This is a genomic window from Streptococcus sp. HMSC067A03, from assembly GCF_001814295.1.
Lineage (GTDB): Bacteria > Bacillota > Bacilli > Lactobacillales > Streptococcaceae > Streptococcus > Streptococcus constellatus.
Genome location: NZ_KV815642.1, coordinates 115343 through 205079, shown reverse-complemented (window position 1 = coordinate 205079; position 89737 = coordinate 115343). Strand labels below are relative to the sequence as shown.

At 36.5% G+C, this 89737-nt stretch carries 71 protein-coding genes, 4 pseudogenes and 1 other annotated feature (1 of these 76 only partly in view); of the genes and pseudogenes, 60 read left to right on the top strand and 15 right to left on the bottom strand.

All coding sequences use genetic code 11. The annotated features are described in order from the left end of the window. On the top strand, positions 1-189 hold a 189-nt coding region (locus HMPREF2963_RS01590; RefSeq protein WP_148129471.1), incomplete at its 5' end, for an LPXTG cell wall anchor domain-containing protein. Between the two features lie 57 nt (positions 190-246). Here the strand turns inward: HMPREF2963_RS01590 and HMPREF2963_RS09480 are convergent. The 3 genes and pseudogenes from HMPREF2963_RS09480 to queA all read right to left on the bottom strand — a co-directional run. After that, a pseudogene (locus tag HMPREF2963_RS09480) lies at positions 247-488 on the bottom strand (transposase); the annotation flags it as partial. Positions 489-725: 237 nt separating this feature from the next. Further along, positions 726-1199 carry an arginine repressor gene (locus HMPREF2963_RS01585; protein WP_003069883.1) on the bottom strand — a complete coding sequence of 158 codons (474 nt, stop codon included), beginning with the start codon at positions 1197-1199 and terminating at the stop codon, positions 726-728. Between the two features lie 10 nt (positions 1200-1209). After that, complete coding sequence (queA, locus tag HMPREF2963_RS01580) at positions 1210-2238, bottom strand: tRNA preQ1(34) S-adenosylmethionine ribosyltransferase-isomerase QueA (protein ID WP_070668206.1); 1029 nt, start codon at positions 2236-2238, stop codon at positions 1210-1212. A gap of 306 nt (positions 2239-2544) precedes the next feature. On the opposite strand from queA, the gene HMPREF2963_RS01575 reads away from it, so the two are divergent. The 16 genes and pseudogenes from HMPREF2963_RS01575 (at position 2545) to HMPREF2963_RS01495 (ending at position 21847) form a co-directional block, all read left to right on the top strand. Then, the gene (locus HMPREF2963_RS01575) at positions 2545-3252 is read left to right on the top strand and encodes a glucosamine-6-phosphate deaminase (protein ID WP_070668203.1); all 708 of its coding nucleotides are present in this window, start codon (positions 2545-2547) and stop codon (positions 3250-3252) included. Positions 3253-3367: 115 nt separating this feature from the next. Further along, positions 3368-4726 carry a DUF1958 domain-containing protein gene (locus HMPREF2963_RS01570; RefSeq protein ID WP_070668200.1) on the top strand — a complete coding sequence of 453 codons (1359 nt, stop codon included), beginning with the start codon at positions 3368-3370 and terminating at the stop codon, positions 4724-4726. A gap of 78 nt (positions 4727-4804) precedes the next feature. Then, on the top strand, positions 4805-5974 hold the full coding sequence (locus tag HMPREF2963_RS01565) for an MFS transporter (RefSeq protein WP_049494016.1): 1170 nt from the start codon (positions 4805-4807) through the stop codon (positions 5972-5974). Positions 5975-6268: 294 nt separating this feature from the next. Beyond that, a pseudogene (locus HMPREF2963_RS01560) lies at positions 6269-7255 on the top strand (6-phospho-beta-glucosidase); the annotation flags it as partial. Further along, positions 7249-7551 (top strand): annotated as a pseudogene (celB, locus tag HMPREF2963_RS01555) (PTS cellobiose transporter subunit IIC); the annotation flags it as partial. The pseudogenes HMPREF2963_RS01560 and celB, both read left to right, overlap by 7 nt. Positions 7552-7639: 88 nt before the next feature. Then, positions 7640-8602, top strand: a complete 963-nt coding sequence (locus HMPREF2963_RS01550) for a competence protein CoiA (protein WP_070668194.1) — start codon at positions 7640-7642, stop codon at positions 8600-8602. Positions 8603-8621: 19 nt separating this feature from the next. After that, positions 8622-10424 carry an oligoendopeptidase F gene (pepF, locus tag HMPREF2963_RS01545; RefSeq protein ID WP_048800444.1) on the top strand — a complete coding sequence of 601 codons (1803 nt, stop codon included), beginning with the start codon at positions 8622-8624 and terminating at the stop codon, positions 10422-10424. Further along, positions 10425-11108, top strand: coding sequence for an O-methyltransferase (locus HMPREF2963_RS01540; protein WP_006270129.1), 684 nt, complete (start codon positions 10425-10427; stop codon positions 11106-11108). Positions 11109-11214: 106 nt separating this feature from the next. After that, a complete protein-coding gene (gene prsA, locus HMPREF2963_RS01535; protein WP_020997695.1) occupies positions 11215-12153 on the top strand; it encodes a peptidylprolyl isomerase PrsA in 939 nt (312 codons plus the stop codon). Positions 12154-12290: 137 nt separating this feature from the next. Further along, positions 12291-12860: an LURP-one-related/scramblase family protein gene (locus HMPREF2963_RS01525; RefSeq protein WP_083312517.1), complete on the top strand. Its 570-nt coding sequence runs from the start codon at positions 12291-12293 to the stop codon at positions 12858-12860. Between the two features lie 57 nt (positions 12861-12917). Continuing rightward, positions 12918-15536, top strand: coding sequence for an alanine--tRNA ligase (alaS, locus tag HMPREF2963_RS01520; protein WP_037597407.1), 2619 nt, complete (start codon positions 12918-12920; stop codon positions 15534-15536). A 418-nt stretch (positions 15537-15954) separates the two neighbouring features. Further along, positions 15955-17289, top strand: coding sequence for an SPFH domain-containing protein (locus HMPREF2963_RS01515; RefSeq protein WP_070668186.1), 1335 nt, complete (start codon positions 15955-15957; stop codon positions 17287-17289). Positions 17290-17338: 49 nt separating this feature from the next. Then, positions 17339-18424 (top strand): TFIIB-type zinc ribbon-containing protein, encoded by a 1086-nt coding sequence (locus HMPREF2963_RS01510; protein ID WP_049517320.1) that lies wholly within the window; start codon positions 17339-17341, stop codon positions 18422-18424. Positions 18425-18441: 17 nt separating this feature from the next. Then, positions 18442-19620, top strand: a complete 1179-nt coding sequence (locus tag HMPREF2963_RS01505) for a TPM domain-containing protein (protein WP_070668183.1) — start codon at positions 18442-18444, stop codon at positions 19618-19620. Positions 19621-19844: 224 nt separating this feature from the next. Further along, entirely contained in the window at positions 19845-20699 is an 855-nt protein-coding gene (locus HMPREF2963_RS01500) for an ABC transporter ATP-binding protein (RefSeq protein ID WP_070668180.1), read from the top strand. 5 nt (positions 20700-20704) lie between these two features. Further along, positions 20705-21847 carry an ABC transporter permease subunit gene (locus HMPREF2963_RS01495; RefSeq protein WP_070668177.1) on the top strand — a complete coding sequence of 381 codons (1143 nt, stop codon included), beginning with the start codon at positions 20705-20707 and terminating at the stop codon, positions 21845-21847. 209 nt (positions 21848-22056) lie between these two features. On the opposite strand, the gene HMPREF2963_RS01485 is transcribed toward HMPREF2963_RS01495, so the two are convergent. The 5 genes from HMPREF2963_RS01485 to HMPREF2963_RS01465 form a co-directional block, all read right to left on the bottom strand. Then, the gene (locus tag HMPREF2963_RS01485) at positions 22057-22572 is read right to left on the bottom strand and encodes an ABC transporter ATP-binding protein (protein WP_261786454.1); all 516 of its coding nucleotides are present in this window, start codon (positions 22570-22572) and stop codon (positions 22057-22059) included. A gap of 63 nt (positions 22573-22635) precedes the next feature. Next, on the bottom strand, positions 22636-23874 hold the full coding sequence (locus tag HMPREF2963_RS01480; protein ID WP_070668171.1) for an aminoacyltransferase: 1239 nt from the start codon (positions 23872-23874) through the stop codon (positions 22636-22638). 12 nt (positions 23875-23886) lie between these two features. Continuing rightward, a complete protein-coding gene (locus HMPREF2963_RS01475; RefSeq protein ID WP_070668168.1) occupies positions 23887-25101 on the bottom strand; it encodes an aminoacyltransferase in 1215 nt (404 codons plus the stop codon). Beyond that, a complete protein-coding gene (gene yidA, locus HMPREF2963_RS01470) occupies positions 25101-25910 on the bottom strand; it encodes a sugar-phosphatase (RefSeq protein ID WP_006267278.1) in 810 nt (269 codons plus the stop codon). The genes HMPREF2963_RS01475 and yidA overlap by 1 nt, the downstream gene beginning before the upstream one ends. Next, entirely contained in the window at positions 25900-27219 is a 1320-nt protein-coding gene (locus HMPREF2963_RS01465) for an HD domain-containing protein (protein WP_070668165.1), read from the bottom strand. Before HMPREF2963_RS01465 ends, yidA begins: the two co-directional genes overlap by 11 nt. Positions 27220-27342: 123 nt before the next feature. Between HMPREF2963_RS01465 and HMPREF2963_RS01460 the strand changes: the two genes are divergently transcribed. From HMPREF2963_RS01460 to HMPREF2963_RS01450, 3 genes are all read left to right on the top strand, one after another. Further along, on the top strand, positions 27343-27729 hold the full coding sequence (locus HMPREF2963_RS01460; protein WP_003025360.1) for a YwiB family protein: 387 nt from the start codon (positions 27343-27345) through the stop codon (positions 27727-27729). Between the two features lie 368 nt (positions 27730-28097). Beyond that, the gene (locus HMPREF2963_RS01455; protein WP_070668162.1) at positions 28098-30791 is read left to right on the top strand and encodes a cation-translocating P-type ATPase; all 2694 of its coding nucleotides are present in this window, start codon (positions 28098-28100) and stop codon (positions 30789-30791) included. A gap of 57 nt (positions 30792-30848) precedes the next feature. Beyond that, positions 30849-31640 (top strand): DUF2785 domain-containing protein, encoded by a 792-nt coding sequence (locus tag HMPREF2963_RS01450; protein ID WP_070668218.1) that lies wholly within the window; start codon positions 30849-30851, stop codon positions 31638-31640. 340 nt (positions 31641-31980) lie between these two features. Here the strand turns inward: HMPREF2963_RS01450 and HMPREF2963_RS01445 are convergent, their stop codons facing one another. Next, on the bottom strand, positions 31981-32832 hold the full coding sequence (locus HMPREF2963_RS01445) for a helix-turn-helix domain-containing protein (RefSeq protein ID WP_070668159.1): 852 nt from the start codon (positions 32830-32832) through the stop codon (positions 31981-31983). Positions 32833-32910: 78 nt separating this feature from the next. Between HMPREF2963_RS01445 and shp3 the strand changes: the two genes are divergently transcribed. The 12 genes from shp3 (at position 32911) to HMPREF2963_RS01390 (ending at position 45779) form a co-directional block, all read left to right on the top strand. Next, positions 32911-32982: a peptide pheromone SHP3 gene (gene shp3 / locus HMPREF2963_RS09190; RefSeq protein WP_142917870.1), complete on the top strand. Its 72-nt coding sequence runs from the start codon at positions 32911-32913 to the stop codon at positions 32980-32982. Between the two features lie 67 nt (positions 32983-33049). Continuing rightward, positions 33050-34366, top strand: coding sequence for a nucleotide sugar dehydrogenase (locus HMPREF2963_RS01440; RefSeq protein WP_232007997.1), 1317 nt, complete (start codon positions 33050-33052; stop codon positions 34364-34366). 1 nt (position 34367) lies between these two features. After that, positions 34368-34976, top strand: coding sequence for a PIG-L deacetylase family protein (locus tag HMPREF2963_RS01435; RefSeq protein ID WP_261786453.1), 609 nt, complete (start codon positions 34368-34370; stop codon positions 34974-34976). Positions 34977-34985: 9 nt separating this feature from the next. Beyond that, entirely contained in the window at positions 34986-35768 is a 783-nt protein-coding gene (locus tag HMPREF2963_RS01430; RefSeq protein ID WP_037597391.1) for a sugar phosphate isomerase/epimerase family protein, read from the top strand. Positions 35769-35790: 22 nt separating this feature from the next. Beyond that, a complete protein-coding gene (locus tag HMPREF2963_RS01425) occupies positions 35791-37683 on the top strand; it encodes a hypothetical protein (protein WP_070668153.1) in 1893 nt (630 codons plus the stop codon). A 28-nt stretch (positions 37684-37711) separates the two neighbouring features. After that, the gene (locus HMPREF2963_RS01420; protein ID WP_070668150.1) at positions 37712-38818 is read left to right on the top strand and encodes an acyltransferase; all 1107 of its coding nucleotides are present in this window, start codon (positions 37712-37714) and stop codon (positions 38816-38818) included. Positions 38819-38825: 7 nt separating this feature from the next. After that, on the top strand, positions 38826-40136 hold the full coding sequence (locus HMPREF2963_RS01415; protein WP_070668147.1) for an AMP-binding protein: 1311 nt from the start codon (positions 38826-38828) through the stop codon (positions 40134-40136). 1 nt (position 40137) lies between these two features. Beyond that, the gene (locus HMPREF2963_RS01410) at positions 40138-41361 is read left to right on the top strand and encodes an ATP phosphoribosyltransferase regulatory subunit (RefSeq protein ID WP_037597383.1); all 1224 of its coding nucleotides are present in this window, start codon (positions 40138-40140) and stop codon (positions 41359-41361) included. A gap of 4 nt (positions 41362-41365) precedes the next feature. Then, entirely contained in the window at positions 41366-42301 is a 936-nt protein-coding gene (locus tag HMPREF2963_RS01405) for a hypothetical protein (protein ID WP_232216473.1), read from the top strand. Positions 42302-42326: 25 nt separating this feature from the next. Then, positions 42327-43526 carry an ATP-grasp domain-containing protein gene (locus tag HMPREF2963_RS01400; RefSeq protein WP_037597381.1) on the top strand — a complete coding sequence of 400 codons (1200 nt, stop codon included), beginning with the start codon at positions 42327-42329 and terminating at the stop codon, positions 43524-43526. A 35-nt stretch (positions 43527-43561) separates the two neighbouring features. Next, positions 43562-44191 (top strand): acetyltransferase, encoded by a 630-nt coding sequence (locus tag HMPREF2963_RS01395; protein ID WP_083312516.1) that lies wholly within the window; start codon positions 43562-43564, stop codon positions 44189-44191. Between the two features lie 379 nt (positions 44192-44570). Beyond that, positions 44571-45779, top strand: coding sequence for an MFS transporter (locus HMPREF2963_RS01390; protein WP_070668144.1), 1209 nt, complete (start codon positions 44571-44573; stop codon positions 45777-45779). Positions 45780-45888: 109 nt separating this feature from the next. Here the strand turns inward: HMPREF2963_RS01390 and HMPREF2963_RS01385 are convergent, their stop codons facing one another. Continuing rightward, complete coding sequence (locus HMPREF2963_RS01385) at positions 45889-46083, bottom strand: helix-turn-helix domain-containing protein (protein ID WP_037597378.1); 195 nt, start codon at positions 46081-46083, stop codon at positions 45889-45891. After that, a pseudogene (locus HMPREF2963_RS09475) lies at positions 46073-46820 on the bottom strand (DUF2326 domain-containing protein); the annotation flags it as partial. The pseudogene HMPREF2963_RS09475 and the gene HMPREF2963_RS01385, both read right to left, overlap by 11 nt. A gap of 241 nt (positions 46821-47061) precedes the next feature. Between HMPREF2963_RS09475 and HMPREF2963_RS09470 the strand changes: the two are divergent. From HMPREF2963_RS09470 to ftsX, 4 genes are all read left to right on the top strand, one after another. Beyond that, a complete protein-coding gene (locus HMPREF2963_RS09470) occupies positions 47062-47166 on the top strand; it encodes a hypothetical protein (RefSeq protein WP_148132046.1) in 105 nt (34 codons plus the stop codon). Between the two features lie 208 nt (positions 47167-47374). Next, positions 47375-48470 (top strand): peptide chain release factor 2 gene (gene prfB / locus HMPREF2963_RS01375; protein ID WP_134970971.1). Its coding sequence is split into 2 segments (ribosomal slippage): positions 47375-47446 and positions 47448-48470, totalling 1095 coding nucleotides; the frame shifts between segments, so codons are not numbered across the junction. A gap of 72 nt (positions 48471-48542) precedes the next feature. After that, positions 48543-49235 (top strand): cell division ATP-binding protein FtsE, encoded by a 693-nt coding sequence (gene ftsE / locus HMPREF2963_RS01370; RefSeq protein WP_003069826.1) that lies wholly within the window; start codon positions 48543-48545, stop codon positions 49233-49235. Then, positions 49228-50154, top strand: a complete 927-nt coding sequence (ftsX, locus tag HMPREF2963_RS01365; protein WP_070668142.1) for a permease-like cell division protein FtsX — start codon at positions 49228-49230, stop codon at positions 50152-50154. The genes ftsE and ftsX overlap by 8 nt, the downstream gene beginning before the upstream one ends. Positions 50155-50191: 37 nt before the next feature. Here ftsX and HMPREF2963_RS01360 read toward each other — a convergent pair whose 3' ends face one another. Continuing rightward, positions 50192-50827: an MBL fold metallo-hydrolase gene (locus HMPREF2963_RS01360; RefSeq protein ID WP_003069821.1), complete on the bottom strand. Its 636-nt coding sequence runs from the start codon at positions 50825-50827 to the stop codon at positions 50192-50194. Positions 50828-50963: 136 nt separating this feature from the next. Between HMPREF2963_RS01360 and HMPREF2963_RS01355 the strand changes: the two genes are divergently transcribed. From HMPREF2963_RS01355 to ezrA, 7 genes are all read left to right on the top strand, one after another. Continuing rightward, positions 50964-53423: a bifunctional DnaQ family exonuclease/ATP-dependent helicase gene (locus tag HMPREF2963_RS01355; protein WP_070668139.1), complete on the top strand. Its 2460-nt coding sequence runs from the start codon at positions 50964-50966 to the stop codon at positions 53421-53423. A 120-nt stretch (positions 53424-53543) separates the two neighbouring features. Further along, entirely contained in the window at positions 53544-54524 is a 981-nt protein-coding gene (locus tag HMPREF2963_RS01350; protein WP_037597365.1) for a YeiH family protein, read from the top strand. A 36-nt stretch (positions 54525-54560) separates the two neighbouring features. After that, positions 54561-55793 (top strand): FtsW/RodA/SpoVE family cell cycle protein, encoded by a 1233-nt coding sequence (locus HMPREF2963_RS01345; protein WP_070668137.1) that lies wholly within the window; start codon positions 54561-54563, stop codon positions 55791-55793. 12 nt (positions 55794-55805) lie between these two features. Then, positions 55806-56354, top strand: coding sequence for a DJ-1 family glyoxalase III (locus HMPREF2963_RS01340; protein ID WP_070668135.1), 549 nt, complete (start codon positions 55806-55808; stop codon positions 56352-56354). Between the two features lie 127 nt (positions 56355-56481). After that, positions 56482-57045: an HAD family hydrolase gene (locus HMPREF2963_RS01335; protein ID WP_003069805.1), complete on the top strand. Its 564-nt coding sequence runs from the start codon at positions 56482-56484 to the stop codon at positions 57043-57045. Between the two features lie 12 nt (positions 57046-57057). Next, positions 57058-59004, top strand: coding sequence for a DNA topoisomerase (ATP-hydrolyzing) subunit B (gene gyrB / locus HMPREF2963_RS01330; protein WP_070668133.1), 1947 nt, complete (start codon positions 57058-57060; stop codon positions 59002-59004). A gap of 87 nt (positions 59005-59091) precedes the next feature. Next, positions 59092-60816, top strand: a complete 1725-nt coding sequence (gene ezrA / locus HMPREF2963_RS01325; RefSeq protein WP_003069801.1) for a septation ring formation regulator EzrA — start codon at positions 59092-59094, stop codon at positions 60814-60816. Positions 60817-61064: 248 nt separating this feature from the next. On the opposite strand, the gene HMPREF2963_RS01320 is transcribed toward ezrA, so the two are convergent. Next, positions 61065-62078 carry a lactonase family protein gene (locus HMPREF2963_RS01320; RefSeq protein ID WP_070668131.1) on the bottom strand — a complete coding sequence of 338 codons (1014 nt, stop codon included), beginning with the start codon at positions 62076-62078 and terminating at the stop codon, positions 61065-61067. A gap of 412 nt (positions 62079-62490) precedes the next feature. Here HMPREF2963_RS01320 and HMPREF2963_RS01315 point away from each other — a divergent pair, with 412 nt between their 5' ends. The 6 genes from HMPREF2963_RS01315 to budA all read left to right on the top strand — a co-directional run bounded on the left by HMPREF2963_RS01315 (position 62491) and on the right by budA (position 69933). Beyond that, positions 62491-63147 carry a response regulator transcription factor gene (locus HMPREF2963_RS01315; protein WP_003069790.1) on the top strand — a complete coding sequence of 219 codons (657 nt, stop codon included), beginning with the start codon at positions 62491-62493 and terminating at the stop codon, positions 63145-63147. Then, positions 63144-64520: a HAMP domain-containing sensor histidine kinase gene (locus HMPREF2963_RS01310; RefSeq protein ID WP_003069789.1), complete on the top strand. Its 1377-nt coding sequence runs from the start codon at positions 63144-63146 to the stop codon at positions 64518-64520. Before HMPREF2963_RS01315 ends, HMPREF2963_RS01310 begins: the two co-directional genes overlap by 4 nt. A 396-nt stretch (positions 64521-64916) precedes the next feature. Continuing rightward, positions 64917-66095, top strand: a complete 1179-nt coding sequence (locus HMPREF2963_RS01305) for an AI-2E family transporter (protein ID WP_003069788.1) — start codon at positions 64917-64919, stop codon at positions 66093-66095. Continuing rightward, complete coding sequence (locus HMPREF2963_RS01300) at positions 66082-67311, top strand: tetratricopeptide repeat protein (protein WP_083312515.1); 1230 nt, start codon at positions 66082-66084, stop codon at positions 67309-67311. Before HMPREF2963_RS01305 ends, HMPREF2963_RS01300 begins: the two co-directional genes overlap by 14 nt. Before the next feature lie 82 nt (positions 67312-67393). Then, entirely contained in the window at positions 67394-69058 is a 1665-nt protein-coding gene (alsS, locus tag HMPREF2963_RS01295) for an acetolactate synthase AlsS (RefSeq protein ID WP_049476634.1), read from the top strand. A 155-nt stretch (positions 69059-69213) separates the two neighbouring features. Further along, positions 69214-69933 carry an acetolactate decarboxylase gene (gene budA / locus HMPREF2963_RS01290; protein ID WP_049476635.1) on the top strand — a complete coding sequence of 240 codons (720 nt, stop codon included), beginning with the start codon at positions 69214-69216 and terminating at the stop codon, positions 69931-69933. Positions 69934-70433: 500 nt separating this feature from the next. Here budA and fbp62 read toward each other — a convergent pair whose 3' ends face one another. Then, the gene (fbp62, locus tag HMPREF2963_RS01285) at positions 70434-72083 is read right to left on the bottom strand and encodes an Rqc2 family fibronectin-binding protein Fbp62 (protein WP_049476636.1); all 1650 of its coding nucleotides are present in this window, start codon (positions 72081-72083) and stop codon (positions 70434-70436) included. 117 nt (positions 72084-72200) lie between these two features. Further along, positions 72201-72437 (top strand) — a binding site (T-box leader). Between the two features lie 120 nt (positions 72438-72557). Between fbp62 and trpX the strand changes: the two genes are divergently transcribed. The 3 genes from trpX to HMPREF2963_RS01270 are packed head-to-tail and all read left to right on the top strand — an operon-like array spanning position 72558 to position 75225. Continuing rightward, the gene (trpX, locus tag HMPREF2963_RS01280; protein ID WP_070668127.1) at positions 72558-73562 is read left to right on the top strand and encodes a tryptophan ABC transporter substrate-binding protein; all 1005 of its coding nucleotides are present in this window, start codon (positions 72558-72560) and stop codon (positions 73560-73562) included. A gap of 44 nt (positions 73563-73606) precedes the next feature. Continuing rightward, positions 73607-74473, top strand: coding sequence for an ABC transporter permease (locus HMPREF2963_RS01275; RefSeq protein WP_070668125.1), 867 nt, complete (start codon positions 73607-73609; stop codon positions 74471-74473). Next, complete coding sequence (locus HMPREF2963_RS01270; protein ID WP_070668123.1) at positions 74470-75225, top strand: ABC transporter ATP-binding protein; 756 nt, start codon at positions 74470-74472, stop codon at positions 75223-75225. The genes HMPREF2963_RS01275 and HMPREF2963_RS01270 overlap by 4 nt, the downstream gene beginning before the upstream one ends. Before the next feature lie 15 nt (positions 75226-75240). On the opposite strand, the gene HMPREF2963_RS01265 is transcribed toward HMPREF2963_RS01270, so the two are convergent. Further along, entirely contained in the window at positions 75241-75582 is a 342-nt protein-coding gene (locus HMPREF2963_RS01265) for a hypothetical protein (protein WP_070668121.1), read from the bottom strand. An 86-nt stretch (positions 75583-75668) separates the two neighbouring features. Between HMPREF2963_RS01265 and HMPREF2963_RS01260 the strand changes: the two genes are divergently transcribed. The 8 genes from HMPREF2963_RS01260 to glgD form a co-directional block, all read left to right on the top strand. Further along, complete coding sequence (locus tag HMPREF2963_RS01260) at positions 75669-75881, top strand: YdbC family protein (RefSeq protein ID WP_070668119.1); 213 nt, start codon at positions 75669-75671, stop codon at positions 75879-75881. A gap of 195 nt (positions 75882-76076) precedes the next feature. Beyond that, the gene (locus HMPREF2963_RS01255; protein WP_070668117.1) at positions 76077-76970 is read left to right on the top strand and encodes an ABC transporter ATP-binding protein; all 894 of its coding nucleotides are present in this window, start codon (positions 76077-76079) and stop codon (positions 76968-76970) included. After that, on the top strand, positions 76967-78181 hold the full coding sequence (locus HMPREF2963_RS01250) for an ABC transporter permease (RefSeq protein ID WP_070668115.1): 1215 nt from the start codon (positions 76967-76969) through the stop codon (positions 78179-78181). Before HMPREF2963_RS01255 ends, HMPREF2963_RS01250 begins: the two co-directional genes overlap by 4 nt. A 120-nt stretch (positions 78182-78301) precedes the next feature. Continuing rightward, positions 78302-81574 carry an ATP-dependent nuclease subunit B gene (gene rexB, locus HMPREF2963_RS01245; protein ID WP_070668113.1) on the top strand — a complete coding sequence of 1091 codons (3273 nt, stop codon included), beginning with the start codon at positions 78302-78304 and terminating at the stop codon, positions 81572-81574. Beyond that, positions 81571-85251 carry a helicase-exonuclease AddAB subunit AddA gene (addA, locus tag HMPREF2963_RS01240; RefSeq protein WP_070668111.1) on the top strand — a complete coding sequence of 1227 codons (3681 nt, stop codon included), beginning with the start codon at positions 81571-81573 and terminating at the stop codon, positions 85249-85251. The genes rexB and addA overlap by 4 nt, the downstream gene beginning before the upstream one ends. Positions 85252-85720: 469 nt before the next feature. Next, complete coding sequence (glgB, locus tag HMPREF2963_RS01235) at positions 85721-87631, top strand: 1,4-alpha-glucan branching protein GlgB (RefSeq protein WP_022526692.1); 1911 nt, start codon at positions 85721-85723, stop codon at positions 87629-87631. A 3-nt stretch (positions 87632-87634) separates the two neighbouring features. Further along, positions 87635-88777 (top strand): glucose-1-phosphate adenylyltransferase, encoded by a 1143-nt coding sequence (locus HMPREF2963_RS01230; RefSeq protein WP_003025294.1) that lies wholly within the window; start codon positions 87635-87637, stop codon positions 88775-88777. Further along, positions 88767-89737, top strand: partial view of a glucose-1-phosphate adenylyltransferase subunit GlgD gene (gene glgD, locus HMPREF2963_RS01225; protein WP_003069762.1) — the 5' portion only. It continues 169 nt past the right edge of the window; 971 of the gene's 1140 nt are visible here — the first part of the coding sequence; its start codon is at positions 88767-88769; its stop codon lies beyond the right edge, outside the window. The genes HMPREF2963_RS01230 and glgD overlap by 11 nt, the downstream gene beginning before the upstream one ends.

The window sequence follows — 89737 nt, the reverse complement described above, 5'->3', positions numbered from 1 at the left end:
GATAGCAACGAACCAAAAGGTAAGGACCAAACGGAAAACCAATCTAATACCAATTCAGGTACAAAAGCTTTACCAAATACTGGTGAAACTAATAGCCCATTCTTTACAGCTGCTGCAATGGCTGTCATTGTAAGTACAGGTGTATTATATGGTTTAGCACGTAACAAGAAAAGTGAAGAGACAGAGTAGTAAGTCTGGTAACGTACTCATATAGGCTCTTTATTAACTGTAGTGAGTTGACTGCATCTAACATCGAGAGAGGACAAAAAGTTGTCTTCTCTCTTTTGATGTTTAAGGCAATGAAAATGTGTGTTTTAAAGTTTGAAAAGTTTTAAAATCCGGAAGCTAGGTATTTGAGGTCCTTGATAAGCTTACTGATTGACTCCAAATTGGCATTGAAAATAAGAAAGCTTCAAGGTGCTCAGGATCTTGTTCTTGCCTTTCAAGAATGTCCTGAAGATAATCTGAAAGATAGGACGGACATTCGAGTAGGAGAAGTCGTTTTTGAATGAAAACTCTTTTAGTTTTGAGCCGTATATTTTTGTAGTAAAAAACATACCCGACAAAGGTAAGTGTAACAGTGGTACTGACATCTTAGATGATAATAGTAAATCAGTCCGTTCTCTTTGTAAGTTAATTTCATCGAAAAAGCACCCCAAAAGTTAGTCAGGAAATCTAACTTTTGGGGTGCAGTCGATAAAGGTAAGTGCTAGTTTTTTTATTGTTCAATCTTTACTGAAAAAGAATGGAGGTGCAAATTGTTTTAATTTGTTAAAACAGTCTTGCGCTTTTTGATTGTCCTCACAGATAATCAAGCAGACATCATCACCACAGACGGTTGCAACAATCTCAGAAAACTCCAAAGCGTCTAAGATAGAGCCGAATGATTGTGCCAAACCAGGGAGCGTTTTCATAACAACTTGATTTTGAACGGGTCGCAGCATAATCAAAGCATCTTCCATGTAGAGGCGCAAGCGCTTTTCCCAGCGTGAAGGCGCCATGCTGTTGATAATGTAATAAGAAACATCCGCTTCGTGCACTTTTACTAAATTTAAAGCTTTGATGTCGCGAGAAAGAGTAGATTGTGTGACAGTAACACCGTTTGCAGAAAGCAAATCTTGTAATTCTTGTTGTGTATGAATCTTTTTCTCTAGGACAAGCGAACGAATTAATCGATGACGGCTTTCAATTTTATTCATATTTCACCTATTATTTTATAAACATAGCATCTCCAAAGCTGAAAAAGCGGTATTTTTCATCAATGGCATGTTGATAAGCGGAGAGCACCAATTCTCGACCTGCAAAGGCTGAAACGAGCATAACGAGAGTTGACTTGGGCAGATGGAAATTGGTAGAGAAAGCGTCCACGACTTTCCAATCGTAACCTGGTTTGATAAAAATGTTGGTCCAGCCGGAGTCAGCTTTAATTTCTCCATTAAACTTTGAGCCAATTGTCTCTAGTGTACGGATAGAAGTCGTTCCGACAGCTATGACACGTTTTCCACTAGCCTTGACTTGTCGAAGCGTTTCAGCGGCCTCTTCTGATAAAGTGTAAAATTCTGAGTGCATTTCATGTTCATCTACATTGTCTACAGAGACAGGTCGGAAGGTGCCTAGTCCGACGTGAAGCGTTAGATAAACTAAGTTCACGCCTTTTGCTTCAATCTTAGCAAGTAATTCTTTTGTAAAATGAAGCCCCGCAGTTGGAGCAGCGGCTGAGCCATTTTCTTTTGCATAGACAGTCTGGTAGCGTTCACGGTCTTTTAGCTTTTCATGGATATAAGGCGGCAAAGGCATTTCGCCGAGACTATCAAGCACTTCTAAGAAAATCCCTTGATAGTGAAAACGTACAATTCGTCCGCCATGTTCTAATTCTTCTACGACGGTTGCTGTCAAGCGTCCATCGCCAAAAGAAATAGCCGCTCCAACTTTTAAGCGTTTGGCTGGCTTTGCCAGCACTTCCCAATCATCACCTTCAGTGTTTTTCAAGAGTAGCAATTCAACATGCCCACCTGTTTCAGGTTTTTCACCGTGAAGGCGTGCTGGTAAAACGCGCGTATCATTCATGACCAAAGCATCACCAGGATGTAATTGATCAATAATTGCATCGAAGTGCGTATCTTCCATTTGACCAGTTTTGTGATTTACGACTAAGAGACGTGAGGCATCCCGTTTTTCTAAAGGGGTTTGTGCAATTAATTCTTCTGGCAAATGAAAGTCAAAATCAGCAGTATTCATATATTCTCCTTAGGCTGTAATTAAAATCCATAACGAATAACAACAAGCAACAAGTGGCAGGCACATGAGTAAAATGCCTAAAATCAATAGGGTATAATACCAGATTCGCTTGGTTTTGAAAAGGAGCGCAGCGATAACAAATGCAACTCCCAGTAAAAATAAACAGAGTAAATAGACTAACATTCTTCTATTATAGCACGATTTTTCGTGCAAACAAGCTCGGATTTTTTAAAAAGAAACAAATTCTCTTGACAAAAATTGGTCTATACCATATAATGTAATTAAATAAGGAAAAGGAGTTTAGCGATGAGAATTATTCAAGTGGAAAATCAAGCAGCCGGTGGCAGAGTAGCCTTTGAATTGTTAAAAGAAAAATTAGCTGAAGGAGCAAAAACGATAGGTTTGGCAACAGGAAGCAGTCCTTTGAGTTTTTATGAGCAAATTGTTGAAAGTGACCTTGATTTGTCAGACTTAACCAGTGTGAATCTAGACGAGTACATAGGATTAAGTGGGGAAAATCCTCAGTCTTATCGTTATTTTATGCAAGAACATTTATTTAATCAAAAGCCTTTTAAAGAAAGCTTTTTACCAAATGGTGTTGCTGAAGACGCGGAAGCAGAAGTGAAACGTTACAACCAAATTTTGACAGAACATCCTGTTGATTTGCAAATTTTGGGAATTGGTACAAATGGTCATATTGGGTTTAATGAACCAGGGACGAGCTTTGATAGCACGGTTCATGTAGTGGATTTGGAGCAATCAACTATTGAAGCGAATGCTCGTTTCTTTGATAAAATAGAAGATGTACCGACGCAAGCTTACTCAATGGGGATTCGGAATATTCTCGATGCAAAATCTATTATTTTATTTGCTTATGGTGCTTCAAAAGCTAAAGCGATTGCAGGAACAGTAGAAGGACCGATTACAGAAGAATTGCCTGGAAGTGCTCTTCAAAAACATGAAGATGTGGTTGTTATCGCAGATAAAGAAGCCTTAAGCATTTTAAAAAAATAAGAATCTATTTCCTATCTAATTTTTAGGTAGGTTTTTTATTATTTAAAAAAAATTCCTTATCTTACAGGGAAAATATGCTATACTAGAAGGTAAGTGAGAACTCAGGAGGATTCTAGTGAAAAAGTTGTTAACTATTGTTTGTTTTTTTGTGTTGTGTGTGGGAACAATCACTATTCATGCGGACGAGTTAGTTGATATGGCGCAAAAAATGTATCCAGACGAAAAGGTCAATCCAATCAATCGTCCGAAATCATCCTTGATAGTAGATGCTAATACGGGAAATATTCTTTGGCAAGATAATATCGATGAAGTTCGTGACCCAGCTAGCATGAGCAAATTGATGACTTTGTATTTAGTTTTTGAAGCGATTCAGCAAGGAAAGTTGAGTGAAAATACAGTTATCAAAGCGACACCACGTGATCAGGCTATTGCAAATATTTACGAGATTTCCAATAATAAAATAGCATCCGGTGTAGATTATACTGTTTCTGAATTGATTACCATGACAGCAGTTCCTTCATCAAATGCAACGACAGTTATGTTGGCGAATTATCTATCAAACAATGATCCAGATACATTTTTGGACATGATGAATGCCAAAGCAAAAGAGTTGGGCATGACCAATACAAAATGGTTTAATGCCAGTGGAGCTGCAGCGGTTTCTTTTAAAGGATTATACACGCCACAACGTTATGATAATAATGCTGCCAATCAGACAACAGCACGTGATTTAGCTATTTTAAGCTACAATTTTGTCAAAAATTATCCAAATATTTTAAATTACACAAATAAATCAGTTGTAACGGTGAAAAAGGGAACGCCGTATGAAGAAACTTTTGAAACTTATAATTACTCACTTCCTGGTGCAAGATATGCTATAAAGGGGGTTGATGGCTTAAAGACAGGATCAAGTCCACGAGGAGCTTTTAACTACATTGCAACGATTAAGCGTGGAAAACAACGCTTGATTAGTGTTATCATGGGAGTTGGGAATTGGTCTGACCAAGATGGAGAATATTACCGCCATCCATTTGGCAATGCCTTGATTGAGAAAGCTTATGCTGATTATGAGTACAAAAAAATTTTCAAGGCTGGAGAACAAACAATCAATGGAAAAAGATATAACCTGTCAAAAGATTTCTATGCAACTGTGAAAAAAGGGGCGTCAGCAAAACCAGTTGTGGAAAATGGAGTGTTAAAAAATGATAATGGTCTGAAGCAACTTTCTTCGCTCATTGCAGATGGAGAAAGTGTCACAGACGTAAAGAAAAGAGCAACATCAACAGTACAAAGTACTATAGCAAAGTCTAACGGAAAAAGTTTGAAGCAACTCTTTTTAGATTATTATATTTTTATTGCAGTTCCCATAGTGATTTTTTTGTTGATTATTGTTTTTGAAATCATGAGACGAAAGCAAAAAAGAATTCGACGAGATCATAGTGATACCCGGCTTTCTCGTCGTCGGAAGCGTTAAATATATAGTATGGGACAGAAAACTCGATTGGTGATTCCAGTCGAGTTTTATCACTCTGTTTAGGGGGAAGGAAAAATTATGTTTAGGAAATTTCAAAATAGCTATTTTGCCTATTTTTTAATGTATAACTTTTATTTTTTAGCATATGCACTTTTTTCGACTTTAATTTCAGTATATATGCTTGATAAGGGTTATTCAGCTAGTCAGGTGTCACTTGTTGTCTCTGCCTCATTCTTTTCTTCTATGATTGTTCAGCCACTCATGGGGATTTTAAACGATAAGATTGGCATTAAAAAAGTGACCATTTATAGTTTTCTTCTGATTAATATAGCTGCAATATTTTTTATGCAAGCCAATAATCTTTTATTGTTGACAGTCTGGTATAGTGCTGTTTTAATGTTGGTCAATGGAGTCAATCCTGTTATGGATGTGTTGGCTGCTAGAAGCCCTTATACTTATGGGAAAATCCGTATCTGGGGTACTTTTGGTTATGCAATGGGCTCACAATTAGCAGGATTGATTTATAAATTCATCTCACCGCAAGCAATTTTCATCGTGTTTATCGGTATGATGTGTGTGAGTATTCTTGGGGTATTTGGGATTGACCCAAAACATAATCAAGGTTCAAAAAAAGCCACACAAATGAAAAATGACTCTTCTATTGGGAAAATTTTCAAAAACAAAACATATTTGTTTTATCTTCTTATCGTGGCACTCTATTCTGGAGTTGGAAATACAGGGCATACATATATCCCTTCTATGCTAGAACATAGCGGTTTAAGTGTTAATATGGCGACAACTGTAGTAGCTATTTCTGTAATTTGTGAGTCGCCATTGATTTTCTTTTCTTATCTTTTTATGGATAAGGTTCCAATTAAAAAATTGCTCTATATTCCTTTGGGGATTTTGCTTTTACAGTATGTGATTTATGGATTGGATTTGGGGCTTACTTCCAAAATTCTCTTAACTTTAATGTCAAAGCATGCTACAGGTATGTTGTTGATTATGGTGACTTTGAAGATTGTTGCTAACATAGTAGATGAGAATTATTTGGTCACAGCTATTGCTTTGGTGCAGACAGCGCGCAATTTGGGAACCATTCTTATTCAAAATATTGCAGGAGATATTATTGATAAATCTGGCTATGAAATGATGAGTTTTTTCTTAGCTGGTGTAATGGTTCTAGTGCTTGTTTTAGCTTTCTTTTTGAAAGTACCAAACAAGTCAAATCAGAAATTGTTTGGTTAAGAGAAGTATAAAGGGACTGGATTTTTTCCAGCCCCTTTATTAAGTACTTTGTCACTTTTGATGTTTGAATAAAAAGAGGCATGTACAGATAATGGAATCAATAGCTCGATAGATAGCTAAAAATGATAGTCTAATAGTAAAAGGTGATATTAAATCAAGGGAAGTTCCGTTTATTAAAGTCTACCTATGAATACGAATCTATCATTTTTCCGCATTATTGTGGCAAAAATATAGATTTTAAAAGCGCTTTCTTAGATGTATAATGAAAATATCAAAATCAGGAGGACTTTAGATATGTCAACTTTTAAAGATGGATTTCTCTGGGGTGGAGCTGTTGCGGCACATCAACTGGAAGGTGGCTGGCAGGAAGGTGGAAAAGGTATCAGTGTGGCGGATGTTATGACCGCAGCTCGTCACGGAGTGCCTCGGGAAATTACCCCAGGGGTCCTAGAAGGCAAGTACTATCCTAACCATGAGGCCATTGATTTTTATCACCGTTACAAGGGGGATATTGCTCTTTTTGCGGAGATGGGCTTCAAGTGTTTCCGGACTTCTATTGCCTGGACGCGGATTTTCCCTAAAGGAGATGAAACAGAACCTAATGAAGCTGGCCTGCAATTTTATGACGACCTTTTTGACGAATGCCTCAAGTATGGTATTGAGCCGGTTATCACTTTGTCTCACTTTGAAATGCCTTATCATTTGGTAACCGAGTACGGTGGTTGGAAAAACCGTCAGGTGATTGACTTCTTTGTCCGTTTTGCAGAAGTTGTTTTTGAGCGTTATAAGGATAAAGTCAAATACTGGATGACTTTCAATGAAATCAACAATCAAGCTAATTATCAGGAAGATTTTGCCCCCTTCACCAACTCCGGGATTGTCTATAAAGAAGGCGATGATCGCGAAGCAATCATGTATCAGGCTGCTCACTATGAGTTAGTAGCTTCAGCACGAGCAGTTAAGGTTGGTCACGAAATCAATCCCGACTTCCAAATCGGTTGTATGATTGCCATGTGCCCTATTTATCCGGCTACTTGTAATCCAAAGGATATTCTTATGGCTATGAAAGCTATGCAGAAGCGTTATTACTTTACAGACGTGCATGTCTTTGGTCGATATCCTGAGCATATTCTCAAATACTGGGAAAGAAAGGGAATCAAGGTGGACTTTAGCAAGCAGGATCAGGAAGACTTGCTGGCGGGCACTGTTGACTATATTGGCTTTAGCTACTACATGTCCTTTGCTATTGACTCCCATCGGGAGAATAACCCTTACTTCGACTTGTATATAATCCAATATTGACCGTTCCGTTTATTTTGGCTCCCATCGTCTCTGCTTCGATTGGTTACTGGTCTGTTCAACTTGGACTAGTTGGTAAAGCGATTGCCCAAACACCATGGCCAACACCTATTGGTATTGGTATTGGAGCATACGTTGGTTCAGGTGGTAATATTGGTGCCTTTGTGGTTGCACTTATCTGTGCTCTGGCTGCCTTTGTAATTTGGTATCCATTTATTAAGATGTATGATACTAAGTTGTACAAAGAAGAAATGAACGGTGCTGAAGCGATTCAATAAATTTGTTTCCCCTTATAAAAGATTTGAGAAACTTTTTCGGAAGTTTCTCTTTTTTGCGAATAATTTCAGTAAAAGGGGAAAATAATTTATGCTAATAGCTTGTCAGGAAAATGGGAACCTACTAAATGCTGTGGAAGATACGGTAAATACGCTGGATAAATTTCTCTGTCCAGCTTGTTTGGAGGCGGTCCGTTTTAAAAAAGGAAGAGTCATGCGACCACATTTTGCTCATATTTCTTTAAAAGACTGTCATTTTTATACGGAAAATGAAAGCGCAGAACACCTGAATTTGAAAGCTGCCTTGTTTACTTGGGCCAGAAAGTCTAATCATGCAGTTCAAGTGGAAGCGTATTTACCTAAATTGCAACAAATTGCAGATCTGTTAGTAGAGAAACAGATTGCGCTTGAAGTTCAATGCAGTTCGCTGAGTCAAAAGCGCTTAAAAGAGCGTACGGACAGTTATCATCAGCACGGTTATCATGTTCTTTGGCTATTAGGAAAGAAACTTTGGCTGAAAGATTCTTTAACTAATTTACAAAAAGATTTTCTTTATTTCAGTCAAAATATGGGCTTTTATCTGTGGGAATTGGATGATAAAAAGCAGGAGATTCGGCTCAAGTATCTGATTCACGAAGATTTGCATGGTCGAGCTCAATATAAGGTCCAGTCTTTTCCTTTTGGTCAGGGCAGCCTTTTGACTGTTCTACGAACGCCCTTTCAACGGCAGGAGATGACCAGTTTTTTAGCAAAAGAGGATAAAAATATTTGCCGTTATGTTCGTCAACAGCTCTATTATCAACAACCTAAATGGATGAAATTACAGGCAGAATTGTATCAAGCGGGTGATAATTTATTGACTAAAACGGCTAGTGACTTTTATCCGCAGGTTCAGCCTGTTCGTGCCAGCTCTTTTTGTCAGATTTTTCAAGACCTCACACCTTATTACCAACAATTTTCAGCTTATTATGAAAAGGAAAAGAATAAAAATTTCCAAATTCTCTATCCCCCAGCTTTTTATACAAGGATTTTATCAGTATTTATGATAGAATAGGAAAGACGGAGGAAATTTTATGGCAAAACAAAGAAATGAAATTGAAGAAAAATACACTTGGGATTTAACGACGATTTTCCCAACGGATGAAGCGTTTGAAATGGAATTAGCGCAAGTTTCAAAGGAATTAAAAGAAGCTAGTCATTTAGCAGGTCATCTTTTGGATTCAGCCGATAGCCTTTTAAAAACGACAGACATCCAAATGGATTTAATGCGTCGTATTGAAAAGCTCTATTCCTATGCTCACATGAAAAATGACCAAGATACGCGTGTGGCAAAATATCAAGAGTATCAAGCCAAGGGCATGGCTATTTATAGCGAGTTCGGGCAGGTGTTTGCTTTCTATGAGCCAGAATTTATGGCAATTACAGATGAACAGTATCAGGTTTTCTTAGTTGAAAAACCTGAATTGCAAATCTATCAGCACTTCTTTGACAAGTTATTGCAAAAGAAACCTCACATCCTTTCTCAACGCGAGGAAGAATTGTTGGCAGGTGCTGGTGAAATTTTTAGTGCTGCTGGTGATACTTTTGGAATTTTGGACAATGCCGATATCGTCTTTCCAATTGTACATGATGAAGAAGGCAATGAAGTACAATTGACGCATGGAAATTACATTAGCTTAGTGGAGTCAAAAAATCGTACAGTCCGTAAGGAAGCTTATGAAGCACTTTATAGCGTTTATGAACAATATCAACATACTTATGCTAAGACACTCCAAACAAATGTTAAGGTGCATAATTACAATGCAAAAGTACGTAAGTTTTCTTCGGCACGCGAAGCAGCCTTGTCTGCTAACTTTATTCCAGAAAGTGTTTATGAGAGCTTGGTGTCTGCAGTCAACAAACATTTACCGCTCTTACATCGCTATGTTCAGTTGCGAGCTAAGATTTTAGGCATTTCAGATCTCAAGATGTATGACGTTTATACACCGCTATCAGAGATAGATTATAAATTTACCTATGAAGCAGCTTTGATGAAAGCGGAAGAAGTTTTAGCAATTCTTGGAGATGATTATCTTAACCGAGTGAAAAAAGCCTTTTCAGAGCGTTGGATTGATGTTTGTGAGAATCAAGGTAAACGGTCAGGAGCTTATTCTGGCGGCTCTTACGATACTAATGCTTTTATGTTGCTGAATTGGCAAGATACCTTAGATAATCTCTTCACCTTGGTTCATGAAACGGGTCATAGTATGCATTCTAGCTATACTCGTGAAACACAGCCTTATGTTTATGGTGATTATTCTATTTTCTTAGCTGAGATTGCTTCTACTACCAATGAAAATATACTGACGGAGAAATTATTGGAAGAAGTAGATGACGATCAAACTCGTTTTGCGATTCTGAATCATTTCTTGGATGGCTTCCGCGGAACTGTTTTCCGCCAAACTCAATTTGCTGAGTTTGAGCATGCTATCCATAAGGCTGATCAAGAAGGTCAAGTCTTAACTAGTGAATTTTTGAATAATTTATACGCAGATTTGAACGAAAAATATTATGGCTTGACGAAAGAAGATAATCCACAAATTCAATACGAATGGGCACGGATTCCTCATTTTTACTATGACTATTATGTATTTCAATATGCGACTGGTTTCTCAGCAGCATCTGCCTTAGCCGATAAAATTGTCAATGGAACACAAGAAGATAAAGAGAAATATCTCCATTATCTCAAAGCAGGAAATTCTGATTATCCGCTGAATGTCATTAAAAAAGCTGGTGTTGATATGGAAAAAGAAGACTATCTCAATGCTGCCTTTGCAGTCTTTGAACGTCGTCTTGACGAATTTGAAGCACTTGTAGAAAAGTTGGGCTTAGCATAAATGGTTAAATCCTATAGTAAAAATGCCAATCACAATATGCGTCGCCCCGTTGTCAAGGAAGAAATAGTTGATTTTATGCGGACACGGCAAAAACGAGTTTCGGGCTCCTTAGAAGAGCTCGAAAATTTTGCTCATGAAGAAAATATTCCCATTATTCCTCACGAAACAGTTGCATATTTTCGTTTTTTGTTAGAAACGTTACAGCCTGAAAAAATTTTGGAAATTGGGACAGCCATTGGTTTTTCAGCACTTTTAATGGCAGAACATGCACCACATGCGCAAATTACAACGATTGATCGCAATCCAGAAATGATTGCTCTTGCTAAAGCAAATTTTGCCAAGTTTGATAAGCGCAGGCAAATTACATTGCTTGAAGGAGACGCAATGGCTATTCTTCCCAGCTTGAAAGATTTCTATGACTTTGTCTTTATGGATTCTGCCAAGTCCAAATACGTTGTTTTTCTGCCGGAAGTTCTGAAACACCTTGATTCGGGAGGAATTATCATCATAGACGATGTTTTCCAAGGTGGAGATGTTGCTAAGGATATAATAGAAGTACGTCGAAGTCAGAGAACCATTTATCGTGGCTTGCAAAACTTATTTGATGCAACGCTTGATAATCCAGATTTAACAGCTACCTTATTACCGCTTGGTGATGGTTTGCTGATGATTCGAAAAAAATGAGATATTTGTGATTTTCTTATTATTAACAAGTTTTTAGAAAAATTTAAGATATTAAATTAATTTTATGGTACAATAAGAAAGTGAATTAAATAAAGGAGTTTTCATAATGAAGAAAAAAATTCTAGCAGGAGCTATTACGCTTTTGTCAGTTGTAACATTAGCAGCATGCTCACAAGCTGGTGGTAAAGACATTATCACGATGAAGGGAAATACAATTACTGTCAGTGATTTTTATAATAAAGTAAAAAATAATGCAGCTGCTCAACAAGTACTTCTCAATATGACCATTCAAGAAGTTTTTGAAAAGAGTTATGGTAAGCATGTTACAGAAAAAGAAGTCACTGAAACGTTCAATAAGAGTAAGAGCACTTACGGAACTGCTTTTCAACAAGTATTGGCAAGAGCAGGATTGACGGAAGATACTTATCGTGAACAAATCAGAACCAACAAATTGGTCGAATATGCTGTCAAAAAAGCAGCTGAAAAAGAATTGACAGATGCAAATTATAAAAAAGCATACGAATCTTATACACCAGAAGTGACTGCTCAAATTATCAAAGTAGATAACCAAGACAAAGCAAAAGAAGTATTGGCCAAAGCAAAAGCCGAAGGTGCTGATTTCGGACAAATTGCCAAAGAAAATTCTACAGATAAGAAGACAAAAGATAAGGGTGGCGAAGTGAAGTTTGACTCAGCTTCAACAGATGTTCCAGATGCTGTTAAAAAGGCTGCTTTTGCTCTTGAAGCAAATGGTATTTCTGATGTTATCACCGTTAAATCATCAACCTATTCTTCAAGTTATTACATTGTGAAACTAAATAGTAAGTCTGAAAAATCAGCAAACTGGAAAGACTATAAGAAACAACTGAAAAATGTTATCTTGACACAAAAGCAAAACAATCGAACCTTTATTCAAAGAATTGTTGCCAAAGAATTGCAAGCAGCTAACATTAAAGTGAAAGATCAAGCTTTCCAGAATCTGTTCTCACAATATGTCAAGTCAGATAGCAAATCAACATCTAGCTCGTCATCTTCATCAAAATAAGTTGACGAAAAGCTCATAAGCGAGTATAATAAATCTATTGAGAATTGATTTTTGACCTCTTAGCCCAGAGAATTGGCGGTGCTGCAAGCCATGTGAGAGCTAAAACCATGCTACTCAGAGAAAAAATTGCATACATAATGAGAATGACAAGTTCATTGAATGAAGGTGGTACCGCGGTTTTTCGCCCTTCGTCTAGTGAACTTGTTTTTTGTCGAGGAATTATCATGAAAACCTACCTTGTAAAGCAGAAATTTCGCTTTGGTGGTGAAAAGTTTGATATCAAAGATGATCGAGGAAACGTTGATTATCAAGTGGAAGGAAGCTTTTTAAAAATTCCAAAAACCTTCACCATTTATGACTATAAAGGTGAATTAGTGAGTCAGATTAGTAAAAAAACACTTACTTTTTTGCCCCAATTTGAAGTTCAATTGTGCAATGGTTCGAATTTTTATATTCGTAAAAAATTTACCTTTTTACGAGATAAATATGAATTTGACAACTTAGGTTTGCGCGTGGAAGGAAATATCTGGGATTTGGAATTTCGTTTGCTAGATGATCAGGGACAAGTAATTGCAGAGATTTCAAAAGAGTTATTTCATCTGACTTCCACTTATCAGGTTACGATTTATGAGGATTCCTATGCTGATTTGATCATTTCATTATGTATCGCCATTGACTATGTGGAGGCTCTCGAAAATAGCTCTTAGAGTTCGAGATAGGCAATAGGAAAATCATCTAAAGAAAAGTTTTAAGGAGAAGAAAAAATGAAACAATTATCGAGCGCTCAAGTACGCCAAATGTGGTTAGATTTTTGGGCTTCAAAAGGGCATGCTATAGAACCGTCTGTTAGTTTAGTGCCAGTCAATGACCCAACCTTGCTGTGGATTAACTCTGGGGTTGCAACGTTAAAGAAGTATTTTGATGGCACTATTATTCCAGAAAATCCACGGATTACCAATGCGCAGAAAGCGATTCGGACGAATGACATTGAAAATGTCGGAAAAACAGCGCGTCATCATACCATGTTTGAAATGTTAGGAAATTTTTCTATTGGTGATTATTTCCGTGATGAAGCAATTGAGTGGGCCTTTGAACTCTTAACCAGCCCTGAATGGTTTGATTTTCCGAAAGATAAGCTCTATATGACTTATTATCCGGACGATCATGATTCTTATAATCGTTGGATTTCAGTTGGCGTAGATCCAAGCCATTTGATTCCAATTGAGGATAATTTTTGGGAAATTGGTGCAGGACCTTCTGGGCCCGATACAGAAATTTTCTTTGACCGTGGAGAAGCTTTTGATCCTGAACATCAAGGACTTCGTTTACTTGCAGAAGATATTGAAAATGATCGTTACATTGAAATTTGGAATATTGTTCTGTCTCAATTCAATGCAGATCCATCTATCCCACGGAGTGAATATAAGGAGCTACCTCACAAAAATATTGATACAGGTGCAGGTTTAGAGCGTTTGGTGGCGGTTATCCAAGGGGCAAAAACAAATTTTGAAACAGACCTCTTTATGCCAATTATCCGCGAAGTAGAAAAATTATCCGGTAAGAATTATAATCCAGACGGAGATAATATGAGCTTCAAGGTCATTGCAGACCATATCCGTTCTTTGTCATTTGCTATTGGGGATGGTGCTCTTCCGGGAAATGAAGGACGTGGCTATGTTTTACGCCGCTTGCTCCGCCGAGCTTCTATGCATGGTCAAAAATTAGGAATCAATGAGCCTTTCCTTTACAAACTCGTTCCAACAGTTGGGAAAATTATGGAAAGTTATTATCCAGAAGTGCTTGAAAAGCAAGATTTCATCGAAAAAATTGTCAAAAGTGAAGAAGAATCATTTGCTCGTACACTTCATTCAGGTCAACACTTTGCACAAAGTATTGTAAAGGAACTAAAAACAAAAGGACAGTCTGTTATTTCAGGAACTGATGTCTTTAAACTTTATGATACCTATGGTTTCCCAGTAGAATTGACTCAAGAAATCGCTGAAGAAGCAGGTATGACAGTAGATCGTGAAGGTTTTGAAGCTGCTATGAAAGAGCAGCAAGAACGAGCGCGGGCTAGCGTTGTTAAAGGTGGCTCTATGGGCATGCAAAATGAAACACTGCAAAATATCACGGTTGAAAGTCATTTTAACTACGAAAAAGAAACCTTATCTGCGAAGTTGGTTGCAATTGTGGCAGCTGACGAAGAAGTTGAAGAAGTTTCAACTGGGAAGGCTTACCTTGTTTTTTCAGAGACACCATTTTATGCTGAAATGGGGGGACAAGTGGCAGACCATGGACACATTTTTGACTCTGAAGGTCAACTCGTTGCCCAAGTTGTAGATGTTCAAAAAGCCCCAAATGGACAACCGCTCCATACGGTAGAAGTGCTAACACCACTCACGTTAGGCCATGAGTATAAACTTGAAATTGACCACGATCGTCGTCACCGTGTGATGAAGAATCACACTGCAACACACCTACTTCATGCGGCTCTTCATCATGTCTTAGGTAAACATGCAACGCAAGCAGGCTCTCTCAATGAAGTAGAATTTCTTCGATTTGACTTCACTCATTTCCAAGCAGTTACAGCAGAAGAGCTACGTCGCATTGAGCAAGAAGTTAATGAAAAAATCTGGGAAGCAACTGACATCAAAACGATTGAAACAGACATTGATACGGCTAAAGAAATGGGTGCGATGGCTCTCTTTGGAGAAAAATACGGAAAAGAAGTTCGTGTGGTGACAATTGGAGATTACTCTATTGAGTTGTGCGGTGGTACTCACATGAAAAATACTTCTGAAATTGGTCTTTTCAAGATTATTAAAGAAGAGGGAATTGGCTCAGGAACTCGTCGCATTCTTGCGGTAACCAGCAAAGAAGCTTTTGAAGCCTACCGTGACGAAGAAGATGCGCTAAAAGCCATTGCTACAACGCTCAAAGTTCCTCAACTAAAAGAAGTCTCTCATAAAGTTGAAACTCTTCAAGAGCAATTACGTCAATTGCAAAAAGAAAACGCTGAGTTGAAAGAAAAGGCAGCTGCAGCGGCTTCGGGTGAAGTGTTCAAGAATGTTCAAGAAGTTAATGGACATAGTTTTATCGCCAGTCAAGTTTCTGTATCCGATGCTGGAGCTCTTCGTACGTTTGCCGATACTTGGAAACAAAAAGACTATTCAGATGTTCTTGTCCTTGTGGCAGCTATTGGTGAGAAAGTCAATGTCCTTGTAGCTAGCAAGACAAGGGAGATTCATGCTGGTAACTTAATTAAAGAATTAGCACCAATTGTAGATGGTCGTGGTGGTGGTAAACCAGATATGGCTATGGCTGGCGGAAGCAACCAAGCAGCTATTCAAGAGTTACTAAAAGCCGTGCCAGAAAAATTGTAATGTCATATTACTTTAAGCGAGATAGATCTGTGCTTGTCTCTACAAGGATTTCAAAAAATGAAATCTAAGAGAGTTGCATAAAAATCATACAAAAAACGAACAGTTTCGATATTCTGTTAGTCAGAACATCGGAATTATTCGTTTTTTTATTTGTACGATTAAGTTCTGGCGTTTTATAAATCCAAAAATAGCTTTCATATTTTTGATAGTTACAATTTTATAAAAATATGGTAAAATAGTTTTGGAGATAAAGCGCTTTCATATAGCTAATTATGTTGCGATAAAAAGACAAATATTGCCAGTTAGCGTATGATTTTTTGTAAAAATTTACAAATTTATGACAAAGGAGATGATGTCGTTCAGTAGTACAGTTTAAGGTAGCGGAAACATGATTTTTAAAGAGAGAAAGGAGATTCTTATGGGACTCATTAAAGCAGGAATTGGTGCTGTAGGCGGCGTATTGGCTGACCAATGGAAAGAATTCTTTTACTGTGATGCCATGGACAAGTCCGTCATGGTGGTCAAAGGACAAAAGCAAGTATCTGGACGTTCATCCAATACGAAGGGCAGTGACAACATTATTTCAAATGGTTCTGGAATTGCTGTTGCAGACGGTCAGTGTATGATGATTGTTGAGCAGGGAAAAATTGTCGAAGTTTGTGCTGAGCCCGGTCAATTCACTTACGACACCTCTAGCGAGCCGAGCATTTTTACAGGTAATTTAGGTGATTCCATTAAGGAGACCTTCAAACAAATCGGAAAACGGTTCACTTATGGTGGTGATACAGGCAAAGATCAGCGTGTTTATTATTTCAATACAAAAGAGCTGATTGATAATAAGTTTGGCACTCCAAATCCGATTCCGTTTCGTGTGGTGGATTCAAAAATCGGCTTAGATGTGGATGTTTCTGTCCGTTGTTCTGGTGTTTATTCTTATAAGATTGCAGACCCACTTCTTTTCTATACCAATGTCTGTGGCAATGTTGAAAAAGAATATTTGCGTGAAGAATTAGAATCACAGCTAAAAACCGAATTTATCAGTGCCCTCCAACCAGCTTTCGCTGCATTATCTGATCTAGAATTGCGGCCAAATCAAATTGTTAGCCATAATACAGAACTCGAAAATGCCATGAATGAAGCACTTTCTAGCAAATGGGGAGAACTGCGTGGCTTGAAAGTCATTAGTGTAGCTCTTGGTTCAGTAACTCTTCCAGACGAAGATGCTGAAATGATTAAGCAGGCTCAACGTGTGGCTATTATGAAGGATCCAACCATGGCAGCGGCTACCTTAGTCGGTGCACAGGCAGATGCTATGAAAGCAGCGGCTGAAAATCCAGGTGGTGCGATGACTGGCTTTATGGGAGTAGGAATGGCAGCGGGCGCAGGCGGCATGAATGCTCAAAATCTTTTTGCGATGGGACAAGAGCAAGCAGCTAGTCAGCAAACGCAAACAGCGAGTGCAACCTCTCAAACCCAAACTACTGCAGATAAATGGACTTGTCCAAATGGACATGAAGCTTCAGGTAAATTCTGTCCAGAATGCGGTTCACCAAAACCTGTGAGTGACAGCTGGACTTGTACTTGTGGAACTGTTAATAATGGTAAATTCTGTTCAAACTGTGGAAAACCTAAGCCAGAAACCCGCCGTCAATATCGTTGTAGCAATTGTGGCTGGCAACCAGAAGATGCTTATAATCCACCTAAATTCTGCCCTGAATGCGGCAATGTATTTGATGAAAATGACCTTGTTTAAAACTTTTCTAACTATCTCATAGCTCGATGACAGTAGAAAGGAGGTCATCATGGCTGATTTACAAGAATATAAATGTCCAAATTGTGGTGGTGCTCTTGAATTTAATAGTTCAATCCAGAAAATGAAGTGCCCTTATTGTGATTCCGAATTGGATATGTCAAGTTTGAAGGAATTGGATGAACAATTAAAAACCCAGACTGATGAAAATATGACCTGGAGTACGCAGGCTGGTGGTGAATGGGATACGGGCGAGATTGATCAGCTATCAGTTTATGTCTGTAAATCTTGTGGTGGTGAAATTGTTGCTGACGAGTCAACAGCAGCCACTTCGTGTCCATTCTGCGATAATCCTGTTGTTATGATGGGACGCTTTGCTGGTGATTTAAAGCCAGATTATGTGATTCCATTCAAATTAGATAAAAAGGCAGCAAAGGCGAATCTGAACAAGCATCTCATGGGGAAACGTCTCTTGCCAAAAGTTTTTAAAGACCAAAATCATATTGATGAAGTAAAGGGGGTTTATGTTCCGTTCTGGCTTTTTGACACAGAAGCAGATGCGGATGTTCATTATAAAGCAAGCAGGATTAGAACATGGAGTGATAGTGAGTATGACTATACCGAAACAAGCTATTTTTCAGTTATTCGTTCCGGTCAGTTAGCGTTTGAACATATCCCAGTAGACGGTTCAAGTAAATTGGATGATCAATTAATGGAATCCATTGAACCCTTTGATTTTTCAGAAGCTGTTGATTTTCAGACAGCTTACCTAGCAGGATACCTAGCAGATAAATATGATGTCGGAGCCGAGGAGAGCATTACTCATGCTAACAGCCGTGTCAAGCAAAGCACGGAGGAAGCCTTTGAAGATACAGTTACGGGGTTTTCTACCGTTACTCCAGAATCTTCGAATATTCGCTTGATAAATGGTTCAACTAAGTATGTTCTCTATCCAGTTTGGCTCTTAAATACGACTTGGAAGGGCAAAAAGTTTGTCTTTGCGATGAATGGTCAGACTGGTAAATTCGTCGGAGATTTGCCCTTAGACAAGCAAGCTTATAGACGTTGGCTAATTGGACTGGGCGTGGCAGCAAGTTTAGTTAGTTATGCGGCTGTATGGATGATTCACTTACTGTAAGAAGGGAGGATGAGATTATGTTGAAGAAATTCATAACATTACTGACAACTCTTCTTCTCTCCTTTCTCATGATTGGGACTGTCTGTGCAGAAGAAACCAGCTATATTCGTGATGAAGTCTCAGCCTTTTCAAGCAAGGAAATAACAGAGATTAACAAAGCGGCTAAAGCTATTGAAGAACAATATCATTTTAAAGTTTACTTTTTAGCAGCAAAATCAGTAGGTGAAGATGGTATTTTGTCTTATGCTGAAAAGGTTTATCAAGAATCTGCAGGCACAGCTGAAGGTATTCTCCTTGCTGTTGATAAAGAAAAAAATGAATGGATCCTATATTATGCCGGAAACGCTAAAGAAAAGCTAGGAGCAAAGAGTGACGACATACTTTGGAAAGCTTTTGAGAGTGGGAAAAATATTTATAGCGGTGTTCGGTATTATCTCAATAAAGTAACCAAATTGCTCAATGCATCGGCCAATCCATTACTGGTAGATGAAGCGGACTTGCTGAAGCCGGATCAAGAAAAAACCTTGTTAGCAAAGCTCAAAGATGTTAGCAAACGCCAAAAATGCGATGTCGTTGTCGTGACCGTTAAGAGTCTGGAAGGAAAAAGTGCTCAAGACTTCGCAGATGACTACTTCGACTACAATGGCTACGGTCAAGGAAAAAATCATGATGGGGTGCTTTTCTTAATCAGTATGGCAGAACGGAAGTGGCATATTTCAACGACAGGCTACGGCATCACTGCTTTTACCGATGCTGGCTTAGACTACCTATCAAAGCAGTTCTTGCCTGATTTAAAAGATGGTGACTACAATGCTGCTTTTACAACCTACGCTGAGCAGTGTGATGAATTCCTCACTCAAGCACGAAAAGGGCAGCCTTATGATGTAAAAAATCTCCCTAAGAAGCCTTTAAGTTGGTACTGGATTCCTGGAGCATTGGCTATTGGCTTTGGTCTCGCCTTTCTCATCGTAACAGGAATGAAAGGTCAGCTCAAATCTGTCTATCATCAAACCGGAGCCACTGATTACATCAAGAAAAATAGTCTCCAGATTACCAATGCTCAAGAATTCTTCCTCTACTCAAATGTAGATAAGAAAGCAAAACCGGAGCCTAGCAGCTCCAGTGATTCTGGGGGTAGTAGCACACATACATCTTCATCAGACAGAAGTCACGGGGGCAGTGGCGGAAGTTTTTAGATGGATAATAGTGGAAGTTAAAAAAGGTCAGGATATTTATGCTGGCCTTTTTATTACACTTCATTTTACAACGGGGCGAATTTTAAAATTTTTAAACGATGTTGTCCACAATAATTTTATTTCTAGGAAAATTCAACGAAAAATTGAAAACGCTATCATTTTGCGGTATAATTATTTTAGGTAATTTATTGAATCTTATAATAAAACATATGAGAGGTACTGCAATGTTATCAATAAAAAATATTAGTAAGACATACGGTGAAAAGAATGTTTTGAAAGATATATCATGCTCACTCTCAGAAGGGGTCTATGGACTATTAGGAGCAAATGGATCTGGTAAGAGTACTCTGTTAAATATTATTTGTAAAGTTATTTCATCTGATTCAGGAGAAGTACTATGGGATAATAAACCCATAGTTGCAGAGGAGTTTTATGCTTTATTAGGCTATTTACCACAAAATTTCACATACTATCCCGAGTTTACAGGTTATGAATTTATGAAATATTTGTCTTATTTAAAAGGAGTACCGCATCGCGAAATGAACGAGCAAATTAGGAGCCTCTTGAGAATAGTTGGTTTATCAGAAGTAAAGGATAAAAAAATTTCAACTTATTCAGGTGGTATGAAACAGAGACTAGGGATTGCTCAAGCGCTCATTAATGATCCTAAGATTCTTGTTTTGGATGAACCGACAGTCGGTTTAGATCCACAAGAGCGCGTGAAATTTAGGAATCTTATCAGTTCTCTTTCTACGAATAAGATAGTCATATTATCTACGCATATCGTTTCAGATATTGAAAGTATAGCTAAGTATATATTGCTATTAAAAGATGGAGAATTTAGAGAAGTGGGAAGTCCTCAGGAACTTATTTCTTTGGTAAAAAATAAAGTATGGGAAATACCCCATGCAGAAACAGAGGATTTAAATATTTATAATGACTATACTATCGTAAATCAAAGAGTAAGTTCTAACGGCACAGTGCTAAGAATTATCAGTGACCAAAAGCCGACTATCAATGCTATAAAAATGGAGCCAAGTCTGGAAGATTTATACTTATATTATTTTAGGAAAGGATAAGTAAAATGTTATTGTTTGAAATAAAGAAATTGTTGAAAAAGACAAGTAGTTATGCTGGGTTAGTGGTAGCTGTACTTATCCTAGCTGGTCTGCTCTATGGCATTTTTCTAAACGGTCAACTTAGTGGGTATTCCACCGATAAAATACGAGGAAGAGATTCCATTGCTTTAAATACAGAAATTGCAAATAAATATGCAGGTTCTTTATCCGATGATAAAATTGAATCGATTATTACGCAATCTGTAGAGAATAATGCTAAAAATACGAAATCAGGCTTTTTTGATATATTTTCATGGTATGTCTCAAAAGAATTTATACTTAATAATTCTTCTTATGACCGTGAATTGGAGAATTACAAAAAAAATGGAAGTTTCGACATTAAAAATGTGAAGTTAAAAAAAGTTGACGACTTAGGCCTAACGGTACCTTTGGATTCTATTAAATTAGGAAATTTTGCATCATGGAATCAGCTTTTTCAACTGTTGAGTGCGACTTTTATGTTAATTGGAATATTACTTATCTATATTTTATCTCCTGTATTTTCAGGAGATAAAATGAATGGGATTCTTCCGCTATTATTGACAACTAAATTTGGTAGGACTAAATTAACTTACTCCAAGGTAGGAGCAACGTTTTTAATTTTTTTGTCAAGCTTCATTTTAATTCATGGGCTTATATTTGCATTTTTTGCTTACTATTTTGGCCTAAGTGGTTGGGATACGAGTATTCAAATGAATTTTTATTGGAATTTGTATAGCTTACCTCTCTCATTGAATTTTATTCAATTGTATCTAGTTGTTCTAGTATATCATTTTATTGCTTTACTACTCGTAAGTTCGACAACGTCCTTTATCTCTTATTTCACTAAAAGTACATTTACAACTCTATCATTATCACTGGGCGTATTCTTTTTACCACAGTTATTGTTGCAGATATTCAAAGGTGGAATTGTAAATAAGCTATTAACTTTTTGTCCTATATCAAATATTAATACTGAGTCAATGTTACTTAAATTATCGGATTCAGAAACATTTCTTTTTTCAAATTTTTATTTAAATTTTTTCCTGATATTATCTTTGATGATATTTCTAACTATACTGTTTAATGCTATCATTATCAAAAAACAAAAAATACGGATTAATCTGTGAGGTGACGAAGATAATGAAACTATTTTTCAGGTTTATTATTTCTAAGTGGAAGAATATATTTCCTCATATTCTGCTCAATATTTTGAGAGAGTTTTTGCTGAAAAAGAGTGTAAAAGAAAGTCTGGCTATGATAGTTTTTGATCACTCTAGAACTAGCTATAAAACTAGACAGCAGAGAGATGTAGTCTTGATTGACTGTTGATTTTGTCTCAGATAGCCGATTTAGTTTTTTTGGAGCCAATTCCACTGCATAGAGCTGGAATGGCATAGAAAATGATGAAAATGGCTCCTAGCCAGAAGTTTGTCAATAAAGGATAAACGATAGAGATGCAGGTGAAACCAAGAGAACCAATGATAATCAAAGTGGATCCTACATAATTTTCTTCTATCTGTTTCACATCATTTTCCAAGTCAGAAAGAATATCTTCATTTGCCAGTTGATTTTCATACAAAAAAGTAGCAAACATCTTTCCTTTTATATTTGCATTGAAATCTGCAATGACTTTTGCATAGAAATAGCGTTTGCCTGCCAAACCTAAGACAATCAGCATATTTCCAAGAATTCCCAACATCAAGATTTGCCAGAGAATTCTTAAATTTTTCGTTTGAAAATTATCAATAATCATCCGAACGAGCGTTGGGTTTAAAACTGAATCAATCCATGTCAGCACGATAAACAGAAAGTAAATCGCTAGTAGTTTTTTTGAAATAAATCGTTTCAGCATATTTGATAAGTCCTATCTAAAATACGAATATTTAAAAACTCTCAAAAAGCCGTTTGAGAGTTTTTAAGCGCGCCGTAGCAGTTTTTTAACCAAACTGAGAATTTTAAATTTTAATGGCTGTGGATAATAGTGGAAAGTGCCCATTTTACGAACAATGTAACCATTGAAGTTTTGTTTGAAACGGAGAACGCCGTCAGACCCGTCGAAAATTCCTGTAATGCCAAGAAAATTGTAAAAAGGAATGTTTCGCTTGAGAGCTTCTTTCATGACATATTCTTGGAGAAGTGCTGGGGCGTAGAATTTGTTAAATTCAGGATAGGAACCACTAAAGAGGTAAGTCGCTTCCTGTGGTGTATAGATAAAGAGGCTGCCTGCAAGAACTTGGTCTTCTGTTCCATATTTATCTATCAATTCTTGCGCTTCGGCTTTGCGTGTTTCAAAACTTTCAAATTGGCTAGAGAATTCACGCAGTTGATTGTGCTTCTTCTCTGACTGAGGATTTTTTTCTAAATCCGCTTCTAATTTTTTGATCTTTTGTTCTAGCTTTTTTTGATCATTTTGCAGATGTTGCAAATAATCTTGAAAATTAAGCGTTGCAATCATAAAGTCCGCTTGATTGCCAAAAGCATCGTAGAAATCTTGGTAGTAATCTAAAGGTTTATCACTATATTCACGCCGCTCGGAAGTAGCAGAAGTGATTTCCTTGAAAATATTTAATTCATCTCGCTTCAATTTTTTTAATTGAATGCCGAAAGTATTGGCTTTTTTTACAGTCGATTTACCATTTTTGCTGAAGGATTTGATGAGGTCTTTTTCGGTAAGACCTGCCAGATCTTTGACATAGTGCCAGTCAGGTTCCCCACCGGGATAGCCAGTCTGTAAACCATCAAATTCATAACCTAAGTCTGTCAAATCTTTTATCAATTCTGTTTTTTCGGGCGAAGTAGGTTGACCATTGCTGTCAAATGTTTGATAAGTTTCATAAGGTTTGACAATTAGCTCTAAAGCACCATTTTCTTTGGCGTAGGTCTTGAGTTCACGGTAGAAATGCTGTAGGTCTTGAGGATTTGTTGAAACAGGGCCACAATTTATTTCCATGTGAAGTCCACCTGTCATGGGCATACTGTAGAGCACAGCTGAAACAGTCACTTCGTCATGCTCATTTGTGTATCCTACATATTGACAAGTAAAGCCACGTTTTGATAAGAGCTTCTCCATTTCTACCGTCTGCATAAAAGAACGTTGAGCGCAAGAAGCGCTGTGTTTTACATATTCTTCCTGACGAAGTTGTTTGAGTGTCATGCGATTCCTTTCTTAGTGTTTGCTGCGGTATTTCTTTCTCAAAGTATAAGCAAGGTTCGAGAGATGATAGAGAGGATTAGTTGGGAGATTAAATTCACCAGCGTATTCCTCAATAGTTGGATTGAACTTGGATTTGAAATGATAAAGCCCGCCGTCTAGATCGTTTTCAACTCCCCCCATATTTTGCCAATCGGCGCCACGTTCAAAGGCGTGTTTTGCGGTTTCATACCAAGTGAGGAGAGCTGGCTGGTAGCGGCGGTATTCTTCGTCCATTCCAGCATAGATATTTTCAGAGGTAGTTCCATATTCGAGAACCAAAGTTCCAGATAGAGGCACTGTTGTGACTCCTTGAGTCATTTTTTCTGCTAAGAAATCCATTTCTTCTTGCAGCCGTTTTTGTTCCTGCTTGTTGTTTTCAATTTTACCGGGCTTGGTTTTTTCAGTAAATTTGCTAGCTTCTTTTTCAGCCTTGGATTTTTGTACTTGGAGATTTTCTAGACGCTCGTTTAAATTAATACTTGCAAGTGTGATATAGGACTGCTCAGGGTAGGTATCCAGCAGTTTTTGATAATAATCTTGACCACGCAGATGGATACTTTTTCGATTTTCTGTTTTTTTCATCAAAGCAGAGAAATCGTCCAAAAGCTCTGAACCACCAAATTGGACTTGAATACCTTTGTTGCGAGCAGTGCGAATAGCTTGTCGTGTGCTTTTCGATAAAAGTTCTTCGCTGAAATTATCCTTGTAAATATTTGCTTGAAAGCGTGGCTGAATGGTTTCATCCAATAATTCAGTACGTCCAAGCCAGATAGCACCTGCTTTTTGCAAGTTGTTAATCAAATCAAGAGTTTTTGGATTGTCCTGTCGTTCTTCCCCACTTTGATTTTGAACTAAGAAAAGACTAGGGTCAAACTTGATAAACAGAGCTTTTTTAGTTTTAGCAAATTTTTTCAAAGAAGTCAGAACAAAGTGTAGCAATTCCTGATCTTGATAGTCCATAATAGGGCCACGCGGAATATACAGCATGGTCATACTGAGTGGCAGTGGCTTGATGAGAATGCTGGCCGAGGCTACTAATTGATTATTTTTGTAAAAACCAATTCGTTCATTGTCCCAGTTATCTTTAACCTTTGCCCAAGAAGCACTTTGAAGTAAGTTGGTTTGAGAGCTTTGCTTAACAAAATCATCGTGTTCTTGAGCAGAGATTCCGATTTTATAAGTGTACATTAGTTTAAAACCCACTCTCTAATAGCATATGCAACGCCTGATTCGTCATTTGATTTGGTAATGTATTTGGCGATTTTTTTCAGTTCATCAGTTCCATTTTCCATTACAACAGGATTTCCCACGACTTCTAGCATAGAACGATCATTTTCTTCGTCACCAATCGCCATAGTTTCTTCTTTTGTCAATCCTAATTTTTCTGCCAGATGCACGACTGCAGCTCCTTTGTTGACTGTTTTTTTGACAATTTCTAAGTAAAAAGGTGCAGATTTTACGAGTGTGTATTTATCGTACAATTCTTTAGGAAGTTTCGTGATTGCTTGATCCAAAATTTCTGGTTCGTCAATATACATGATTTTAACGATTTCTTTATCTATCATTTCCTCTGGAGTGCGGTAGTAGACTGGCATATTAACTAACCCAGCTTCGTAAACAGTATATTTTCCAATGTTACGGTTAGCAGTATAAATGCCGTCCTTGGTGATAGCGTGCATATGAACTCCTAGCTTGCGGCTGAGGCATTCGATGTCCAGATAATCCTCATAAGACAGGGGTTCTTTGATATATTCCTCCCCTGTTACTGTATCTTGCACCAGCCCGCCATTGAAGGTAATGACATAGTCGCCTGGCTCATTTAGGTGTAATTCTTCGAGTAAATTTCTCACTCCTGGAATAGGGCGTCCGGTTGCAATGACGATCTTTACTCCAGCAGCTTTCGCATCTTGTACAGCACTGAAAACCTCAGGTGTGACTTCTCTTTTATTGTTCAATAAGGTTCCGTCAATGTCAACGGCAACTAATTTAATACTCATGTTTGTGTGATTCTCCATAGATAAATTGGTCATTTTTGATATACGACAAGAAAGTTTTGCTATTTTCGCTAAAAAGTCCAGCATCTTTCAGCATCTCTTTTGGGAAATAGAAACGATTGTCTCCATGTCTTGTGCCTGCTAACGATTCAACAATGGGCGACAAAGTGGATAATTCAGCAAGATTGCCATCTTTTTGCACAATTTCAATCTGCGTTCGCGGATTTTCTACATGTGGTCGATAGAAATCATACGGCAAGTCAAAATTACGATGAATGGCAGTGTAGTAGTCAGGGTTAAAGCCGACTTCTGCAACTAAATTCCGCATGATATTCAGATATTTTTCATTTTTTTCAGAGAAAATAATGGATTTAAAGACCTTACGGTTGATGAAACGCTGTGCTAAATCAGATAAAATCGTATCAGGACTCGTCATCCAAACTTGGAAATAGGTGTTCATCACACCATCATCCAAAGCAAGATAATCTTTCAAAGTTACTCTTTTTTCAAAGAAAGGAATAAGGTTGGGAGAAGAGAGCACAAAATAGTCTTTCTGCTTTTCATAGAGAAATTTTGCTCGCTTGAGCAAATTCTGTAAGAGTACTTCCATCGCACGGCTAGCTGGATGGAAATAGACCTGCATATACATTTGATAACGACTGACGACATAATCTTCCACAGCATGCATACCGCTGCGTTTGAAAGCAATGCCATTTTCTACTGGACAAATAACGCGCAAAATCCGTGTTAAGTCAAATTGTCCATAAGAAGCACCTGTATAGTAGGAATCTCGCAAGAGATAATCCATACGATCCACATCGATTTGACTGGAAATCAACTGAACAACTTGTTTATTAGGATAAGTATGGTTGATAACACTGGCTACTTTTTCTGGAAAATCAGGTGAAACTTGAATCAGCACTTGGTTAATCTCTGTTTCAGGGCTCGTGATAATCTGGCGTGTAATTTCTTCATGGTCGGTATCAAATAAACGCTCGAAAGTATGTGAATAAGCGCCGTGACCTACATCGTGCAAGAGGGCTGTTGCCATGACTAAGAGACTTTCATGACGATTCCAAACTTCTGGATATTTTTCGTTAAAAATCTTTGTGATGCGTCTGGAAATTTCGTAGGCTCCAAGACAATGTGAAAAACGGCTGTGTTCGCCTCCATGAAAAGTATAGCCAGAAGTTCCCAGCTGTTTAATGCGGCGCAGTCGTTGAAATTCTTTAGTGTTTATTAAATCATAGATGACTTGGTGATCTACATGAATGTAATTGTGCACGGGATCACGAAATACTTTTTCAATCATGGCTCTATTATACCATAAAACAGAAGAAGACCACACTGAAAAAATTAAAGGAAAGAAAGGAAGAAATCTTTGAGATTTTCTGATAAAATAGAAAAGAAAAGCAGTAGATGAGGAGCTTATAGTGTGAAGATTAGAATCAAAAATCAGATACAGTTTGATGAACAAGTAGAACAAATTGATCAAACTTATGACGGAGAATGGCAGAAAAAGGGAGCTTATCATTACTTGCGTTTTGAAAATGAAGAGAATGAAAATGTTGTTTTGAAGTTTCAGGATGAAGAACTAGTCATGACACGTTTCTCTACTCCTAAATCTTTGATGCGTTTTATCAAAGGAGGAGAAGCCTTGATTGGAATTCCCACACCGGTCGGCATACAGCAATTTATCACAAAAACAAGTCATTACCAGGTTGATTTGAAAAAGCAGACACTTGAACTGCATTATCAATTGAGAACACCTGATGGCGGTCGAACTTTTGCGGATTATCAAATGGAAATTTCGTGGAGATAGAAAGATATGAAAAGAAACCTTCCTAGTTTAGTGATGACGGCTATTTTCATTCTCAGTAGATTTATTTGATTTTTTTCTGACAAGGCTTAATATGTTCTTTGACCTAACAGGAACAATTGTCATAGCGATTATTTTATTTATTGTGTCTTGTTATCTATTCGGTAAAATAGATAGAAATTGAACTTTTTTTGCTTGAAAAAATTGAAGAATTTGATATAATAAAAACACTCAAGGGAGTAGCTAGCGGGATATCCGTTACAAGGTCGTCAATACGAAAGCAATTTCCGGCCTTGTATGAAACAGCGAGACTTGTTGCAATAAACAGGTCTCTTTTTGTTTGTCAAAAAGGGATCAAAGGAGGAAATATTTTGTCAAAAGAACAAAAACGCCAAGCGTTTTATACGCAAGGTTCGGAGGAAGTTTTAAAAAATTTAGAAACTTCTGAGCAAGGTTTATCAAGCAATGAAGCCGCTAAGCGTTTAGATGAATACGGACGCAATGAACTGGATGAGGGAGAGAAAAAATCCCTTCTGATGAAATTCGTTGAGCAATTCAAGGATTTGATGATTCTCATTTTGCTGATTGCTGCTATTCTTTCAGTTGTGACTTCAGGTGGTGAAGATATTGCAGATGCGATTATTATCCTAGCTGTGGTCATTATTAATGCCATTTTTGGAGTTTACCAAGAAGGCAAGGCAGAAGAAGCAATTGAAGCACTCAAATCTATGTCTAGCCCAGCTGCGCGCGCGCTGCGTGACGGGCATGTGACAGAAGTGGATTCTAAGGAATTAGTTCCAGGAGACATCGTTATACTGGAAGCTGGTGATGTGGTACCTGCTGATATGCGTCTTTTGGAAGCGAACACGTTGAAAATCGAAGAAGCAGCTCTGACTGGTGAATCTGTTCCTGTTGAAAAACATCTGACTGTTGATGTAGCTGCTGATGCAGGACTGGGTGACCGCATCAATATGGCTTTCCAAAATTCAAACGTTACATATGGACGTGGAATGGGTGTCGTTGTCAATACAGGTATGTTTACAGAAGTCGGTCATATTGCTGGTATGCTTCAAAACGCTGATGAAACAGATACTCCACTCAAGCAAAATCTAAATGGTCTGTCAAAAGTGCTCACCTATGCGATTTTAATTATTGCAGCTATCACTTTTGTGGTTGGTGTATTCGTTCAAGGAAAAGATCCACTGGGCGAATTGATGACATCAGTCGCACTTGCTGTAGCAGCGATTCCAGAAGGACTTCCTGCTATTGTGACCATTGTCTTGGCACTTGGCACACAAGTTTTGGCGAAGAGAAATTCCATTGTTAGAAAGCTTCCTGCAGTTGAGACGCTTGGCTCGACTGAAATTATTGCTTCTGATAAGACGGGGACCTTGACCATGAACAAGATGACGGTTGAAAAAGTCTTTTATGACGGCAGTTTGCATGAAGCAAAACAAGATATTGACTTTGGACTCGACTTACCGTTGCTACGTTCCGTTGTACTTGCTAATGATACTAAAATTGACCAAGACGGGAAACTCATTGGTGACCCAACAGAAACAGCTTTTGTTCAGTATGCACTTGATAAAGGGTATGATGTTAAAGCTTTCTTAGAGAAATATCCTCGTGTCGCAGAATTGCCATTTGATTCTGATCGTAAGCTTATGTCAACCATTCATCCTTTGCCAGATGGTAAATTCTTGGTTGCTGTAAAAGGTGCGCCAGATCAACTCTTAAAGCGCTGTGTGGCTCGTGACAAGGCAGGCGATATTGCGCCGATTGATGAAGCAATGACTCAGTTAATTAAGGAAAATAATTCAGGTATGGCTCATCAGGCCTTGCGTGTTTTAGCTGGTGCCTACAAAATTATTGATGAAATTCCAGAAAACTTAACGTCTGAAAATCTTGAAAATGATTTAATATTCACAGGTATGATTGGAATGATTGACCCTGAACGACCAGAAGCTGCTGAAGCTGTTCGAGTGGCTAAAGAAGCGGGTATCCGTCCGATTATGATTACGGGTGATCACCAAGACACAGCGGAAGCTATTGCTAAACGCCTTGGAATTATCAATGATGATAGTAAAGACCATGTCATGACTGGTGCTGAGCTTAATGAATTGTCAGATGAAGAGTTTGAAAAAGTTGTTGGTCATTATTCTGTCTATGCGCGCGTATCACCTGAGCATAAAGTACGGATTGTCAAAGCATGGCAACATCAGGGGAAAGTTGTTGCTATGACCGGTGATGGTGTCAATGATGCACCAGCCCTGAAGACAGCCGATATCGGTATTGGAATGGGGATTACAGGTACAGAAGTTTCGAAAGGTGCTTCTGATATGATTTTGGCTGATGATAACTTTGCAACGATTATCGTGGCTGTTGAAGAAGGCCGTAAAGTCTTCTCTAACATTCAAAAGACGATTCAATATTTGCTTTCGGCCAATACGGCAGAAGTTTTGACTATTTTCCTAGCAACTCTTTTTGGCTGGGATGTGCTGCAGCCGGTTCATCTTCTCTGGATTAACCTTGTGACAGATACTTTCCCAGCTATTGCACTAGGGGTTGAGCCAGCTGAGCCAGGTGTGATGACGCATAAACCGCGTGGTCGCAAGTCTAGCTTCTTCTCAGGTGGTGTCATGAGCTCGATTATTTATCAAGGATTCTTGCAAGGTGCTTTGGTACTTGGTGTTTATGCCTATGCCTTGATGAATCCTGTTCATGTTGGGGATATGAGAGCCATTCATGCAGACGCATTAACTATGTCTTTTGCAACGCTTGGATTAATTCAACTCTTCCATGCTTTTAATGTGAAATCTGTTTATCAATCACTTCTGACAGTCGGACCATTCAAGTCTAAAACCTTTAATTGGTCTATCTTGGTCTCCTTTATCTTGTTGGCTTCTACTATTTTGATTGAGCCACTAGAAGGAATTTTTCATGTGACAAAATTGGATCTTTCACAATGGACAGCAGTCCTTATTGGCAGTTTTTCAATGATTATCATTGTAGAAATTGTCAAATTTATCCAACGCAAACTTGGCTTTGATCAGAATGCTATTTAAGAAAGAAAAAGTCATCCAAAGATGACTTTTTCTAATAATCTAATTGAAAAGGAAGATATGGAAAAAATACTAAAAGAAAAATTAGCACAGGATATGCCGATTTATCAACAAGAAGAAATCCTTTGGATGTTAGATCATATTGGTCATCCAAATTATAAAATACGAGATGACTTAATCTTTGTTTCTCTAGCCAGAGCCATACAAGAACAGTTATTTACAAAGGACCAGTTTGATTTTGTAGTGGTTGAAGCTCTTAAACGACAGGGACTTTTGTATAAAAAGGAAGAAGTTGGTCAGGCTACTCTGATTCGATCTTTTACGGCTTTATTATTCGCTAATTTGCTAAATGCAGATGCTAAGAAAAATTCACTTTATTTTAAAAGACTTTCTAGTCATCAAAGAATGGCTCTATTTGAACAAGGTCTGTCTTATTTATTGTATGAAAATGATAGTACTGGTTATTCTGAAGAATATGGTTGGGTGCATGCCTTTGCTCATGGTGCAGATCTTTTAGTTGAGATTATCTGTCATCCAGATTTTCCTATAACACGAGTAAATGAGGTTCTTCAAGTATTAGAAAAGATTTTTAAAAGAGTGGATTGGCGCTTTATTAGTGATGAAGATTGGCGTTTGGCACGAGTAATCTATCAAGCTGTTTTAAATGAGAGGCTCTCACAAACCAGAGTTGCGGTTTGGTTAACTTCGCTTAGCTTTCCGTTAGAAAACTCAATAGACTTCATACAGTTTTCCAATGTTCGTTTGTGCTTATTAGAAATTTATCTTCAATTAAATAAAGAAAAAGTTCTTGCAGACGAGCTGAGAGAAACCATTCACTTATTTTCGTACTAGATTTCAAAAGAGATAAGTATAGCTACAATTTCTTCGTTAAAGTGCTTCTTCTTGTATTTTAAAAAAAGAGATAGGAACGATTGTCGTCAAAAATCATAGGAATTTTTAAGTTTTTTAGTATAAAATAGAGATAAAGAGGAGGGATAAAAGATAGTCAAATTAGTGATATTTGAAATTGGAATAAGGAAAATGATACGATAGAATACAGAAAAAGCCTTGGGAACTGCATCTTCCAAGGCTTTTTAAGTGTTTTTTGTTTCAGGTAGATGTGTGCTGAGAGGGCTAAGTTTTTATGAGAACACCCTTGATTTGTATATCGTTAAATTATAAAGAATCTCGTTTATTCTTTGTTAGTCAGCTTATTAAAGTGATTAGTATAGTGCAATTTTAATTTATCTTCTCCCAAAATATCAAGCACTTGTATGGCTTGTTTCATTTTTTTAATTCCGCTACTTGATTGACGCTTAAATTCAAAGTAACCAGTAGCATAGAGAAAGACGGTTTGTTCGTAGAAGTTCAATTCGTTATCTAATAATGATTTTATCTCACTAATTAAATAGGAACAATTCGAAAATTCTTCCTTATCTATGCTAAGAATGAAACAATTTATAGCTAGCTGAGTGACAATCCGTTTATTGGTTTTATTCAATGATGAGTAGAGGTAATTGTTTAACATTTCCTTTGTTAATAGGAAGTAGGACTTGTAGTTAATTGTTCGTACGCAGTTACCTAATAAAATGATTTCATAGTAGCCCCATTTTTCAACTTTGAAGAGATAATCTGTCAATTGAAGTAATTCTTCATCTGATGGAAAAATAGTTGAATCCATTGTGTATAAAATGGATTTTACCATTGTTTTTTCAAAAGAATTTAAAGTGTAATTTGAGGAGTCGGAAAGTAGACATACTATATTATTGATATCTTGTGATGAATATTGCTTACGAATGTACTGTACCAAGTTGGCAAATAACTCAGTTTTGGTGTAGTCCTGATCATGTAAGATAAGAAACTCATCGAAAGAGATATGCAGTTTGTCTAAAATATTGATAAGTCGAGCACAAGATATTTCCGATTCACCACGTTCAAAACGAGAAATTTGTGATTTAGAGAGATGCTCATCCGCTACAGAAGATAAACTGACTTGTTTACCTTTACGGACCTTTCTAAGTGTCATACCAAGTTTTGATTTCATAATTTCCCGTTTTCCCAAAAAAAAATGATTTTATTTTATTTATTGTACAATAAATAAAAATAGAAAGGAAGTCAAAGTATGAAGAAAATTTCAAAACTTTTGCCGATTTTGATTTTGGCAATGGATATTATCATTATTGTTGGTAGATAAAATGCTTAGGTGTATACCTAAGTTTTGGATACTCTAAAGACTTATACCATTAATTATGAATAAAATAATGAAGAAAGTTGAACATATTATGAAAAATAATTTGCTAAGTAGAATTCAAGATAAGAAGGCAAATATTACAATTTGGGGAGCAGGATATATAGGTCTATCCACAGCTTACCACTTTGCATTAGTAGGTTTCCGTGTCAAAATTTTTGATACTAATCATAGATTGATACAGAATCTACTTGAAGGAAATTTACCATTTAAAATTGACTTAGATGAAGAAATATTTAGTGAATTAATATTTAAGAAGTCCATTTTACCAGAAGTTGTAGAACACGCTGATACATATTCTAATGAGATACAAATTATCTGTATTAATACTGAAAGAAATGGAGTACCTATTAGTAAACCATTAACTACTGTATTAGATAATATAACAACAGTATCTGAACAACTAGTTATTATTGAAAGTACAATTTCTCCAAATTGGATTGATACAATTGTAAGACCAAAGTTGAATGATTTGCAGTATCTAGCACTGGCTCCTAGACGAGACTGGTTTTTAGAGACTGGATTAAATTTAAAAACACTTCCTCGAGTTATTGGTACATTGGGATCAAATTATCGTATGGAGGTTTTGAAATTATATGAAATGCTTTCTGATGTTGTGATTGAGGTAACGGATGCCTATCACGCTTGTTTAGTGAAGGCGGTTGAAAATTCTATACGTTATATTAATGTTGTATTTGCTAATGAAATGATGAGAGCATTTCCAAAATATAATATTGCAGAAATTTTCAATGCTGCTTCAACTAAGTGGAATATTCCTTATTATCATCCGTCAATTGGAATTGGAGGGTACTGTCTTCCGTTAGCTCCTAAATATATTTTAGATGCAGTCGATGATAGCAAGGAGTTGTCTATGCTAAGGGAGTCAGTTAACTCTGATTTAAAACAGTCTGACTTTATTACTGATTTAGTCAAAAGCTATAACTGTCAAAAAGTAGGAGTATTAGGTTTAAGTTATGCTCCGGAGACTAAAATTTGGAAGAACTCCCCAGCTATTAGTTTAATCCATTCTTTGTTAAGAAATGGAATGGAGGTAAAAATAAATGATCCATATTACTCTAGTGAAGAAATTCAAGAAATAACGACTGTTCAATCTTTCAGTTTAAATAGTGAGTCATTACAAGAATTTGACATATTGATAATTGCTACCTCACATAAAAGTTATGATGGAGAATTAGAAAGATTCCTTTTTGATTTAGATAAAGAAATAATTATTTTTGATAATTTTGGAGTGAATAAGAATCTATCTAGATTACCAAATATTCATTATTTTGAAATTGGGAACTTCCAATATAATGAAAGTAGGAGATAAGGTGAAAAAAGCATTAATAATTACAGCCCATCCAGATGATGCGGAAATTTCTATGGGTGGACATATAATTAATATGGTTAATAGTGGTTTTTATGTCAAACTGCTAGTCTTATCGGTTCCAGAAGATAAAACGAGGATTTTAGAAGCAGAAAAGTCTGCAGAATTTCTAGGAATAGAATTAAAAATAATTAGTGAAAAATCTCAAGTTTCTCAGTTTAGTTCAAGCAAATTAGTTTCAATTATTGACAACGAAATTGAGGAATTTAATCCATCTTATGTGTTTACACATTGGGAAAATGATGCTCATAAAGATCATCGAATCATATTTAAATCTGTACAGTCCTCTAGTAGGCGTCATTCGTTTACTTTTCTATCGTTTTCTCCTCCCAATATATATGTTAGCAATGCTTTGCAGTTTGTTCCAAATATTTTTGTAGAAATAAATATTGAGAAAAAGTTGAGGGCTATCGAATTCCATAAAAGTCAAGTGAATAAAAAGTCATACCCAATCGACGGCCCTAAAGTTCAATCTGTCTTATTTGGTAAACATATAGGAGTAGATTATGCAGAGGGATTTATACTGATTAGACATATAAATAGGAAGTGTTAATGCGGAAGTATGAAACAAATAATATTATCCACTGGGAGTACTAGTTCTCTAGGGTTAGATAATCTAGCAACCTTTGAAAAATTTACTAACAATGAAGTATATGATTATGAAATTTTTTTCCAATCTAGATTGGAATTGACCGCTTCTGAAATAAAAAAAGTAAAAGAATATTGCAGCCAAAAGGGAGTAAATGTAAATTCTATACATCCTTTTATGGAGGGATATGAGGTTCCAAATCTATTCTCTGTAAATATAAAAAAATATACAGAAGCCAAAGACATATTCTACCGATTTTTAGAGATATGCGTATTATTAAATTCAAAATATTTGATTATGCACGGCCCTTTACAAAATTGTGATTGGGACAACAGTATTGATAGAATAAAGTTTTTAATAGCTGAAGCTGAAAAGTATAATATTGATATAGCGATTGAAAATAAAGACTATACACTTTTCTATTGTCCTGAGCAGATTATTCTCTTAAAAGAACAACTGGAAAGTGATAATTGGGGATTTGTTCTAGATTTTAAGTCTGCTTGGAAAGCAAATATATCTTTAACAGATATGGTAGATGCAATGGGGAAGAGGTTATTATTTTCTCATGTTTCGTTTAGGGATTTAGAAAATAATAAATATGGAATTTCATTTCAGAAACCTGATAAAAGTGTATATAAAATTTTTTCATATATAAAGGAAAAATACAAGACTCCTAGATATGTCATTGAAGTTGATTTAGTAGAGAGTGAAATTGATATTATTCGAACAATTTCTCATGTAGAGGGACTATTATGAATTTAAGGAAGAAAGTTAAAATATGAAAAAATGCTGGCTTACAACAAACTTTGAAGACTATGTAAAAGCATCAAGTGCGAATGAATTGACGTTACTTGTAAAAAATCAAGAAATTGATTTGTTGGAAATTTCAAGTTTTTATGATGTAGAATTTGAATTTTATACAAAGGATAGATTATCAATAACATACAAAGGAAAAACTATAGATAGCGAGTCAGTCGTTATTTATATTGGAAGTAACCTCATGTGTCAGAAGTCTGTAGAATTATACGCTAGCAATAGAAATTATAATTTTACTTCATATAAAAATATTAGTGATTTTTTGGATACTGAGTTTGAAAAGAAATATGATTATGTGACTATTGTCTGTAACATTGATAATATTGATGACAGTAGTTTTTATAAATGTACAAACAAAGTCAATATTAATAATATTTATACTTCAGTCGGCTTTCTTTTGTATGACGACATATATGATTTAACTTATCAGATATTTAAAACAGTATCTTTAGAAAATACCTTTAAAGATAATTCTTTATTGATTGCACACGATGAAAAGATGAAAAACAAAAACTATTTTAATTTTTTTGATTCGTCGAAAGGCAACTTCCCTTATACTGATGAGATGGATATTTTTTCATTCCATGGACACAGTCGAGAAGATAAACTCTTTATTTATAATGGATATATATGTTGTACAAATAATGACAATAATGTGATGGAGGCGCGAAGTGGGTGTGATATTCCTCATTGGGCTAGAAATCCAGAATACTATGAGGGAAAAAAGGATATAGTAGATAATAAAGAGATAAAATGTAAAATAGCCTTTTTAAATTCTTGTAGTGGTATTCACTTTAAAAAAAGTCTATATCGAAAGGAATATTGGATTTCTGAAGGTTTTCGTGTTAGCTATCCAGCTGTAGTAATTGGGAGCAATATTATTAAAGATGGTAGTAGTATTGAAAATATATTCTTTATAGAATTAATAAAAGCTGGATATAGTGTGGGAGAATCAGTTAATATTTTAAATAAAATGTCAAAAGACTTAAAATATGATACTGGTTCATTTTGCATTTTAGGTGCTCCTGAATTTAGGCTTACAACTCTAAATAGTAGTTCAGAGAAGATATTGTATGAAATCAAAGATTTCACAGATAATCTTCTTATTTTAAAAAATCGTTTAAAAAAATATTTGGAAATTTTTCATAAGCAAAAACAAATAGATATTTATGGCGTAAAAGATAAACGAATTCAGAATATACAAATAAATGTAGAAAATCAGCTACAATCGCTTGTGCGAAAAATTAATATTTCAAATATACATAGATATAATTTATGTCAATTAAATCATGAAATGGATGTTCTAGAAACTCAATTAAGAGATTTACAGGATAGAATAATTTCAGATTTGAGTATGAAGACTAGAACAGGAAATTATCTATTTTCAGAGTATTATCATGAACTTTCAGAAATAGATTATGAAGAGTTCCGAGAAAACTCTTGTCCAAATTGTAATAATTCTATTCTGTTACAGAAATTCACAGTGCTTCCAGAAAATGTAAGTAGGTTTGTATATAAATGCTCAAGATGTGGTACTTCAATTGATTTGCCTAGGAATGTCTTTAGAGATATAAATTTAACAATGGAAATTAATATAGAAAAATTAGAAATAAAGGTGTTGTTCGACTATCAAAACCTAATTAAGAAGGGAGAAATTGCAGCAGTAGATTGTGAAATATTAGAAGCTGATAGATATTCAATTGAGAGAGTAGTGGCTAATAATCAAGATAGTTTGCAGGGAGAGACTACTTTTAAATATAATCTCCAAAAGACACCGCTGCAAGTATATTATTTAAAAGTATATATAATGATCAACGGTGAGTTACTACATAGGAGTATTCCTATAAATTTGTAAGTTAGTAAAGAATTGTTGGTGATTAGATATGGGATCAAAAATTTCAATCTTAGATAGACTATATTCACGGATATATATTCAGAAATTAAAAAAATTAGGTGCAAAAATTGAAGAGAATGTTGTGATTTGCTATGGAGCAAAGCTCATTTTTAATAAAGGATGTTTAATTCAGAAGGATACAGTCATCGGTAGATTCGTAGTAATAGAAGCAGATAGGATTACAATTGGAAATAATTGCTTATTTTTTCCAAAAACTATGATTTACTCTAAGGAAACATTCAGTTTGGGAACAAGAGGAAAAATTAGTAAAGATTGTATATTTAGGGCAAATAATATAAATATCGGAAGAGAATTTTGGTGTAATGAGTCAGTAAGAATTGGAGAAGGTGGATGGAATCAAAAAAGTGCAAATATTAAAATTGGTGATTATCAATTCATAGGACCTCGAGCGCAAATAAATGTAAGTGATTCTGTGGAACTAAGGGGATATGGTGGTCTAGGAATCGAGGCAATGATTTTTACGCATGGTGCGGGACATGGTCAATCGGCAATTGATGGATATTATGCTGAACAAAATAAAGTTATTATTGAAAAAAATGTATCCATTTTAACAAGGGCTATTGTTCTACCAGGTGTCATAGTTGGTCAAGGTACTACTGTAGCAGCAAATGCTATCGTAACCAAGAGTTTTGCACCCAACTCATTAATAGGAGGAGTTCCGGCAAAGTATATAGGTCCAAGTAGTAAAGAAGTTTCTGTGAAAGAGCGAAAAAATATAATTGTTGATATTTTAAGTGAGGGATTGGGAATAGAACCAGAGATAAAAAATAATAGCTTTTGTTTTGAGAAATTTAATGAAAATATTATTTTTCAATATAATTTAGAAGAAATTGAATCTACTGATTCTATTGATCAAAGAGATATTATCATTTTTTACCAAGGGGATAATAAATATCATAAAAATTATAGTACCTATATTGATTTGAAATCGAAAATAATTTCAGGCAAAACAACTAAGGCTTCAGAATTTTTAAGAGATAAATTTAGAAGAAAGGGAGTAATCTTAAATTATAAAAATTATAGTCCATTTTTATTGAATTATGATTATTTAATAATTAATAAGATTGAAATTTAGATGAGATATGGAATTATCGAAAATGATTAATAATGTGTTTGAAAGTTGTATTCATACTGAATATTATTTAATTGATTTATCGAAGATAAAAGAGAAGAGAATAGCAGTCATAGGGGAAAATAAAGCTGAGTACTTAAATATGATTTTAAATCTCATGCTACAAGGTAAGGTTGTTATTCCAATTAATCCGATTCAAACTAATTCTCAAATTGAAACACTTTTGAATATATCCGATGCTGAAGCAGTATTATCAGATAATAACTTTCAGTGTAAAAGTGAGAAAAAAGTTTATCAATTTTGTGAATTCAATAATATTTATAATAATCTTGAAATAGGGATTTCGGATACTCCTTTAGTATTTTTTACATCAGGTACCACAGGAGCTCCTAAATCGGTTGTGATTAATAAGATATCTTTTACAGAATTAATTAATCTAATGATCTCACAGTTAGAAATTTCCAGTGATGATATATTATATCTCCCTTCGCACATTGCCTTTATTCAATCTCTCTGGGTTGCCATGATAGTTATTTTTACGGGGGGAAGAGTAATTTTTAAAGATAGAATTACTTATAAAAATTTTTTCAAGGAACTTCAATTAAACGATGTAACAATAACTGTTATGGTACCTACTATGATGAATAAACTTGTTAATTTATATACAAATACTCTTGAAGAGTGCGAAAAATTAAGATGTATTATTGTAGGTGGAGAGGTTATAAATAAAGATAGTGCAATCTTTTTATTAAATAAGTTGAAAAACGCAAATATAGCAAATGCATATGGAATGGTAGAGACAACCGCAGTTTGTTGTCTACAATATGGACGTGATTTAAAAAATATTAACTCTGTTGGTACATCTTTACCGGGGGTTGAAGTTGAAATAAAGAATATGGATGATGATGGGAAAGGTGAAATCTGGATAAAGACAAATCGCTTTATGAACGGATATTATCCGAATAAACATACTGATGAATGGATATATACAGGAGATAGAGGATACAAAAATAGGGAAGGTCTTCTATTTGTAACAGGTCGAGATAGTATGTCAATTAATAAGGGAGGGATAAAAATTAACCCTATTGAAATTGAACAAATTATTCTTCAATTGCCGGATATTCAACTTTGTAAAGTTGAAAAAATTAGTGACATTATTTACGGAGAAAATTATATATTAGAAGTTATTTCTGAAGTGAAAGATAGTAATAGAATAAAAGAACTGATTTTAACAAACTTAGGTAAATATTATTTACCTCATTCAATAAAATTTGTTGAATCTATAGAAACAACTTCTAGTGGGAAATTGAAGAGAAAATAGTATGGTCAAAAAGGGAAATATCAGGTTAAATTATCCGAAAGGTTTCTTTGATCTTGATGAAATTCAATTTAAAAAATATTGTGACGTAGAAAATAATTTGAGGGATATAGCATCTATAAATGGTTTTGAATTGATCAAAGTTTCATCTGCTGTTTATAGTCATTTAAATGAATACACTCATGCATCTATAGGAAGGTATTATCAAATTAAAGATGAAAAAGATAGAAGTATAGGACTAAGCTCGGATGGTTCTATGTCTATACTGAGATATTTCTATAACAATAAGCAGGGTTATAGTAGCTATAAAGTTTGTTCTAATGCAACAATATATCGAAAAAATAAAAAACTACGGGAATTTTCACAATTTTGCTATGAGATTTTTAATGCTTCTTCAATCGATGAGTTACAGTTTAATTATATCAATTTAATTATTGAGATTCTTGATTCACTTGAGTTAGAAAGTATTGTTATATTAACTAATTTCAATATTTGGAAAATAATTTTATCAAAATATAATAATTATAAAGAGGTATTATATGAGTTAAGAAAGAGTAAAGACATGTTAGGAATGATAAATTCATTAAATATCAATCCAAGGTATGTAAAATTTTTATTAAAATTTCATAAGGGAAATTTTACAATATATGATTTGTTAAACTATTGTAAAGTAAATCAATTATTTGAATTAATTGATGAACTTTGTCAAATGCAGAAATATATAGAGTTCATACGACATCGTCTTACTATTCAAATTAATTTGTTTGATTTTAGAGGCTCTGAAGTTTTTGAAGGTATTTACTATAAATGTGTAGATAAAAATGAGAGACCATTTTTAGATGCTGGAACTTACTCTAATTTAATATTTGAAGTAACTAAAAAGGGCATACTAAGTGGTGGTTTAGCGGTTTGTATAGAAGCTCTTTTAGATAGAATTCAAATTTCAAAAAATCCTAAAAAAGTTTTTGTGAAATATGTTGGTGGAAAAAATTTTAAAATTGGCGATTTTTATAATATTCTAACTCTCATTCGAAAGGAAAAGTTGAAAAAGTTTTTTATTAAAGAAGAGGTTAGTTCATTGTCTCTAGCAAAAGCGAAGAGGAGGGCATACAATCAGAAATATGATTTTTTTATAGCTATTGGTGAAAGAGAGAAAAATAGGAGTGAAATTATGATTGAAGAATTACAAACACGTTCAAGAAGAATAATAACATTAAATGGAGGGTAATTAAGTGATAAGGAAATTATATTACGGCATAAGTTCAGCTGCTGGTTGGTCTTGGGGAGTTTCTTTCTTAGTAACTTATACATTGATTCATGAAAAAGGGGTGATTCCTTTTGCAGTGTGGGCATTTTTTAATTCGTTAGCTATTCCGATTTTTGGCCTATTTTTTAAAAAATTATCAAGATTAAAGGAAATAATGATAAATGTTCGCTGGTTAGTGTACTTTATGGCTATTGTCCAATGTTTTTCAATTATTATTAATTTACAAGCAATGTATCAGATGGGAACTATTATTGGTCTCTCTTCAAGATTATCAACTCTAGTTGCTTTACTATCAGGAGGGATATTTATAATAAGCGTCCTCAAGAATGGCTATAAAACTGTATTGTATAGTAATGTTATACAATGGTTGATTAGTATAGGAGCTATTATTACACTTATTTTTATTGGTTACTTAGCTGATAGTGATGTTACTCTACATGTATACAATGATTTTAATTCAATTTATTGGTCCATTTATGCTGGTTTATTATTACTTTTTAGTCCATTTGTTGATATGCAAGGATGGGTTAGAGCTATTGAAATAGATAAAAATAGAGATTTTGAAGCATTCGGATTATCTGGAATATTTTTTGCAGTCTATATGTTATTAATTTTAGTGCTATCTCAATTTGAATTATCAGTTCATATGGGTATAACTTTATTATTTTTAGTTATTATGATATCTACATCAACAATACAACCGAATGCACATGCATTGAATATTAATTTTAAGTATGGCTGGCTTGGGGCACTAATAGCCTGTCTCCTTTGGCCTCTACTAAGTAGATTTGGAATACTAGCATTATGGACATATCTTGCCAGTTTTAGAGCAATTGTAGTAGCACTAGTCTTTATATATATGGGCTACGAGAAAATAAGAGTTTTACTGATTTCTAAATAATTTTTAAAATATCTGGAGGTATTTTATGGTAAAAGTAGCAATTATCAATCAATTTTCACCTAGAGTTTGTGATTATAAATCTATTGAAGAATTAGAAGATAAAAAATATGAAATTGAGTTTTTCACTAAATCTAGATTTAAATCTTACTACAGTAGTTCAAAGTTTAAATGTTACTTCTATGATGATCTTTTGGAAAATCAAAATTATCTATTTGATCTTATTGAGTCACATGCAAAAAAACCATTTAATTATATAGTTGCAACTCATGAATTTGATATAGTCCTAGCAGCAAAGATAAGAGAGTTACTGGGACTATCTGGACAGAATATCGAGAGCGCTATTGGTTTTAGAGATAAATATATAATGAAAAAATATTTAGAAAAAGTAGTATCTTTACCAAAATATGCTGAAATTAATGATTGTATAGATTTAATCGAGTTTACTGATAACCTAAGATATCCATTTGTAGTGAAACCTAGACAGGGTGCGGGATCAATAGGTGTAACAATTATACAAAATAAATCTGAATTAAAAGATTTCATTAGTACTCCTCTAAGTCCAAATATAATGGTTGAAACTTTCACAGATGGTGAGATGTATCATGTAGACGGATTATTCAAAGATAGTGAAATATTGTTATATTCCGTTTCGAAATATTTCAATGATTGTTTATCATTTAAAACTAATACACCACTAGGATCATATATAATTGATGATAGTAATCCACTTTCGAAAAAATTATATGATGCGACATTAAAAGTATTGACTAAAATTCCAACTCCTAGTCATACAATCCCATTTCATGCAGAATTTTTTGTGGATGGTGAGCAGATTACTTTTTGCGAAATTGCTTCTAGAGTAGGTGGAGGGTTAATAAATGACTCCTTCAAATTAATAACCAACATAAATTTACAGGAAACATTTGTAAAAAGTCAGATAGGAATTGATTATTTAAATATAATAAAATCTGACAAAAGAACAGCTTGGATAACAATTCCTCCTAAAGAAGGAGAATTATTATCTGTTAGTTTATATAAGGACTCATGGGTTGAGAAAGTTAATTTTGATGAGACCTCTATTGGGAGAAAATATAGTGGAGGTGATTTTAGCGCCTCTGCTCTTATAGCATATTTAATTAGTGGAAAGAATGAAGAAGATCTGAAGAGTAAAATTTCACATATTATTAAGTGGCAAGATGAAAATACAATATATAAAGTAAAATAATTATAAGTTTGTTTTAAAAGTTGTGGGTAAAGGATATGTTTATATTAGGTTCAGGTGATCAAGGATTGGCGGTATTGTCAATTTATGAAGGTGAAGTTGAAGGATTGGTAGATATTTTTGATGAAGGTCGCTTTATTGGTTGCAAAGTCTTAGATAAAACTGTCTTAGGAGGTCTAAAATGGTTTGAAGGTTTACTCTTGACACTTGAAAAGAAGCCAAAAGCAATTGTTGCATTTGGTGATAATTTTAAGCGAGAAGAAATATTTTGCTCATATGAAAATAAGGTGGAATATACGAATGTTATCTGTAATTCCGCGAAAATTTTAAAACATTCTTTTTTAGGAAAAGGAAATTTTATTGGTACCAATGTGACTATTCAAGCACTTGTAGAAATCGGTGATAACAATATTATAAATTCAGGAAGTATTGTTTCATGTAATTGTAAAATTGGTAATAATGTAAATATTTCGCCAGGTGTTATACTATCTGGGAATGTTAAAATTGATGATAACGTCTTCATAGGTGCGGGTGCGACAATTAGGGATGCGGTAAGCATTGGCTTTGGTGCTATAATTGGTGCAGGTGCTACCATAATACATAATGTACCAGAAAATGCTGTTGTAGTAGGAACACCAGGGAAAATAATAAAATATAGATCTGATTGAAGAAAAACTCTTCATTGCCATATAACTTAAGTTTTATCGCATGTCAGTAATCTCATAAGGAATTATGTAGATATTAGTGCTAGCTCCTAGGTTTCATCCGTACTAATGATTAATGTAAGAACCCCTAAAATAAGCATTTCGATAATGCCATAAGTATCTTTGGATAGCTCACCCAACAATTGAAATGCTTTTAACTTGTGAATTTCTATGATTATTTTATTTGATTTTATGGGTGCTGTTTACATTCAATACTTTGTAATAACATATTAAGGTTCAATTATATTTATGGGTAAGCCATGAGGAGGATATTGTAAAAAAATTTTTAGAAAAAATTGATGATTAATGATAAAAGAAAATATTCATAGTTAAGGAGTTATTCTTGAAAATAGATGAAAAAAACGTGGCTTACCTTATTATAAGTAGAGGCATATCTCGAATCGGAGATATCATGTTCGATTTTGCGAATAATACATTTCTCGCTGGACTAAATCCAGCTTCACTATCGTTGGTTGCAATCTACCAATCATTAGAAAGCGTAATAGGTGTCCTATTTAATTTGTTTGGTGGGGTTATTGCTGATAGCCTCAAGCGGAAAAAAATTATCATTGGAACAAATGTCTTATGTGGTATCGCTTGTATAGTTCTTTCGTTAATAACCCAAGAACAATGGTTGGTTTATGCGATTGTCATAGTAAACGTTACCTTGGCTTTTATGAGTGCTTTTTCTGGACCATCCTATAAAGCTTTCACGAAAGAAATTGTAAAAAAAGATAGTATCTCCCAGCTTAATTCATTGTTAGAGACAACGAGTACTATAATCAAAGTAACGGTTCCTATGGTAGCAATTTTCTTATATAATATACTGGGCATACATGGTGTATTATTATTAGATGGATGCTCATTTCTAATTGCTGCGTCACTGATTTTCTTTATTGTACCTGTTAATGAAGAAGTGGTCACAAAGGGGAAAATGACAATAAGTGGAGTCTTTAACGACTTAAAAATAGGGTTCAAGTATATTTACGGCCATAAGCCAATGTTTATTATTATCATTCTCTCTGCCTTGGTTAATTTTTTTGTAGCCGCGTATAATTTATTGTTACCCTATAGTAATCAAATGTTTGGAGAAATATCAGATGGGCTTTATGGGACATTTTTAACAGCAGAAGCGATTGGTGGATTTATTGGAGCGATATTAAGTGGTTTTGTCAATAAATCTTTGTCAAGTAAACGTTTAATGCTCCTATTGGCCTGTTCAGGTTTGATGCTAATGTTAGCTACTCCGCTCTATTTTTTATTCCACCATGTCATAGTTCTAGCCTTGTCTCCAGCACTGTTTAGTCTATTTATTACCATTTTTAATATTCAATTTTTCTCTATTGTCCAAAGGGACGTAGATAATGCGTTTCTTGGTAGAGTCTTTGGAATCATCTTTACGGTAGCAATACTTTTTATGCCAGCTGGGACTGGATTTTTCTCAGTAGTATTAAATCCTAACAATACCTTTAATCTTTTTATTATTGGAGGATCTATCACTGTGTTATCACTAGTTTTTGGAACTCTATTTAAGAAGTATAATATGAGTTGATAGTTTTTACTAAGTACTATTATGTAAATTATATGTCCCTAAAAGAAATTAAAAGCACTTCGTCGATAATTTGTATAGAACAGATTATCGACGAAGTGCTTTTTGACAACTATTCATTTGTATCTACAACTATAATGGCCTCAATTCTACAATTAAGTGCTATACATATCTTTAAAAGTACATCTGTTGTTACATCTAGTTTTGCGATGGTGGAAGAGCTGATTCCCGCTTCTTGTCGAAGCTTTGATTTTATCCATCCTTTATCAATTAGAAGTTTCCATAATTTATTGTAACTAAACTTCATCTGAGTTTTCTCCTTTGTTCCATGAAATACCGTAGAGTTCATTTTCGTTGCTAGAGAGTCTTAGTACAGTATTTTCTGATGAGAGCGATTAGCTTCTGGAGAATACGAGCTAGTTTCATCGAAGGATAAAAAGACTTGCTTATTTAATGATTTATATTGGTCATATAGCTTCAAAAGAGTTTCAGTTGCTTGGTAGTTGATATTACTAAGGAGTAATGAATCATGCGTTAACGCTGGCAGTTTGGTGAGGTAAAGCATTGATAAGTCGAATAGAATCATCCCTTTGAACTTAGTTCCTGTCCCGTCGTCATCAGGTGTATAGAAGGAGTAGTTGTTATGAGCTTTAAAGTTAATTTGGGGAGTTTTGCGAATATCTGGATACAGAATATTATTGAACTCACGCATCTTACTATTGATTTTTCCTTCTAAATCTAGAAGGATATCTTCCGTACTGCGTTTCAAGTCAGAGTCTGCCTCTGACTTTTATTTTGATAAAGATGACTCTTTCAGATAGACCTCGTTTTGCTCTTTCAGTGCATTGATAGTAGCTGTTAACTTAGAGTAGTTTTCTAAGAATTCACTTGAGAGGGTTGAGATACTTTCTAGTTCCTGAAGTTCTCGGTTTAGGGTTGTTAATTGACTTTCCAATTCCTCTATATCAACCACTAGGGATTCACGTTCGGTTAGGAATTTAGGATCCAAGATATTTGTAATTTTTTGTGATAAGCTTCAACTTTCTATAACTTTTTGATGCGGATGATACATTCCTGTGCTTTGACAATACCTACGATGTGGAGCACTTCGAGAAAGTTTATCGAATGTTGCAAGATAAAGATATTAAAGTAGTTGTCATCTCAGACAATCAATATGCCCAACTGGCTTCGTTTTTTCCAAAAGATCAGCTCCACAAGAGATAATGGCTTTTGGAGACGGTGGAAATGACCTAGAAAAGCTAGCTTATGTAGAGCAGGCTATGCGATGAAAAACGAATCTGAAATAGTAAAGAGAGTAGCAAAATATCAAGCACCAGGTAATCAAGAATCAGGTGTTTTAGAAGTTCTTGAACAAGAGCTAGTAAAATAGTTCACTACTATATAAATCATTTTTCTGTATCTGTCTACTTAATATTCCTCTTCAGATGGCAACCTATCTAACAATCATGTAACAAAGAACGAAATTTCTTGATAACGAATTAGAAATTTTATACAATAACTATTATGGGATTCTGTCAGAAGTTAGAAAAAAATACTGACTTGTGATATAATAAAATGATATGTGAAAAGAGGTAGATATGGACATTTCAGAAATTCGTCAAAAAATTGACGCAAATCGTGAAAAATTAGCTTCTTTCAGGGGGTCTCTTTGACTTAGAAGGTCTGGAAGAAGAAATTGCTATCTTAGAAAATAAGATGACAGAACCTGACTTTTGGGATGACAACATTGCAGCTCAAAAGACATCTCAGGAGCTCAATGAACTCAAGCAAACCTATAATAACTTTCAGCAAATGACTGATTTGTTTGATGAACTAGAAATTTTGCTGGATTTCTTGGCTGAAGATACATCTGTTCAAGAAGAACTAGAAGAAAAGCTAGTTGAATTGGACAAGATGATGGCAAGTTATGAGATGACCTTGCTTTTATCAGAACCTTATGATAACAACAATGCTATCCTTGAAATTCACCCAGGTTCAGGAGGAACAGAAGCTCAAGACTGGGGAGATATGTTGCTTCGTATGTATACACGCTTTGGCAATGCTCATGGTTTCAAGGTTGAAGTTTTGGATTATCAAGCGGGAGATGAAGCGGGAATTAAGTCTGTTACCTTGTCTTTTGAAGGGCCTCATGCTTATGGTTTGTTGAAATCTGAAATGGGAGTTCATCGATTAGTGCGGATTTCTCCGTTTGATTCAGCTAAGCGTCGACACACTTCCTTTACATCAGTAGAAGTCATGCCGGAGTTAGATGATACGATTGAAATTGAAGTTCGAGATGAAGACATCAAGATGGATACTTTTCGTTCAGGTGGTGCTGGTGGACAAAATGTCAATAAAGTTTCGACGGGGGTGCGTTTGACGCATATACCGACAGGAATTGTGACACAATCAACGGTTGACCGTACACAATATGGAAACCGTGATCGGGCAATGAAGTTGCTTCAAGCCAAGCTCTATCAAATGGAGCAAGAAAAGAAAGCAGCAGAAGTAGACTCGCTCAAAGGAGATAAAAAAGAGATCTCTTGGGGAAGTCAAATCCGCTCCTATGTTTTTACACCTTACACTATGGTTAAGGATCATCGAACTAGTTACGAAGTAGCTCAAGTTGATAAAGTTATGGATGGTGATTTAGATGGCTTCATAGATGCCTACTTGAAATGGCGGTTAAACTAAAAAGAAGACTTTTATCACAGAAAGTGTCATTTTAGTAACTTGAGTATTTAATGAAAGGACTCTTTGCAATATATGTCAATTATTGAAATGAGAGATGTTGTCAAAAAATATGACAACGGGACAACAGCCTTGCGTGGTGTGTCCATCAAAGTGGAACCAGGAGAATTCACCTACATTGTAGGACCTTCTGGAGCTGGGAAATCAACTTTTATTCGATTATTGTATCGTGAAGTGAAAGTTGATAAGGGAAGTCTGCAAGTTGCTGGCTTTAATCTTGCTAAAATTAAAAAACGTGATATTCCAATGTTGCGTCGCAATGTTGGCGTCGTTTTCCAAGATTATAAATTGCTACCCAAAAAGACAGTTTATGAAAATATCGCTTACGCCATGGAAGTTATCGGTGAGCGTCGTCGCAATATTAAAAAGCGCGTTATGGAAGTGCTAGATTTAGTTGGTTTGAAACATAAAGTTCGCTCTTTTCCAAATGAGTTATCAGGTGGGGAACAACAACGGATTGCGATTGCACGGGCTATTGTCAATAATCCAAAGGTTCTAATCGCTGATGAACCAACAGGAAATTTGGATCCGGATAATTCATGGGAAATCATGAATCTTCTGGAACGAATCAACCTTCAAGGAACAACTGTTTTAATGGCCACTCATAATAGCCAAATTGTAAATACTTTGCGTCACCGCGTTATTGCCATCGAAAATGGTCGTGTGGTGCGTGATGAAGCAAAAGGAGAATACGGATACGATGAATAGTAGATTTTTAAGTCACCTGCTAGAATCGCTTAAAAGTTTAAAGCGCAATGGTTGGATGACGGTTGCTGCAGTCAGCTCCGTGATGATTACGCTGGGATTAGTTGCAATCTTTGTGTCAGTCATTTTAAATACAGCGAAGCTAGCAACAGATATTGAAAATAATGTGCGGGTCATGGTCTATATGCGTCCAGATACGGCAGATAATAAAGAGACGATTACAAAAGAAGGCCAAAAAGTTAAAAATGAGGATTATCATAAGGTTTATGATGCTCTTAATAAAATGGCCAATGTCAAATCTGTTACATTTTCTAGCAAAGAAGAACAATTAAAGAAATTAACGGAAGTCATGGGAAAAGATTGGAAACTCTTTGAAGGGGACGCCAATCCTTTGCATGATGCCTATATTGTGGATACAACAGAACCGAAGTATGTTACTTCTGTCGCAAATAATGCGAAGAAGATTGAAGGAGTTTCTGAGGTCGAATACGGTGGAGCCAATACAAAACGTATTTTTGCTCTGGCTAATTTTATTCGTACGTGGGGTATTGTAGGAGCACTCCTCTTAGTCTTTATTGCTGTTTTCTTAATTTCAAATACTATTCGGATTACGATTATTTCACGCAGTCGTGAAATCCAAATCATGCGTCTGGTAGGTGCGAAAAACAGTTATATTCGAGGACCGTTCTTACTAGAAGGAGCTTGGATTGGCTTACTCGGAGCGGTTGTTCCAGCTGGATTAGTTTATTTTGTTTATGAAGTAGCTTATAAATCGTTCAATCCATCACTTGCCAGTCAGAATCTCTCAATGATTGTACCGCAAACCTTTATTCCATTGATGATTGCCTTCCTTTTTGTCATAGGAATCATTATTGGCTCATTTGGATCAGTTCTATCTATGAGACGATTCTTGAGGATTTAGTAGAAAACAATAATAAAAAGCCTGTTTAGGGCTTTTTTCATTGTAAAAATGGATTAAACATTTTTTCGTGAACAATGGTAGTCTGAGAACCGTGACCGGGATAAACATCATAATTAGGCAAGGTCAGCAATTCTTCTTTAATGCCAGCAATGAGCTGTTCCAAGTTTCCAGTATAGAGATCCGTTCGACCAATTGCTTCACAAAATAAGGCATCACCAGTTAAAACAAAACGCTCGTTAGGAAAGACAATTGAAACGCCACCGATTGAATGTCCGGGTGTTGGTACGACATAAAAATAAAAATCATCTAAGCTGTAAGAATTATGATAATTATAGAAAACATCGGCAGGTTGGAGGATGATGTCGTCAATATCTTGGTGACGCTCTAGTCCAGATAGATTATACTCCGGACTATAGAGCCAAGTAGCTTCGCTTTCAGCGACATAGACAGGTGGATTGCTAAACTGTTGACGAACTAAATCAACACTCATAATATGGTCGTAATGGGTATGAGTCAGTAAAATAGCTGTAATTGGCTTATTGATTTCTTGGATTTTTGCTGCAATTTTCTCCCAGTCACTACCCGGATCAACTACGATAAGATGATGCTCGTTTTCTAAATAATAAGTATTTTCGTATGCTTGAGAATTTAAAGTTTTATGAATTGTTATCATGAGAGCTCCCTTCCTTTCATAGTTTAACAAAAAATGTGAGAAATGACATAAAAAAAATATTGCTTTATTCGTCAAAAGAAAATAAGACATAAAACGTGATACGAAATAGTTGGATTTATGGTATAATTTTTCTAGTATGACACAAGAAAAAAGAAAATATGCTGTGGTAGATTTGGAGGCGACCAGTGCCAGTAGCAATGCAAAGATTATCCAAGTCGGAATTGTGATTATTGAAAATAGTCAAATTGTCAAAACGTATGAAACCGATGTGAATCCTCATGAAAAGTTGACTTCTCATATTCGCCAATTAACAGGATTGACAGATAAGCGATTGAGAAAGGCACCAGACTTTTCTCAAGTGGCTCGTGAGATATATGAGTTGATTGAAGATGCCATTTTTGTGGCTCATAATGTGAAATTTGATGCCAATTTACTTGCAGAAGCCCTTTTTTGGGAAGGGTTTGAATTGGTGACTCCGAGGGTAGATACAGTAGAACTTGCACAAGTCTTTTTCCCGATGTTTGAAAAATACAATCTAGGAATATTATGTGAACAGTTAGACATCCCTTTAAAACATGCACATACAGCGATTGCGGATGCTTCAGCAACTGCTACCTTATTTTTAAAAATACAGGAGAAAATCCAAAAACTTCCAAAAGAGTTAGTGGAATATTTGTTAACTTTTTCCAATAGTTTGATTTATGAATCACGTTTGGCAATAGAGGATGCTTTTGATCACATGTCGGATTTCACTTGCCATGATTTGGTAAAGCGGCAGGGGATTTTTCTTAGAAAAAGTAAAAAGATTAAAAAAGCAAGGAAATTATCCAAAAATTTCCAACACAATATCAATTTGTTGGCTTTAGAGGAACGAAAAGAACAAGATGAGTTTGCCCATGCGGTAGAACAAGCTTTAAAAAGTCATCAATCAAGCTTTTTACAAGCTCAGACGGGGTTAGGAAAGACCTATGGTTACTTACTTCCAGCTTTAGGTCAAACGAGCAAGCAAATCTTGGTGACGGTTCCTACGAAAGTATTGCAGGATCAGATTGTGGCAAATGAAGGACAGAACTTAGAACAAATTTTTCATATTTCTCTTCATAGCTTAAAAAGTCCTGCCAATTATTTGAAACTTGACTTTTTTTATGATAGTTTGCAACAAGTAGATGATAATCGTCTGGTCAATCGTTGCAAAATGTTACTTTTAGTTTGGCTTACAGAAACAGAATCGGGTGATCTGGATGAAATTGGTCAACGACATCGTTATCAGACTTATTTACAACAGGTTCTTCATGACGGGAAATTGAGCAAAAAATCTCATTTTTGGGATACAGATTTTTGGCAAAAAGGTCAAGAAAAATCGAAGCGTAGTCGTGTGTTAGTGACGAATCATGCCTATTTTTTGACGCGGTTAGAAGATGATAAGTCAATTGTAGAAAATCGGCTTTTGATTGTGGATGAAGCGCAGAAGTTGTTTTTAGCTTTGGAAAATCTATCTCGAAAATCACTTAATATGACAAAATGCTTGCAGCAGATTCAATTGGAACTAAAAGAAGTAAATACTATCTTAGAACGCCGTTTGTTAGAGGATATCCAATTTGAGTTAGCTCATGCAATAGAACAATTCCAACGCTACAGAAAAAATGAACTGGCAAAGGAAACTTGTTCTAAACTTCGACAAGACTTGTCAGAGATAAATACCTCCTCTCTTCCTGACTTACGCGCTATTTTCGCTACAAAATATGACCAGTTCTGGTTAAAAGAGGAGCGATTTGATGAGTATCGAGTGACGATGTTGGAAGCTGCTTGCTTAGAAATGCTAGATTTTAGAGCCTTGCTACCCGAAGAAGTTCAAGTCTTGTTCGTTTCGGCTACACTGGAAATCAGCAAAAAAGTGCATTTAGCTCATTTACTTGGTTTTGAACATGCACCATTTTATCAGTTGCCACAAAAGCAGAAATATCAGCAGAGAATATGGCTGGATAAGAATTTTCCAAATGTTGTAGAGTTAGATATAGATATTTATGCAGATTTGATTGTTAAATGGGTACATAAGTTAGCTACTCAAGGGGTTCCTCTCCTCGTTTTGTTTACATCAAAATCGTTACTACTGGCTGTCTCAGACCGCTTGCGTCTTCCTCATTTAGCCCAGTATAAGAATGGTGAAGCAGCTAATATTAAACGACGTTTTGATAGAGGGGAAAGTAGTATTTTACTAGGAGCGGGTAGCTTTTGGGAAGGGACAGATTTTTCTAGTCAGAAACAAATGATTGAAGTTATTACGCGAATCCCTTTTGACAATCCGAGTGATTTCTTTACGCAGAAGCTCAATCGCAAATTGCGGCAAGAAGGTAAGAATCCTTTTTATGATTATAGCTTACCTGTTGCGATTTTACGGATAAAACAGGCTTTAGGACGTACAATTCGACACCAAGAGCAGCAATCAGCAGTCGTTATTTTAGACAATCGCATTTTAACCAAACGATATGGACGCCAAATTCAAACAGCTCTGGAAAAAGTTGCTCCACTATCCATCACAAGTATGAAACAAATTCCAAAAGAGATGGAGCAATTTTTGAAGAAGGAAACGATGTAACTTCAATTTATGAATGACTCAGTTCAAAGTAAACTGAGTTTTTTTGTTAAAAATACTGATTTTCTCTGCTGCTAGTTTTAAATTTTGTTATAATAGAAACACAAAGAAAGAAGGTTCAATATGTATCAAAAATATCTTCCAGGGATTGGTTTTGCTTTTGTATTAGCGGCAGTAGCAACCGTCTTGGGAAATTTCTTTCCCTTGATTGGCTCCAGCGTTTTTGCCATTCTTTTGGGAATTTTAGCCAATAATCTTTTTCATATAAAAAAGGCTTATCATGCTGGTCTAGCTTATTCAGGTAAGAAATTACTGCAATATTCCATTATTTTGCTGGGGTTCAGCATGTCCATTGGTCGTGTCTCTGCTACGGGTATTTCCTCATTAAAGATTAGTATTTTAACGATTCTCATCGCCTTTCTTTCAGCTTATGTGGTAGGTCGTTTGTTGGGGATGGGTAAAGTTTTAACCACTTTAATTGGGTTCGGGACTGCTATTTGTGGTGGTTCTGCCATTGCAGCAGCCTCACCGATTTTAGAAGCAAAAGATGAGGACATCGCTTTATCTATTTCAACAATTTTTTTCTTTAACATTTTAGCAGTTTTTATTTTCCCATTTTTAGGGCATTTGATGCATATGAATAATGCAACTTTTGGAACTTGGGCAGGAACTGCTATCAATGATACATCATCTGTTGTAGCAGCAGGATACACTTACAGTCAGTCGGCGGGAGATTTGGCAACGATTGTCAAACTAAGTCGTGCTTTGATGATTGTACCAGCCTGTCTCATCTTTGCAGGAGTCCGATATATACGCTCACAAAACAGTCATCAAAAAGTTGATTTAAAGAAAATTTTCCCGTGGTTTATTCTGTGGTTTGTCGTGGCATCCATTGTTACTAGTGTGGGGATTTTTCCAAGTTCATTTGTTCCTGCAACGAAGTTCTTGTCACAATGGCTCATGGCAATGGCTCTTGCTGGGATTGGGGCGAGAGTATCCTTTGGACAATTTAGAAAAGCAGGTGTAGCACCGTTGGTAACAGGTGCCTTTGCTTGGTTTGCAGTTGCTGCATCTAGCTTAATTATTCAATACTTTTTCTCGTAAAAGTTTTTGATGTTTATTACGTATGTTGGAGGAGATATGCCTTATCAAAAGCGCTCGATTGATTCACGAGTGGATTATAGTTTAATTTTACCAGTATTTTGTTTGCTTTTTATTGGTGTTGTAGCTATTTATATCGCTGTTAATCATGATTATCCCAAAAATGTTTGGCCGATTGTAGGGCAACAGATTGCTTGGATTGCTCTGGGGACAGTTATCAGTTTGATTATTATGCTATTTAATACAAAATTTCTTTGGCAAATAACGCCATACTTATATGTATTTGGCTTATCCCTGATGGTACTTCCGCTTATATTTTATAGTTCAGAATTAGTTGCTTCGACAGGAGCGAAAAACTGGGTAACTATAGGGCGTGTCACCTTGTTCCAACCGTCTGAATTTATGAAGATTTCCTATATTTTGATGTTATCGCGAGTTGTTGTCAATTTTTTACAGCGCCATAAAGATAGAGAGCGAACAATTCAATTAGACTTTTTTCTGATTTTTGAATTAGCACTTTATACCTTGCCTGTCCTGATTTTGTTGGCATTGCAGAGTGACCTAGGGACAGCTTTAGTTTTTATTGCCATCTTTTCAGGAATTGTCCTCCTGTCCGGTGTGTCTTGGAAAATAATCGTACCAGTTGTTTTGACAGCTCTGATTGTAGGTGGTGGCTTTTTACTTATTTTCATTTCAAAAGACGGGCGAGCCTTTTTGCATCAAATTGGGATCCCAACTTATCAGATTAATCGAATTTTGGCTTGGTTAAATCCATTTGATTATGCGCAAACAACTACGTATCAACAGGCACAAGGTCAAATAGCAATTGGTAGTGGTGGTCTCTGGGGACAAGGGTTTAATGTATCCAATCTATTGGTGCCTGTACGTGAAAGTGATATGATTTTTACTGTCATTGCAGAAGATTTTGGTTTTGTCGGTGCAACGATTGTGATTGCCTTGTATTTGCTATTGATTTATCGTATGTTAAAAATTACGCTGAAATCAAATAATCAATTTTACACCTATATTTCTACTGGTTTTATCATGATGTTACTCTTTCATATTTTTGAAAATATCGGAGCTGTAACAGGAATTTTACCTTTAACAGGAATCCCGCTTCCATTCATTTCTCAAGGTGGTTCTTCGATTATTAGTAATTTAATTGGTGTCGGACTCTTGCTTTCGATAAGTTATCAAAATAATCTCTCAGATGAGAAACGCTCCCATTATCCTACAAGGCATAAAAAAGTAGTATTAAAACAATTAAAATAAAGGAGAAGAAGTATGATGAAAGTAGCTGTTATGTTAGCCAATGGATTTGAAGAGATTGAAGCGTTGACGGTTGTGGATGTTCTGCGTCGTGCTGATATTACTTGCGAAATGGTTGGCTTTGAAAAGGTTATAACGGGTTCTCATGGTATTTCAGTTCAAGCAGATAAAGTTTGGGCTGGAGAGTTAGAGGATTATGGTTTAGTAGTGCTGCCGGGAGGAATGCCTGGGGCGACAAATTTGCGAGATGATGATCGTTTGATGTCAGCTCTACAGAAGATGCAAGAAGAAGGTAAGTGGATAGCAGCCATTTGCGCAGCACCGATTGCACTCAATCGTGCAGGAATCTTAAAGGACAAACAGTTTACCTGTTACGACGGTATCGAATCAGATATTGATTCTGGTACTTATATCAAGCAAACTGTTGTTGTTGACGGGAAAGTGATTACTAGCCGAGGACCTGCAACTGCTCTAGCTTTTGCTTATGAATTAGTTCATCAGTTAGGCGGAGATAGTGAGCGGCTTGCAACGGCAATGCTTTACAATGATGTTTATGGTGATTGATTTTCTGGGATACTGAAACTTATTTGGAATTAACCAAGTAAGTTTTTTTATGGGATTCATATCTAAAATAAGCTCTCCTATCCCTTTTTACCGCCATTTTTTAGAAAAATATGTTATAATAAGAGGTATGGATTATCAAGATTATATTTGGGATTTAGGGGGAACTCTCCTCGATAATTACGAGACTTCAACGGCTGCTTTTGTAGAAACATTAGCTAGTTTTGGTATTCAAGCTAACCATGATGAGGTTTACAAGGCATTGAAGATTTCCACTCCCTATGCAGTTGCTCAGTTTGTGCCTGACATTCCTCCATTCTTACAAACTTATAAAGCGAACGAAGCGATAGAATTAGCTCATCCTGTTTTATTTGAAGGGGCTTCGGAGTTGCTTAAGAAAATTCTTGCGCAAGGAGGGCGTAATTTTCTGATTTCTCATCGGAATGACCAAGTTTTAGAGATTCTTGAAAAAACAGGGATTTTGGCATATTTTACGGAAGTTGTGACTTCTAGTAGAGGCTTTAAAAGGAAGCCAAATCCTGAGTCGATGCTTTACTTAAAAGACAAGTATCAGATTGAGAATGGTTTAGTCATTGGAGATCGTCCGATTGATATAGAAGCTGGTCAAACAGCTGGTTTTGCGACTTATCTCTTTGATAATATGGAAAATCTCGAGCAATTTATAAAAATATAGAAAAGGAATCGTATGTCAGAAGAAACTAAAGAAATGCAAGCACAGGATTATGATGCTAGTCAAATTCAAGTTCTCGAAGGGTTAGAAGCTGTTCGTATGCGCCCAGGAATGTACATTGGCTCAACTTCAAAGGAAGGACTTCACCACCTTGTTTGGGAAATTGTGGATAACTCAATTGATGAGGCACTAGCAGGTTTTGCAACTCATATTCAAGTATTTATAGAAAAAGATAATTCGATTACAGTTGTCGACGACGGTCGTGGGATTCCTGTAGATATTCAAGAGAAAACAGGCCGTCCTGCGGTAGAAACAGTCTTTACGATTCTCCACGCTGGAGGAAAATTCGGCGGTGGCGGTTATAAGGTTTCCGGTGGCCTTCATGGGGTGGGTTCTTCCGTTGTCAATGCCCTCACAACTCAGTTAGATGTTCGGGTTTACAAAAATGGTCAGATTCATTTTCAAGAATATCGTCGCGGTCAGGTCGTAGCGGATTTGAAAATTATTGGGGAAACAGATCGAACAGGGACAACTGTTCACTTTACTCCAGACCCAGAAATCTTTACAGAAACTATTGAATTTGATTTTGAAAAATTGAATAAACGGGTACAGGAACTAGCGTTCTTGAATCGCGGATTGCGGATTTCTATCACAGATAAACGCGAAGGATTGGAACAAACAAAAGATTACCATTATGAAGGTGGAATTGCTAGCTATGTCCAATACATCAATGAAAACAAAGACGTTATCTTTGAGAATCCTATATATACAGACGGAGAAATGGATGATATTACTGTTGAAGTAGCTATACAATACACAACAGGTTATCACGAAACAGTCATGAGTTTTGCAAACAATATCCACACTCACGAAGGTGGAACTCATGAACAAGGATTCCGTACAGCACTCACGCGTGTCATCAATGACTATGCGAAGAAAAATAAACTTTTAAAAGAAAATGAAGATAATCTAACTGGTGAAGATGTTCGTGAAGGTTTGACAGCTGTCATCTCTGTCAAACATCCTAATCCTCAGTTTGAAGGACAAACAAAGACAAAGTTGGGCAATAGTGAAGTTGTTAAAATTACCAATCGTCTCTTTAGTGAAGCCTTTTCAGATTTTCTTTTGGAAAATCCTGCAGTTGCTAAGAAAATTATTGAGAAGGGAATTTTGGCATCTAAAGCTAGGATTGCAGCTAAGCGCGCACGTGAAGTGACCCGCAAGAAATCAGGACTAGAAATCTCCAACTTACCTGGTAAATTAGCAGACTGCTCTTCCAATGATCCGCACGAAACAGAATTGTTTATCGTGGAAGGAGACTCAGCAGGTGGTTCAGCCAAGTCTGGTAGGAATCGGGAATTTCAAGCTATTTTACCAATTCGTGGTAAGATTTTAAATGTTGAAAAAGCCAGTATGGATAAAATCTTGGCAAATGAAGAAATTCGTAGCCTTTTTACCGCAATGGGAACAGGCTTTGGCGCAGACTTTGATGTGAATAAGGCTCGTTATCAAAAGTTAGTCATTATGACCGATGCTGATGTTGATGGTGCCCATATCCGAACTCTTCTGTTGACATTGATTTATCGTTATATGAAACCTGTTTTGGAAGCAGGATATGTTTATATTGCACAACCACCTATTTATGGAGTGAAAGTTGGCAGTGAAGTGAAAGAATATATCCAACCTGGAGCCAATCAAGAAGAAGAGCTGCAGTTAGCTTTGGAACGTTATTCTGAAGGTCGCTCCAAACCAAGCATCCAGCGTTATAAAGGGTTAGGTGAAATGGATGATCACCAACTTTGGGAAACAACAATGAACCCAGAACATCGCTTAATGGCGCGTGTTTCAGTAGATGATGCAGCAGAAGCAGATAAGATTTTTGATATGCTGATGGGTGATCGTGTGGAGCCTCGCCGTGAATTTATCGAAGAAAATGCCGTTTATAGTACATTGGACGTTTAAAAAAATCTGAAAAAATTCACATTTACCAGTAAAATTATGATATAATAATCATGATTATTTTCAAGTAATATTTTGAAGGAGTTTTACATGTCTAACGGACTAATCGTACTAATTATAGTGATAGCAGTTCTCTTAATTGTTGCTTATATAGCTGCTGTCTTATTGAGAAAAAGAAATGATGCTTTACTTGCTAAGTTAGAAGAGCACAAAGAAGAACTTTATAATCTTCCTGTAAACGATGAAGTAGAAGCAGTTAAAAATATGCACTTAATCGGACAAAGTCAAGTGGCCTTTCGTGAATGGAATCAAAAATGGGTTGATCTTTCTTTGAATTCTTTTGCCGATATTGAAAACAATCTTTTTGAGACAGAAGGTTACAATAATTCGTTTCGATTTTTAAAGGCAAAACACGGTATTGATAAAATCGAAAGTCAGATTGACCTAATTGAAGAGGATATCACTGCTATTCGTAACGCACTTGCTGAGCTAGAAAAGCAAGAGTCAAAAAACAGTGGTCGTGTCCTGCATGCCTTGGATTTGTATGAAAAGTTACAGGTATCTGTTGCGAATGATACAGAAAGTTATGGTTCGGCACTTCCTGAGATTGAAAAGCAATTAGAAAAAATTCAATCTGAATTCTCTCAATTTGTAACCTTAAATTCATCAGGAGACCCTGTTGAAGCAGCAGAAATTTTGGATAAAACAGAAGATCACATCCTTGCTTTGACGCATATCGTTGAAAAAATTCCAACTCTTGTATCAGAATTAGTGGAAAAATTGCCAGAGCAGTTAGAAGATTTGGAATCTGGTTATCGCAAACTGTTGGAGTCAGGATATCACTTTATTGAAACGGATATTGAATCTCGTTTCCAACAGTTACACACTAGTTTGAAACGGAATAGCGAAAACATTGCCAGTTTGGAATTGGATAATGCGCAGTATGAAAATACGCAAATTCAAGAAGAAGTGGATGCTTTGTATGACATGTTCAACCGAGAAATCAAGTCACATAAAGTAGTTGTCAAGTTAGTCAATAGTTTACCAGGTTATTTGGGTCATACAAAAGAAAACAATCAAAATCTGTTGACAGAGATTGCCCGCCTTTCAAAATTATATCTATTGACAGAAAGTGATACGAATCATGTTCGTCGCCTTCAAAGTGAACTTTCGAGTTTAGATGATGTTGTTTTAGAAGCTATTGAAGATTCTTCAGAAAGAAAACAAGCTTATTCTGTTCTTCAAGAAAATCTTGAAACAATTCAAAAACGCGTGAAAGAAATTGAAGATGAGCAGTTAGTACTGAGTGAAAAATTGGCTAAAATTGAAAAAGATGATGACAATGCTCGACAAAAAGTCAATATTTATATCAACAAACTGCATACAATTAAACGTTATATGGAAAAACGCAATCTGCCAGGTATTCCACGAAGTTTCTTGACCATTTTCTTTACTGCAAGTGATAACACGGAAAGCTTAGTGGCAGAATTGGAGCAGTATCGTGTCAATATAGAATCAGTAAATCGTATGCTGGAAATTTTGACAAATGATATGAATGAGCTTGAAAATGAAACCTATCGAATTGTTGAAAATGCAACGTTAACAGAACAATTATTACAGTATTCGAATCGCTATCGTTCATTTGATGAAGGTGTACAAGCTGCTTTCGATCGTGCATTAGAAATTTTTGAGAATGATTTTGATTATCAAGCTTCATTTGAAGAAATCTCACAAGCATTGGATGTAGTAGAGCCCGGTGTAACCAATCGTTTTGTTACATCGTATGAAAAAACACGAGAAAATATCCGATTTTAAATTGAAAAGTTATACAAATAAAGAGAAGGTTTATTTCCTTCTCTTTATTTGTATTATATGAAAACACGATTGTTTTCCATTCCTTTTTATAAGAAAATTACGTGGATCCTCAATGAGTAAATGTATAGGTGTTTTTAAATTAAGCAGTCTACACCAATCACAATATGTAGTTTTTTAAAACATGATTTTTGTAAATTTGACAACTATACTGTGCAATTGTGTAAATAGGTATGTAATCCCCTTATTTTTTAATGAGTAAAAGCAACACAAACGCCTTCCGGGACAAAGAAATCATGTGAGATTTCTGTTAGTTTTCCTGTTTCTGGGTCGCGTTTGAGGACAGTGGCATTGTCTGAGTCCTGATGAACTGCAATAATATACTGTTGATCTGGTGTAATATTAAAATCTCGTGGATTTTTTCCGTTAGTTGGAACAATTTCTACAAGTTCAAGAGTTCCGTCTCCTACCACTTTGTAAACAGCAATTGAATTATGCCCACGATTAGAACCGTAAAGGAACCGACCATCTGTAGATAAACGAATAGCAGCTGTTCCATTAAATTCTGAAAAGTCTTCTGGTAAGGTTGAAATAGTTTGTAGGCGTTCAAATTGACCATCACCATCATAAATTAAAACTTCAATAGTAGAATTTAATTCACAAATAAGATAAGCGATTTTGTAATGAGGATGAAATACGATATGACGTGGACCAGCACCAGATGTCGCGTGATAGGTATCTAATCGGATTAACCGACCATAATCACTAATGTCATATGTAATGACTTCGTCAGTCCCCAAATCACACGTAACCAGATAGTTATCTGGTGTCAAATCTGCAAAATGCACATGAGCAGCAGCTTGGTTTTCATGCGGACCATACCCAATGTGAACATCAGAGTCAACTAATTTTAAGCTGCCATTTTCTTGTCGTCTATAAACTAAGACTTGCCCCTTATGATAGTTTGCTCCGTAGACAAGACTTCTTGTTTCATCGACACTCACATAGCAGAGAGGAGCTCCCTCAGCTACAACATGGTTGAGTAATTGGAATGCTTTATTGTAAGCTGCAATACCTCCTTCCCCATATTCAGCTCCGACAGAGTACAGGTGATGCTGCTTGTCAAAAGCTAAATACGTAGGATTCGGTTCTTTGGCAACAAGTGTTAAATTTGTTAGGTCACCTGTACTAGTATCAAGATCAGCCTTGTAAATTCCTTCAGAGCTACGACGTGTATAAGTTCCAAAATAAACTGTTTGAGTCATCATTCACCTCGAAAAAATTTGATACTTTTATTATAACATAAAAATAGATGAAATAGTTTTCATAAAGGAAAGCGCCTTTCATCCTTATGCTTAAAAAATAGATAAAAAATAGATTTGAGGTAGAAAGGGAACAGATAGCTTTGTTACAATAAAATAGATTTATAGAAGCGAAATAGGATTTTTCCAAAGGATAACGAAGTTTGCTGTAATAAGTATTTTATAAAGGTTTTTAATTATCAAAAAAGACTAAGGAATTTGTTGCTGATTTCTGAAAATGCTTTGATTTTTTGAAGAAAATTTTATACTATATCACAATGTTCAATCTTTGTAAGTTCTCTATTTTGTTGTATAATAAAAGTAATCTTTATATGGATTATTCGTCATTTTATATTTATAATTTAAGGAGTAAAAAATGCATAAGATTTTAGTAGTAGAAGATGACACTACCATCAATCAAGTGATTTGTGAGTTTTTAAAAGAAAACCATTATGAAGTAACTCCCGTTTTTGACGGTGCAGAAGCTTTGCGTATATTTGAAGAAAAATCATTTGATTTAATCGTTTTGGATGTCATGTTACCTTCCATGAGTGGTTTGGATGTACTAAAGGAAGTCCGCAAAACTTCGCAGGTTCCAGTTATGATGTTAACTGCACTAGATGATGAATATACTCAACTAGTTAGCTTTAACCATTTGATTAGCGACTATGTTACTAAGCCATTTTCACCACTTATTTTAATGAAACGGATTGAAAATATTTTCCGTAGTACAGTAACAGAATCTGAAATTCTTGTTGGGGACTTGCGTGTTTCAATCGATGATTGTACAGTTTATTGGCAAGAAGAAAAAATGTCTCCAACCAAAAAAGAATATGAAATCATCCAAGCTCTGGCTAAAAGAAAAAATCATTTAGTGACACGAGATCAATTGATGAATACAATCTGGGGTTATAGCGAACTAGATAGTCGGGTTTTGGACAACCATGTGAAAAATATTCGGAAAAAAATTCCCGGAATTCCTCTTAAAACTATTACCGGTATGGGTTATCAACTTGGGGGCGAAGAAGAGTGAGAATTGCTAAAAAGCATTTCCTTTTGACAGGAACGATTATTTTTATTGTCGTGACAACGGTTCTGGCAACACTTTATTTTGTGATGCCTGTTTATTATGATCAAGTCAAACATCGAGAGGCTAAAAGTGAGTTTTCCCAAATTGCCCAGCAGGTTCAAGGAAAACCGTCAGATGACATGGGAAAGCTTTTAAGTGACTACAATCGAAAGAATACACGCGTCTGGTTTAGCATATTAGATGCAAAAGGAAAACTTATTTATCCTCGTATTGATTTAGCTAATGAAAAGGGGGAATTTCAATTAACAATTTTACCCTCTGACATGAGCTTGAATAATCAAACCAAAAGTATGAGTAAGAAGATAAAAACGGCAGAAGGTACCACATTGACTTTGCGTGGAGAATATTCCCTCCAACCAATATCGGATGCTAATTATGTGCTGTTAAGCCTCTATCCTTATATCTTATTCTTTTCTTTAGCACTAGGTGGTGTGGCAGCTTTTCTTTACAGTCGATTTGCAACCAAACGCATTAAAGAAATTTCAGAAAGTACGCGTAAGATGGCAACTCTTTCTCCAGATGTAATTTGTCCAGTCAAAGGTCATGATGAAATTTCTAATCTTGCTCAAGATATTAACACTCTTTATCAAAATCTGTTGATGAGTATTGAAGCTTTGCGATTGGAAAATGAAAAAGTGGCTGAAAGCGAGCGGGAGAAAGCAGAGTTCCTTCGTATGACCTCTCATGAGTTGAAGACACCAATCACTAGCATGATGGGAATTGTAGATGGTATGATCTATGGAGTTGGTGACTTCAAGGATAAAGATAAATATTTACATAAATGTCGTGAAATTTTAGAAGAGCAATCTAAACTTGTGCAATCCATTTTGGCGATTTCTAAGATTGAAATGCGTATAGAAGCGGAAGAAGAGGAGTTTTCACTTAAGCAGCTTTTAGAGGAAAATTTAAATACTTATAAAATGCTGGCTGATATGAAAGGTTACAAGTTTATCGTTCATTTAGAAGAACTTCATGTGCATGGTAACAAAATGTATTTATTAAAGGCGATTAAAAATTTATTGGACAATGCTTTTCATTATGCATTAGCTGGCGGGGAAATTTTTTTAACGATTCAAAATGGTCAGTTAATGATTGAAAATGATGCGGAACATGTGTTGGATGAACAGCAAATCCAGCAAATCTTTCAACCATTTTATCGTCCAGATTACAGTCGCAATCGTAAAGACGGTGGAACAGGTTTGGGACTCTTTATTGTTCAACAAATTTTGGAGAAACACAACTTGCGTTATCGCTTCGAGGCGGTTGATGGCAAACGAATGCGTTTTATAATTTTTTTCTCAGATAAAGAAGACTAAAAGTGGGAATGGGATAGAACTAAATGAAACAAAAATTTAGTTCGTAGTCTCCTCCTCGCAAAGTAGTTTAATAGTTTTCTAGACTGTTGAGGTGGTGAATGAAGAAAACGAAGTTTTCGTCAAAAATTTTCTTCCAAGCTTGAAAAGCGAACCGCCTTGAAACTTGCTTTGCAAGTTCTATCCGATTCCTCAAAGTAGTGCTTTGAGGAATCAGTTACTGCGTCGTTGGTTTATTATATTATATAGTGTATTTTGAGGTTGGGAATTTTTGTCCCAACCTCACTTTTTTATATTTGACTTGGACGCAAGGAAGAAATTCACAAATAGCTACTTTTTCTTCAAGAATTTTTTAGTGAAAAATGCTACAATGAGATAAATAAAGAAAAGGATGTCTGTATGGAACATAAAAAGAAGGATTTCAGTCTATCGTGGTTTTTTCGATGGTTTTTAGATAATAAAGCAATCACTGTTTTTTTGGTGACATTATTGCTGGGATTGAATATTTTTGTATTAAGCAAAATTAGTTTCATTTTTATTCCTGTTCTAGAATTTATCGGGGTTATTATGCTGCCGGTTATTTTAGCGGGGCTTTTGTATTATCTATTGAACCCGATCGTGGATTTTATGGAGAAGCATAAAATAAATCGCTTGGTTGCGATTACGATTGTTTTTATTTTGATTGCTTTGCTTTTGATTTGGGGATTGGCTGTGGCAATTCCAAGTTTGCAACATCAGATTGTGAGCTTTGTAAGGAATTTACCAGCTAATTTGCAAAAGTCGAATAAAATCATTCAAGATTTTTTGGAAAATCGTATTTCTGATGATGTCAAGCCTCAATTGGAAGAAATTGCCAACAATTTTTCAGATCAAGTGACGACTTGGGCAAGTAATTTTTCATCGAAAGCAGTGAATTGGGTGAGCACATTGATTAGTACGGCTTCGCAAGTGATTGTAGCTATTATCATCATGCCTTTTATCCTTTTTTACCTTTTGCGAGATGGGAAAAATTTGAAATCTTATTTGACAAAATTCATACCAACAAAGTTTCGTGACCCTGTTGGTCAAATTTTGACAGACGTCAATACACAGCTTGCTAATTATGTTCGTGGTCAGGTGACTGTTGCTATCATTGTAGCGATTATGTTTATCATTTTCTTTAAGATAATAGGACTTCGTTATGCAGTTACGCTTGGAGTAACTGCAGGGATTTTAAATTTGGTTCCCTACTTAGGAAGTTTTCTCGCGATGTTACCGGCTCTTGTCTTAGGTTTGATTGCTGGACCGCTTATGTTATTGAAAGTTATTGTTGTCTTTATTGTAGAGCAAACGATTGAAGGGCGGTTTGTATCACCATTGATTCTCGGTAGCCAATTGAATATTCATCCGATTAATGTCCTTTTTGTCCTTTTGACAGCTGGTTCTATGTTTGGTATTTGGGGTGTTTTACTGGGAATTCCAATCTATGCTTCTGCAAAAGTTGTGATTACTGCTATTTTTAAATGGTATAAAAAAGTTAGCGGTTTGTACGAAGAAGAATTAGTAGATGAAACAGGAGAGAGAATTGAACAACAGTGAAAAAATGGTCGCTTCTCTACAAAAACAGGATTTGGCGCATGCTAATAAATATTTTGAGAGAGCCCTAACAAATGATACAGAAGAAGAATTACTTGAATTGGCCGATTACTTAGAAAGTATCGGCTTTTTCCCTCAAGCTAAGCGAATTTATGAAAACTTAGCTCCCCACTATCCAGAATCCTATATTAGTTTAGCACAGATTGCTAGTGAAGATGGGAAAGTGGAAGAGGCCTTTGCTTATCTAGAAGAAATTAATTTTGATAGTGATTGGTACGTGACAGCTCTATTGGTCAAAGCTGATTTGTACCAAATGGAAGGGTTGCCGGACGTTGCAAGAGAAAAACTAGCCGAAGCAAAACAATTGACTGACGAGCCGTTAGTAACTTTTGGTTTGGCTGAAATAGATTTTGAATTGGGAAATTTTAAGCAAGCCATTAAAGAGTATGCTAGTTTAGACAATCGCATCATTTATGAGCAGACGGGTGTCTCTACTTATCAGCGAATTGGCGTTTCCTATGCAAGTCTTGGTAAATTTGAAGCAGCGATTGAGTTTTTAGAAAAAGCTTTAGAGATTGAATACGATGATACGGTGGCCTTTGAACTAGCAACGATTTTATATGATCAGAAAGAATATCAAAAAGCCAATCTGTACTTTAAGCAAATTGATACGATTTCGCAAGACTTTGAGGGCTATGAATACGGTTATGCTTTGTCGCTTCATGCAGAACATCAGACAGAAGAAGCATTACGCCTCACGCAGCAGGGCTTATCGAAAAATCCGTTTGACACTCGTCTTTTGCTACTGGCTTCACAACTTTCTTATGAGCTACACGATGAGCAAAAGGCAGAAGAATATCTGCTGCAAGCGCAAGAGAATGCTGAAGATGAGGAAGAAATCGTACTGCGTTTGACGAATCTTTATGTGCAGCAAGAGCGTTTTGATGAAGTTTTGGCATTTGAAGAGCGAGATGTAGATAATGTTCTGACGAAGTGGAATATTGCACGTGCCTATCAAGCTTTGGAACATACAACAGCAGCTTTGGAGCGCTACAGTCTGTTGCTCTCAGATTTACAGGAAAATCCAGAATTTTTAGAGCAATATATTTATCTACTTCGTGAAATGGGTGAATTTGAAAAAGCAAAACACCAAGCAGAGCATTATCTTCGCCTCGTTCCGGATGACGGTATCATGCAGGAATTGTACGATAGTTTGTAAAAAGAGTAACAAGCACAATCCTATAAGACGCATGGGAATTATGATATAATGATGAGCGTGATATTCAGGAAGGACGAAGAAAATGACTGAAAAATTTGGTGCTGATCTAATTGTAGATAGTTTAATTAATCATAAAGTGGATTATGTGTTTGGGATTCCGGGTGCAAAGATTGACCGTGTGTTTGATACCTTAGAGGACAAAGGTCCACAACTGATCGTGGCTCGTCATGAACAAAATGCTGCTTTTATGGCACAAGGAATTGGGCGGATTACAGGAGAGCCAGGTGTCGTGATTGCAACCAGTGGACCAGGCGCTTCAAACTTGGCAACGGGCTTGGTTACTGCGACCGCAGAAGGGGATCCTGTACTAGCTTTAGCCGGTCAGGTCAAACGAGCTGATCTTCTCAAACGTGCACATCAGTCCATGGATAATGCTGCACTGTTTAAGCCGATTACCAAGTATTCTGTCGAAGTGCAAGATGGCAATACTCTTTCAGAAATTATTGCCAATGCTTATCGTCATGCCAAATCAGGAATGCCGGGGGCAAGTTTTATCTCCATTCCACAGGATGTGGTGGATAGTCAGGTTCATGTGAAGGCTATTAAACCGTTGACGGATCCGCAACTGGGTTCTAGCTCAGTGGCTGACATCAACTACCTAGCGCAAGCGATTAAAAATGCTGTGTTGCCCGTTCTTCTCTTGGGGAATGGTGCTTCAAGTGCCAAAGTGACGGCTTCTATTCGTCAGTTATTGGAGCAAGTACAGTTGCCTGTTGTGGAAACATTCCAAGGGGCTGGGATTGTGTCTCGTGAATTGGAAGAAGCTACGTTCTTTGGACGTGTCGGACTGTTTCGTAATCAACCAGGTGATATGCTCTTGAAAAAATCTGATCTAGTCATCGCTATCGGCTATGATCCGATTGAGTATGAAGCACGCAACTGGAATGCGGAAATTTCTGCCCGCGTCATTGTGATTGACGTAGAGCCAGCAGAGATTGATACTTACTTCCAACCGGAGCGTGAGCTGATTGGAGATATTGCAAATACTTTGGATTTATTGCTGCCAGCGATCAACGGTTATCAATTACCAGAAGGGTCACGGGAATATCTGCAAGTTTTGCGAGATAAAATGGACGGTGATGTGAAATTTGACCGCAGCCAAACTGAAACAGGACGACTACACCCGCTGGATATTGTCGAAGTCTTGCAGGAAAATACGACAGATGATATGACAGTTACAGTAGATGTGGGTACGCATTATATTTGGATGGCACGTTATTTCAAGAGCTATGAACCAAGGCATTTGCTTTTTTCAAATGGGATGCAAACGTTAGGAGTAGCATTGCCTTGGGCAATCTCAGCAGCCTTGGTTCGTCCCAACACAAAGATCATTTCTGTGTCTGGCGACGGCGGCTTCCTCTTTTCAGCTCAGGAGCTAGAGACAGCGGTTCGCCTGCAATTGCCAATTATTCATCTTATTTGGAACGACGGGCATTATAATATGGTGGAATTTCAAGAAGAAATGAAATATGGTCGTTCATCTGGAGTGGACTTTGGGCCTGTTGATTTTGTTAAATATGCAGAGAGTTTTGGTGCGAAAGGATTCCGAGCAACATCTCCAGCAGAATTAACACAGTTGCTCCAAAAAGCCTTAAAGGAAAATGGACCGGTTATCATTGATGTGCCAGTGGATTACAAGGACAGCAGTACACTAGGAGAAACGATTTTACCAGATGAGTTTTATTAAATTGAAACTGGGAAAGGGCTCAAGACTATTTCAAGAGAGTTCAATTTTTCATTTTCTTGTACGGTTGATGTGTAGTTCAGTATTAGAAAGTAAAAGGCTGGATGTGAGACCTGCTTTTTTCAAGGAAAGATAGTAAAAATTGCCTAGGAGGAGAAATGGCAAAGCTTGTAACATTATTTCACTACAATACTTTGGGGGCTTTGATGGCGGGGCTTTACAAGGGGACGATGACGATTGAAGAATTGCTTCAACATGGCGATTTAGGGATTGGTACTTTAGACTCTATTGACGGAGAGCTGATTGTGCTTGACGGTAAGGCTTATCAAGCCAAGGGAATAGGAGCAACTCCTGAAGTGATAGAAGTTTCAACAGATAGGACGGTTCCTTATGCTGCAGTGGCTTTTCACAGAGCAGAAGCGTGTTTTCGTCAGGACGTTGAGCTGACTGATGAAGCGTTGAAGAAGCGCATAGAAGCTAGCTATGTCGGGGAAAATCTTTTTCGCTCAATTAAGATTCATGGTGAATTTAGCAGCATGCACGTGCGAATAGCTCCAAAATCCTCTCCGGGAAAGAGGTTTGCAGAAATCGCAGCTCATCAGCCGGAGTATCATGCAGAACACATTTCAGGAACGATTGTTGGCTTTTGGACGCCGGAGCTGTTTCACGGCGTCAGCGTAGCTGGTTATCATCTTCATTTTCTATCTGATGACCACCAATTCGGTGGACATGTCATGGATTTTGTCATGAAAAATGGAGAGGTTGAAATCGGAACGATTGCGGCTTTGGAGCAGCGTTTTCCGGTTCAAGACCAAGATTTTCTCTCTGCAAAATTGAATGTGTCGGAGTTAAAGAAAGATATTGAGAAATCTGAATAAAAAACAGTGGACAAAGTTAGACAAAAGCTCAAATTCCATTCAAAATTCAAAAGAATGATGCTAAAAAGGCTTAAAATCGTGTTGTTAAAAGCACTGATTTTAAGCCTTTTACTTTTCTAAGAAGTTTTTTCAGTCCCTTATAATGAGAACAAGTTCGTCGCCTCGGTCGACAAAATGAACGAGAACTGGTTTAAGCTGTCGTCCACATTGACGACCTGCTTGAGAACTGATTTACTCTGTCCGAGGGTCGGACAGCTTACCTGAAAAGAGATTCATTCCGTCCGAGGGTCGGATAGCTTACCTGAAAAGAGATTCATTTCATCCGAGGGTCGGATAGCTTGCCTGAAAAATAATTCATTCCATCCGAGGGTCGGACAGCTTACCTGAAAAGAGATTCATTCCATCCGAGGGTCGGATAACTTGCCTGAAAAGAGATTCATTTCATCCGAGGGTCGGACATATAAAAAATAGTCAGAAAAAGGTGCCAGTTAGTAGACACCTTACATCTTCATGGATTTAATTTTGGCTTCATTAGGAGTAACGCGTAGGGTCTTTTGCCCTGTGTAGGTTACAAAACCAGGTTTACCACCTGTTGGCTTGTTAAGTTTTTTGACTTCAATCATATCCACCTGAACAAGATTGGACAATCTCGCCTTAGAAAAGTATGCCGCCAATTCCGCAGCATCTGTCTTGACCTCATCACTTGGTTGCAGGTTTCCTGTTATGACCACATGGCTGCCGGGAATATCCTTGGCATGAAACCAGAGTTCCTCTTTTTTCGCCATTTTAAAGGTCAACTCATCATTTTGCAGATTGTTTCGTCCAACCAGAATAATTGTCTGTCCATCAGTAGACAAATATTTCTCAGGTTTCTTCCGTTTTTGGATTTTTTCACGCTGACGTCGACGAATAAAGCCTGTCTGAATCAATTCTTCTCGGATTTCTGTAATTTCTGTGAGATTAGCTTGCGACAAAGCTGTTTCTACGCTCTCCAAATATTGAATGGTTTCTTTAGTTTCTTCAATCAGTCCCGTTAAATGCTTGACTGCTTCTTTCAGCTTTTGGTATTTCTTAAAATAGCGCTGAGCATTTTGGTTAGGGGTCAAAGCTTTATCCAACACAATAGTAATTTTCTCGCTTGTGTAGTAATTGTCCAGTTCTACTTGGTCTTGATTGTTTGGAACTTGGTGCAAAAAAGTAGTGAGGAGTTCTCCCTTTTGTCGAAATTCTTCAGCATTTTCAGTCGCGACCAGTTCTTGCTCTTGTTTCGTTAATTTTTTACGATTTTTTTCTAATTCATTCTCCACTCGATGAATCAGTTCGCTGGCTTGTTGATTAACTCGATCGCGCTCTGCCTTATCTTGATAGAAAGCATCTAACAATTGTGATAAACTAGGAAATTCTTTCTGACTATCCGCAAAGAGAATGGGGGTAAATGACTTGCTAGTCAGGGTTGCCTGAGTGGAGCTAGTGAAGAAGGTGCGGAAGATTTTTAACTTATCACTTGTTAAGCGCTGGCTGAGTTCGGCTGCTGTATCGCGCCCCAATCCTTGAAATAAGTTTTGTAAAGAACGGGCCGACAAATCCTCTGTATGCAAAATTTCAAATAATTTTTCATCAGAAATGGTAAATGGATTGCGCTTATCTGTTTGAGGTGGAGTGACATAGCTTGAACCAGGCAGAATCGTACGGTAACTATTTTGAGAAAAGCCAACATGTTTAATAGCTTCAATAATATTGCCGCTTGCCTTATCCATTAGGATGATATTGCTGTGCTTGCCCATGATTTCGATGATAAGAGTTGCTGCCACGTTATCTCCAATTTCATTTTTATTGGAGACAGAAATTTCTAAAATTCGATCATTCTCGATTTGTGAAATGTTTTCAATCGTAGCACCTTGTAGATATTTTCGCATAACCATGATAAATGTAGTGGGCACTGCTGGATTTTCAAAGGCGGTACGGGTTAGTTGAATGCGACTAAAAACAGGGTGAGCAGACAAGAGCAATTTATGATTTTGTCGATTACTGCGAATTTGTAGCACTAATTCCTGATTAAACGGTTGATTGATTTTTTGAATACGACCGTACAGTAACTGTTGCCGCAATTCATCTGTCATGTGATGTAAAAAAAATCCGTCAAAGGACATGGTTTTTCTCCTTGAATGGTACTAAAGAAAATTATAACAAAAAATAGTAAGAAAAGGTTGAAAAATTATTATCAGAAAAGTTTGACAAAATACTTGACATTTATTTCAGAAACCTCTAAAATAATATCAAATTAGAAAAGTAATAAAATATTTGTTGGCAGAGAGCTTGTGGTTGGTGGAAACAAGCAGCAGGGTTTTATGAAATTGGGCTAATGGATAGAACTTGAATTTGAAACGATAAAAATTCGGTAAGCACACCTTATAGTGCAACTTGTTGTTAGACAAGATAGAGATGTGGGAAAAGTGTATGATTTTTCCCATAATTGAGGTGGCACCGCGATTTACGCCCTCACACAGGATGAACTGTGTGTGGGTTTTTCTTTTATTGTAAATGGAGGGGAAGTATGTTTAAGCGATGGCGACTCTGGATTTTACTTGAATAAACATTTGAAACATACGAAATGGAGAACAGATATGAAAAATAAACGACTAATGGCAATTATTGCACTTTTAGTAGTCTTAGTTGTTGGAGGAATCATTTATTCTAGCATTAATGATGGGAAAACAACAAAAATCAACAATACAACAAAAACAGTAAAAGTCGGCGTACTACAATATGTTAGTCATCCATCGCTGGATTTGATTTATAAGGGTATTCAAGAAAGTTTGGCACAAGAAAGCTACAAAGGCAAGAAAATCAAGATTGATTTTATGAATGCAGAAGGTGATCAAAGTAAAGTAGCAACGATGAGTAAGCAACTAGTTGCAAATAATAATGATGTGCTGATTGGAATCGCAACGCCTGCCGCTCAGGGGCTAACTAGTGCAACGAAAGATAAGCCAGTTGTCATGGGAGCAGTGACCGATCCAGCTGGGGCAAATTTGGTCAAAGATTTGAAACAGCCTGGCGGTAATATCACAGGTGTTTCTGATCACAATCCAGCTAAGCAACAGTTAAATCTGATTAAACAGTTAACACCGAATGTGAAAACAATTGGTATTCTTTACTCAAGTAGTGAGGACAATTCCAAAACGCAGGTAGAAGAATTTACAACTTTGGCTGAAAAAGCAGGCTATAAGGTGCTTCCTTATTCTGTGCCTTCGACAAATGAGATTGCTTCAACCATGAATGTGATGACAGGGAAAGTAGACGCCATTTGGATTCCAATTGATAACACCATTGCTTCTGCTTTTTCAACAGTTGTTTCCAACAATCAAACAGTTAAAAAACCTATCTATCCAAGTGCGACAGCTATGGTAAAAGAAGGTGGTCTAGGTTCCGTTGTAGTAGATCAAAAAGAACTTGGAGTAGCGACTGGAAAAATGACTGCGAAGATTTTGAAAGGGGCTAAACCAGCAAACACAGCGGTTGAAATCTTTAATACTGGAAAAACGGTTATAAATAAAAAAGTGGCTGCTCAGCTAGGAATAACGATTCCAGATGATGTTCTGAAAAAAGCAGGACAAGTCATTGAGTAATCCGATTGATAAGAAATGATATTTTTTAAAGTTAGGACAACATTATGATTATTTCAATTGTCTCACAAGGCCTTGTTTGGGCCATACTAGGTTTGGGTATTTTTATGACCTTCCGCATTTTAAACTTCCCTGATATGACAGCCGAAGGCTCTTTTCCCTTGGGGGGAGCAGTGGCAGTTACGCTGATTAGTAAAGGTATCAATCCCTTTCCGGCGACTGTTGTTGCCATTCTGGCAGGGTGTTTGGCAGGTATGGCAACAGGACTTCTTTATACCAAGGGGAAAATACCTACTCTACTTTCTGGAATTTTGGTCATGACTTCCTGCCATTCGATTATGCTCATGTTAATGGGGCGAGCAAATCTTGGTCTTCTAGGAACCCAGCAAATTCAGGACTTTCTGCCATTTTCTAGCGAAATCAACAATCTTCTAACAGGGCTACTTTTTGTCAGCTTGGTAATAGCTGCATTGCTCTTTTTCTTAGATACAAAATTGGGTCAAGCTTATATTGCTACAGGAGATAATCCTGATATGGCGAGGAGTTTTGGTATTCACACAGGGCGAATGGAGCTGATGGGATTGGTGCTATCTAATGGTGTTATTGCTCTAGCAGGAGCCCTCATTGCTCAACAGGAAGGTTATGCGGATGTCTCGCGCGGTATTGGAGTGATTGTTGTCGGACTTGCTAGCCTCATCATCGGTGAGGTGCTCTTTACTAGTCTGACATTAGCAGAACGTTTACTAACGATTGTTGTCGGAGCTATTTTCTATCAATTTCTGATTTGGGGTGTGATTGCACTTGGTTTTAATACCAGTTATCTCCGTCTGTATAGTGCGGTTATCTTGGCGGTTTGCCTCATGATTCCGACTTTTAAAAATAAATTCTTTAAAGGAGTCAAGTTAAGCAAATGACAGCAATTGTAGAATTAAAAAATGCGACGAAAGTTGTGAATAATGGCTTTGATGAAAAAACGATTCTTGACAATGTTTCCTTGACCATTCATAAGCATGACTTCATTACCATTTTAGGTGGAAATGGGGCGGGAAAATCTACCCTGTTCAACGTCATCTCAGGAACATTGCCATTGACGAGTGGCAGCATTTATATTCTAGGTGAAAATGTGACGAGTTATTCGCCAGAGAAACGTGCTAAGTATCTGTCACGTGTCTTTCAAGATTCAAAAATGGGAACAGCTCCTCGTATGACAGTGGCAGAGAATCTGTTAATTGCAAAATTTCGTGGTGAAAAACGTTGTTTGGTCCCACGTCGTCTGAAGCGTTATCGCAAAGAATTTCAAGAAATAATAGAGAAAATCGGCAATGGTTTAGAAAAGCATTTGGATACGCCAATTGAATTTCTTTCTGGTGGTCAGAGACAGGCTTTGAGTTTGCTGATGGCGACTCTCAAGCGCCCAGAACTGCTTCTTCTAGATGAACATACAGCAGCGCTGGATCCGAAAACTAGTGTTGCTCTTATGGAGTTGACTGATGATTTTGTCCAAAGAGACCAACTGACGGCTCTTATGATTACTCATCACATGGAGGATGCTCTCAAATATGGCAATCGTCTCATTGTCATGAAAGAAGGACAAATTATCCAAGACTTACATCAAGAAGAGAAAGCGAAAATGACGATTGCGGATTATTACAGCTTATTTGAATAAAAAAATTCCAATCTCCTAGCTGAGGTTGGAATTTCTTTTTTGCGCTTCTCTGATAGTATTAGGAACCAGACGAATCCGCTTAATATCTGAAATACGAATAATGGTAGACATGCTTTTCTGGAAATTTTTTATAATGAGCTGCTGACGTTCTTTGTCATATTTGACAATATCACCCGTAAAACTTTTATCTAAAAAAATGACATGTACGCCTGATTTCTTTTGCAAAGCGGTTTCAATCATCTGCAAAATATTGGCGTTGTCCTCCTCTATTTCTTGCGTATTCTTTTTGTAATTGATAAATTCACTTGCGCGTTCTAAAATCATTTCGAGAAATTTTTTCATAGCTAAATTCTCCATAACTTGTTACAATATATTATATAATAAACTTGCTAAAAAAGTAAATTTTTTACGAATAAATCAAGAAAGAAGAAAAAGGAGAAAAAATGTCAGAGTTTAAATTTGAGATAGAAGAAAAGTTACTGGTGTTATCAGAAAATGATAAAGGCTGGACGAAAGAGCTGAACCGAGTGAGTTTCAATGGTGCGCCAGCAAAGTACGATATCCGTAGCTGGAGTCCTGGCCATACAAAAATGGGGAAAGGGATTACGCTTTCCAATGAAGAATTTCAAGTATTGGTAGAGGCTTTTAAGGCTTAGTAAAGCGTAAATAGAATAAAGGCAAGAGAGTGAGAGACAGACGATCTATAAATGTAGCTGTTGATGACTCTCTTTTTTGTTGTAAAAAATAAGGAATTTTACACAAAAACTTGAAAATACGCTTTCAAAATATTATACTATTAAATATAGACAATATATATAATATAGTGAACTTAAAATTTTAGGAGGTTTAGGATGCTTGAAATTCAGAATTTAGAAAAAAGTTTTGGGCAAAAACAAGTTCTGTTTGGTGTTGATTTTAAGGCTGAATCAGGACAAATCCTTGGTCTGATTGGAAAAAACGGTGCTGGGAAAACAACGATTTTTCATAGCATTCTGCGTTTTTTAGAATATAGCGGTAGGATTTCTTTTGAGGGCAAAGCTATTTCTCAAGACACTTATCGGGAAATTGGCTATTTACCAGAAGAACGAAGTTTGATGCCTAAGTTGACTGTCTATGAGCAGGTGCGTTATTTGGCGAATTTAAAAGGTGTATCAAGTGCAGTTGTGAGAGAAAAATTGCCTCAGTGGATGGAACGATTGCAAGTTAAAGGAAAATTGACTGATAAAATCAAGAGCTTGTCAAAGGGAAATCAGCAGAAAGTGCAGCTGATTATTACACTTTTACATGAGCCAAATTTTATTATCTTAGACGAGCCTTTCAGCGGTCTTGACCCAGTTAATACGGAGATTTTAAAGCAAGTTATTATTGAAGAAAAAGAGCGCGGAGCGACCATTATCTTTTCTGATCATGTCATGACAAATGTGGAAGAATTATGTGATAAGATCATCATGCTTCGTGATGGTAAAGTCATTTTGGATGGTAGTGTACAAGAAGTTCGTAATCGCTATGGGAAAACACGACTCTTTGTATCTAGTGCGCTTTCTCAAGTTGAATTAGAGGCGCTTCCTCACGTAAGCAGAGCTAGTCTGACCAATCAAGGAATATGGCGATTGATATTAGATGACGAAACAGCTGGGAAGGACTTGTTTGACTTGCTGACTAAAGGACAATATATTGCAACTTTTGACCAACAAGCTCCAACAATTGATGAAATCTTTAAATTAGAATCAGGGGTGGAAGTATGAAACAGACATTAATTGTAATCAAAGAGACTTATCTTCGTCATGTCAAGTCATGGAGTTTTGTCTTCATGGTTCTTTCTCCTTTCATCTTTATTGGTCTTAGTTTTGGAGTTGGGTATCTTTCTTCCATGTCAAGTAGCAATTCTAGCCGTATTGCAGTTGTAACAGACAATGCACAAATCAAGGAAGTTTTAAAAGATATCAAGAATCTGGACTTCGATTATAAAGATGAAGCAGCAGCCAAGAAAGCTATAAAAGACGGTGATGTCGGGGGGTATTTGCTGCTATCAGAAGCAGGCGGTCAAATTAAAGCAACCTATGTCGCTGATACAGGGATGAATGGCACTACAAAGGCAGCAATTTCACAGAAATTACTACAGTTACAGCAGGTTGCAAATATCAGCCAAGCTAATTTATCAGCAAACCAAGTTAAACTGCTTTCAAGGGGGATTGATTTTAAGGAAAAAATTGACGAAAAGAAAGAGGCTAAGAAAACGATTCAAACAGTTGTTGCAACAGCAATTGGTTTGATATTGTACATGATTCTCATTGTTTATACAAGCTCAACTGCGCAGGAAATTGCAAGCGAAAAAGGAACAAAGATTATGGAGGTTATTTTCTCCAGTATCAAGGCATCTGAATATTTTTATGGTCGAATGGCTGGAATTTTTGCAGTAATTTTGACACATGTAGGAATTTACGTGATAGGAGCAGTGCTCTTACTAATATTTTCTGACAAGGTTTCTTTTGTAAAAGAATTTTTGCAAGCTAATCCAAATTTGATGAAGCATCTAGGTGAAGCCATTTCTTTTAATACCATTGCTTTCATTACTTTGAGTGTCTTTATGTTTGTAGTCTTGTCTGCCTTTTTAGGCTCGATGGTAACGAGAATTGAAGATGTTGGGAAAGCTGTTCAGCCTGTTGTGATGCTAGTTGTACTAGGATTCTTGGGTGTAACAGCTCTTGGAAATGCAGGTGATACGATTTTACTTAAAGTTGGCTCGTATATTCCATTTATTTCAACCTTTTTTATGCCTTTCCGTGCTATCAATGGTTATGCAACTAGTTTGGAAGCGTGGATTTCCTTTGTGATTGCGTTCTTATTTACCACTGGAATGACGGTTTATATTGGTCGAATTTATTCCAGCTTGATTTTGCAAACAGATGATATTGGTATTTGGAAGAGTTTCAAAAAAGCTTTAGCTTATCGTTAAAAATAGTTCTCCACAAGTATTCTTGTGGGGATTTTTCTTGAAAAGGCATGCAGTCAATCGCTGTTGAAAAACCTTAAAAATGATATAATTAAACTATATTTTGACAGAAACAGGATGCTCATGAAATTACTTTATACAGATATTCGCAATCCCTTAACAACGATTTTGGTGAAAGAAGCAGAACGCTTGGCACAGGAAGGTAAGCGCGTGTTTTATATTGCACCTAATTCTCTTTCATTTGAAAAGGAGAGCGCTGTTTTGGCTCTTTTAGAAAACCATGCTTCCTTTGCTATTACAGTGACACGTTTTGCGCAGATGGCACGTTATTTTGTCCTCAATGATGTGCAAAAGGGAGAAAACATAGATGATATTGGGCTTAGCATGCTCTTTTATAAAGTGCTTTCAGAAATGAATGAGCATGATTTGAGGGTGTATGGTGGCATTCGGACGGATGCACAATTTATTCAGCAATTGGTTGAGCTCTATCATGAACTGCAAGTCGCTCAGATGAGTTATACAGACCTAGACTATTTGGAAGAAGCAGAGAAAAAAGCAGATTTAATCAAGATTTTTCAAGTAGTGATGTATCAGCTTAATCAGAGTGAATTTACTTCTGATTCAAATATCATGGCCTTTACCCATCATATTATAGCAGGTGATGTGGATGAGGAACTGCAGGATTTAGTCTTGGTTATTGATGGGTTTACGCGCTTTTCGGCTGAGGAAGCTTATTTGATCGAGCTTTTGCATAATAAGGGTGTGGAAATTATCATCGGTGCTTATGCAAGTGAAAAAGCGTATCGTGCAAGTTTTCGAGAGGGCAATCTTTATCAGGCGAGTGTTGATTTCTTGCGACAGTTGGCAGGTAAATTTGAAGTGAAACCTGAATATATACCAGCAAGCCAGCCAGATGATGCTTTTGGAAAGATTTCAAAACTGTTAGAAAGTCGGTATGATTTCTCAGATGTTGACCTAAAGCTAACGGAGCAGGATCGCTCGCATGTGCAGATTTGGTCAACAGTCAATCAAAAAGAAGAATTAGAATATGTGGCAAAAAGCATTCGTCAGTTAGTTCATGATGAAGTTCGTTATAAGGATATTCGCGTTCTTTTGGGAGATGTGGAAGCGTATCATTTACAGTTAAAGACGATTTTTGATCAGTATCAAATCCCTTTTTATCTGGGACGAAGTGAGGCTATGGCTCATCACCCTTTGGTGCAATTTATTGAAGCTTTAGTGCGCCTAAAACACTACAATTTTCGAACGGAAGATTTGCTCAATCTCTTAAAAACAGGTCTTTATGGTCATTTAAAGCAAGAAGAACTAGACTTGTTTGAGCAATATATCCGTTTTGCAGACGTGAGAGGAATGAGTAAGTTTTCTAAAGAATTTACTCATAATCAACAACGAAAATTTAATCTAGTTCATATCAATCAATTAAGAAAAAATATAGTCACTCCTCTCTTGGAATTTTTTAAATCTCGCAGTCAAACAGCGACAGGCCTGCTTCAAAAATTTCATCAATTTTTAACAACAATTTCTTTTTCTCAGAATTTTGCTGGTTTAGTAGATTTTACGAATCCGCAAGATCAAGAACGGCAAGAAGAAGTTTGGAAAGCTTTTTGCCATGTTTTGGAACAATTTGCCAATGTCTTTTCAGCTAGCAAAGTCAATCTAGATGATTTTCTGACTCTGGTGCAGTCAGGAATGCTGTTATCTAATTATCGAACGATTCCAGCAACAGTAGACGTTGTGACCGTTCAGTCTTATGACTTGATTGAGCCGTTGTCAAGTCCTTTTGTTTACGCGATTGGTTTGACCCAAGACTATTTTCCCAAAATTGCACAAAATAAGACTCTTTTGTCAGATGAAGACCGTTTGTCGCTAAACGAAGTGACAGATGAGCATTCGGAATTGCTGATTGCTGCTCAGGAAAATCTCAAGAAAAATCGTTTTGTCGCCTTGTCACTTCTAAATGCTGCAACGGATAGATTGGTACTTTCCACTCCTCAGATTGTCAATGAAATAGAGAATGACATTTCTCCATATCTGTTGGAACTGCGTGAGCAACCAATTGCTTTGCCAATTGAGGTGAAGCATCCGCAGGCAACAAGTGATGATATTGGTACTTATCGTGCTTTATTGGCGAGGGTTATTGAGTTGAATCAAGGAGATATTGATAAAGAGCATTCTTTGACTGAGAAAGAACAGACTTTTTGGTCAGTAGCTGTACGAGTTTTGCGCAAAAAATTGGAAAGTGAAGGCATTTCGATTCCGAATGTCACGTCAAGTCTTGAGACAGAAACCTTGTCAGAGCAGACTTTGCAAATCCTTTATTCGCCTCATCAAGCATTTCTATTGTCGACTTCAGCTTTGACAGAATTTTATCGTAATCAGTATGCTTATTTTTTGAAGTATATTTTGGCTCTGCAAGAAGAAATGACAATTTACCCAGATGCGCGCAGTCATGGAAATTTTCTGCACCGTGTGTTTGAAAAAGTCGTGCACGATCAATCGAACGAGCAATTCGACATCCGTCTAGAAAAAGCCATTCAGGAAGTAAGCTGTGAACCGGAGTTTGAAGCTCTTTATACCGAAAGTGCCAAAGCATTGTTTGCTCATGAAGTTTTGCTTGACGCAGCGCGTGCGACAGGGCGTGTTCTAGAAAGAAATGATTTAGTAGAAACTATTCAGGAAGAGGCTGTTTTTGGGCAAGAGAGTGCAGAATTTTTAACCTTATCAGACGGACGCAACCTTCAAATTCGAGGAAAAGTTGACCGTATTGACCGATTGAGAAGTAATGACAGTCTGGGAATTGTGGATTATAAATCAAGTGACACAGATTTTGATTTTCAAAAATTTTTCAATGGTTTGAATTCTCAATTACCTACGTATCTAATGGCATTGAAACAAGAAAAGTGGACGAGTGATGAAGCACAGGTTTTTGGCGCCATGTATTTGCAGATGACCAATCCACTCGTACCTTTAGCGAAGACCAAGTCTCAGAGTGATGCAGTCAAAGAGGTGATGAAAACGTTAGAATACAAGGGGCTATTTCTATCGGAGCAAGCTTATCAGCTCAATGATTTGTATAATAAAAAGAAAGTCAATTTATTAAGTCAAGAAGAGCTAGAAACTTTGTTAGCTTATAATGCACTCTTGTACCGTCGTGCTGCCGAGCAGATATTGGCAGGGCATTTTAAGATTAATCCTTATACAGAAAATGGCAAAAGTATTGCACCTTTTGTGGAGCAGTACAAGTCGATTACGGGCTTTGAAGCCAATCTTCACCTTTCTAGAGCCCGACATTTGGTTAAGCTAGATAAGCACTCAGCAGGTGAAAAAAAACGTCAAGCGTGGATAGAAAAGATGAAGGAGGAGCTAGAAAAATGAAGAGACTACCATTTTTGAATCAAGCAGAAATTTGTGCTTTGCAGCATCAAGAAGCACAGTCTAATAAAACTCAAAAACGTACAGCAGAGCAAATCGAAGCTATCTACTCCTCTGGTCAAAACATTCTTGTGTCTGCTTCTGCAGGATCAGGAAAAACTTTTGTAATGGTGCAGCGGATTATTGATCAAATTCTGCGGGGAGTTCGTATTGAGCAGCTCTTCATTTCAACTTTCACCGTCAAAGCAGCTAGTGAATTAAAAGAGCGCTTGGAGAAAGAGTTGTCCAAGGCTTTGAAAGAAACAAATGATGAGGAATTAAAACAACACTTGGCTCAGCAATTAGCCGATATTCCGAATGCAGATATTGGAACCATGGACTCTTTTACCCAAAAAGTCCTGAATAAATATGGTTATCTATTGGAATTGGCGCCAAATTTTCGCATTTTGCAGAATGCGAGTGAGCAGTTATTGCTACAAAACGAAGTTTTTGAGCAAGTTTTTGAAGACTTCTATCAATCTGATCAGGCTGCTTTGTTTAAAAAATTAGTCAAAAACTTTACAGGTCAGAGAAAAGATTTGCTTGGTTTTCGAGAGCAAGTTTATAAGATTTATTCTTTTTTGCAGTCTACTAGTAGTCCAATAGAATGGTTGGAAAAAGACTTTTTGAAAGGCTATGAGTTTGCAGATTTCCAAGAAGAAAAAGCGCAACTTTTAGCACAAACAAAAGAAGCCCTCTTTGATTTAGAAGATTTTTTTAGCTATCATTTGGTTCATGAAGCCAAGGAATTTCCTAAAGCAAAATATCTTGAAAATGTGCAGCGTGTGCTTGATGGTCTGGCAAGCTTACAAGGACAATCCTCTGAGGAAGCCTATCTCACAGCGCTCAATAACATTGTAGAGATATCGCGGGCCAACAATGGGAAAGCCTTGACGAACAGCGGACGAAAAGAAGAATTAAAAGAAATTATTAACGCCTATAACGAAAAACGCAAAGAAAAAATTCAAGTTTTACGAGACTTGGCAGATCAATTTTATCGTTTTGAATTTCAAATGACCTACCATGAGGAAGCAAAAGAAATTTTGCTTGTTTTGCAGCAATTTATGAAATCGTTTGTTACAAGCTATTTGAATCGCAAAAAAGAAGAAAATGCTTTTGAATTTGCGGACATTAGTCATTTTGCTATTCAGATTTTAGAAGAATGTTCGGATGTGCGTCAGTTTTATAGGAACAAATACCATGAAGTCATGGTAGATGAGTATCAAGATACCAACCACACGCAAGAGCGGATGCTAGAACTGTTATCAAATGGGGGTAATCGCTTTATGGTGGGGGATATTAAACAGTCTATTTACCGTTTTCGTCAAGCGGATCCACAGATTTTTAATGAAAAATTCAAATTGTATCAAAGCGATAGTCAACAAGGGAAATTGATTGTCTTAAAAGAGAATTTTCGCAGTCATTTGGAAGTCTTGGAAGCCACCAATGATGTTTTTAAGCGCCTCATGGATGAAGAAGTGGGAGAAATTGATTACAATGAAACGCATTATCTGGTAGCTGGAAATCCCGATAAGAAAGAACCAAATCCCTTGTATCAGACAGAGTTTCTCATTTATGACGGAACTCTTGAGACAGATAATGAGGAGAACGACAAAGATGTTTCTTCTGTTTCTGCAGGAGAAGTGGCGCTGGTTATCAAAGAAATTATTCGTTTGCATAATGAAGAAAATGTCCAATTTGAGGATATTACTTTACTAACAGCTTCACGCACACGCAACGATATGATTCTAGCTGAGTTCGCTAAATATGGTATTCCAATCGTTTCAGACGGTGGTGAGGACAATTACCTTCAGTCTGTTGAAGTCATGGTGATGTTAGACACCTTGCGTACAATTAACAACCCTCTCAATGACTATGCTTTAGTGGCGCTTTTAAAGTCGCCCATGTTCAACTTTACAGAAGATGAATTGGCACGTTTAGCTTTGCAAAAGAAGGTGACTGAGGCAAATTATGTTGTCCATCAGGAAAATCTCTATGAGAAGTTGAAGAATGCTCTGAATGGGTACGGGCAATATCCTGAACTTATCACGCCTCCTCTTTTAAAAAAAATCCAGCAATTTCAAGAAACACTACAGGCTTGGCGAGAGTATGCAAAAACAAATTCACTATATGATTTGCTTTGGAAAATTTATCAAGATCGTTTTTATTACGATTATGTGGGAGCTTTACCAAATGGAGCGGGACGTCAAGCTAATCTCTATGCCCTTACTTTGCGCGCAAATGATTACGAAAAAATGAGTTTTAAAGGCTTGTCACGTTTTATCGGGATGATTGATAAAATTTTAGAAACTCAAAATGACTTGGCAAGTGTCGTTGTTGCAGCTCCGAAACACGCGGTTCGCCTGATGACAGTTCATAAGAGCAAAGGTTTGGAATTTAAATATGTCTTTTTGCTCAATATGGACAAAGTTTTCAATCGTAAAGATAGCAGTTCCGCTTTGATTCTCAGTCGTCAAAATGGCGTTGGTATCAAGTATGTAGCTGATGTAGCAGTAGATGTTGCTGATAAGTTAGCTCCAAACCATGTTCGTTTGTCTATTAATACTCTGCCTTATGAGCAAAATGAGCGTGAGATTCATCTAGCCAGTATTTCTGAACAAATGCGTCTACTCTATGTCGCCATGACACGCGCTGAAAGGAAACTGTATTTAGTTGGTAAAGGTCATCAGAACAGTTTGGAGAAAAAAGGCTTCCCTACTCCAGTGAAGGAGCATTTAGCTGCATCTACCAGGCAAAGTATGACAAGTTTTCAAGATTGGATGTGGGCTTTACATGTAGTATTTGAGAAAGATAATCTAGCTTTTTCAACGCGATTTGTGACAGATAGTGATTTGACGGATGAAAAAATAGGTCAACTGGAATTGAAAGACGCGATTATTGAAGAGAGTATGGTGCATAATCGCCAATCTGAGGATATTCGTAGGGCTTTGGATATTTTGGAAAATGTAGATCGATTGAATACCAAGTATCAAGCTGCCATCCATTTACCGAGTGTTCGAACACCGAGTCAAATTAAGAAATTTTATGAACCGATTATGGATACAGACGGCGTTGAAATTATGGAGAAAAGGAATCCGACCATTGTAGGAAAAGCTTCTTTTGAGCTACCAAATTTTGCTAAAAAAGCTCCAGTTACAGGAGCGCAAATCGGTAGCGCTGTCCATGAACTGATGCAGCGTATTCCTTTGGATCAAGCCCCTACGATAGCTATTTTGAGAAAAGTTTTAAAACAGGTTCAGGCAGAAGAAAGTGTTAAAAAGAAAATTGATTTGCAAAAGATAGCTAGTTTCTTTGGGACTGAACTTGGACAGCTCCTTTTGAAGTATACAGACAGAGTATATCGTGAAGCTCCTTTTGCTATGTTAAAGCAGGATCCAGCAAGTGGACAATATTTTGTAGTCCGTGGGATTCTGGACGGTTATCTACTGCTGACGGACCGAATCATTCTCTTTGATTACAAGACGGATCGATATACAAATCCAAGTGAATTAGTGGAGCGCTACCAAGCACAATTAGCACTTTATGCTGAAGCTCTTAGTCGTTCATACAGTATTGAAAAAGTTGAAAAATACTTAGTGTTGTTAGGCGGAGCACAGCTTCAAGTGGTGAAAGTAGAATAGATAAATCGCCCTCTTATTCACGAATGTTTTCTTCATAAAAATTAAAAATAGTTCCTAAATTTTGTGTTTTATTGAAAATATTGCTTGAAAATTTCAGAAAAGTTCGATAAAATAATAGTAAATCAGAGAGTGGAGGAAAAATATTTGAAATTAGATCGTAATTTTGCGATTTGCTACTATAAAATAAATAGAAAAGGCAGCTTTGTGCGGCCTTTTTATAAAGCTATATGGACCTTTATGAAAATTTTCATTTAAGTAGCTTTGATATGTTAGTGGCTATTTAGTAGGAATGGAATGAAAATTTTAGAATTCCAACAAAATCTAGTTATTTTTAATAATAGTGAGTATTATTTGAAGAAAAGTTCGGTTTTGCGAATTTTTTGTAATAATATTGGAAATTTACTTGAAAAGCAATAGGAAAAATAGTAAAATAGAATCATAGAAAACGCTTACAAAACGAGGTGAAAAAATGGATAGACAAGAAGCATTGAGAACTTTTACCACAGGTGAAAATTTCCATTTGCAGCACTATTTGGGGGCTCATCAAGATGAAGTAGATGGGCAAAGTGGCTATACATTTCGTGTATGGGCACCGAATGCTCAGAGTGTGCATCTGATTGGAGACTTTACCGACTGGTATGAAAATCAAATCCCTATGGCACGTAATGAAGGTGGCGTATGGGAAGTGTTTACGGATTTACCTAAGGAAGGAGACATTTACAAATACAACATCAAACGAAGTAGCGGGCAAGAAATTTTGAAAATTGATCCGCTGGCAGTTTATTTTGAAAAACGTCCTGGTACAGGTGCAGTAATTCGGACGATTCCAGAAAAGAAATGGAAAGATGGTCTATGGTTAGCTCGCAGAAAACGTTGGGGATTTTTCTCACGTCCAGTGAATATTTACGAAGCTCATGCAGGTTCCTGGAAGAAAAATGAGGATGGTAGCCCGTATTCATTTGCTCAATTAAAAGATGAACTGATTCCTTATTTGGTTAAAATGAATTATACTCATGTGGAATTCATGCCACTAATGGCGCATCCACTTGGATTGAGCTGGGGTTATCAGCTAATGGGATATTTTGCACTTGAGCACACGTATGGAACGCCTGAAGAGTTTCGTGATTTTGTTGAAGAATGTCATGTCAATAATATCGGAGTTATCGTTGACTGGGTGCCGGGTCATTTTACTATCAATGATGATGCCTTGGCTTATTATGACGGTACACCTACGTTTGAATATCAGGATCATGACCGTGCCCATAATTACGGCTGGGGCGCTCTTAACTTTGACTTAGGAAAGAATGAAGTGCAGTCTTTCTTGATTTCTAGTATCAAGTTTTGGATTGACTTTTATCACTTAGACGGAATCCGTGTGGATGCTGTTAGCAACATGCTCTACCTAGATTATGATAGTGGTCCATGGCAACCAAATATTGACGGGGGCAATCGCAACTACGAAGGCTATTACTTCCTTCAACGCTTGAACACGGTTATCAAACTGGCTCATCCAGATGTCATGATGATTGCAGAGGAAAGCACGAGTGATACAAAGATTACAGGTATGGCAGAAATGGGTGGTCTTGGATTTGACTACAAGTGGAACATGGGCTGGATGAATGACATTCTGCGCTTCTACGAAGAAGACCCAATTTACCGCAAGTATGATTTTAATCTAGTAACCTTTAGTTTTATGTATGCTTTCTCTGAAAACTTCTTACTGCCATTCTCTCATGACGAAGTGGTACATGGTAAGAAGAGTCTCATGCATAAGATGTGGGGAGATCGCTATAATCAATTTGCTGGTCTGCGAAATCTTTATACTTATCAAATATGTCACCCAGGGAAGAAATTACTATTTATGGGCAGCGAATGGGGACAATTCTTAGAATGGAAATGCGAAGAATCTTTAGAATGGCGTGATTTGGCTGATAATATGAATGCCAAGATGCAGCATTTCACTTCTCAGCTCAATCAGCTTTATAAAGAAAATCGCGTTTTGTGGGAAAATGACTTGAGTTGGGACGGTTTAGAGATTATTGATGCGGATAATACAGATCAAAGTGTACTTTCCTTTATTCGGAAAAATGACAAGGGAGATATGTTAGTTTGCGTCTTTAATATGGCTCCGGTAGAACGCAAAGACTTTACCATTGGTGTTCCGGTAGCAGCCATATATGAAGAAATTTGGAATACGGAATTAGAAGAATGGGGAGGTGTGTGGAAAGAACACAATCAAACAGTTCAGTCTCAAGAAGGCTTGTGGAAGGATTATCCTCAGACGTTGACCTTTACTTTGCCAGCATTAGGGGCAAGTATTTGGAAAATTAAACGTCGTGTGAAATCAGCAAATGGAAGTAAGAAGTCCAAAAAGGAGTAACAGATGAAGAATGAAATGCTAGCTTTGATTCTTGCCGGTGGGCAAGGAACACGCCTTGGAAAACTCACTCAAAGTATTGCCAAACCAGCAGTACAATTTGGTGGACGCTACCGTATCATTGACTTTGCTTTGTCCAATTGTGCCAATTCAGGAATTCATAATGTTGGTGTCATTACTCAATACCAACCATTAGCTTTGAATAGTCATATTGGAAATGGTTCTAGTTGGGGACTGGATGGTATTAACACAGGAGTTTCTATTCTCCAGCCATATTCAGCAAGTGAGGGCAATCGTTGGTTTGAAGGAACTAGTCATGCGATTTATCAAAACATTGATTATATTGATACTATCAATCCTGAGTATGTCTTGATTTTGTCTGGTGACCACATTTACAAAATGGACTACGATGATATGCTTCAATCTCACAAGGACAACAACGCCAGTCTGACGGTAGCTGTTCTGGATGTTCCTTTAAAAGAAGCGAGTCGTTTTGGTATTATGAATACAGATGCCAATAACCGCATTGTCGAGTTTGAAGAAAAACCAGCTGAACCTAAGTCTACTAAGGCTTCTATGGGGATTTATATCTTTGACTGGAAACGCCTGCGTAATATGCTGGTAGCTGCTGAAAAGAGCAATGTAGATATGTCTGACTTCGGTAAGAATGTTATTCCAAATTATCTTGAATCCGGCGAAAGTGTCTATGCTTATGAATTTAAGGGATATTGGAAAGATGTTGGAACGATTGAGTCACTTTGGGAAGCCAATATGGAGTATATTGACCCAAACAATGCTTTAGACAGCCGGGATCGTCAATGGAAAATTTATTCACGTAACTTGATTTCTCCACCAAACTTCCTTGGAGAAAATGCTCATGTAGAAGATTCTTTGGTTGTGGACGGCTGTTTGGTAGATGGCACGGTTAAGCATTCCATTCTTTCTACGGAAGCTCAAGTGCGTAAAGATGCAGTTGTAGAAGATTCTGTGATTATGAGTGGTGCTATCATTGGTCAAGGTGCAAAAATCAAACGTGCTATTATCGGTGAAGGAGCTATCATTTCTGATGGTGTAGAAATTGATGGAACAGACGAAGTACAAGTTATCGGATACAATGAGAAAGTGGGGGTACCATCAGATGAAGATTGATAAATATTCAGCAATTTTAGGAAATACAGTTGGATTTCATGATATGTCTACTTTGACAAATCATCGTCCAGTTGCCAGTTTGCCGTTTGGTGGGAAATATCGTTTAATTGACTTTCCGTTGTCTAGTCTGGCCAATGCAGGGATTCGGAGCGTCTTTGGCATTTTCCAACAAGATAATATTAGTTCTGTCTTTGACCATATCCGTTCTGGACGTGAATGGGGGCTGTCTACTCTTTTGAGTCACTACTATCTTGGTATTTATAATACGCGCGTAGAAAGTTCTACTGTTGGCAAAGAATACTACGAGCAATTATTGACCTACTTAAAACGTTCGGGCAGCGATCAAACGGTAGCATTGAACTGTGATGTTTTGGTGAACATCGACTTGAACCAAGTCTTCCACTTACATGGTACAACTGATCAACCAATCACAGTTGTCTATAAAAAATTACCAAAAGAAGAAATTTCCGAAGTCAATGCTGTTTTGGAAATTGATGAAACAGATCATGTGAAAAATCACCATCTTTTTGATGATAAAAAAGATCAGGATTTGTACAACATGTCAACGGATATCTTTGTTGTGGATACACCTTGGCTGATTGAAAAGTTAGAAATAGAAGCACAAAAAGAATTTCCTCAAAAATTACGTTATGTTTTACGTGATTTAGCTGCTCAGGAAAAAGCGTTTGCTTATGAATATACGGGTTATTTAGCAAATATTCATTCTGTCACTTCGTACTTCAATGCCAATATTGATATGCTTGATTCACAAAAATTCTATTCCCTTTTCTCTCCAAATCAAAAGATTTATACTAAAGTAAAAAACGAAGAGCCAACTTATTATGCAGTCGGTTCTAAGGTTTCAAATGCTCAATTTGCTTCCGGCAGTATTATTGAAGGAGAAGTGAGTGGTTCTGTCATTTCTCGTAATACTCGTATTAAAAAAGGAAGTCGTGTAAA

What these genes read in the sequence shown, in the direction of transcription:
- HMPREF2963_RS01575 (WP_070668203.1), top strand. Translation starts at nt 2,545, where the DNA reads ATGAGAATTATTCAAGTGGAAAATCAAGCAGCCGGTGGCAGAGTAGCC.
- HMPREF2963_RS01440 (WP_232007997.1), top strand. Translation starts at nt 33,050, where the DNA reads ATGAAGAAAGTTGAACATATTATGAAAAATAATTTGCTAAGTAGAATT.
- alsS (WP_049476634.1), top strand. Translation starts at nt 67,394, where the DNA reads ATGACTGAAAAATTTGGTGCTGATCTAATTGTAGATAGTTTAATTAAT.
- HMPREF2963_RS01260 (WP_070668119.1), top strand. Translation starts at nt 75,669, where the DNA reads ATGTCAGAGTTTAAATTTGAGATAGAAGAAAAGTTACTGGTGTTATCA.
- ftsX (WP_070668142.1), top strand. Translation starts at nt 49,228, where the DNA reads ATGAATAGTAGATTTTTAAGTCACCTGCTAGAATCGCTTAAAAGTTTA.
- fbp62 (WP_049476636.1), bottom strand. Translation starts at nt 72,083, where the DNA reads ATGTCCTTTGACGGATTTTTTTTACATCACATGACAGATGAATTGCGG.
- HMPREF2963_RS01550 (WP_070668194.1), top strand. Translation starts at nt 7,640, where the DNA reads ATGCTAATAGCTTGTCAGGAAAATGGGAACCTACTAAATGCTGTGGAA.
- HMPREF2963_RS01250 (WP_070668115.1), top strand. Translation starts at nt 76,967, where the DNA reads ATGAAACAGACATTAATTGTAATCAAAGAGACTTATCTTCGTCATGTC.
- yidA (WP_006267278.1), bottom strand. Translation starts at nt 25,910, where the DNA reads ATGAGTATTAAATTAGTTGCCGTTGACATTGACGGAACCTTATTGAAC.
- HMPREF2963_RS01320 (WP_070668131.1), bottom strand. Translation starts at nt 62,078, where the DNA reads ATGACTCAAACAGTTTATTTTGGAACTTATACACGTCGTAGCTCTGAA.
- HMPREF2963_RS01480 (WP_070668171.1), bottom strand. Translation starts at nt 23,874, where the DNA reads ATGACACTCAAACAACTTCGTCAGGAAGAATATGTAAAACACAGCGCT.
- HMPREF2963_RS01360 (WP_003069821.1), bottom strand. Translation starts at nt 50,827, where the DNA reads ATGATAACAATTCATAAAACTTTAAATTCTCAAGCATACGAAAATACT.
- HMPREF2963_RS01265 (WP_070668121.1), bottom strand. Translation starts at nt 75,582, where the DNA reads ATGGAGAATTTAGCTATGAAAAAATTTCTCGAAATGATTTTAGAACGC.
- gyrB (WP_070668133.1), top strand. Translation starts at nt 57,058, where the DNA reads ATGTCAGAAGAAACTAAAGAAATGCAAGCACAGGATTATGATGCTAGT.
- queA (WP_070668206.1), bottom strand. Translation starts at nt 2,238, where the DNA reads ATGAATACTGCTGATTTTGACTTTCATTTGCCAGAAGAATTAATTGCA.
- HMPREF2963_RS01465 (WP_070668165.1), bottom strand. Translation starts at nt 27,219, where the DNA reads ATGATTGAAAAAGTATTTCGTGATCCCGTGCACAATTACATTCATGTA.
- HMPREF2963_RS01425 (WP_070668153.1), top strand. Translation starts at nt 35,791, where the DNA reads ATGAAAAAATGCTGGCTTACAACAAACTTTGAAGACTATGTAAAAGCA.
- HMPREF2963_RS01385 (WP_037597378.1), bottom strand. Translation starts at nt 46,083, where the DNA reads ATGAAGTTTAGTTACAATAAATTATGGAAACTTCTAATTGATAAAGGA.
- prsA (WP_020997695.1), top strand. Translation starts at nt 11,215, where the DNA reads ATGAAGAAAAAAATTCTAGCAGGAGCTATTACGCTTTTGTCAGTTGTA.
- HMPREF2963_RS01340 (WP_070668135.1), top strand. Translation starts at nt 55,806, where the DNA reads ATGATGAAAGTAGCTGTTATGTTAGCCAATGGATTTGAAGAGATTGAA.
- trpX (WP_070668127.1), top strand. Translation starts at nt 72,558, where the DNA reads ATGAAAAATAAACGACTAATGGCAATTATTGCACTTTTAGTAGTCTTA.
- HMPREF2963_RS01585 (WP_003069883.1), bottom strand. Translation starts at nt 1,199, where the DNA reads ATGAATAAAATTGAAAGCCGTCATCGATTAATTCGTTCGCTTGTCCTA.
- rexB (WP_070668113.1), top strand. Translation starts at nt 78,302, where the DNA reads ATGAAATTACTTTATACAGATATTCGCAATCCCTTAACAACGATTTTG.
- HMPREF2963_RS01355 (WP_070668139.1), top strand. Translation starts at nt 50,964, where the DNA reads ATGACACAAGAAAAAAGAAAATATGCTGTGGTAGATTTGGAGGCGACC.
- HMPREF2963_RS01400 (WP_037597381.1), top strand. Translation starts at nt 42,327, where the DNA reads ATGGTAAAAGTAGCAATTATCAATCAATTTTCACCTAGAGTTTGTGAT.
- HMPREF2963_RS01410 (WP_037597383.1), top strand. Translation starts at nt 40,138, where the DNA reads ATGGTCAAAAAGGGAAATATCAGGTTAAATTATCCGAAAGGTTTCTTT.
- ftsE (WP_003069826.1), top strand. Translation starts at nt 48,543, where the DNA reads ATGTCAATTATTGAAATGAGAGATGTTGTCAAAAAATATGACAACGGG.
- HMPREF2963_RS01275 (WP_070668125.1), top strand. Translation starts at nt 73,607, where the DNA reads ATGATTATTTCAATTGTCTCACAAGGCCTTGTTTGGGCCATACTAGGT.
- HMPREF2963_RS09470 (WP_148132046.1), top strand. Translation starts at nt 47,062, where the DNA reads ATGAAAAACGAATCTGAAATAGTAAAGAGAGTAGCAAAATATCAAGCA.
- ezrA (WP_003069801.1), top strand. Translation starts at nt 59,092, where the DNA reads ATGTCTAACGGACTAATCGTACTAATTATAGTGATAGCAGTTCTCTTA.
- HMPREF2963_RS01305 (WP_003069788.1), top strand. Translation starts at nt 64,917, where the DNA reads ATGGAACATAAAAAGAAGGATTTCAGTCTATCGTGGTTTTTTCGATGG.
- HMPREF2963_RS01420 (WP_070668150.1), top strand. Translation starts at nt 37,712, where the DNA reads ATGGGATCAAAAATTTCAATCTTAGATAGACTATATTCACGGATATAT.
- HMPREF2963_RS01485 (WP_261786454.1), bottom strand. Translation starts at nt 22,572, where the DNA reads ATGCTGAAACGATTTATTTCAAAAAAACTACTAGCGATTTACTTTCTG.
- HMPREF2963_RS01525 (WP_083312517.1), top strand. Translation starts at nt 12,291, where the DNA reads ATGAGAATGACAAGTTCATTGAATGAAGGTGGTACCGCGGTTTTTCGC.
- HMPREF2963_RS01430 (WP_037597391.1), top strand. Translation starts at nt 34,986, where the DNA reads ATGAAACAAATAATATTATCCACTGGGAGTACTAGTTCTCTAGGGTTA.
- HMPREF2963_RS01335 (WP_003069805.1), top strand. Translation starts at nt 56,482, where the DNA reads ATGGATTATCAAGATTATATTTGGGATTTAGGGGGAACTCTCCTCGAT.
- HMPREF2963_RS01255 (WP_070668117.1), top strand. Translation starts at nt 76,077, where the DNA reads ATGCTTGAAATTCAGAATTTAGAAAAAAGTTTTGGGCAAAAACAAGTT.
- HMPREF2963_RS01450 (WP_070668218.1), top strand. Translation starts at nt 30,849, where the DNA reads ATGGAAAAAATACTAAAAGAAAAATTAGCACAGGATATGCCGATTTAT.
- HMPREF2963_RS01565 (WP_049494016.1), top strand. Translation starts at nt 4,805, where the DNA reads ATGTTTAGGAAATTTCAAAATAGCTATTTTGCCTATTTTTTAATGTAT.
- addA (WP_070668111.1), top strand. Translation starts at nt 81,571, where the DNA reads ATGAAGAGACTACCATTTTTGAATCAAGCAGAAATTTGTGCTTTGCAG.
- pepF (WP_048800444.1), top strand. Translation starts at nt 8,622, where the DNA reads ATGGCAAAACAAAGAAATGAAATTGAAGAAAAATACACTTGGGATTTA.
- HMPREF2963_RS01415 (WP_070668147.1), top strand. Translation starts at nt 38,826, where the DNA reads ATGGAATTATCGAAAATGATTAATAATGTGTTTGAAAGTTGTATTCAT.
- HMPREF2963_RS01445 (WP_070668159.1), bottom strand. Translation starts at nt 32,832, where the DNA reads ATGAAATCAAAACTTGGTATGACACTTAGAAAGGTCCGTAAAGGTAAA.
- HMPREF2963_RS01350 (WP_037597365.1), top strand. Translation starts at nt 53,544, where the DNA reads ATGTATCAAAAATATCTTCCAGGGATTGGTTTTGCTTTTGTATTAGCG.
- HMPREF2963_RS01315 (WP_003069790.1), top strand. Translation starts at nt 62,491, where the DNA reads ATGCATAAGATTTTAGTAGTAGAAGATGACACTACCATCAATCAAGTG.
- HMPREF2963_RS01510 (WP_049517320.1), top strand. Translation starts at nt 17,339, where the DNA reads ATGGCTGATTTACAAGAATATAAATGTCCAAATTGTGGTGGTGCTCTT.
- alaS (WP_037597407.1), top strand. Translation starts at nt 12,918, where the DNA reads ATGAAACAATTATCGAGCGCTCAAGTACGCCAAATGTGGTTAGATTTT.
- HMPREF2963_RS01500 (WP_070668180.1), top strand. Translation starts at nt 19,845, where the DNA reads ATGTTATCAATAAAAAATATTAGTAAGACATACGGTGAAAAGAATGTT.
- HMPREF2963_RS01505 (WP_070668183.1), top strand. Translation starts at nt 18,442, where the DNA reads ATGTTGAAGAAATTCATAACATTACTGACAACTCTTCTTCTCTCCTTT.
- glgB (WP_022526692.1), top strand. Translation starts at nt 85,721, where the DNA reads ATGGATAGACAAGAAGCATTGAGAACTTTTACCACAGGTGAAAATTTC.
- HMPREF2963_RS01230 (WP_003025294.1), top strand. Translation starts at nt 87,635, where the DNA reads ATGAAGAATGAAATGCTAGCTTTGATTCTTGCCGGTGGGCAAGGAACA.
- HMPREF2963_RS01270 (WP_070668123.1), top strand. Translation starts at nt 74,470, where the DNA reads ATGACAGCAATTGTAGAATTAAAAAATGCGACGAAAGTTGTGAATAAT.
- budA (WP_049476635.1), top strand. Translation starts at nt 69,214, where the DNA reads ATGGCAAAGCTTGTAACATTATTTCACTACAATACTTTGGGGGCTTTG.
- HMPREF2963_RS01495 (WP_070668177.1), top strand. Translation starts at nt 20,705, where the DNA reads ATGTTATTGTTTGAAATAAAGAAATTGTTGAAAAAGACAAGTAGTTAT.
- HMPREF2963_RS01345 (WP_070668137.1), top strand. Translation starts at nt 54,561, where the DNA reads ATGCCTTATCAAAAGCGCTCGATTGATTCACGAGTGGATTATAGTTTA.
- HMPREF2963_RS01515 (WP_070668186.1), top strand. Translation starts at nt 15,955, where the DNA reads ATGGGACTCATTAAAGCAGGAATTGGTGCTGTAGGCGGCGTATTGGCT.
- HMPREF2963_RS01395 (WP_083312516.1), top strand. Translation starts at nt 43,562, where the DNA reads ATGTTTATATTAGGTTCAGGTGATCAAGGATTGGCGGTATTGTCAATT.
- HMPREF2963_RS01540 (WP_006270129.1), top strand. Translation starts at nt 10,425, where the DNA reads ATGGTTAAATCCTATAGTAAAAATGCCAATCACAATATGCGTCGCCCC.
- HMPREF2963_RS01475 (WP_070668168.1), bottom strand. Translation starts at nt 25,101, where the DNA reads ATGTACACTTATAAAATCGGAATCTCTGCTCAAGAACACGATGATTTT.